Annotated in this window: 103 protein-coding genes and 4 tRNA genes; 56 read left to right on the top strand and 51 right to left on the bottom strand. The window is 61.1% G+C overall.

Translation table 11 applies throughout. The features are described 5' to 3' along the window. Positions 1 to 50: 50 nt before the first annotated feature. The 3 genes from Q0P59_RS00535 to Q0P59_RS00525 all read left to right on the top strand — a co-directional run bounded on the left by Q0P59_RS00535 (position 51) and on the right by Q0P59_RS00525 (position 2,504). On the top strand, positions 51 to 419 hold the full coding sequence (locus Q0P59_RS00535; protein ID WP_295002366.1) for a hypothetical protein: 369 nt from the start codon (positions 51 to 53) through the stop codon (positions 417 to 419). Between the two features lie 88 nt (positions 420 to 507). Beyond that, a complete protein-coding gene (locus Q0P59_RS00530; protein WP_295002364.1) occupies positions 508 to 1,518 on the top strand; it encodes a lambda-exonuclease family protein in 1,011 nt (336 codons plus the stop codon). Positions 1,519 to 1,592: 74 nt separating this feature from the next. Beyond that, positions 1,593 to 2,504 (top strand): hydrolase or metal-binding protein, encoded by a 912-nt coding sequence (locus tag Q0P59_RS00525; protein WP_295002362.1) that lies wholly within the window; start codon positions 1,593 to 1,595, stop codon positions 2,502 to 2,504. Positions 2,505 to 3,048: 544 nt separating this feature from the next. On the opposite strand, the gene gltS is transcribed toward Q0P59_RS00525, so the two are convergent. The 6 genes from gltS to Q0P59_RS00495 form a co-directional block, all read right to left on the bottom strand. After that, the gene (gene gltS / locus Q0P59_RS00520) at positions 3,049 to 4,242 is read right to left on the bottom strand and encodes a sodium/glutamate symporter (RefSeq protein WP_295002360.1); all 1,194 of its coding nucleotides are present in this window, start codon (positions 4,240 to 4,242) and stop codon (positions 3,049 to 3,051) included. 176 nt (positions 4,243 to 4,418) lie between these two features. Further along, the gene (locus tag Q0P59_RS00515; RefSeq protein WP_295002358.1) at positions 4,419 to 5,651 is read right to left on the bottom strand and encodes an HD domain-containing protein; all 1,233 of its coding nucleotides are present in this window, start codon (positions 5,649 to 5,651) and stop codon (positions 4,419 to 4,421) included. Positions 5,652 to 5,659: 8 nt separating this feature from the next. Further along, complete coding sequence (locus Q0P59_RS00510) at positions 5,660 to 6,922, bottom strand: HD-GYP domain-containing protein (RefSeq protein ID WP_295002356.1); 1,263 nt, start codon at positions 6,920 to 6,922, stop codon at positions 5,660 to 5,662. Positions 6,923 to 6,941: 19 nt separating this feature from the next. Further along, positions 6,942 to 8,318: an efflux transporter outer membrane subunit gene (locus tag Q0P59_RS00505; protein WP_295002354.1), complete on the bottom strand. Its 1,377-nt coding sequence runs from the start codon at positions 8,316 to 8,318 to the stop codon at positions 6,942 to 6,944. Further along, the gene (locus tag Q0P59_RS00500; protein ID WP_295002352.1) at positions 8,315 to 11,443 is read right to left on the bottom strand and encodes a multidrug efflux RND transporter permease subunit; all 3,129 of its coding nucleotides are present in this window, start codon (positions 11,441 to 11,443) and stop codon (positions 8,315 to 8,317) included. The genes Q0P59_RS00505 and Q0P59_RS00500 overlap by 4 nt, the downstream gene beginning before the upstream one ends. 9 nt (positions 11,444 to 11,452) lie before the next feature. Next, positions 11,453 to 12,490: an efflux RND transporter periplasmic adaptor subunit gene (locus tag Q0P59_RS00495; protein ID WP_295002350.1), complete on the bottom strand. Its 1,038-nt coding sequence runs from the start codon at positions 12,488 to 12,490 to the stop codon at positions 11,453 to 11,455. 263 nt (positions 12,491 to 12,753) lie between these two features. On the opposite strand from Q0P59_RS00495, the gene Q0P59_RS00490 reads away from it, so the two are divergent. From Q0P59_RS00490 to Q0P59_RS00455, 8 genes are read left to right on the top strand one after another with little or no spacing between them, the layout of a single operon-like run. Beyond that, positions 12,754 to 12,993, top strand: coding sequence for an RNA-binding protein (locus Q0P59_RS00490; protein WP_295002348.1), 240 nt, complete (start codon positions 12,754 to 12,756; stop codon positions 12,991 to 12,993). A gap of 15 nt (positions 12,994 to 13,008) precedes the next feature. After that, complete coding sequence (locus Q0P59_RS00485; protein ID WP_295002346.1) at positions 13,009 to 15,309, top strand: mechanosensitive ion channel domain-containing protein; 2,301 nt, start codon at positions 13,009 to 13,011, stop codon at positions 15,307 to 15,309. Beyond that, a complete protein-coding gene (locus tag Q0P59_RS00480; protein WP_295002344.1) occupies positions 15,306 to 15,917 on the top strand; it encodes a paraquat-inducible protein A in 612 nt (203 codons plus the stop codon). Before Q0P59_RS00485 ends, Q0P59_RS00480 begins: the two co-directional genes overlap by 4 nt. After that, complete coding sequence (locus tag Q0P59_RS00475; protein WP_295002342.1) at positions 15,914 to 16,570, top strand: paraquat-inducible protein A; 657 nt, start codon at positions 15,914 to 15,916, stop codon at positions 16,568 to 16,570. Before Q0P59_RS00480 ends, Q0P59_RS00475 begins: the two co-directional genes overlap by 4 nt. Then, entirely contained in the window at positions 16,542 to 18,140 is a 1,599-nt protein-coding gene (locus Q0P59_RS00470) for an MlaD family protein (RefSeq protein WP_295002340.1), read from the top strand. The genes Q0P59_RS00475 and Q0P59_RS00470 overlap by 29 nt, the downstream gene beginning before the upstream one ends. Next, positions 18,140 to 18,733, top strand: coding sequence for a PqiC family protein (locus Q0P59_RS00465; protein ID WP_295002338.1), 594 nt, complete (start codon positions 18,140 to 18,142; stop codon positions 18,731 to 18,733). Before Q0P59_RS00470 ends, Q0P59_RS00465 begins: the two co-directional genes overlap by 1 nt. Continuing rightward, on the top strand, positions 18,730 to 19,983 hold the full coding sequence (locus tag Q0P59_RS00460; protein ID WP_295002336.1) for an alpha/beta hydrolase: 1,254 nt from the start codon (positions 18,730 to 18,732) through the stop codon (positions 19,981 to 19,983). Before Q0P59_RS00465 ends, Q0P59_RS00460 begins: the two co-directional genes overlap by 4 nt. A 37-nt stretch (positions 19,984 to 20,020) precedes the next feature. Beyond that, positions 20,021 to 20,656, top strand: coding sequence for a DUF3313 family protein (locus Q0P59_RS00455; protein ID WP_295002334.1), 636 nt, complete (start codon positions 20,021 to 20,023; stop codon positions 20,654 to 20,656). A gap of 45 nt (positions 20,657 to 20,701) precedes the next feature. Here the strand turns inward: Q0P59_RS00455 and Q0P59_RS00450 are convergent, their stop codons facing one another. From Q0P59_RS00450 to Q0P59_RS00435, 4 genes are all read right to left on the bottom strand, one after another. Beyond that, on the bottom strand, positions 20,702 to 21,226 hold the full coding sequence (locus Q0P59_RS00450; protein WP_295002333.1) for a hypothetical protein: 525 nt from the start codon (positions 21,224 to 21,226) through the stop codon (positions 20,702 to 20,704). Positions 21,227 to 21,281: 55 nt separating this feature from the next. After that, positions 21,282 to 21,788: a hypothetical protein gene (locus Q0P59_RS00445; RefSeq protein WP_295002332.1), complete on the bottom strand. Its 507-nt coding sequence runs from the start codon at positions 21,786 to 21,788 to the stop codon at positions 21,282 to 21,284. Between the two features lie 21 nt (positions 21,789 to 21,809). Next, on the bottom strand, positions 21,810 to 22,898 hold the full coding sequence (locus Q0P59_RS00440; protein WP_295002330.1) for a phospholipase A: 1,089 nt from the start codon (positions 22,896 to 22,898) through the stop codon (positions 21,810 to 21,812). Positions 22,899 to 23,030: 132 nt separating this feature from the next. After that, entirely contained in the window at positions 23,031 to 23,627 is a 597-nt protein-coding gene (locus tag Q0P59_RS00435; protein ID WP_295002328.1) for a YSC84-related protein, read from the bottom strand. A 161-nt stretch (positions 23,628 to 23,788) separates the two neighbouring features. On the opposite strand from Q0P59_RS00435, the gene Q0P59_RS00430 reads away from it, so the two are divergent. Continuing rightward, entirely contained in the window at positions 23,789 to 24,640 is an 852-nt protein-coding gene (locus Q0P59_RS00430; RefSeq protein ID WP_295002326.1) for a GGDEF domain-containing protein, read from the top strand. Between the two features lie 137 nt (positions 24,641 to 24,777). After that, positions 24,778 to 25,947 carry a Na+/H+ antiporter NhaA gene (nhaA, locus tag Q0P59_RS00425; RefSeq protein WP_295002324.1) on the top strand — a complete coding sequence of 390 codons (1,170 nt, stop codon included), beginning with the start codon at positions 24,778 to 24,780 and terminating at the stop codon, positions 25,945 to 25,947. A gap of 139 nt (positions 25,948 to 26,086) precedes the next feature. Here the strand turns inward: nhaA and Q0P59_RS00420 are convergent, their stop codons facing one another. Then, positions 26,087 to 26,674, bottom strand: coding sequence for a hypothetical protein (locus Q0P59_RS00420; protein WP_295002322.1), 588 nt, complete (start codon positions 26,672 to 26,674; stop codon positions 26,087 to 26,089). A 519-nt stretch (positions 26,675 to 27,193) separates the two neighbouring features. On the opposite strand from Q0P59_RS00420, the gene msrP reads away from it, so the two are divergent. The 4 genes from msrP to Q0P59_RS00400 all read left to right on the top strand — a co-directional run bounded on the left by msrP (position 27,194) and on the right by Q0P59_RS00400 (position 30,781). Continuing rightward, entirely contained in the window at positions 27,194 to 28,135 is a 942-nt protein-coding gene (gene msrP, locus Q0P59_RS00415) for a protein-methionine-sulfoxide reductase catalytic subunit MsrP (protein WP_295002320.1), read from the top strand. A gap of 3 nt (positions 28,136 to 28,138) precedes the next feature. Beyond that, positions 28,139 to 28,738 carry a protein-methionine-sulfoxide reductase heme-binding subunit MsrQ gene (locus Q0P59_RS00410; RefSeq protein WP_295002318.1) on the top strand — a complete coding sequence of 200 codons (600 nt, stop codon included), beginning with the start codon at positions 28,139 to 28,141 and terminating at the stop codon, positions 28,736 to 28,738. A 45-nt stretch (positions 28,739 to 28,783) separates the two neighbouring features. After that, positions 28,784 to 30,127 carry a TAXI family TRAP transporter solute-binding subunit gene (locus tag Q0P59_RS00405; RefSeq protein ID WP_295002316.1) on the top strand — a complete coding sequence of 448 codons (1,344 nt, stop codon included), beginning with the start codon at positions 28,784 to 28,786 and terminating at the stop codon, positions 30,125 to 30,127. A gap of 192 nt (positions 30,128 to 30,319) precedes the next feature. Next, complete coding sequence (locus Q0P59_RS00400; RefSeq protein WP_295002314.1) at positions 30,320 to 30,781, top strand: SLC13 family permease; 462 nt, start codon at positions 30,320 to 30,322, stop codon at positions 30,779 to 30,781. Between the two features lie 13 nt (positions 30,782 to 30,794). Here Q0P59_RS00400 and Q0P59_RS00395 read toward each other — a convergent pair whose 3' ends face one another. Then, a complete protein-coding gene (locus Q0P59_RS00395; RefSeq protein ID WP_295002312.1) occupies positions 30,795 to 31,409 on the bottom strand; it encodes a hypothetical protein in 615 nt (204 codons plus the stop codon). Then, positions 31,406 to 32,386 carry an alpha/beta hydrolase gene (locus Q0P59_RS00390; RefSeq protein WP_295002310.1) on the bottom strand — a complete coding sequence of 327 codons (981 nt, stop codon included), beginning with the start codon at positions 32,384 to 32,386 and terminating at the stop codon, positions 31,406 to 31,408. The genes Q0P59_RS00395 and Q0P59_RS00390 overlap by 4 nt, the downstream gene beginning before the upstream one ends. A gap of 259 nt (positions 32,387 to 32,645) precedes the next feature. Between Q0P59_RS00390 and Q0P59_RS00385 the strand changes: the two genes are divergently transcribed. Genes Q0P59_RS00385 through Q0P59_RS00375 form a run of 3 tightly spaced genes read left to right on the top strand, consistent with a single transcriptional unit; the run spans position 32,646 to position 37,976 of the window. Then, on the top strand, positions 32,646 to 34,034 hold the full coding sequence (locus tag Q0P59_RS00385; RefSeq protein WP_295002308.1) for an OprD family outer membrane porin: 1,389 nt from the start codon (positions 32,646 to 32,648) through the stop codon (positions 34,032 to 34,034). Positions 34,035 to 34,089: 55 nt separating this feature from the next. After that, on the top strand, positions 34,090 to 36,615 hold the full coding sequence (locus Q0P59_RS00380; protein ID WP_295002306.1) for an alpha/beta fold hydrolase: 2,526 nt from the start codon (positions 34,090 to 34,092) through the stop codon (positions 36,613 to 36,615). Positions 36,616 to 36,650: 35 nt separating this feature from the next. Next, complete coding sequence (locus Q0P59_RS00375; RefSeq protein WP_295002304.1) at positions 36,651 to 37,976, top strand: alpha/beta fold hydrolase; 1,326 nt, start codon at positions 36,651 to 36,653, stop codon at positions 37,974 to 37,976. 54 nt (positions 37,977 to 38,030) lie between these two features. Here Q0P59_RS00375 and Q0P59_RS00370 read toward each other — a convergent pair whose 3' ends face one another. From Q0P59_RS00370 to Q0P59_RS00350, 5 genes are all read right to left on the bottom strand, one after another. Then, entirely contained in the window at positions 38,031 to 38,888 is an 858-nt protein-coding gene (locus tag Q0P59_RS00370) for an alpha/beta hydrolase (protein ID WP_295002302.1), read from the bottom strand. 32 nt (positions 38,889 to 38,920) lie between these two features. Beyond that, entirely contained in the window at positions 38,921 to 39,358 is a 438-nt protein-coding gene (locus Q0P59_RS00365; RefSeq protein ID WP_295002300.1) for a hypothetical protein, read from the bottom strand. A gap of 22 nt (positions 39,359 to 39,380) precedes the next feature. Continuing rightward, positions 39,381 to 40,166 (bottom strand): enoyl-ACP reductase FabI, encoded by a 786-nt coding sequence (gene fabI / locus Q0P59_RS00360; protein WP_295002298.1) that lies wholly within the window; start codon positions 40,164 to 40,166, stop codon positions 39,381 to 39,383. 454 nt (positions 40,167 to 40,620) lie between these two features. Further along, the gene (locus tag Q0P59_RS00355; RefSeq protein ID WP_295002297.1) at positions 40,621 to 41,835 is read right to left on the bottom strand and encodes an integrase arm-type DNA-binding domain-containing protein; all 1,215 of its coding nucleotides are present in this window, start codon (positions 41,833 to 41,835) and stop codon (positions 40,621 to 40,623) included. 194 nt (positions 41,836 to 42,029) lie between these two features. Continuing rightward, positions 42,030 to 42,105: transfer RNA gene (locus Q0P59_RS00350), tRNA-Val, on the bottom strand. A gap of 215 nt (positions 42,106 to 42,320) precedes the next feature. Between Q0P59_RS00350 and Q0P59_RS00345 the strand changes: the two genes are divergently transcribed. The 5 genes from Q0P59_RS00345 to Q0P59_RS00325 all read left to right on the top strand — a co-directional run bounded on the left by Q0P59_RS00345 (position 42,321) and on the right by Q0P59_RS00325 (position 49,949). After that, complete coding sequence (locus tag Q0P59_RS00345) at positions 42,321 to 43,646, top strand: citrate transporter (RefSeq protein ID WP_295002295.1); 1,326 nt, start codon at positions 42,321 to 42,323, stop codon at positions 43,644 to 43,646. A gap of 179 nt (positions 43,647 to 43,825) precedes the next feature. Continuing rightward, the gene (locus Q0P59_RS00340; RefSeq protein WP_295002293.1) at positions 43,826 to 45,685 is read left to right on the top strand and encodes a potassium transporter Kup; all 1,860 of its coding nucleotides are present in this window, start codon (positions 43,826 to 43,828) and stop codon (positions 45,683 to 45,685) included. 132 nt (positions 45,686 to 45,817) lie between these two features. Continuing rightward, on the top strand, positions 45,818 to 47,200 hold the full coding sequence (locus Q0P59_RS00335; protein ID WP_295002291.1) for an HD-GYP domain-containing protein: 1,383 nt from the start codon (positions 45,818 to 45,820) through the stop codon (positions 47,198 to 47,200). 45 nt (positions 47,201 to 47,245) lie between these two features. After that, positions 47,246 to 48,568 carry a 30S ribosomal protein S12 methylthiotransferase RimO gene (rimO, locus tag Q0P59_RS00330; protein ID WP_295002289.1) on the top strand — a complete coding sequence of 441 codons (1,323 nt, stop codon included), beginning with the start codon at positions 47,246 to 47,248 and terminating at the stop codon, positions 48,566 to 48,568. Next, positions 48,531 to 49,949 (top strand): FAD-binding oxidoreductase, encoded by a 1,419-nt coding sequence (locus tag Q0P59_RS00325; RefSeq protein ID WP_295002287.1) that lies wholly within the window; start codon positions 48,531 to 48,533, stop codon positions 49,947 to 49,949. Before rimO ends, Q0P59_RS00325 begins: the two co-directional genes overlap by 38 nt. Positions 49,950 to 49,964: 15 nt before the next feature. Here the strand turns inward: Q0P59_RS00325 and Q0P59_RS00320 are convergent, their stop codons facing one another. From Q0P59_RS00320 to Q0P59_RS00295, 6 genes are all read right to left on the bottom strand, one after another. Beyond that, the gene (locus Q0P59_RS00320) at positions 49,965 to 51,335 is read right to left on the bottom strand and encodes a HAMP domain-containing sensor histidine kinase (RefSeq protein ID WP_295002285.1); all 1,371 of its coding nucleotides are present in this window, start codon (positions 51,333 to 51,335) and stop codon (positions 49,965 to 49,967) included. Continuing rightward, on the bottom strand, positions 51,332 to 52,213 hold the full coding sequence (locus Q0P59_RS00315) for an Hsp33 family molecular chaperone HslO (protein ID WP_295002283.1): 882 nt from the start codon (positions 52,211 to 52,213) through the stop codon (positions 51,332 to 51,334). Before Q0P59_RS00315 ends, Q0P59_RS00320 begins: the two co-directional genes overlap by 4 nt. Continuing rightward, complete coding sequence (locus Q0P59_RS00310; RefSeq protein ID WP_295002281.1) at positions 52,210 to 52,560, bottom strand: ArsC family reductase; 351 nt, start codon at positions 52,558 to 52,560, stop codon at positions 52,210 to 52,212. Before Q0P59_RS00310 ends, Q0P59_RS00315 begins: the two co-directional genes overlap by 4 nt. 341 nt (positions 52,561 to 52,901) lie before the next feature. Next, complete coding sequence (locus tag Q0P59_RS00305; protein ID WP_295002279.1) at positions 52,902 to 53,315, bottom strand: hypothetical protein; 414 nt, start codon at positions 53,313 to 53,315, stop codon at positions 52,902 to 52,904. Between the two features lie 9 nt (positions 53,316 to 53,324). Beyond that, a complete protein-coding gene (locus Q0P59_RS00300) occupies positions 53,325 to 53,663 on the bottom strand; it encodes a hypothetical protein (RefSeq protein ID WP_295002277.1) in 339 nt (112 codons plus the stop codon). A 216-nt stretch (positions 53,664 to 53,879) separates the two neighbouring features. Further along, the gene (locus tag Q0P59_RS00295; RefSeq protein WP_295002275.1) at positions 53,880 to 56,219 is read right to left on the bottom strand and encodes a Tex family protein; all 2,340 of its coding nucleotides are present in this window, start codon (positions 56,217 to 56,219) and stop codon (positions 53,880 to 53,882) included. Between the two features lie 124 nt (positions 56,220 to 56,343). Here Q0P59_RS00295 and fliW point away from each other — a divergent pair, with 124 nt between their 5' ends. After that, the gene (fliW, locus tag Q0P59_RS00290) at positions 56,344 to 56,787 is read left to right on the top strand and encodes a flagellar assembly protein FliW (protein WP_295002273.1); all 444 of its coding nucleotides are present in this window, start codon (positions 56,344 to 56,346) and stop codon (positions 56,785 to 56,787) included. A 65-nt stretch (positions 56,788 to 56,852) separates the two neighbouring features. Here the strand turns inward: fliW and Q0P59_RS00285 are convergent, their stop codons facing one another. Both Q0P59_RS00285 and Q0P59_RS00280 read right to left on the bottom strand, forming a co-directional pair. Continuing rightward, entirely contained in the window at positions 56,853 to 57,521 is a 669-nt protein-coding gene (locus Q0P59_RS00285) for a hypothetical protein (protein WP_295002271.1), read from the bottom strand. Between the two features lie 5 nt (positions 57,522 to 57,526). Continuing rightward, the gene (locus Q0P59_RS00280; protein ID WP_295002269.1) at positions 57,527 to 58,048 is read right to left on the bottom strand and encodes a gamma carbonic anhydrase family protein; all 522 of its coding nucleotides are present in this window, start codon (positions 58,046 to 58,048) and stop codon (positions 57,527 to 57,529) included. Between the two features lie 103 nt (positions 58,049 to 58,151). On the opposite strand from Q0P59_RS00280, the gene Q0P59_RS00275 reads away from it, so the two are divergent. Continuing rightward, positions 58,152 to 58,586, top strand: coding sequence for a hypothetical protein (locus tag Q0P59_RS00275; RefSeq protein WP_295002267.1), 435 nt, complete (start codon positions 58,152 to 58,154; stop codon positions 58,584 to 58,586). A 3-nt stretch (positions 58,587 to 58,589) separates the two neighbouring features. Here the strand turns inward: Q0P59_RS00275 and Q0P59_RS00270 are convergent, their stop codons facing one another. Next, complete coding sequence (locus Q0P59_RS00270; protein ID WP_295002265.1) at positions 58,590 to 59,831, bottom strand: dicarboxylate/amino acid:cation symporter; 1,242 nt, start codon at positions 59,829 to 59,831, stop codon at positions 58,590 to 58,592. A 255-nt stretch (positions 59,832 to 60,086) separates the two neighbouring features. Between Q0P59_RS00270 and Q0P59_RS00265 the strand changes: the two genes are divergently transcribed. Further along, positions 60,087 to 60,443 (top strand): nucleotide pyrophosphohydrolase, encoded by a 357-nt coding sequence (locus Q0P59_RS00265; RefSeq protein WP_295002263.1) that lies wholly within the window; start codon positions 60,087 to 60,089, stop codon positions 60,441 to 60,443. A gap of 79 nt (positions 60,444 to 60,522) precedes the next feature. On the opposite strand, the gene rlmJ is transcribed toward Q0P59_RS00265, so the two are convergent. Both rlmJ and Q0P59_RS00255 read right to left on the bottom strand, forming a co-directional pair. Continuing rightward, positions 60,523 to 61,518, bottom strand: coding sequence for a 23S rRNA (adenine(2030)-N(6))-methyltransferase RlmJ (gene rlmJ, locus Q0P59_RS00260; protein ID WP_366090024.1), 996 nt, complete (start codon positions 61,516 to 61,518; stop codon positions 60,523 to 60,525). Next, positions 61,478 to 63,007, bottom strand: a complete 1,530-nt coding sequence (locus Q0P59_RS00255) for a hypothetical protein (RefSeq protein WP_295002261.1) — start codon at positions 63,005 to 63,007, stop codon at positions 61,478 to 61,480. The genes rlmJ and Q0P59_RS00255 overlap by 41 nt, the downstream gene beginning before the upstream one ends. Before the next feature lie 88 nt (positions 63,008 to 63,095). On the opposite strand from Q0P59_RS00255, the gene Q0P59_RS00250 reads away from it, so the two are divergent. From Q0P59_RS00250 to Q0P59_RS00225, 6 genes are all read left to right on the top strand, one after another. Further along, positions 63,096 to 63,437 carry a DUF3301 domain-containing protein gene (locus tag Q0P59_RS00250; RefSeq protein WP_295002259.1) on the top strand — a complete coding sequence of 114 codons (342 nt, stop codon included), beginning with the start codon at positions 63,096 to 63,098 and terminating at the stop codon, positions 63,435 to 63,437. Continuing rightward, on the top strand, positions 63,421 to 64,266 hold the full coding sequence (locus Q0P59_RS00245; protein ID WP_295002257.1) for a D-hexose-6-phosphate mutarotase: 846 nt from the start codon (positions 63,421 to 63,423) through the stop codon (positions 64,264 to 64,266). Before Q0P59_RS00250 ends, Q0P59_RS00245 begins: the two co-directional genes overlap by 17 nt. Before the next feature lie 99 nt (positions 64,267 to 64,365). Beyond that, positions 64,366 to 65,094 (top strand): DUF2189 domain-containing protein, encoded by a 729-nt coding sequence (locus Q0P59_RS00240; protein ID WP_295002255.1) that lies wholly within the window; start codon positions 64,366 to 64,368, stop codon positions 65,092 to 65,094. Positions 65,095 to 65,147: 53 nt separating this feature from the next. Then, the gene (locus Q0P59_RS00235) at positions 65,148 to 66,734 is read left to right on the top strand and encodes a peptide chain release factor 3 (RefSeq protein ID WP_295002253.1); all 1,587 of its coding nucleotides are present in this window, start codon (positions 65,148 to 65,150) and stop codon (positions 66,732 to 66,734) included. A gap of 53 nt (positions 66,735 to 66,787) precedes the next feature. Further along, positions 66,788 to 67,240 (top strand): molybdopterin synthase catalytic subunit MoaE, encoded by a 453-nt coding sequence (gene moaE, locus Q0P59_RS00230; protein WP_295002251.1) that lies wholly within the window; start codon positions 66,788 to 66,790, stop codon positions 67,238 to 67,240. Positions 67,241 to 67,251: 11 nt separating this feature from the next. Then, positions 67,252 to 68,127 carry a PhnD/SsuA/transferrin family substrate-binding protein gene (locus tag Q0P59_RS00225; protein ID WP_295002249.1) on the top strand — a complete coding sequence of 292 codons (876 nt, stop codon included), beginning with the start codon at positions 67,252 to 67,254 and terminating at the stop codon, positions 68,125 to 68,127. A gap of 32 nt (positions 68,128 to 68,159) precedes the next feature. Here the strand turns inward: Q0P59_RS00225 and Q0P59_RS00220 are convergent, their stop codons facing one another. Then, the gene (locus tag Q0P59_RS00220; RefSeq protein ID WP_295002247.1) at positions 68,160 to 69,794 is read right to left on the bottom strand and encodes a methyl-accepting chemotaxis protein; all 1,635 of its coding nucleotides are present in this window, start codon (positions 69,792 to 69,794) and stop codon (positions 68,160 to 68,162) included. Positions 69,795 to 69,992: 198 nt separating this feature from the next. Between Q0P59_RS00220 and clpB the strand changes: the two genes are divergently transcribed. Further along, positions 69,993 to 72,575: an ATP-dependent chaperone ClpB gene (gene clpB, locus Q0P59_RS00215; protein ID WP_295002245.1), complete on the top strand. Its 2,583-nt coding sequence runs from the start codon at positions 69,993 to 69,995 to the stop codon at positions 72,573 to 72,575. A 69-nt stretch (positions 72,576 to 72,644) separates the two neighbouring features. Here clpB and Q0P59_RS00210 read toward each other — a convergent pair whose 3' ends face one another. Further along, positions 72,645 to 72,947, bottom strand: a complete 303-nt coding sequence (locus Q0P59_RS00210) for a DUF2502 domain-containing protein (RefSeq protein ID WP_295002243.1) — start codon at positions 72,945 to 72,947, stop codon at positions 72,645 to 72,647. An 83-nt stretch (positions 72,948 to 73,030) separates the two neighbouring features. On the opposite strand from Q0P59_RS00210, the gene Q0P59_RS00205 reads away from it, so the two are divergent. Then, entirely contained in the window at positions 73,031 to 73,810 is a 780-nt protein-coding gene (locus Q0P59_RS00205) for a DUF1684 domain-containing protein (RefSeq protein ID WP_295002241.1), read from the top strand. Between the two features lie 45 nt (positions 73,811 to 73,855). Here Q0P59_RS00205 and Q0P59_RS00200 read toward each other — a convergent pair whose 3' ends face one another. Next, entirely contained in the window at positions 73,856 to 74,986 is a 1,131-nt protein-coding gene (locus Q0P59_RS00200; RefSeq protein WP_295002239.1) for an alanine--glyoxylate aminotransferase family protein, read from the bottom strand. Between the two features lie 132 nt (positions 74,987 to 75,118). On the opposite strand from Q0P59_RS00200, the gene Q0P59_RS00195 reads away from it, so the two are divergent. From Q0P59_RS00195 to Q0P59_RS00185, 3 genes are all read left to right on the top strand, one after another. After that, positions 75,119 to 75,277, top strand: coding sequence for a hypothetical protein (locus tag Q0P59_RS00195; protein WP_295002237.1), 159 nt, complete (start codon positions 75,119 to 75,121; stop codon positions 75,275 to 75,277). Between the two features lie 11 nt (positions 75,278 to 75,288). Further along, a complete protein-coding gene (locus tag Q0P59_RS00190; protein ID WP_295002235.1) occupies positions 75,289 to 76,572 on the top strand; it encodes a Glu/Leu/Phe/Val dehydrogenase in 1,284 nt (427 codons plus the stop codon). Between the two features lie 61 nt (positions 76,573 to 76,633). Then, positions 76,634 to 76,843: a DUF3460 family protein gene (locus tag Q0P59_RS00185; RefSeq protein ID WP_295002233.1), complete on the top strand. Its 210-nt coding sequence runs from the start codon at positions 76,634 to 76,636 to the stop codon at positions 76,841 to 76,843. 96 nt (positions 76,844 to 76,939) lie between these two features. Here Q0P59_RS00185 and Q0P59_RS00180 read toward each other — a convergent pair whose 3' ends face one another. Beyond that, a complete protein-coding gene (locus Q0P59_RS00180; protein ID WP_295002232.1) occupies positions 76,940 to 79,657 on the bottom strand; it encodes a bifunctional acetate--CoA ligase family protein/GNAT family N-acetyltransferase in 2,718 nt (905 codons plus the stop codon). Between the two features lie 276 nt (positions 79,658 to 79,933). Between Q0P59_RS00180 and Q0P59_RS00175 the strand changes: the two genes are divergently transcribed. Next, positions 79,934 to 80,446 carry a methyltransferase domain-containing protein gene (locus Q0P59_RS00175; RefSeq protein ID WP_295002230.1) on the top strand — a complete coding sequence of 171 codons (513 nt, stop codon included), beginning with the start codon at positions 79,934 to 79,936 and terminating at the stop codon, positions 80,444 to 80,446. Here the strand turns inward: Q0P59_RS00175 and mnmH are convergent. Continuing rightward, complete coding sequence (gene mnmH / locus Q0P59_RS00170; RefSeq protein WP_295002228.1) at positions 80,419 to 81,480, bottom strand: tRNA 2-selenouridine(34) synthase MnmH; 1,062 nt, start codon at positions 81,478 to 81,480, stop codon at positions 80,419 to 80,421. The two genes, Q0P59_RS00175 and mnmH, sit on opposite strands and share 28 nt — an antisense overlap. 4 nt (positions 81,481 to 81,484) lie before the next feature. Beyond that, a complete protein-coding gene (locus Q0P59_RS00165; RefSeq protein ID WP_295002226.1) occupies positions 81,485 to 82,099 on the bottom strand; it encodes an arylesterase in 615 nt (204 codons plus the stop codon). Here Q0P59_RS00165 and Q0P59_RS00160 point away from each other — a divergent pair. Continuing rightward, positions 82,098 to 82,772 (top strand): ATP-binding cassette domain-containing protein, encoded by a 675-nt coding sequence (locus Q0P59_RS00160; RefSeq protein ID WP_295002224.1) that lies wholly within the window; start codon positions 82,098 to 82,100, stop codon positions 82,770 to 82,772. The two genes, Q0P59_RS00165 and Q0P59_RS00160, sit on opposite strands and share 2 nt — an antisense overlap. Here the strand turns inward: Q0P59_RS00160 and Q0P59_RS00155 are convergent. Then, the gene (locus Q0P59_RS00155; RefSeq protein ID WP_295002222.1) at positions 82,757 to 83,974 is read right to left on the bottom strand and encodes an ABC transporter substrate-binding protein; all 1,218 of its coding nucleotides are present in this window, start codon (positions 83,972 to 83,974) and stop codon (positions 82,757 to 82,759) included. The genes Q0P59_RS00160 and Q0P59_RS00155 overlap by 16 nt on opposite strands. A 274-nt stretch (positions 83,975 to 84,248) precedes the next feature. Between Q0P59_RS00155 and Q0P59_RS00150 the strand changes: the two genes are divergently transcribed. Further along, positions 84,249 to 86,879 carry a PAS domain S-box protein gene (locus tag Q0P59_RS00150; RefSeq protein WP_295002220.1) on the top strand — a complete coding sequence of 877 codons (2,631 nt, stop codon included), beginning with the start codon at positions 84,249 to 84,251 and terminating at the stop codon, positions 86,877 to 86,879. Positions 86,880 to 86,931: 52 nt separating this feature from the next. Here the strand turns inward: Q0P59_RS00150 and pqqE are convergent, their stop codons facing one another. The 8 genes from pqqE to hpnC form a co-directional block, all read right to left on the bottom strand. Continuing rightward, complete coding sequence (gene pqqE, locus Q0P59_RS00145; RefSeq protein WP_295002218.1) at positions 86,932 to 88,071, bottom strand: pyrroloquinoline quinone biosynthesis protein PqqE; 1,140 nt, start codon at positions 88,069 to 88,071, stop codon at positions 86,932 to 86,934. Continuing rightward, positions 88,068 to 88,340, bottom strand: a complete 273-nt coding sequence (gene pqqD / locus Q0P59_RS00140; protein WP_295002216.1) for a pyrroloquinoline quinone biosynthesis peptide chaperone PqqD — start codon at positions 88,338 to 88,340, stop codon at positions 88,068 to 88,070. Before pqqD ends, pqqE begins: the two co-directional genes overlap by 4 nt. Further along, positions 88,340 to 89,143 (bottom strand): pyrroloquinoline-quinone synthase PqqC, encoded by an 804-nt coding sequence (pqqC, locus tag Q0P59_RS00135; RefSeq protein WP_295002214.1) that lies wholly within the window; start codon positions 89,141 to 89,143, stop codon positions 88,340 to 88,342. The genes pqqD and pqqC overlap by 1 nt, the downstream gene beginning before the upstream one ends. Positions 89,144 to 89,163: 20 nt before the next feature. Then, positions 89,164 to 90,084 carry a pyrroloquinoline quinone biosynthesis protein PqqB gene (gene pqqB, locus Q0P59_RS00130; protein ID WP_295002212.1) on the bottom strand — a complete coding sequence of 307 codons (921 nt, stop codon included), beginning with the start codon at positions 90,082 to 90,084 and terminating at the stop codon, positions 89,164 to 89,166. 46 nt (positions 90,085 to 90,130) lie between these two features. Then, positions 90,131 to 90,205 (bottom strand): pyrroloquinoline quinone precursor peptide PqqA, encoded by a 75-nt coding sequence (gene pqqA / locus Q0P59_RS00125; protein WP_141353941.1) that lies wholly within the window; start codon positions 90,203 to 90,205, stop codon positions 90,131 to 90,133. A 157-nt stretch (positions 90,206 to 90,362) separates the two neighbouring features. Further along, positions 90,363 to 91,583 carry a hydroxysqualene dehydroxylase HpnE gene (gene hpnE, locus Q0P59_RS00120; RefSeq protein WP_295002210.1) on the bottom strand — a complete coding sequence of 407 codons (1,221 nt, stop codon included), beginning with the start codon at positions 91,581 to 91,583 and terminating at the stop codon, positions 90,363 to 90,365. A gap of 4 nt (positions 91,584 to 91,587) precedes the next feature. Next, positions 91,588 to 92,421 carry a presqualene diphosphate synthase HpnD gene (gene hpnD, locus Q0P59_RS00115; protein ID WP_295002208.1) on the bottom strand — a complete coding sequence of 278 codons (834 nt, stop codon included), beginning with the start codon at positions 92,419 to 92,421 and terminating at the stop codon, positions 91,588 to 91,590. A 4-nt stretch (positions 92,422 to 92,425) separates the two neighbouring features. Next, positions 92,426 to 93,235 carry a squalene synthase HpnC gene (hpnC, locus tag Q0P59_RS00110; protein WP_295002206.1) on the bottom strand — a complete coding sequence of 270 codons (810 nt, stop codon included), beginning with the start codon at positions 93,233 to 93,235 and terminating at the stop codon, positions 92,426 to 92,428. Between the two features lie 39 nt (positions 93,236 to 93,274). On the opposite strand from hpnC, the gene Q0P59_RS00105 reads away from it, so the two are divergent. Further along, a tRNA-Leu gene (locus Q0P59_RS00105) sits at positions 93,275 to 93,359 on the top strand. A gap of 65 nt (positions 93,360 to 93,424) precedes the next feature. Here the strand turns inward: Q0P59_RS00105 and Q0P59_RS00100 are convergent. The 5 genes from Q0P59_RS00100 to Q0P59_RS00080 form a co-directional block, all read right to left on the bottom strand. Beyond that, entirely contained in the window at positions 93,425 to 94,708 is a 1,284-nt protein-coding gene (locus tag Q0P59_RS00100) for a type II toxin-antitoxin system HipA family toxin (protein ID WP_295002204.1), read from the bottom strand. 2 nt (positions 94,709 to 94,710) lie between these two features. Continuing rightward, complete coding sequence (locus Q0P59_RS00095) at positions 94,711 to 95,022, bottom strand: helix-turn-helix transcriptional regulator (protein ID WP_295002202.1); 312 nt, start codon at positions 95,020 to 95,022, stop codon at positions 94,711 to 94,713. A gap of 75 nt (positions 95,023 to 95,097) precedes the next feature. After that, positions 95,098 to 96,084 (bottom strand): DHHA1 domain-containing protein, encoded by a 987-nt coding sequence (locus Q0P59_RS00090; RefSeq protein ID WP_295002200.1) that lies wholly within the window; start codon positions 96,082 to 96,084, stop codon positions 95,098 to 95,100. Positions 96,085 to 96,086: 2 nt separating this feature from the next. Continuing rightward, positions 96,087 to 96,287 (bottom strand): SlyX family protein, encoded by a 201-nt coding sequence (locus Q0P59_RS00085; protein WP_295002198.1) that lies wholly within the window; start codon positions 96,285 to 96,287, stop codon positions 96,087 to 96,089. Between the two features lie 9 nt (positions 96,288 to 96,296). Beyond that, positions 96,297 to 96,434, bottom strand: coding sequence for a hypothetical protein (locus Q0P59_RS00080; protein WP_295002196.1), 138 nt, complete (start codon positions 96,432 to 96,434; stop codon positions 96,297 to 96,299). Between the two features lie 102 nt (positions 96,435 to 96,536). Here Q0P59_RS00080 and Q0P59_RS00075 point away from each other — a divergent pair. The 12 genes from Q0P59_RS00075 (at position 96,537) to Q0P59_RS00020 (ending at position 108,418) form a co-directional block, all read left to right on the top strand. Next, a tRNA-Val gene (locus tag Q0P59_RS00075) sits at positions 96,537 to 96,613 on the top strand. A 137-nt stretch (positions 96,614 to 96,750) separates the two neighbouring features. Then, a complete protein-coding gene (gene thrS / locus Q0P59_RS00070; protein WP_295002194.1) occupies positions 96,751 to 98,667 on the top strand; it encodes a threonine--tRNA ligase in 1,917 nt (638 codons plus the stop codon). Between the two features lie 26 nt (positions 98,668 to 98,693). Then, complete coding sequence (gene infC, locus Q0P59_RS00065) at positions 98,694 to 99,215, top strand: translation initiation factor IF-3 (protein ID WP_275711768.1); 522 nt, start codon at positions 98,694 to 98,696, stop codon at positions 99,213 to 99,215. A gap of 101 nt (positions 99,216 to 99,316) precedes the next feature. Beyond that, complete coding sequence (rpmI, locus tag Q0P59_RS00060; RefSeq protein WP_150429995.1) at positions 99,317 to 99,514, top strand: 50S ribosomal protein L35; 198 nt, start codon at positions 99,317 to 99,319, stop codon at positions 99,512 to 99,514. Positions 99,515 to 99,525: 11 nt separating this feature from the next. Beyond that, entirely contained in the window at positions 99,526 to 99,885 is a 360-nt protein-coding gene (gene rplT, locus Q0P59_RS00055; protein WP_295002190.1) for a 50S ribosomal protein L20, read from the top strand. Between the two features lie 85 nt (positions 99,886 to 99,970). Continuing rightward, positions 99,971 to 101,017: a phenylalanine--tRNA ligase subunit alpha gene (gene pheS / locus Q0P59_RS00050; protein ID WP_295002188.1), complete on the top strand. Its 1,047-nt coding sequence runs from the start codon at positions 99,971 to 99,973 to the stop codon at positions 101,015 to 101,017. A gap of 21 nt (positions 101,018 to 101,038) precedes the next feature. Further along, positions 101,039 to 103,423, top strand: coding sequence for a phenylalanine--tRNA ligase subunit beta (pheT, locus tag Q0P59_RS00045; RefSeq protein ID WP_295002186.1), 2,385 nt, complete (start codon positions 101,039 to 101,041; stop codon positions 103,421 to 103,423). 7 nt (positions 103,424 to 103,430) lie between these two features. Then, positions 103,431 to 103,739 (top strand): integration host factor subunit alpha, encoded by a 309-nt coding sequence (locus Q0P59_RS00040; protein WP_198293901.1) that lies wholly within the window; start codon positions 103,431 to 103,433, stop codon positions 103,737 to 103,739. Then, positions 103,723 to 104,100: a MerR family transcriptional regulator gene (locus tag Q0P59_RS00035; protein ID WP_295002184.1), complete on the top strand. Its 378-nt coding sequence runs from the start codon at positions 103,723 to 103,725 to the stop codon at positions 104,098 to 104,100. The genes Q0P59_RS00040 and Q0P59_RS00035 overlap by 17 nt, the downstream gene beginning before the upstream one ends. Before the next feature lie 37 nt (positions 104,101 to 104,137). After that, a tRNA-Pro gene (locus tag Q0P59_RS00030) sits at positions 104,138 to 104,214 on the top strand. A gap of 1,497 nt (positions 104,215 to 105,711) precedes the next feature. Continuing rightward, positions 105,712 to 107,232 (top strand): hypothetical protein, encoded by a 1,521-nt coding sequence (locus Q0P59_RS00025; protein ID WP_295002182.1) that lies wholly within the window; start codon positions 105,712 to 105,714, stop codon positions 107,230 to 107,232. A 19-nt stretch (positions 107,233 to 107,251) separates the two neighbouring features. Continuing rightward, positions 107,252 to 108,418 (top strand): HNH endonuclease, encoded by a 1,167-nt coding sequence (locus Q0P59_RS00020; protein ID WP_295002180.1) that lies wholly within the window; start codon positions 107,252 to 107,254, stop codon positions 108,416 to 108,418. Here the strand turns inward: Q0P59_RS00020 and Q0P59_RS00015 are convergent. Then, the gene (locus tag Q0P59_RS00015) at positions 108,415 to 108,822 is read right to left on the bottom strand and encodes a hypothetical protein (protein WP_295002178.1); all 408 of its coding nucleotides are present in this window, start codon (positions 108,820 to 108,822) and stop codon (positions 108,415 to 108,417) included. The two genes, Q0P59_RS00020 and Q0P59_RS00015, sit on opposite strands and share 4 nt — an antisense overlap. Before the next feature lie 180 nt (positions 108,823 to 109,002). Here Q0P59_RS00015 and Q0P59_RS00010 point away from each other — a divergent pair, with 180 nt between their 5' ends. Then, complete coding sequence (locus tag Q0P59_RS00010; RefSeq protein ID WP_295002176.1) at positions 109,003 to 109,503, top strand: hypothetical protein; 501 nt, start codon at positions 109,003 to 109,005, stop codon at positions 109,501 to 109,503. 201 nt (positions 109,504 to 109,704) lie between these two features. Here Q0P59_RS00010 and Q0P59_RS00005 read toward each other — a convergent pair whose 3' ends face one another. After that, the gene (locus tag Q0P59_RS00005) at positions 109,705 to 110,955 is read right to left on the bottom strand and encodes a site-specific integrase (RefSeq protein WP_295002174.1); all 1,251 of its coding nucleotides are present in this window, start codon (positions 110,953 to 110,955) and stop codon (positions 109,705 to 109,707) included. Positions 110,956 to 111,215 lie beyond the last annotated feature (260 nt).

Genomic DNA, 111,215 nt, shown 5'->3' with positions numbered 1-111,215 from the left:
TGCCTGGCTCCCGAGAGGGAGACCAGGCATTTTTCTATCCAAGTTCCCAAATGGAAAAGTTCTACCGTACCCCGATCTGGCATCCCTTCGATGCCGGAGATCTTCCCGATTGCGTCACTTTCTGTATCGACGACGAGAGCGCCCTTGAAATCCTCAGGCTGTCTGCTCTGGTCAAGACGCACGGTCTCTACAAGGTCGAGAAATTCGACTTCCGTGCCCATTACACCCGGACAGCCGAAGCCAATCCCGGCGAGGCTAACGGAGGCCAGGCAAGCCAATTCGTTACCGAAGCAGATCGCCTGAATGTCTCCGACACCGAATTCTGGTTCTCCGCCTATCTCAAGCACACGGATGTCGTACTCAACAGCGAGGCACAGCCCATTGCCGACCTGAAAGAAAGCTTTGGCCTGACGGCCTAATGTATTCGCTTCCCCCTGTCGTTCATCACCCCCCTGATACCCGGCGCTGCTTGTGCAGGCCGGGTTTTTCCCTTTGATGGAGAATGTCATGGCACTCAGTCACCCTGTACCACCGCTTCCGGTCACTCGGCCCCGTCCGGCCCTGAAACTGGTCAAGACCCACAACCTGTCCCGTGCGTTGTGGCTCGATGTGCGCAAGCAAGGTATCGGCAGTTCCGATGCGGCTGCCGCTGTCGGCCTCAATCCATACAAATCACCGCTCGAACTGTGGCTGGAGAAGACGGGCCGGGATAGCAATCTGCCCAAAGTCGATCCGCACGACGAAGAGTCGCCGCTGTATTGGGGAACCCTGCTTGAACCCATTGTTGCAGCCCACTACACCAAGCGAACAGGGCACCGTGTCCGGCGGATCAATGCCGTCCTCCAGCATCCCGATGCCGACAAGCACTGGATGCTGGCCAACATCGACCGGGAAATCATCGGCGTACCGGACGTCCACGTCCTCGAATGCAAGACGGCTGGTATCAATGGGGCCCGGTTGTGGAAGGATGGTGTTCCCGAATACGTCCAGCTACAGGTCATGCACCAGCTTGCCGTCACCGGCAAGCGAGCGGCCGATGTGGCTGTCCTGATCGGAGGTCAGCATCTGGAGATTCATCGCCTTGAACGTGATGACCTCCTGATTGGCCGATTGATCGAACTCGAACGGCGTTTCTGGCACTACGTCGAGACCGATACGCCACCTTCGGCCGATGGTTCAGAATCCGCTGATACGGCACTCAAGGCACTGTATCCCTGCGATAGCGGAACGACGGTCGATTTCAGTGATGACCGGAACCTGTCAGCCACCTTTGCCGATTGGCTGTCGATACGGCAAACCCTCGTCGACACCGAAGCGATTGAAGCCAAGTTGAAGCAGACGCTACAGCAGGCCATGGGCGACGCCAGCAAAGCCCTGTTCGAAACCGGCGCCGTGACCTGGAAGAAGGCCAAGGACAGCATGGGACTCGATATCACCCAGTTGCTCAAGGATTACCCGGAATTCCAGCAACGCTACGCCACCACCAAACCCGGCAGCCGACGTTTCCTCGTCGCTTGACGAAATTCACCATACCCCCAAAACCATTCCGGCCTCGCAAGGCCGGAATGGTCATTGATCGAAGGAGTACAACAATGTTGAAAGGACTCAGTATCACCCCGCCGATTCTCGGGCGGATCTCGATTGGCAAGGTCATCGAGAAGGCTGGCAAGCGACTGCCGGAGAAGGACGATCAATTCACCATTACCAGCCAGGTCCAGGGTAAGGATGGCTGGCTACCGCATCCCTTCGATGAGGGCTTGCGCAAGGAGCAGGGGGGCAAGATACGCAGCATTCCGATTCAACTGCTGTTCAACGATCCGGCATTGAATTTCCGGGCCGAGTACAGCTTGTTTGACCGTACCACCGGCCGGCCACTTTGCGTCGGTAATGGCGAAACCTGCAAACGGCAAAGCGAGGATGGAATACAGAGTTTGCCCTGTCCGTCACCGGATGGTTGTCCACTGGCCAAGGGCAATGCCTGCAAACCCTATGGTCGCCTGAATGTCAGTATCGGCGATGACGACCCTCTGGGTAGTTTCATCTTCCGGACGACGGGATTCAACAGTATCCGGACGTTAGTTGCCAGGTTGCACTACTTCCAGGCGATTTCTGGTGATCGGCTGTCTTGTTTGCCACTGGAACTACGGCTGCGGGGTAAATCGACCCGGCAGAGCCATGGCACGCCGATCTTTTACGTGGATATCACCCCGAGAAGCGGGATGTCCGTTGATGAGATGTTTGCAGAGGCGAAACGGAAGGAGGCGGATCGGCTATTGGCCGGGTTCGATCAAGTCGCGCTGGATGCTGTTGCTAGATTCGGATTTGGTAATGGGGCATTTGAGGAGAGCGAGGAGGAGGGCGGGGCGGTGGTTGAGGAGTTTTTTACATCGGGGGAGGTCGCTGACAATCTTGAAGTTTCGAGCTCTTCGTTCGTGAATCCTTCGTCACTGGTTGAGCGGTTGGGGGAGAGGGTTGCTATGACGAACTCTGAGAAATCTTCTTAGGCTTGAGAGACGGGCTTTCCTGGAGTGATATCTCCGGGGAGGTCTGCTTTTTAGCATGCGTTTTTCTTTTTCTTGATTTTGACTCGGGCTTTCGGGCTATTGATCCTTTGCCTTTAGGTGAATGCTGGAATCCGTTAAAAAATTGATGAGTTGAACCGGCCGGTTGTCGGCCACAGCGGTCAGTGGGGTGCTGCGCCACCAACGGCGGCAATGGGCTGGTCAGCAGTCGTAGGATTTGGAGTGTGCTCGAATGGCTGCTTCCAATATTCGCTAATGAGTGCTGCGTGCCCAATCCGACCATTGACCACCTCGGCAGTCCAACAGCAGGTTCCAAAGATGAGCGGTTTCTTGGCTCGACTAATGGACAGGAGGTTGGCCAAGCAGATTTTTTTGCCTTGAGCTAGCCAACGACCGGGTTGCACAATAATTCGGACACCATCCTGTACGGGATCGCTACGAAAACACCAAAACTGAAACCGAATACGGAAAAAATCTAGCGATCAAAATTTCTCGGGCGTAATGTTGCAACGACATCTCTTTACTTTTATGTAAGCGCAAAGAGAAATAGTTTGATCACAACGGCATTGGCAATGTCAATAAAAAAAGCACCCACCATCGGAACGATCAGAAATGCAAGCTGAGAATGGCCACGTTGTTCAGACACCGCTTGCATGTTTGCGATGGCAGTCGGGGTGGCTCCGAGACCGAACCCACAGTGGCCAGCAGCAATGACTATGGCGTCGTGGTTTGCACCCATCACACGGAAAGTGATGAAAATTGCCCAAGCCACCATTAGCAAAGTCTGAGCGCCGAGGAGAATAAACATCGGTAGTGCAAGCGAAGTCAGTTCCCAAAGCCGCAGCGACATTAGGGCCATTGCCAAGAACAAGGCTAGCGAAACGTTTCCAAGTACGGAATTACAGCGTTCGAAGACTTCGTAACCGCCAAATTTCGACAGAATATTGCGCAATATGACGCCGACAAACAACACGCAGACAAAAGCAGGTAATTCAAGCGAACTACCCTTAAGCGCACGCGAAATTTCGTTACCTATCAGCAGGCAGACTGCAAACAAGGCTAATGCTTCGATCATTGCTGGCGCAGTGATTAGGCGAGTGGTACCAGGAGCTTCAAATGCTCCTAATTGTTCTGTGGTCAGATGAGGTGCCTGATCTTTGATTTTATGGGCCAGGTAGCTTGCCACTGGGCCTCCGATTAGACCGCCAAGTATCAGTCCGAAAGTGGCGCAGGCGATAGCTACTTCAGGAGCGGACGTAAGGCCATATTTTTCGCTGAAAACGCTTCCCCAAGCAGCCCCAGTGCCATGACCGCCGGAAAGAGATATTGAACCAGCTAGAAGACCAATCTGCGATGGAAAGCCAAGCAGATGCGCCAGAGTTACGCCCACAAAATTTTGCGTGATGAGGAAAGCAATAACAACAGCAAACAGTAGCAAAAGAGGCCGTCCACCTCGTTTCAGGCTAGCAAGGTTCGCGTTAAGTCCGATGCTGGCAAAAAAGGCCAGCATTAATGGAGTGTTCAGCGCAGTGTCGAAGCGCACCTCAAAGTTAAATAATAATTTACTGGCATATAGCCCGAGCGCCGCAATCAAACCGCCGGCGACGGGTTCAGGAATCGAGTAAGCACGTAAGAATTTAATCCCATGTAATAGCCTGCGGCCAACGAGTAGTACAAAAGAAGCGGCAACCAGTGTGCCGTAGCCATCGAGAGTAATCATTCGAGAAATGAAAGTGTGAACACAGAAGGTTGCCGGAACGGCTGACTGGCTCTATTCGATAAATACGTATTCTCGGTGTTTGAATTTGGATTCCAAACCTTGAGTTGCCCAATTTGGGTCAGCTTGAAACGAGCATCGGTAGCCATGCTCATTTCAAAGTGATAGCACAGTGGAGGCTAAATCGCCTCTCTACCTTGGCAATCCTCAATTTCATTGTTGCTGCCCGATGATTCGCTGTTGGTCCAGAAGTGGCGCGCCAAACGAGCAATGCTGGGCCAAAGCGGATCACCGATTTCCTGGCTGTGGGCAATGTAGTTACGCAAGGTCTCGATATCGCCAAAAGCCCGTTTTACGCTTCTTCGTGACTTGAACCCCAGGGCGCCGGGATGGCCTGCCTGGTGAATGATCAGCGATAGCAGATCGCTTAGTTGCAGGCAGTCGAGGAGGTCGCACGGCTGATTTCGGCGGCTCCGCACTTCCATCAATTGGCTGAGCATCCGGAGTCTTCCGTCGGATAGTCCGTTGGCCCATTGCTCCGCATCCATCGTTCGCCGGATGTGCCATTTCATGTCCATTTCGATTGAGGTCAGGATACCGAACAGCCACATGCGGGCTAGGGGGCTGCTGAAATCATCACGCGTGACCAGCAGCGGTGCATCGTCATCTCTTTCGACAATGCAGTTTTGATGGCGGGTCAGCACATTGACGATGTCGATGAAGGAGGCGTTACCTTTGACGACTTGTGAAGGCTTCCAGGTTTTGCGCTTGTCCAATGGGCGTCCGAGATCCCTGGCTTCGAAGCGGTTCAGTATCACGCTCAGAATTTGACGTTGGTGAGGCCCTGTCTGGTGATTGCCGGAATTTTCGAAGTCTGTTGATTCTCCAGCGAGTTTTTTGCTCCAGTACCCGATCAGTTTTTTCACCCGCTCGATCAAGCGGGGATCGCCTGCCTTCAAGACGCCGACGAGATCATTCGCTTCCTGGAGAAACACCATGCCAAAACGTGGGTCAGCCCGACAGATGTCGTCGCAGTTGTCGATCAGATCGGCCAATTTGACGGTCTGGGCGCGGGGCGGCGCGCTGGCCAGATGTGCGCAGTCGATTGCCCGGCGTTCCTTTCGGTTACCGTCGGAGGGACGGCTGACATCGGTCAGCGCGTCGACCAATTCTGCAATATCAGTGCCAAATTCGTGGGCCACATCTTCTATGGTGGCGGGGGTGTCTTCGACGACATCGTGGAGCCAGGCTGCCGCCAGGGTGGCCGGGTCGTCGGACACGCCAGCAACGATATCGGCGACCGCTTTCAAGTGGGCTTCGTACGGTTGTCCGGAGTACTTGCGCCGTTGGTCGATACGCTCATGGAATTCGACGGCGTATTGCCTTGCACGAGTGACGAGATCCTGTTCCATGGCACCAATCAGTTGAGTTTCAGGAAGTAACGGGGCAGCAGGCCAGTCAGCGATTCACGAAGCTCGGCCTCGTTTTTGTCGTGGATTTCCGAATGTAGCTGGCTAGCGATGCGCCTAAATTGTTCCAGCAGGCTGGGGTCGAAATGGCTGCCCGCACCTTCTCCCTGAATTTCCAGGGCTTGCTGGGCGGTCAGCGCCTCCTTGTACGGGCGGCGTGAGGTCAAGGCATCGAACACATCGACGATGGCGAAAATGCGTGCTGCGAAAGGAATTTCATCGCCCCGCAAGCCCTTTGGATAGCCGCTGCCGTCATATTTTTCGTGATGATGGCCAATGATGTCGCGGGCAATCTTGAGCCAATGCGAATCGGCGACGATTTCAAGGCCCAGGCGGACATGCTCCCGCATTTCGGCAAATTCCTGATCATCCAGTCTGCCTGGCTTCAGCAGGATCGCATCGGGGATGCCGATCTTGCCCACATCGTGCAGGAAGGAGCCGATGATCAGGCCGCGCATAGCCTCAGTCGGGGCTTCTACAGCTTTCGCCAGATGAATCGCATACAGGGTGACTCGGTAATTGTGCTCGCCGGTATCGGAATCCCGCTTGGCGATGGCACTGCCCAGCACCGCGGCGATTTCGAGGTTGCCGCGCAGGATTTCTTTCGATGCCTTGATCAGCGAACGGTAAAGGAGCAGTACCACCGGGTACAGGGCAAGGGCGGTCAGCAGGCTGGAGAGCAGAACGAAACCGATGGTGCGCCAAGTTTTTGCACGTTGCTGCTGCAAGGTCAGGCGGTCGAGAAGAAATGCACCCTCCAGGAACAGTTTTCCTTCCGGCGCAGGCACTGTCACCAGAATTCGAATGACCGGTTGCTCGCCAATCTGCAGTTTCTCGAAATGGCGTCGGCCATCCCGTGCCATTGCCTGAATGCTGGGCTGGAGTTGATCGGTCAGTTTCTCGAATGTCGGGTTGGCAAGTTCGCGAACCAGCTTGCCTTGATCGTCATGCACCTTGATCCAGAGGTAGTGGGTGCTGATGAATTGCCGCGTTTCGTTGGCCAACAGGCTTTGCGCTTCGTCTGTATCGCCAGCGGGCGAGGTCGAGAGATGCCGGACTTCCTCGCTGGCGATGGCAACCAGACCCTCCTCGAAGCGGGATACTTCGAGGTAGTAGGTCATGCCGGCGGCTACTAGCGATACGACGAGCCAGACTGCCAGTAGCCTGCGCAACAACATCCAGCGGATCGAGGCGATGGTCTGGATGGCACTCATGGTTTGCTCAGCGAGTGGCTTACCAGCCGCCTCCCAGGGCCAGGTAGACGTTGACCAGCGCTAGCCGTTTTTCCAGCAGGGCCTGGGCTTCCTGGGTCTCGGCGGCGAGCAGTTGGCGCTGCGCGTCGAGTACTTCGAGGAAGTTCGTCGTGCCGGCGCGGAAGCGCAGGTCGGCGAGGCGCATCGCCTCCCGCGAAGCGGCGACACGGCGCGCCTGGATATCCATCAGGTCGTTGCCGGTTTCGTAGGCGACCAAGCCATTGGCGACTTCGCCCAGCGCATTCAGGATGGTTTTGCGGTAGCTGATTACTGCTTGCTCCAGCCGGGCTTCGGCGGCCTGCTTGTTGAAGTAGATCTGGCCGCCAGCGAACAGGGGTTGGAGCAGATTGGGGCCGACGGAAGCGACGGCGGGTGCTCGGCCATGTACGACATCGGCCAGGCTGGTACTGACTCCGCCAAAGATTGCGGTCAGCGACAGGCTGGGGAAGAACAGGGCTCTCGCTTCGCCAACACGTGCGTTGGCTGCCATCAGACGTGCTTCCGCCTGGCGGATGTCCGGTCGCTGTTCCAGTAGAGAGGAGGGCAAGCCGGGCGGGATAAAACCCGGTAGCGCCAGTTGTGGCGGCGACTCCAGGCGCAGCGCGCCGGGGGCTCGACCGAGCAGTATGGCCAGTGCATTCTCGGTTTCGGCGATCTGCCGGCGCAGGGGCGGCAGGCTGGCTTCCGTGGTCGCCAGGGCGCTTTCCTGCTGGCGTTCTTCGGCGGCTGAGGAAATGCCGGCGGCAGAGAGGCGCTTGATCAGTCGCAGGACTTCCGCCTGGTTTTTGGCGCTGCGCTCGGTCACGGTCAGCGTCTCATGCAGCGTGGCGAGTTGGAAATAATAGCGGGCGACGCTGGCGATCAACGAAGCCTGCATGCCATGGCGGGCTTCGTCACTCGCCAGCAGTTCGGCCTGGGCTGCCTCGCTGGCGCGGCGATAGCGTCCCCACAGGTCGATTTCCCAGGAAATGCCGGCCCCGCCGAGATAGCTGGCGGTGAAGCGTTCGCCGGGCTGGCGCACGGTGGGCGAGGTATTCAGCGAGAGAGAGGCTTGTGGCAATAGCGGTGCTCGGCTGACGCCGGCCAGGGCCTCCGCTTCGCGCAGCCTGGCCGCTGCCAGCAGCGCATCCGGCCCGGCCGTGAGCGCTTCGTCGATCAAGGCCTTGAGGGCCGGGTCGGTGAACACATCGCGCCAATTCTGCTTGGCCAGGGAAGAGGTTTCGCCGGTAGCCCGGGCGGAACTGCCGCTGTGAACTTCAGGCAAGTCGATGGCAGGACGCTGGTAGTCCGGGCCAAGGGCGCAGCCGGTCACGAACAGGCAGGCCAGCATGGCGGCAATGGGGGTACGGCGGATCATGCCTGTGTCTCCTGTTGGCCGGCAGGCTTTTTCGCAAAGCGCGCGACGATGCGGTCGACGGCCACGAAGAGCACCGGCACCATGAAGATGGCGAGCAGCGTTGCCGCCAGCATGCCGCCAAAGACGGTGATACCCATCGATACACGCGCTGCGGCGCCGGCCCCGGCGGATATGATCAGCGGCACCACGCCAAGGATGAACGCGAAGGAGGTCATCAGGATCGGGCGAAGACGCAGCTTCGCCGCGCCGACAGCGGCGGTCACTGCATCTTCGCCTTGCTCACGCTTCATCTTGGCGAATTCGACGATCAGGATAGCGTTTTTCGCTGCCAGGCCGATGAGCAGGACCAGGCCGATCTGGGCATAGATGTTGTTCGTCAGCCCGGTTAGCCACAGGCCGAGCATGGCGCCAAATACACCAAGCGGCACGGCGAGCAGGACGGCGAAGGGGATCGCCCAGCTTTCGTACAGGGCGGCGAGGAACAGGAAGACGAAAACGATGGCCATCGCGAAGACGATGGGCGCCTTGCCGGCTGATTCCTTTTCCTGGCGGCTGATACCTGACCACTCGAAACCGTAGCCGGGCGGCAGGGCGGTTGCGGCGATTTCCTCCATGGCCTGGATGGCTTCGCTGGAACTAAAGCCGGCGCCCGGATTACCACCGAGCTCGGCCGTGCGGTACAGGTTGTAGCGTTCGAGCACGGTCGGGGCGCTGGTCGGCATTGGCGTCACGAAGGTCGACAAGGGGATCATCTGGTTGTCGCCATTGCGCACGTGGAACAGCCCGATACCCTGGATATCGCTGCGGTATTCCGGCTCGGCCTGCATGGTGACCTTGTAGGTACGGCCGAAACGGCTGAAGTCGTTGACATTCAAGCCGCCGAGGAAGGTCTGTAAGGCGTTGGTGATGTCGGATACCGGTACGCCCAGTTTCTTGGCTTTCTCCCGGTCGACCGCCAGCCGGAAGGCCGGCGTACGCGGATTGAACTTGGAGTAGATGCTGGCAATTTCGGGCCGCTGTCGGGCGGCAGCCATGAAGTCATCGGCGACTTTGGCCAGTTCCTGCGGTGTGCCACCGGAGCGATCCTGCAGCTTGAAAGAGAATCCTCCTGTTGCGCCCAGGCCGGGAATCGGCGGTGGGTTGAATCCCAGAACTACGGCTTCCGGCAATTTGCCACCCTGCTGGTAGGTGCCGAGCAGGACGGTCTTCAGCGAATCCGTGGCACGTTCAGACCAAGGCTTCAGAGTGGTGACGAACAGGGCGCTGTCCGACTGCGGGGCGCCGTTCAGGATGTTGTAGCCATTGATGATCAGGCGCTTGTCGACGGCATCGTAGCTCTTGAGAATGTCATCGACTTTTTCGGTCACGGCCAGGGTTCGGTTGAGCGAAGCGGCGGCGGGGAGCTGCACGCTGCCGAGGAAATAACCCTGGTCTTCCGAGGGCACGAAACCGCCGGGAACACGATTCATCAGGCCGACCGCGACGAAGATCAGGATGCCAAGCATGGCCAACGAGAGCAAGCTGCGCCGGATCATCATCTGTACCTTGCGCTCATAGCCATCGGTCAGGCGGTCGAAGACCCGGTTGAAGGCACCGAAGAAGCCACGGTTGGCCGCAGTCTTGTCCTTCGGTTTCAGCATCGTGGCGCACAAGGCAGGGGTCAGCGACAGGGCGACGAAACCGGAAAGGGCCGTGGACACGGCAATCGTGATGGCGAACTGCTTGTACATCACGCCGGAAATGCCCCCGAGGAAGGCGACTGGTACGAAGACCGCGCACAGGATCAGCGCCATGGCAACCACCGGGCCGGAGACTTCTTCCATCGCCTTCAGGGTGGCATCGCGGGCATTCAGGCCGCTATGTTCCATGTGATGTTCGACCGCTTCGACAACCACGATGGCATCATCGACCACGATACCGATGGCCAGTACCATGCCGAATAGGGTCAGGGTGTTGATGGTGAAGCCGAGTACGGTAAAGGCGGCGAAGGTGGCAACCAGCGATACGGGCACGGCGAGCATCGGAATGATCGTCGCCCGCCAGTTCTGCAGGAAGATGAAAACGACGACCAGCACGAGGATCAGCGCTTCGATGAAGGTGTTCTTGACCTCGTTGAGCGAGGCTTTGACGAAGACCGTGTTATCGAGTACCACGTCGTAGTTCATGTCGGCCGGGAAGGCCGTGGCCAGACGCTTCAACTCGGCGTTGATCAGGTCGGCGGTCTCGATGGCGCTGGCATCCGGCGTCAGGTTGATCGAAAAGGCCGCCGCCGGTTGGCCGTTCAGGCGCGACTGGAAGACGTATTCCTTGGCGCCCAGTTCGACGCGGGCGACATCGCGGACACGGATGAAGGAACCATCCGGCTTGGCGCGGACGATAATCTCCTCGAATTCACTCACTTCCGACAAGCGACCGCGAACTTCCACACCGTACTGGAATTGCTGGGTTTTCGGGGCAGGCATCTGTCCGACCTGGCCGGCCGGTGCCTGGGCATTCTGCTCCTGGATGGCTCGATGCACATCGGTCGGCGTAATGCCGAGGCTGGCCATCCGGTCCGGCTTCAGCCAGATACGCATGCCGAATTCGGCGCCGAACAGGCTGACGTTGCCGACACCTTTGACCCGCTTGATGGCTTCGACAACGTTGATCGTGGCGTAGTTGGCCAGGAACAGTTCGTCGTAAGTACCTTTCGGCGAAACCAGAGCCAAGTACATCAGGACGTCGGGGGTCTGTTTCTTGGTGGTGATGCCGGCGCTGATCGCTTCCGAAGGCAGGCGGGCGTTTGCCTGCGAAGCACGGTTCTGGACCTGCACGGCGGCGATGTCGGCATCGCTGTCGAGTCCGAAGGTGATATCGAGGTTATAGCCGCCGTTGCCTGCCGAGCTGGAGCTCATGTAGAGCATGCCTTCGATGCCGTTGACCTGCTCCTCGATGGGCTGGGCAAGCGCCTGCTCGACGATTTCGGCGCTGGCGCCCGGATAGACGGCGCTGACGCGGATGGTCGGCAGGGTGATCTGTGGATACTGGGCAATCGGCAAGCTGATGCCGGCGATGATCCCGGCCAGCGTCAGGACAATGGCGGTGACGATAGCGAACACCGGCCGGAAGATGAAGAACCTGGCCATGCTGGCTCCTTACGGCTGGGCTACAGCGACCGGTTTAACCACCGTGCCTGGGCGTGCCTTCTGCAGTCCATCGACGACGATACGCTCGCCGGCCTTCAGACCATCCTCGACCAGCCACAATTCGCCGATACGGGCGCCAGTACGGATCGGGCGTTGCTCGATCTTGTCGCCCGCCGCTACGACGCTGGCGAACTGCTTTCCGAGCAGTTCGGTGACGGCTTTCTGAGGGATCAGCAATGCATTCTGAGCAACTTCATGGACGATGCGGACACGGGCATTCAAGCCGGGGCGGAGCAAGCCGCTGGCGTTGGGGAAGACAGCGCGTAGCGTCAGGGTGCCAGTGGCCGGGTTGAGCGCCCGGTCGGCGAAATCGAGTTGGCCGCTCTGCGCATAGGTGCTGCCATCGGCGAGGATCAGTTCGATTGGCGCCTTATCCTCGCGTTTGGTGGCCTGGAAGCGCCTGGCGAAATTGAGGTAATCGATTTCCGGGATGCTGAAGTAAGCGACCACCGGATCCAGCGTCGATACCGTGGCCAGCACGGTCTGTCCGGCTGTCGCCAGCGCACCGACTTCGATCTTCTGCAGGCCAATCTGGCCGGCGATGGGAGAGCGCACGTCGGCGTAGGAGCGGTCGAGGCGAACCTTCTCCAGCCCGGCGCGGCGTGCTTGGACGACAGCACCGTTCTGTCGTTCGGAGGCGACCGCCTGATCGTAGGTCTGGCGGGGGATGGCATTGTCCGGCAGCAATGGCTTGTAGCGTTCGACATCCTGGCGGGTGCGGGCGAGTACCGCTTCGGCCTCGGCCAGCTTGGCCTGGGCATCGATGATGGCCTCGTCGTACGCGCGCGGGTCGATGCTGAACAGCAGTTCGCCTTCCTTGACCTTCTGCCCGGGCTTGAAGTTCTGCTTGATGACCTGCCCGGAGACGCGCGGGTAAAGATCGACTTCGCGATACGCCTTGATCTCGGCTACCAGGTCGACCGTCAGCGGTGTGGTTCGGGCGGCGACCGTTTGTACGACCACCTCGGGAGGTGGGGCGGAAACCATTTTGGCTTCTTCCTTGCAAGCGCTCATGCCCAGAAACACTGTGATGACGAGAGGCAGTGTTCGAGAAAAAGTGTGGTTCTGGCCGGACATGGGCTAAGGCTCCTTGCGCTGGGCGCTCGATTGGCATTCGACAAACCCTACATCATAATCACCATCAATGTCAGCAGATTTGTCGAATCGCCCATTTTGGGCGGCAAGCATGCGCAAGTTGCTGATGCCTAGGTAAGATGGCCTTTCGCGTGATATTCAGAATGGATTTAACGATGAAAAAAATCATGTTCACCGGTTTGCTTCCGGATGTGACCGAAGAGGCTGTCAGGGAGTCGCTGGAGAAGGTGGGCCCGGTTCATTCTGTTTCCATCATTCGGGATGGTGATGCCAAGGCTCCCGTGGTCATTGTGCAGATGGATATCAGTGATGCTCAGGCTTACAGTCTGACTTCCCGGGTTACCGATTACTGGCATAACGGTCACATGATCAATGCCCGTTTGTTGCTGCATTGATAGTTAGTACCTGGCATGGCTGGTTTTGACCGAATCCTGCAGCGCGGAACCCGGCTGGCGTTTTGCCTGGCCTTGTTGTTTCCTGCCTCGCTTGTGCAGGCTCAACTGGCCTTGCCCGGTAATGTCGGGCCCAAGGCTGTTGTCGGTGAGCAAAGTCCAATTGCCGAGGAGCGGGCTAAGGCCGAAGGCTTGCTGATTGAGACGCAGCGGCAACGCGAGGCAGAAGTTCCTGTCAGCAGTGAATTTGCCAGTGCCGAATCGGTCAGGTCTGCCGACCGACAGCGTTCGCTGGACCGCCTGACTTTCATGCAGGCAGAGCGAATCAAGAAACTGGACGAACTGGCTGCCTTGCAGAAGGCGCCACCCGTTGCGATTACCTCGCTGCCTGTCGTTCAGGCGCTGGGCGATGCGCCGCCCTATTCAGCGCTAACCGTCGATGCTTTGCGTGACGAACTGGCTGGCTTGAGCGATAAGCTCAAGGCGCTCGATTCTGGGCTGGCAATTCGCGAAACGGAAAAACAGGTTCTGCTTGAGCAATTGCGCCGTGCCGAAGAAGGAAGCCGGCTGGCCAATGATCGCTTGGTGCAGGGGAAGAGCGATTCGGAGAAAAGTGCGGCTCGTTGGACGCAAGAACAGTCCGAACTTCGGCGGCGGATTGCCGAGGCAGAGCTGGCCGTATTGGCGATTGAAATCGACAAGCTCAAGTTGCAGCGGGATAGCTTGGGCATGCAAACCGAGGAAATGCGCAGACTGCTGGTCAGGGTCTTGCCGGATCAGCGTCTGGCCGAGGCTGACCTCGCCAGCTTGCGCGAGCGGATGGCTGCGATTGCAGAGCGATTGGCGCCGGAAATGCACAAGGCACTGCAGCGCCAGAAAACCCACGAAGCCGAGCGCGAGGCAATTTTCAAACAAGCGCCTGCAGTCGGCAGCGAGCAAGCTCAACAGTTGGCTTTCCTGGATCAGGCCTTGGTGACCGACCGTATTTTGATCGAGGGCCTGCGGGGGCTGGAGATGCTGGTCGCGGTGACGACCGATGTCTGGGAAAAGCGTTATGTCGTGTTGTCGTCCGACGATGCTGAGCGGAAAGAGCAGGCGCTGGCCTCGCTCACCAAGATTTACCAAGGGCTGCAGGGGCGCAAGCGTTTATCGCAGGAACAGCGCGATGCGCTGGCGGTGTCGATCCGCGATCAGGAAACGCGTCTGGCCAATCTCTCGCCAGACAGCAGAGAGCAGCAACGGCAACGGGATATCCTTGCCTTGTTGCGCGAGCGGTCGAATATGCACGAACGACTCGAATTGGCGGCCAGCCGATTGGAGCGTCAACTGGCTCGCTGGCTGACCGACTTTAATCAGGCTGAAGGGAGCGGCCTGGGGAAGAGCGCACAGGTGCTCGGCGAGCGTGCGCGGGCGATGCTGCGGGCCTTCTGGCAATACGAGCTATTTGCCGTAGAGGATGTGTCCGAGGTTGCGGGGCGAAAGGTTTCCGTCAGCTATGGTGTCACCGTCGGCAAGAGCATAGGTGCCTTGCTGCTGTTCGTCTTCGGCTACTGGTTGTTCTCGCGCCTCTCCCGGTTTTTGCAAACCGTGTTGATCAGTCGCTTCGGTATCAATACTCAACTGGCTTCGGTGATTCGGCGTTGGGTGATGATCGTCATGGCGATTGGACTGATCATTTTCATTCTCAATCTGGCGCGTATTCCGCTGACGGTTTTCGCCTTCATGGGCGGTGCGCTGGCGATCGGTCTGGGCTTTGGTACGCAGACCATCATCAAGAACTTTATCAGCGGCATCATCATTTTGTTCGAGCGCAAGATCCGCGTTGGCGACATCATCGAATTGGCCGGCATGACTGGTCATGTCACGGCGGTCGATCTGCGGGCAACCACGGTCCGCGGTTTCAACGGGGTCGAGGCCTTGGTGCCCAATTCCAATTTCCTGGAAAACCAGGTGGTCAACTGGACCTACTCGAATCCGCAGATTCGGCGCGAACTGTCTGTTGGCGTGGCGTATGGCAGCGATGCGCGACTGGCTGAGTCGGTCATGGTCAAGGCCGCGGTCGGCCATCCGTCGATTCTGAAAATTCCGGCCCCGGAAGTGTATTTTGAAGACTTTGCCGACAGCGCATTGCTGATGGTTCTTGTCTATTGGGTCGAACTGGGCGGTGGCACGGTCGCACGGCGGGTCGACAGCGACGTTCGCCATACGATCTACCAAGGCCTGGCCGAGGCCGGGGTTGTCATTTCGTTCCCGCAACAGGACGTTCATCTTGATGTCGTACAGCCGTTGCCAGTCGTGCTGACGGAGGCCAGGGCTTGAACCAGAACCTGACTGCCTGCTACGAGTGCGATCTGTTGCTGCGCGAGACGTGCATGGCCGGGGCTACTGGCGTTGTCATCTGCCCACGGTGTGGTGCCGAGTTGCATCGCGTTGGGCGAAATACCCTGGAAAAGTGCCTGGCCTTGACTTGCGCGGCGCTCGTGCTGCTCCTGATTGCCAATCTGTTCCCCATTGTCGGCTTGAACATCCAGGGACATCAGGTCGAGACCACGGTGTTCGGCGCCGCCCGCCAGCTCTGGCGTGACGACATGCCCATCGTGGCCACCTTGCTGTTGCTGACGACTGTCCTGATGCCGTTGATCGAACTATGCGCGCTTGGTTGGCTCCTCCTGCCATTGTGGCGTGGCTACCGCCCGCGGTGGTTTGCCCCGGTCTTTCGGGCGCTGCAGCTTGCGCACCCGTGGGCGATGGTGGAAGTGTTCATCCTTGGCGTCCTGGTTTCACTGGTCAAGCTGTCCCATCTCGCCGATGTCCTGCCCGGGCCGGCAATCTGGTGCTTCGGCGCATTGATGCTGGTGTTGTCGGTCCTCAGTTCGATTCTTGATCACCAGGCCTTGTGGAGTGCCTGGGAGGCTGCCGAGGCATGATTTGGAGAACTGCCGCCGAGCAGGGTATCGCGCATTGCGAGGTATGCGGTCGCCTGGGCGACACGGCGGGGGATGCCCGCTGCTCGCGCTGTGGTACCCGACTACATTTGCGCAAACCGCACAGTATCGAGCGCGCCTGGGCTTTGCTCATTGCCGCCTATGTGCTTTATCTACCGGCCAATCTGCTGCCGATCATGGAAACACGCTCATTGTTCGGCGTCCAGCGCGACACGATCATGAGCGGCGTGGCCTACTTGTGGCTTTCCGGCTCCTGGGTATTAGCCTTGATTGTTTTTATTGCCAGTGTGGTGGTTCCACTCCTGAAATTGCTGACGCTGTCGGTACTGCTCGTTGCCGTCCAGCGTCGCCGAGTAGGTGCGCCGACGCAGCACGCACGGCTGTATCGTCTGCTGGAGCTGATCGGCCGCTGGTCGATGCTCGATGTCTATGTCGTTGCCGTACTGGTTGCGCTTGTCCAGGCGCAGTCCCTGGCCTCCATGGCCCCGGGGCCTGGTGTGCTGGCTTTCGGTGCGGTGGTCGTACTCAGCATGATGGCGACGATGGCTTTTGATCCGCGGCTGATCTGGGATGCCCGGATTGTCGATAATAACGAGGAAATTCAAAGTGACCCAAAACGAAGTTCCCTTGCCTGACGAACTTCCGTCCGGAAAAGTGGTGAAGCCGCGCCAGCGAATCACCATGATCTGGATCGTTCCACTGCTGGCCATTCTGGTGGGCATCGGTCTGGCCGTGCAGGCGATTCGGGCCAAAGGTCCGGAAATCACCTTGCAGTTCGTAGCGGCCGAAGGGCTTGAGGCGAATAAGACGCGCATCAAGTTCAAGGATGTCGAGATCGGTACGGTGAAGGCTATTTCCCTGAGTGCCGACCGTAATTCGGTGCAAGTGGTTGTCCAGATGGACAAGCAGGCCGAGGGCTTGCTGGTCGATGACACCCGTTTCTGGGTGGTTCGTCCGCGGGTCGTGGCGGGCGGGGTGTCCGGACTGGCGACCCTGTTGTCGGGGTCGTACATTGCACTGGATCCCGGCAAATCCAAGCAGGCACGACATGATTTTGTCGGTCTCGAGGTGCCCCCTCAGGTGACGAGCAATACCCCGGGGCGACGGTTTCATCTGGCCGCCGATGATCTGGGCTCACTGGACATCGGGACGCCGATCTTTTATCGCCGTATCCAGGTGGGGCGTGTGATCGGTTACGCGATGCAGAAAGAGGGGAAGGGCGTCGATGTCCAGATATTTATCGACGCGCCCTACGACGAATTCGTGACTCAGGCTTCTCGTTTCTGGCACGCCAGCGGGATTGACTTGTCGCTCAATTCCGATGGCCTCAAGTTCGACACGCAGTCCCTGCTCAGTGTGGCAATCGGCGGCATTGCCTTTTCGTCACCGCCCGGCAACGAAGACGAGCCGACGCCGCGCGCCGATCCGGGCGCCAATTTTGTCCTCCATCCTGACCAGGCGACGGCAACCAGAATTCCCGAAACGCGGGTGCAACGGTATGTCCTGACCTTCCGCGAATCCCTGCGCGGGCTGACGGTCGGGGCCCCGGTCGATTTTCGTGGCCTTGTCGCCGGTGAGGTGTCGCGCATCGACTTGAAATTCGAAAAAGAAAAGACAGATTTTTCCATGCAGGTGGAAATCAATCTCTATCCTGATCGGTTTGCCCAGAAAACCCGGAATTACACGGGGAAAGCGGTCTCCGAATCAGCGTCGCGGGAGATTCTGGACAAGATGGTCGCCAAGGGCTTTCGTGCCCAGCTGCGTACCGGTAACATGTTGACCGGTCAGCGCTATATCGCGCTCGATTTCTTCAACAATGCCAAGGCCGGCAAGGTCGATTGGAGTCGCCGGCGACCGGAACTGCCGGTGCAACCAGGGACGCTTGATTCCCTGCAAGATCAGTTGCTGGCCATCGTCGAATCGCTGCGCCATACCCTAGGCCACGTCGATCAACTGGTTGTTCGTCTAGACAAGGAGGTTGCTCCGGAATTGGCCGGCACCTTGCGCGATGCGCGCAAGACCCTGGATAGCGCCGACCGGATGCTGGGGGCTGCTGACAAGGCTTTGGTCAGCGACGCACCGCTGCAACTTGAAATGCGTGAAACCTTGCGTGAGGTCGCCAAGGCGGCGACGGCAGTTCGCAATCTGGCTGACTTGCTGGAGCGCCAGCCCGAAGCGCTGCTGACCGGCAAGAAAGGGGAGTGATGATGAAACTATCCATGTCGATGGCAATTTTTGGCCTGATCGGAACACTGGCCGGGTGCGCTGGTACGCCAGCGCCTTCCTACTACACGCTGGATCAGGGAATGCCTCATTTCCAAGCGCAAGGGCAGGCACCGAGCATTGCGGTGACCCAGATCAGCTTGCCCGAATTGATCGATCGCCCCCAGTTGGTACTCAGAACTGCCGATAATCAGGTACGCGTCAGCGAGTATCAACGCTGGGCGGAGCCGTTGCGGCGGCAGATTCCACGGGTCATGGCCGATGACCTTGGGCGCCTGCTTGGCTCCAGTCGCGTGGTTTCCGTGCCAGTCGACGGGCAGGGGTTCGATGCAGATTTTCGCTTGCTCCTCGATGTGCAGCATCTGGAGGCCAATTCAGGGAATGGGGCTGAGGTTGATGTGCTGTGGCGGCTTGAGCCACGGACGGGCAAGGTTGTTGTCGGGCGTAGCCAGGTTCGCGAACCGGCAGGCGGCGGGGATACCGCAGCCCTAGTCGCCGCGCAACGCCGAGCCCTGGCGACGGTAGCGATGGAAATCGCCGAGCGCTTGCGTTCTCTTCCGGGCGGTAAGCCATGATCCGCCTGCTTTCCCTGCTGCTGGGTCTGTCGCTTCTGAGCGGGTGCACCAACTTCAGTGGTTTGCGTGAGGAACTGCAGGAGTCGCGGTCCCAACTGGGGCGATTGGCCGGAAGGGTGGTGTCGCCGGCCTGCGCCAGCTGCCCGACCGTTCTGGTGGCGGTCGGGGCGCGGGATGATGAGCGGGTTCATACCTATCGCGTCTATGAGCGGCCCGGTAATTTCGAGATGGTGACCTTTGGTGGCTCGCGCTACTTGTTCGGCTTCAATGACCTGAACAATGACTTCGAATATCAGCCAGGCGAGCCGAGCGGCTGGGTGGAGTTGCCCAAGATCTTCAAGGCGGGAATGCGCGCGGATGGTATCGAGCTGACTCTCAGCCAGGCTAATACCGAGGCACCGGGGTTCGGCAACCTGTTCGACATGCGCGGCATGACGCTAGGGGCAATCGATGTCGAACTGGGAGCTATGGCCAGCCTTGACGATCCTCGTTTCGATCAGGATGTGGCCGACCTGGGCATGTGGCAACCCTTGCGGTTCATGAAAGAGGGCCACGCCGGTATCTACTTCCTGCAAGCTTTCGACCCGGCCAAGACGCCGGTTCTCTTTGTTCACGGCATCAACGGAACGCCGCGTCATTTCTCGAGCATTGTCGTCAGCCTGGATAAAGAGAAATTTCAGCCATGGTTTCTCTATTACCCATCGGGAATCGATCTCGCGGCCCTGGGCGATGGCATGCTAGGGATGATTAGTGAGTTGCATCATCGTTACCCCTTCAAACGCATGCATCTGGTCGCGCACAGCATGGGGGGATTGCTGACGCGTTCTTACTTGTCGGCTTGCGTAAAGAGCAAAAATTGCACCTATCTCCGGTCGTTTACCTCGATATCCAGCCCCTTTGGGGGGCATGACGCTGCGCAAAGTGGTGTCACTTACGCGCCGGTGGTGGTGCCTGCCTGGCGCAACCTGGCACCGGGTAGCCCGTTCCTGAACAGTTTGTTCGCCAACAAACTGCCCAGGAACGTGCCCCATCATCTGGTTTTTGGTTATCGCAACACCGCCTTGGTCGGCAAGGCCAGCGGCGATGGAACAATCACACTGGCTAGCCAACTGCGTCGTGAAGCACAGCTTCAAGCCGTATCGCTACGAGGTTTTGACGAGGATCACATGAGCATCCTCGAGTCCGAGGAAGCGGTGGCGTATATCAATGGCTTGCTACTCACGGCCAAAAGTAGAGAGCAGACCGAGTAAATCTCCCCGTTTTTTTACCCCTAGCAAAGGAAAACCAATGAAAGCCACGCTGTCTGCAATCGCACTAGGCATTGCCCTTGCCGGTTGCTCTTCTACTACCCTCAAGGCGCCGGCCGACTATCCCCAACTGAACGTCAAGGCCGATGAGCCCAACACCCTGCTGTTCTCCAAGCAGAACCTGAATCTTGGTAAATACACGAAGGCCTACGTCGCCCCGGTATTGGTGCAGATCAGCAATGAACAAGGAACCAAGGATGTTTCCGATGACGAGTCGAGCAAATTGGCACGCTATGCCGAGCAGCGACTGAAGAAGACTCTGGGTACAGGCATGACCCTGGTTAACGAGCCGGCGGCCGATGTGCTCAGCGTGCGTTTCCGCATCCTCGATCTCGAACCGACCAGCAAGGCACAACTGGCAATGTTGGTTCCGCCTTTTGCCTTGGTCAACATGCTCTCCCCCAAAGGTGCTTTCCTGGGTTCCATTACCTTGGCCGGGGAACTTTACGAAGGGGCCGCCAATGAGCCCAGCGTCGCTTTCGTAGCTACCCGTAGCCGGCCAGGTGTCGATGCGACGGTGGCCTTCGGTCGTTGGGCGGTCGCCGAAAAGATCATCGACAACGCCTCGGAGCGTTTGGCTGACGACTTGGCCAGCGAGCGTGCCGCTGGTCGTTGACCAGCGCTCGTTGAAGCAAAAGGCGGCGCTTGCGTCGTCTTTTGTCTATTGTGAACCGTTGTTCACTTGCTGGGTGTCGACCATGTCAAGAATCGACAGCAGGCTTTGTGCCGTCATGAGTAATTGTTTGACCGTATTTCGGGTGAATTCACGGTCGGATTCGGTGACCCCTGAATTTAAGTAAAACCATTTGCCATCGTCGGTACGTTCAACCTTGCCCAGTTTGCGGAGGTTCTCGAGCTTTCGGCGGACTGTCTCGCGAGGAAGGCCGGTAATCTGAGTCAACTCGGTCAGGCGAATCGGGACCAGCGTCATATCGTTTTTTCGCCCCAATTCATCAAGAAATACCATCGGGTCTGCCCCCAGGGGCAGATTGGGCAAGACGTTCATGTGCGCCAGCGATCCCCATATCTGGGCCGATTCCGGATCCATGGAGAGTTCTATGCAGATGCGCCGCATGTGGTCGACAATGTGTCGATTGACCGAGAAGGCGAGCAGTCCGAAGGCTCTCTGAAAACGCACATCGAAATCTTCGGTGATGAATTGATCACGAGTTTTGGAATTAGCCACTGTATCCCCTGAGAAAAGCTAGTTTAGTGGCTGGGAGTGCGTGCTTTCAGCCGATTTATTCTGCCAATGGAACCTGTGCCAGCAAACCAGAGCGAATCTGCGCATCAAGGAGCAGTTCGATCTGGTACAGGCGTATCTGCTGCATGGGAGTCAAGGTGTCGCTTATTCGGGTGATAAGTTGCTTGCGGCTTGCCACGCGCCGCTCTTCCTGCGCTAGGCTCTCTCGCAGCAAATCCTTCGCCGCCTTGCCATCCAGTTTTTTTCGATTCAGCAGATTAGCATAAACGGTCAAGGTGGCGAGTTGCTGGTCGCGCAAGGCGATTTGCCGATGCAGGTATTCCTGATAACGCGGCCAGAATTTGGCTGCGACATCCGGTTCCAGCGACATTTCCTGGCTGATGCGGCTGATCCGGTTGATATCGACCTGGCTGAATGAGTTTTTCAGGAAATCCAGTGTTTCTTGTTCATTAGCGGGCGCAGCGTAGGCGATTGCCTGGCCTAGGAACAAAACGACGGCTAAGAAGCGTCGAAGCAGTGAATGCATAAGTTGGGTGTCTTTCATGGCGTTCGTTGCCGGAGGGGATTATTTCCAGTCGGTCAGCATGACACCGATCCCGAATGTGTTCTGATGGTGGTTGTAATCGATCAGGCTCTCGCCATAGCCGGTCGTGAATTGCACATAACCCCGGAGCTTCTGATAAAGCGGATAGCTCCAGTCCAGTTGCAGGTGACCGCGATTGAAGTCGAAGGTGCTGCGCCCGAGTGCCGAGAAGCTGTGCTTTCCGAGTTTGTAGTTGGCAACCAACTCGAAGTTGCCCATATAGTCCGTAATGTGTGGATTGTCGTCATTCGTGGCTTTTTCAGGGATGCGGTACCAAGGCTTGAAAAGCAGACTGAAGTTGTCGCCGTATTCGAATCCAGCTTGAGCATAGATTCGATTCCAACTGCGAGACAACAGGTAACTTTGGCCATTCGACTGGTGAACAAAACCGATATTGACGAAGCGCCCATTCAAGCCGAGGAGGTTGTAATCGGTTGGGATCGTTACAAAAGCCTCTGGCTCGTAATTGGTTTCGCGGAAGGGCGCCGAGATATTTTTGTTGTAAACCTGCCAGTAGTTTTGTTGGGTGTAGCCTAGCCAGAGATCGATGCCACGTCCGAACAGGTCTTCGGCGGCCTTGAGCTTGAAGCTGAGTTGAAACTTGGATTCCGTATGGTTCAGGCCGATATTCGGGTCGTTGACCGCCCTGAAATATGTCTCGTAGGGTTGGTAATTTATCTTGTCGGTGTAGCGGCCAAGTAGAAAATAATTAGGCTTGTGGGCCCGGAACGACCAGAGCCCGTTCTTACTTTCCGGATCAATTTCCCAATGCTTCGATAGCGGTGTGACATCCAGTGTCCTAGCCACGCGCAGGGGAACCGAGCTACCCGCGTTGTCTGAAATTGCGACAGTCAGCGAATCCTTCGCTGTGTCGACTTGTCGAACCGCCAAGTCATAGCAGCCTAGTCGCTGTTGATCGTCCTTGATCTTGCCGCAAGCGCTCAGATCGGCGTTGTTTGCGCCTACCGCAAGCTGGCTAGCAAATAGTCCAGTCAGCATGAACGTACGAATCACGTAGCCCCCTGTTCTGCATTTCAGCTTGGATGGTGTTGGCAGGGCTAGGGCGTTCATGCGAGATCCTTGTCTGGCAAGTGGAGCGATGGAAGGGAAGTTTGAATTCTCCTGACTAAAGCGATATCCCAAAAACAATATCCGCCCATTTTGGGCGGATATTGTTTTTGGGGCTGATGAGGCGGTCGATCTTCAGTTGAGATCGTCATCCCGGTAATACTTGCTTCCTTTGGCGCTTAGCTCAAGGGCCAGGCCTTTATCTGTCAGCTGATACAGCCAGACATCCGGCGCAACCGAGATGGCGCCTTGGTAACTTTTACCTTTGTTATCCAGTGTCGCAGCCGCCGTACCTTGGGCACCAAACTCCCATCCCGAGTCGATGAAGTTTTGTAGCGCATCATGCGTTTCAAAAACGAAAACAACACTAAATTTCTTGATGCCTATTCCGATTCCTGCCTGGAGTTCGAACATTTTCATGAAGGTCTCCCGCTTGTTCGTGTTGTCCACGACAAGACCTTGACCGGAGCCTCCACCTGCAAAAAATATCTTGAGTCCGAAGTTACTGAAAACCGCGTAGCCCACCGAGCCGGCGATGGCCTGGCGCGAACCAGGTTGCATCCGGTACAGGCGGCGCAGAACAGAACTGGCCATCTTGCGGACTTCCCATCGCTTTTCTTTTTTGCTGCCTTCTTTGCCCTGGGCGAGTAAAGACCACGTCGCTAAAGGTAGCAGGCCAAGAAATCGAATTATGGTGCGGCGCGAGGTTGATTTTTTTTGCATGCTTTCCATGGCAACGTCACATTTTAGGAAAAATTGCCTTCCACTTTAGGAAGAACGGAGGTGCGTTACAACACTGCATTGCCCATTTTGGGAATGCTCAATTTGAGCATGCCTACTTATGCGGGTTAGCATGGGTAACGATGGCAATCGTAATGAATAGGGAGCCCCCAGTGACACTGAAAGAGCGTTTGCTTTGGCAACCGAGCATTTTCATCCGAATCGGAATTTTGATGCTCTGTGTCCTGATAGCCATGTTGGTGGGTTATGTCCATACATTGACTGGTATGGCCTATGAGTTCCACGTTTTTTTCATTCTGCCAGTATTGATAACCAGTTGGTTTATTGGTGTCCGTGTGGCCTACTTCCTGGCTCTGCTTTCAAGCGGTGCATGGTTTGCGGCAGATCTTGCGCTGGCTGGCGAGCAAGCAAGTTCCCTGCCACTTTTCTTCAATACGGTGATGCGGTTGGCAATTTTTATTGTTATTGCACGACTAATTGGAGAAATTCATCGGATTCTGTTACGTGAATACTGCATGGCGCGGGAGGATGTCCTGACTCGATTGCCCAATCGTCGTGAGTTTCAGGAGCGTGGGCGTCAGGCCCTGGCGCAGGCACAACGACAGCATGCGCCAGTTACGGCGGTATTCATTGATCTCGACCGTTTCAAGGAGGTCAATGACACGCTAGGCCATGATTGCGGTGATCGGTTGCTGGTTTCGGTGGCTGATGTCATTCGCCAGCATATTCGGACGAGCGATATTCCCGCCCGCCTGGGAGGGGACGAATTTGCCCTGCTGTTACCGAACATGAGTGCCACATCGGCGTCAACTTACGTGGATAGATTGCGTGAAAGTTTGCTGTTGGCCATGCAGCAACAGCACTGGCCGGTGACTTTCAGTGTGGGGGTCGCCAGCTATGGTGCAGCTCCTCAGGATTTTGACGCGTTGCTCAAATGCGCGGATAAGCTGATGTATCAGGTCAAACGCGATGGCCGGGACCATATTGTTCAGCAGGTCCTCTAGCGACAGACAACGGTGCATGGGCTTATGAAGATAATTTCAGGGCAGTGTTTCGTGGGATTGGTGCTTCGGGTAAAAGTCCGAATGTTCCGACGCGATATCAACCATTTCAACGAGGAAAGTGCGGAACAATGCCTCCCATGACCCTATCCGCCACATTCAAGAGCTTTTTCGAATCCGAGAAAAGTGCGGGGATTTTTCTGATTTTCTGCACGGCGATATCGCTGTCTATCGCGAATAGCGCCATATCGACCCCGTATCTCGAGTTCTGGCATGCCAATATCTTGGGATTGAGCATCGAGCATTGGGTGAATGACGGCCTGATGGCGATATTTTTTTTGTTGATCGGACTTGAACTTGAACGCGAAGTCTACAGCGGTGAATTATCGAATTTTCGAGATGCCTTGCTACCGGTTATTGCGGCATTGGGTGGGGTAGCCGTTCCCGCACTCATTCATTTTGCGCTGAATCGTGGAACGCCGACACAGGCCGGTATCGGTATCCCCATGGCGACGGATATCGCTTTCGCGCTCGGGGTTCTGGCCATACTCGGTAGCCGTGTTCCGGCTTCACTCAAGGTATTCCTGACGGCTCTGGCTGTTATCGACGATCTGGTTGCAATCGTCGTGATTGCCGTTTTTTATACAGCCAATCTGTCGCTAATCTATTTAAGTGGCAGCCTGGCCATCCTGGCATTTCTAATCTGCCTGAATCGCATCTGGCGCATCATGAGTTTGACGCCCTATTTGCTGGGTGGTGCGGTGATGTGGTTCCTGATGCTCAAATCCGGGGTTCATGCGACGGTTGCGGGCGTTCTTCTCGCCTTCGTCATTCCTTTCTCCAGTCGCTCGGAAGATATTTCATCCCCATCGCATCGCCTGGAGCACTTCCTCCACAAGCCTGTAGCCTTTTGCATTTTGCCAATTTTTGCACTGGCCAATACCGGGGTTGTCATCGGCGCCGGGGCAACGCAGGAGCTTTTGTCGAACAACAGCCTCGGAATTATTGGTGGGCTTGTTCTCGGAAAGCCGCTCGGGGTCACGCTGCTTTGTCTGTTCGCCGTATTGATCGGAGTTACCAAACTGCCGCCGGATCTTCGCTGGAAGCATATCTTCGGCTCCGGGTTGCTGGCTGGTATTGGCTTTACGATGTCGATCTTCATCACCAACCTTGCCTTCGCCGATCAAGCCGGGGCGGTCAATTCGTCCAAGTTGGCCATTCTGGTAGCTTCGTTGTGCTCCGGTGGGCTAGGGTATCTCTGGTTGCTGCTTGCGGGCCGGTCGGTTGGTCGATTCGGTACTCATGAATGAGGAACGCTCCCTCGAGGTTTGCACCTACTTCTTGTAGGATTTTTCGAAACCGTGATTTTCGCCAGTGGGGAAGCGGTTTTTGGAACGAAAGAGGCGGCGATTAGCCGCCTGGGTTCTCGGGTTCGAGTCTCCTGCGTGCTCAACGAGCAGCGGGCGACAGAATTTGCATGGACAGGACTTCGCGATAGGTGCCTTCAACCTGGTCACCAATCTTGATTTCGGCGATGACAGCCTTGTCTCTGAGCTTCAGGTCGGTAATGTTCCCCTTGGCGCCCTTGATCGTGATAACCCCTTTCTTTGTGTCGACTGCGATTACATCGGCGATGAAGCTGATTTCGGCTAATGCAGCGGCGCCAGGCTTCTCGCCAATAGGAGCGCGGACGCTCCCTTCGCGTTCTTCGGTGACACGCACACCGGGGCTTTTCTTCAGACGCATGGCCAGGAATTGGCTGAACTGGACAACAGCGTGATCCCCAGCCTTGACTTGTGCCAGATTGCGCATTTCCTTGCCAACGACCACCTCTCGGACGTTTCCATCTTCTGTCCTAAAGCTAAGCTTGCGAGCTTTTTGGTCTACCGAGACAACTTCAACTGCTGCCTTGATGGCGCCACCCAAAATGACTGCTGGAACGGTTTGTGTGGTGGCGGAGGGGGCATTGGCAGCTATCGCGCTACCGATGACAAGGCTAGTCGAAGCAAGGATTGCAACAAGGAATTTGTTTTTCATGGGTTCTCCGATTGGGGGTGAAAGGCTGTAGGGGATACGTGCAGCGATTGTGGAAAGCAAGCGTGAAGCTTTGTTGGGCACGGGGCATCCTGATGCCTGGTCGTGTTTTGCCAATGCTGGACAATGCCCAAGTACGCATCTTAGGCGTAGCGACCAGACTATGAACTTGTGAAGCTTCCTGTTTTGCCTATTTTGGGCATCCAATTCGGGTAGGTTCGTGCAAGTGCTATGAACGCCACGTTCCTCTTCACTGTGGGCGGCAAGTCAAAAAGGAGCACCAAGTGTTTTTCCACTTGGGGGAGGCTTGAGGAATCACTTGAATTGCAAGAAGGAGCGTACCTGCCGGGGGGGTGAGTAGTTCTGCCCAAAATGGGCGATGCGTGTGCTTGTGTCTGCAATTTTCTTGGCATGATTGATAGCGTTAAGTGAGTTCCCGCCAAGCAGGTTTCCAACAAGAACATAGAGGCTTCGTCGGTCGGCATGTCCAGAACCGGTCGCTTCTGTAAACGGAGTCACGCTATGCCGTTCCCCAAGCCCAGCGACATCCTTCCATCGGAGATCACTTCTCCTGACATCTATAAACAGCGGCGTCGATTCGTTCAGGCGGCTGGTGCAGGCATGGTTGCGGGCGCTCTTGGCCTGACGGGAGCCAGAGCAGAGGCGGGGGAGAAATTGTCGGATGTCCAGAGAAGCGTATGGACGCTTCCGGACAAGCCCACTCCGCTCAACACCATCTCCAGCTATTGCAATTACTACGAGTTCGGGCCCGACAAGGATAGTCCGCAGCGCAATGCCCATCGCCTGCAAACCCGACCGTGGAGCATCAGCATCGAAGGCGAGGTGATGCGGCCACAGGTGATTGATATCGATGATCTGCTCAAACTTGCTCCGTTGGAGGAGCGTATTTATCGAATGCGTTGTGTCGAAGGATGGAGCATGGTCGTTCCCTGGGTCGGGATACCCATGATCGAAATCATCAAGCGGGTTGGCATGACGGGCAACGCAAAATTCATCGAGTTCTACACGCTGGCCGATCAAGAGCAGATGCCCTACATCCGCTTCCCTCTGCTGGATTGGCCTTACATGGAGGCGCTACGGATGGATGAGGCCATGCACCCGCTGACCATTCTTGCGGTCGGACTCTACGGAGAAGTACTGCCCAACCAGAATGGCGCTCCGGTTCGTTTGGTGGTGCCTTGGAAATATGGCTTCAAGAGTGCGAAATCGATTGTCAAGATTCGCTTTGTCAGCGAAATGCCGCAGACCACCTGGATCAAGGCGGCTGCCGCCGAATACGGTTTCTACGCCAACGTCAATCCGGATGTCCCGCACCGTCGCTGGAGTCAGTCGAGCGAACGCAGGCTGGGAGAGTTTCGCAAACGCAAAACCTTGCCGTTCAACGGCTATGCCGAGCAGGTCGCCAGCCTGTATGCCGGGATGGATTTGCGTAAGTGGTTCTGATCGATGGCTTCTTCAGCTGATCGAAATATTTTCCTTGGCAAGTTTGTCCTATTTGTCTTGGCTCTCGTCCCTTTTGTACTTCTCGGCTGGGAAACATTCAATGACCAGCTCGGCCCCAATCCGGTGGAAACATTGCAGCGCAGGACGGGTATCTGGACGTTCAATTTCCTGATGCTCGCGCTTAGCATCAGCCCACTGCGCGACATCTCCGGACTTTCATGGCTGGTTCGCTTCCGCCGCATGATTGGCCTTTTTGCCTTTTTCTACGGCTTGCTTCATCTGTTCTCGTTTGTCTTCTTCGATCATTCGCTTGAGTTGGCCGGAATTCTCCAGGATATTCGTGACCGACGTTTCATTGCAGTTGGTTTCCTGGCATGGTTGTTGTTGCTGCCGCTGGCTGCAACGTCGTCCAACTGGGCTATCAAGTTGCTTGGCGGGCGACGCTGGCAAGTTTTACAGCGTCTGGCCTACGTGGTGGCTGTGCTGGGGGCGGTTCACTATTTCTGGCTTTCTAAGGGAACGGCGCTACTTTGGCCAATTGGCTATGCGACCGTCCTCGCCGTCCTGTTTGGCTGGCGGATATTGAAGCGTGCCAGGAGCTAGCCAGCCCGGCTAGCAGCCAGTTCCATCAGTCAAAATCGGTTACCAATGACTATTCATAACGAAGCGTTGGCACATCAGGAAGAATCCTTGGGCGACAGTCACCCGAGAGTGCGTCGTGCTGCGTTGATGCTGGTGGTCGCATTGTCTATTGCGCTATTGGGGGCCTGGTATCTGGAGGGTACGGTTCCTCGCCATGCCGTAGTGGCCTCCGGTACCGAGTTCGGCGTCAATCATCTTCATGCGCAGCGTTACGGACGGATTCTTGCCCGCGATGGCGTCTCGCTGGAAGAGAGACTGACGGCTGGCGGAGCAGAAAACCTTCGCCTGCTGCTTGAAGCCGATTCCGGGGTGGACATGGCCATTATTCCGGGGGGAATTGTCAGGGCCAAAGAGGATCGCCGGATCCTGATGCTGGCGACGTTGTATTACGAGCCGCTGTGGGTTTTTTATCGCGGTGATGCAAATTTGACGCAGTTGAGCGACTTGCGCCAAAAGCGGGTTGCTGTGGGTACGCCAGAGAGTAGTGTTCGTGCTTTTGCCGAACCGTTGTTAGTAGCCAACGATGTTTCTGTCGCCAATACGACTTTCGATTTGCGAGGTCATCTCGATGCGGTGGCAGCGTTGCGGAATGGTGAGGTCGATGTCATTTTATTGCTCGGCCCCATTCACGCCGGACCGGTTTGGGCGGCCCTCAACGAACCTGGGTTCAAACTAATGAGTCTGAGTGGGGCCGAAGCTTATCAAAGACGTTTCCCCTATATCACGAAGCTATCCCTGCCCCCAGGGTCGGTAGACTTTGCCAAGCAAGTTCCTGACAAGGAAATTCAATTGATTGGTACCAAGGCCATGCTGGTTGCTCGCGAGGGATTAGCATTCCCGCTGGTTCAGTTGCTGCTTGATGCCGCACGCGAAGTCCACGCCACGCAGGGGTTTTTTGAGGAACCGGCAGAATTCCCCAACACTATGCCGGTCGATATTCCGGTATCGGTTGATGCGATGCGGCATTTGCGCTTTGGTCCGAAGATGTTGCAACGCTACATGCCCTTGGTGGCCGCCAGCTATGTCGAGCGCGTGTTTGTGTTGCTGGTGCCGCTGGTGGTTGTCCTGATTCCGCTGATCGAATTTTGCTGGCAGGTATTCAAGACGATCATCATGCGGCGTATTCACCTGCTCTATGGTGAACTTGCGTTGCTTGAACGTGAAGTCGATGCGGCCACAGACAAGACGTCGACTACCCGCTGGCTGGCCACGCTGGAGCGAATCGAACGCAGTGCGGGCAGCATGAAAATTCCGTCTAGTTTTGCCAACGAAGCCTATGCCTTGCGTGAACATGTTAGGTTCGTTCGGCGCGAGGTGGAGGCCAAAACCAACGAACAACCAAAGGGTTGAGCCCGGTGTTGTCCGTTACGTATAAGCCATCTCTGGCCGTAAGCGTATTGCAGGATCTGCCTTGGACTGAAATGCCTTGATGACCAACGATCAGTTATTGCTATCGGCAATTCTTGCCGGGGTGGTTGGGCTCTTTCTCCATGGAGGCTGGCGTCATGATCTTATCGCCATCGCAGCCTTGCTAGCCTAGTTATGGCTGGCCTCTTGTCGCGTAGCGAGCCCTTCTTCAGTTTTGGACATCCGGCGATGGTGACAGTGGCCGGTGCGATGACGACGACCGGCACCGCCGACATGCTTACCGCGCTGATGCTGAAAACAGTCGGCAGCGGTGAACCGGTCATAGTTTTGGCGCTGATTCTCGTGGTTACTATGACTTTGTCGGACTTCATTAACAATGCGGCAACCGCCGCCGTGATGTGTCCAATTGCGCTGGGAACAGCCGCGCAGTTGGGCGTCAATCCCGACTCATTCCTGATGGCGGTGGCCATTGGCGCATCCTGCGCTTTCCTGACGCCGATCGGTCATCAAAACAACACCCTGATCCTGGGGCCGGGGGGATTTCGTTTTGGCGACTATTGGCGACTGGGGCTGCCACTGGAAATCCTGATTGTGGTCGTCAGTGTTCCGCTTTTACAGGTTGTTTGGCCTCTCTAACGGCCAGCCGGCCTTATGGTTCGACCAGCCAGGACATGAATTCGCTGAAGACCTGATCAACGACTTGCTGGTCGCGTTCGAGCATCTGCTCACGGGCATCCAGTGGAATATTTTCCCCCATTCTTTTCAGCAGTCGAATCTGGGTTTGCAGCATGCGCCCGTTATCCTGCTCGATCCGTTGCAGGGCAACGACAAACGGATTGAACGGGTTGGCATCCTCCGGAATTAGCGGCAGCAGGCGCAGGCGGGCCAGTTGGGCGTGGCCGAGCGATAGACCTTGATAGATTGCCGGCGGATTGAACAGCGGTCCGGGCGGCATCATGATTTGCGTCCAGGCCAAAGTAAGCGGTGCGGTGGTGCGTAGCGCCGTCATGGCGAGATTGGGCCGGGCCGACCACTGCGTCGTGCGCGTCAGCAAGTTGATTGCCTCGAGTTCGCGGGCGGCTTGCGAGATCATGAACTGCTGAACCACACCCAGATTGGGGAGCCACTGCACGGCGTTGTGAAATGCCTGGTTACCAGCCTTGGCAGCGCAGAGCGTCAGTGCAATCTTGGTTTGAACTTCCGGCGAGAATCCGGCATGTGCAATGTGGTCGCGTGCCTTGTCGTACAGGTCGGGATCGATCATGGGATTTTCTTCCGGGGGGTAGGTTTGCGGCGTGAGGCGGGCTTGGTGCTGTCGGTCATTGGTGTGGCCGGCTGGGCAGCCCGCATCCAATCGCCGTGGATCGGTAGCCAGGCTTCTGCTATCTTCGGGTCATCATTGGCCAGCCAGACACTTTGGTCGCCTTGCCAGATTCCTTCGTCGATCTGATTCAGGAAAACTTCCAGTTGGCGGAGCGTGAGCGCCGGCATTTCCAGCGTGAAGGCGTGGTAGGCCCGCGGCATGATGACCAGGCGCGAGTTGGCAATGTTCCGCCGAATGACCTCGTGGCATGCACGTGGCGTGAAGAAATCGAACTCGCCGTTCAGGATCAGCGTTGGCACTTTGATTCTGTCCAGGTCTGCTGTCAACGGCTTGAATGCGGCGAAGGACTCCATCAGGTTCTGCATGGCATAGCCGTCGTTGCTGATGTAGCCAGCCCGTTTCATGGCCGGGATGCGTTCGCGGTTGGCGGCAATCCAGTCTGAGCTCATGTTCATCGGGTAAAGCATGCTCTGCAGGTAGGGCAGACCGACATCGGTCAGGCCTTCCAACATGACGGCACCAAGCAATTCAAGCTGGGGAGTCAGTTCGGCAAAGCTACTCATGACCACCAGGCTATGCAGGCGATGGCCGAAGCGGATGGCGAAATCCAGCGCAATGGTGCCGCCGAAGGAAATGCTAGCCAGGTGGGTTTTCTCGATTTGCAAATGCGTCAGCAGCTGGTCGAGCAGCTCGGCGTGACTGGCCAGTGGAATGTCGATGACTGGCTTCGAGGATCGGCCTTGGCCCAGCATGTCGTAAGCCAGTACGCGGTAGCCACGTGGCACAAAATGATCGGCGTAGGCCGTCCACAGGCGTGCATTCTGGGTCAGACCATTGAGGAAGGTGATGACCGGCAGGTCGGGATCGCCGATCAGTTCGTAATGAATTTGCTGGTGGCTGGTGCGAAGAAGGGGCATGTCAGTTCCGTCGAAGCTGCAGTCACTGGAAATTACGCACAAATTCTATGCCGATTGCCCAATTGGCTTGGTCCTGGCCAAGGTGAAAGCGCCCAGAATGGGCGAAATCCCCTGCTGTACCGATTGCCCGCTAGGTTCTTTGTTCTTAATCTGAAATGGTCGACCTTAGCTCCGCAGTGATCGGATGAGTCGTTGGGTTGCCAGGTGCGTATGGGGGCATCCGAGGTCGAGAAAAACGATATCAATAAAAGGAGGAGTCATGGACACTGCGTTTCATTTGTCTCACCGCTCGACCGCTAGCTTGCTGGCCGGTCTGATCTGCACTCTGCCGGCGGTTTCAGTGCATGCCCAAACGGGCAATGCCTTCATCGATGACGCTAAGGCAGGGTTGGTTGCCCGCTCGTCGTATTTCGACCGGCGGTCAGCTGGCGATGGCAGCGGGGCGGGCAATTTCCGGCAACAAGGCTGGGGCCTCGGTGGCTGGCTTTACGGAAACACCGGTGAAATCGGGCAGGTTTTGTCCTTCGGCGCTGCGTACGATTTTGTCGTTCCGCTCCATGCCCCCTCCGATACGTCTTACAACTACATCCTGCGTGATCCGGGTCAGGATGCGGTCAGTGCGCTGGGTGAAATCAATGCCAAGTTGCGCCTCGGAAATCATGCGCTGGTCGTTGGTCGGCAATCGATCAACCAAGCCTGGTACATGGAAGATGTCGTGCGCTTCTACAACAAGCTCGATCAAAGCATGATCGGCCGGCGCGATGTGCGAGCCATGCACCCGATCCAGTACGAGGCGGCAACCGTACAGGGGCGCCTGGCGGAGGATACCGTTCGTTATTACGGCGGCTACGTGTGGAAGGCGCGTCAAATCAACGACAACCAGTTCCGCAATCTTTATTCGGCGGCCTACGAAACGACATGCTGGGAGAGCAACCCGACGCCGTGCAGCAAGCAGGGCGATTCGGATGGGGCCGCCTATGCCGGGCTGCAATGGAAGCCGAACAAGAACATGATGCTGGAAGGCTCCTACTATGCCTTCCAGGACATGCTGAACATGGTCTATGTCGACTTTGACTACGTCTTCCGCCTGGCCGACAAAAACTATGTTCGTCTTGGCACGCAGTACATGTACCAGAGCGGCAACGGTGCCAACCGGATAACCGGTGGGCGTGATTTCAGCACCGATTATTGGGGCGTGTACGGTGAAGTTCGCCTGCTGCCATGGCTGATCCCTTACGCGATGGCTGGCATGACCTCCAAGGACGAGGATATTCGCTCGCCCTATTCGATAGGTCCATCCTACCTAGTGCAGCGGATCGGCGAAAACTCCAAGGCTGGCGAACGGACCTGGATTGTCGGCGCCATCTTTGATTTCGGAAGCATGGGGGCCAAGGGCCTGCAGTTCGACATGAACTACGGCCAGAGGCGCAATCGCCATACCGTGACCGCTGCGGGTGCAAGCAAGGCGAGCGACTGGGATGAACTGGCGACTGATCTCGTCTATATCTTCCCGCAAGATGGCTTTTTCAAGAACCTGCGTGCCCGGGCACGCTACGCCAAGGTTTGGGAGACGGGAGGGCCACTGGTCGGCGAAAAGCGAACAGACGATATCCGTTTCGATCTCGGACTGAATATCCCGTTCAACTGATTCGCGCTGCATTCGATCAGCCGTATATCCGATACCCAACCAGGAGGAGTCTGTCATGATGACCAGATCGCTGTTCTGCCTGCGTTTCAAGCTTGGGTTGGCCTCGGCCGTTTTGGCGCTGTTATTGGCCAGCGCTGCTGACGCCCAGCAAGCCCTGACGCCGCGTTCGGTAGTACCGGCGCACGATGCACTCAAGCAGACCTATGAAGTCAAGCAGTTCAGGATCGGTGGCAAATACGATCTGGCCAATCCGAAGTCCTTCGACTTGGGGGGCGATGGCGGTACGACATTGGAATCGCTCGGTGCCAGCCCTGCGAAGACAGCCTACATCGCCGTTGGAACAGCAAAGCGCAACGACAAGGGTGAAATCATCAACGCCATCGTCATCAATTCGTATTACTCGGGCGATGCGACGGCGATGTACAACAACTGGTATGCCGGCCAGCCGGGGAACGGCTTCTCGGGTGGCGCGCTGGTTGGTCCTGGACTGCTCTTTGATACCAATCGTTTCTATGTCGTGTTTGTCGATGCCTTGGGACTATGGGGGGCATCGAAACCTTCCGATGGCTTGGGTCGCAAATTTCCGGTCTACAGCTACTACGACGTCGTCCAGCTCAACTACCGCCTATTGCGCGATCACCTCAAAATCGGCCAGGTGGTGATGGCGACGGGGGCATCCATGGGGGGCACACAGGCCTATTACTGGGGCTTGATGTATCCCGGCTTCGTCAAGACCGTGGTGCCGATTGGCGGGGCGACGGCAACCGATGGCGACGGGCCGGTCGCGGCCTGGACGTTCCAGTTGGCCAAGGCTGCCCTGGAGTCCGACCCGGCCTGGATCGAGACGAAGGGCGCCTACTACGACCTGCCCAAGGACAAACATCCGAACAAGGGCGTCGAGTTTCACTGGTCGATGCTTTCCCTGACCGGCTACGAGTTGGCTTATCGCCAGTCGCTGGGTTGGGAGGCGGTGAGCCAGGAGGTGTTTTCCTGGCAGTCGGATTCGCGCATGGGAAACAATGCCGGTACAAACCTGAAAAAACTGGCCAGCCTGTTTGATGCTGTCGACCTGTGGTATCGCGATACGGTGGGCGAGATCCACAACATCAACGCCCTGCTTCCCCAGATGAAAGCACGCACACTGGTCGTACACATCGACAACGACCAATGGCTGATTTCCGACAAGGCTAGGGCAGCAGCTCAGGCTATTCCCGGCGGCCAGTATGCCGGCTTCTCCGATCCGACGGCGCACTACGCGGTGTTCAAGGCACTTAATACGCTTAAGACGAATCCGATCGTCGATAGCTATCTGCGCGACATCGGCATCATCGAGGACAAGAGTATCGTTTGCGAGGCGAAGAACTACCGCTCGCCGAAGATCAATATGAAGCCCAACCCCAACAAGTCGTTCTGGAAAGACGAGATGGTGTCGCCGTTCCCAGTCAAGTACGCCAAGGTGAAGGACAAGCGCGGTGTCGAATGGGAACTGGGCTACATGGACGAATACTGCGGCAAGTCGCGGAATCCGCCGGTACTCGTGGTGGTTCATGGCAAGGGGGCATTCGGTGCGCATTACGGCTACCTGATCAAATATGCCGTCGAGCGCGGTTTCCGCGTCATAGCACCGGACATGCCGCAGTGGGGTATGTCCGGCCCAGGCAATCTCGACAAGCCGATGACGCGGACGCTGAACGATGTGCGCGACGCCTTCCAGGCCTTGGTGGTGGGCAAGCTGGGCATCAAGAAAGCCTTCTACCATGGGCATTCGCTGGGCGGGCAAACGGTCCTCGGTTACGCCATGCGTTATCCTGACAACGTTGCCGGCCTGATTCTCGAAGGGCCGGCCGGGCTTGAGGAATACCCGAAATTCATCGAACTCGGCGACAAGTCCTACCCGATCTGCGATCCGTCGATTGCCTATGACCTGCGCGCCTGGAATGCGGCTTACGATCCGATGGGGCTGGTGCAGGGGGAACTGAAGCGATCGCCGCAAGCCGTGCGCGATTTCTTCTATTTCAAGAAGCGCGATGCGGCGGGGAATGAGTTGCCAAGTGCGGCGGGCTATTTCTTCAACGACACCGAATACGCCCGCCTGCATACCGACCAGCGCATTGCCATGATTAGCGGAAACAAGCGTGAATTCGAGCAGTGGGCGTTCATGTTCACCTACGATCTGTATTCGATTTGCTCGGAGAACGTCAAGGAAGATCCGAACTCGATCTACAAGCGTTTGCCGACGATCAAGGCGCCGATCTTCCTCGCCTTCGGCGCCAAGGAACCGTTCATTCCGGGAACTGCGCTCAATGGCTGGACAGATATGGCGAAGAGCATCGTTACACCGTTCAAGCAACGCATGGCAGCCGTCGGCAATACGCCACAGGTCAAGATCTATCCGAAGGTTGGGCACTTCATCCATACGGATGTGCCTTACGAGTTTGCCAAGGATACGGTGGACTTCATGAAGACAGGTCATGTCGATACGGCTTCGGCTGACATCGTCGATGCGCTCATAAACGGTAATGCGCCGGCCGCTGCAAACGCGGCGGCGGGTTCTGCCAAGCCGTCCGGACTTGCCAAGTGAGGTGTGCCATGAACACAAACAAGAGGACATCAGCCGTGAGAACGCATGCCGTCGCAATCGCCGTTGCCACCACGCTGGGCTTCGGCGGGCTGGCCTGGGCTGCCGGGGAGAGGGTGTCTCTGACGCCTGCTTCGTCGGTGCAGGCCCAGGACAAGCTCAAGCACTATTACGAGATTCCAAATTTCCGCATCGGCGGCAGATACAACCTGGATGCTGACCCCGCAAGTTGGCGGGATGGTGGCGAGGGGGGCAAGACCCTTGAATCGCTGGGCGCCAGCCCGCTCAAGGTCGCCTACATTGCCGTGGGTACGCCCAGGCGTAACGAACGGGGCGAAATCGTCAATGCCGTGGTGGTCAATACCTTCTACTCCGGTGATTCGACCTTCATGTACAACACATGGTTCGAGGGGCAGCCGGCTAATGCCTTTTCGGGAGGTGCCGTCGTTGGGCCAGGAAGGGTCATCGACACCAACAAATACTATGTGGTTTTCCTCGATGCGCTGGGTTTGTGGGGGGCTTCCAAGCCTTCGGAGGGGCTGGGGCGAAAATTCCCGCAGTACAGCTATTTCGACATGGTCCAGGCCAATTACCGACTGCTCCGCGAGCATTTGAAGGTGGCGCAGGTCGAGTTGGCGACCGGGGTATCGATGGGAGGCACCCAGACCTGGGTCTGGGGCGTGATGTACTCACCGAGCGGCTTCGTCAAGGCGATCATGCCCATCGGCGGCACCACGACTTCCGACGGCGATGATCCGGTCGGGCAGTGGACTTTCCGTCTCGCACAGGCGGCGATCGAGAGCGATCCGGTGTGGCGGCAAACCAACGGCAACTACTACCATTTGCCAGTCGATCAGCATCCCAAGCGTGGTCTTCAGTTCATGTGGTCCACCTTGCAGTTGACCGGACTGACCTTTCCGATACGCTCGGCCTCGCCCTGGGCCAACGTGCAGAAGGAGGTGTTCTATTGGGAGCCGCAAGGCGAGCAGACTGCAACTTTCATTGCGCGCACCCGGAACGAGGACCCGGTCGACTACTGGTATCGCAATGAAGGCGGCTTCGGCTACAACATCAACAATGACTTGAAGCGAATCAAGGCGCGCACGCTGGTTGTGCATGTCGACACCGATCAGTGGTTGATGGTGGACAACGCTCGAAAGGCTGCCGGGCAGGTCAATGGCGCATTCTTTGCCTCCTTCCCAGATCCGACGGCCCACTATGGCGTGTTCAAGGCGCCGAACGTATTGCGGCAGACCGTGCAGGCTTTTGTCGAAGATGTTTTTACGACGACGTTGCCAGGAACTGGCAGCAGTGGCGGTGGTGTGTCGACAGCAGCTGCCAAGCCTTCCGGCTTGGCCAAGTAATTGATTGGTGTGACTTGGGAGGGCCGCCCGCGGGCGGTCTTCCCTCTTTTTTACTCAGCTACGGAAGTAATCGCCGAAGATTCGTGCGAACAACAGCGGTTGTTCGATATTCATCGAGTGGCCGACATACGGAAATACCTCGAGCCGGGCATTGGGCAGTCGACTGACCATGATGTCGAGATGCTCGCGGGGAATCCAGTAATCCATCTTGCCGAACAGGATCAGGTGTTCCTGGGGCATTTCCGGCATGAGCTTGGCGAGGTCGCCGGACTCCCATTCCTGGCCGAGATTGTGCGGCGTTCCGAACCAGATGCCATCCGACAGCTGGCGGGTGCATTCGATAATGTGCTTGAAAAGCGCTTTTTGTGCCGAGCTGGTAGCATCGGCAAACTGTGGGGTTAGGCCGGCTACCATGGTTTCAGGCCGGAACAGTGTGGGGACCGCACTGGCCAGGCCGGCGAAGCAGACGTCGGGGTCGGTCTTCATCGCTGTCAGTACATTGATTTGCCCTGGATTCAGTTGCAGACCGAGCGGGCTGACCGGGTCGAGCATGAGCACCTTGTCGATGCGCTCGGGGGCCATGGTTAGCATGTGCGAGATGATGATGCCGCCGGTCGAATGACCGTATAGGTGACAACGCTTTATCTTCAGGGCATCGAGCAATGCAAGATGGTCGCGGGCGTGGCAGGCCATCGTGTAATTTGAATAATCCGGCGCCGGTTCCGGTTTGTCCGAATCTCCACAGCCACGCCATTCTGCTGCGATGACGCGAATATTGTCAGGTAGCAGTGGCAGGGCAAGATTCAGCCAGTCCGCGCAACCCAGATTGCCGTGGATGGCGAGGACAATGGTCTCGCCTTGCCCATGTTCGACATAGTTGAGGGCGATGTCGCCGGTCTGAATACGAGGCATGGAATCTCCGCGATGCTTGATCCGGACAGACTTCAGCTTGCGAAGTGGCCAGGTGCAGCGGGCAGGCTGTTCAGGCAATCCACAAGGCCGGCCGGGGCCGGAACACTTTCTCCGTTATCGCTACGCAGCCAGACCAGTTCGCTGCAAACAATGATCACCGGTTGGCCATCTTCACGCCGAAAATCCCAACGCAAGACGCAGGATGTCCGATCATCAGCCATGTGTTCGAGCGATAGGTTCAGCAATAGCGTTTCGAGGATTTGCGCCTGGCCACCATAGTTGATGGTGTCCTGAATGACCTCTGTTGTACAGGCAACGCCTTCATGGCTGACATTCGCCCAGCCTATTTCAGCAAAAAATTCATGGCGCGCCAGATGCGCCTTATCGATAAATTGTCCCTTGCGGATTTGCATGCCATAACCCGCATCGTTCAACGTAAGGCTGATTTTGCGTTCAAACGTTTTCTGCATGACATTCCTCGGCAAGTGGGCATTACCCCATGATATTGACACCGCCATCAACATACAGCGTATCGCCGGTCAGTCGCCTGGCATAAGGTGTGGCGAGGTAGGCCACGGCAAAACCGACATCCATGATGTCGACCAATTCGCCGACCGGTGCGCGCTTGATCGATTGGTTGAGCAACAAGTCGAAATCCTTCAGACCCGAAGCTGCACGGGTTTTGAGTGGGCCGGGAGAAATGGCATGAACCCGAATTTTCTTCGGGCCAAGTTCATAAGCCAGGTAGCGGCAGGATGCTTCGAGAGCGGCTTTGACCGGTCCCATGACGTTGTAGTTGGGGATAACCTTGGTGGCGCCGAGATAGCTCATCGCAAAGATACTTCCGCCGTCCTTCATCAGCGGTGCGGCCAGTTTGGCCATGCGAATGAACGAGTGAACCGAGACATCCATGGCAAGCGCAAATCCGTCGGCCGAGCAATCAAGCAACCCGCCCTTGATGTCTTCCTTTTTGGCCGAAGCAATGGAGTGGACGACGATATCCAGTTGCCCCCATTTCTTTTCTATCTGCTTGAACAGTGCCTCCATCTCATCCGGCTTGGAGACATCCAGCGGGGCGAAAATACTGGCCTCGACCTGCTTGGCGAGCGGCTCGACATGAGGCTTGGCTTTCTCGTTCAGGTAGGTGATAGCCAAGTCGCATCCCGCTTCATGAAAAGCGCGCGCGCAGCCATAAGCAATCGAATTCTCGTTTGCGACTCCAACAATCAATGCCTTCTTGCCTTTGAGGACGCTGCTTTGCTTGGGGTACTTGGCCATCGAAAACTCCTTGGTTCAACGAGCGGATAAGGTCGCTATCAGTTAGTGGTGAAGCGCCAAGGGCAGGATGTAAATTCGCACATGAGCCCTCACGGCTCAGAATAACTGTTGCGATATTTGCATGGGCTTTTGGAGTGCTTTTTTTCGCCCAAAATGAGCGGCAAGATGCCCGACTTCGCTTGCGAGAGGGTTTCTTGAGAGAGCAGTGGCAGGGAGGTGTATCCCACTTGTAGCACTAGGCTGTTGTTTTCTTTCCAGTGATCAGTGGTTTCAGCAGTCCATGTGCCGTACTGCTCCTAACCTGAAAGAATTTTTCCTCACTTCGTCACCCTGTCACCGACCGCCTGCACAATTTGCGACTGATGCAGGCGCATACCCAAGTTGGGTAAGGTCTGTTCCGATATCGTCCAATTTGGTTTTGAAAGGCGCAGCTGGGGTTATGCAAGTAGCTTGGCTAGGCTGCGTTGCCTGCAAATTTGACAATCTGCGCGCCTGCTTTTAGCTTATCCAGATAGTCTGCCCATTCCTTCATCATTTTCTTCCGTTCAGGAAGGTACTCGGCTCGGTTGTAGGCGGCTCGTACTTGGTTTTGCTCCGAGTGAGCAAGTTGCCGTTCGATAACGTCATGCCGGTAGCCTTGTTCGTTCAGGATGGTTGACGCAACTGAACGAAAACCGTGGCCAGTCATCTGTCCTTTGAATCCCATTCGGGCGAGGGCATAGGTCACGGTATTTTCGGAGATGGGGCGATCCCTATTGGCCATTGAAGGGAAGAGCAGGCGACCGGTACCTGTGAGGCAATGTAGTTCTTTGAGATGCTCAATGACTTGCTTGCTGAGTGGCACGATGTGAGCCTCACGCATCTTCATGACTTCCTTCGGAATGCGCCAAAGGGCAGCGTCGAAGTCGAACTGCGACCACTCGGCAAAGCGGATTTCCTTCGTGCGCTGGAAGGTGTAGGCAAGCATCAGCATCGCAATCTTGGTGGTCACTTCGCCGCGATATTCGTCGATGGAGCGAAGCAATTCAGCAAAATCCTTTGGATCGGTGAGGGCAGGGTAGTGCTTGGCCTTTACCGTCGACAATGCACCGTGAAGACTAGGTGTCGGATCGACCTCAGCAAGGCCGGTGCTGATGGCGTAGCGGAACACGGCACCGCAGTGCTGCTGGATGCGGTGTGCCATGTCAACCGTGCCGCGTTTCTCAATGGCCCGTAGCATGGCCAGTAGTTCGGGGGCATTGATGCTCTTGATAGGCTTGCTCCCGATTACTGGAAAAGCGTGGCGCTCCAGGCAAGCCTTGGTTTTACCCGCATAGGTCTCGCTCCATTCTTTGCCCCGCACCTTCATCCAGTCTCGCGCGATGGCCTCGAAGGTATTGGCCTGTGCGTCACGGCGCTCAGCCTTGTCCTGCTTGCGCTGGGCCGATGGGTCAATGTCCTGGGCCAATAGCTTGCGCGCTTCGTCGCGCTTTTCTCTGGCTTGGGCGAGGCTGGTTTCTGGATAAGTGCCGAGCGCGAGGGTCTTGCGCTTGCTGTCGAAACGATAGTCCATGCGCCAGAGCTTTGCGCCGCTCGACTGGATCAAGAGATACATCCCTTTTTCATCGGCCAGCTTGCGGGCTTTCTCGCTTGGTTTTGCCGTTCTGACTGATAGATCGGTGAGCGCCATGGTGTGCCTCGTTTCGAGAATTTGGCGGTATTTGAGGGCGTATACCGTCAGTCCTCTGAGATACCGTCATTCATACCGTCAAAAGTGTCGGTATTTGGTAAAACAACTTTAGACCGTATTGGACAAGTGGGCAATAAAAAACCCCGCACTGGCGGGGTTTTTTGAACTACCGTGGATCACGTTAGATAAGTATTTGGTGCGTCCTGACGGGGTCGAACCGCCGACATTCGCCTTGTAAGGGCGACGCTCTACCAACTGAGCTAAGGACGCGAAAGGGGGCGCATTGTAACCGATATCTGCCGGATGTCGAGCTTTTGTCGCATGAAACGCGAGAAAGCACCGGTTTTTTTCGGGGCGCTTTCGAACACTACGGGAAAGTCCGAACTTGATGCACGGGGCCGAACCCCCGACAATGCGCTACTTTTCCGGGCCGCTGTCGTTCCTTTGATGGCGTCGAATCCAGAATCCCTTTTTTGCGAACAGCCATGCACCGTCTATTGCCTGCATTCCTTCTGCTGCCCGCCAGCGCCTTCGCGGCCGGTTCCCTGCCCACGGTCGGCGGCATCCCCATCGACTTCATCCTCTTTGCCCTGACGCTCCTCGGCGTCGCGCTGTTCCACCATGCCACCTTGTATGTCGCGCTCACCGGCCTGGTCACCATCAGCCTGTACAAGATCCTGTTCACCGGCTTCAAGACCGGGCTGGGCGTCGCCGGCTGGTTCGGCCACCTCGGCCACGAATGGGTCACCATCGCCAACCTGTTCTGCCTGCTCACCGGCTTCGCGCTGCTTGCCCGCCATTTCGAAAAAAGCCACGTCCCGGTCATCCTGCCCAAGTTCCTGCCCGACGACTGGAAAGGCGGCTTCGTATTGCTGGTCATGGTCTTCGTCATCTCCAGCTTCCTCGACAACATCGCCGCCGCCCTGATCGGCGGCGCCATGGCCCACCAGCTGTTCAAGGGCAAAGTCCACATCGGCTTCCTCGCCGCCATCGTCGCCGCCTCCAACGCCGGCGGCTCCGGCTCGGTCGTCGGCGACACCACCACCACCATGATGTGGATCGACGGCATCAGCCCCCTCATCGTCGTCGACGCCTACGTCGCCGCCGGCGTCGCGCTGCTCATCATCGGCTACTTCGGCGCCAGGCAGCAGCACGCCTACTGCCCGATCATCAAGCACGCGCACGGCCATACCAAGGTCGACTGGGGCCGCATCTTCATCGTCGCCACCATGCTCGTCTTCGCCGTCGCCACCAACATCACCATCAACCTCAAGTTCCCCGAACTGGCCGAACACTTCCCCTTCATCGGCGTCGCCGTCTGGCTCGCCATCATCCTCACCATCCCGGTGCGTCGTCACGACTGGGAACTGCTGCCGGAAACCATCAAGGGCTCCATCTTCCTGCTCTCGCTGGTGCTCTGCGCCTCGATGATGCCGGTCGAGGAACTGCCGCCGGCCTCCTGGCAATCCGCCTTCGTCCTCGGCTTCGTCTCCGCCGTCTTCGACAACATCCCGCTCACCGCGCTGGCCCTGCGCCAGGGCGGCTTCGACTGGGGCTTTCTGGCCTACGCCGTCGGCTTCGGCGGTTCGATGCTGTGGTTCGGCTCCTCGGCCGGCGTCGCGCTGTCCAACATGTTCCCGGAAGCCAAGTCGGCGGCGCAGTGGCTGCGCCATGGCTGGCACGTGGTGGTCGCCTACGTGGTCGGCTTCATGGTCATGCTGGCCGTGCTCGGCTGGCATCCGGATACCGGGCACAAGAAGGTCGGCGAGGCGGTGACGGTGGAAACGCCGGTGGCGGCACCGGCGCAGTAGCCGGAAGTCGGCCGGGAATCGGCCGGCAGTTTCGAAGGGCGGCTGCGGCCGCCCTTGTCGTTCGTGGCGTGTCGTCATGCTCGAGTCAGCTTGCGGTGCTAGATTCTTTCGATTGCCTTTGGCTTGACCGAAGGCGGTATTCGAAGAAATCCGGTGTAAACCCACCGACAGGGGGAATCATGCAGTCACGTCAGGCCTTGTCCACGCTGACACTGGGCGCCATCGGCGTCGTCTTCGGCGATATCGGCACCAGTCCGCTCTACGCATTGAAGGAAATCTTCAATGGCCACCATCCTATTCCGGTGACGCCGGACAACATCCTCGGCATCCTGTCGATGGTGTTCTGGTCGATCATGCTGCTGGTTTCGCTCAAATACGTGCTGGTCATCATGCGCGCCGACAACCGCGGCGAGGGCGGTTCGCTGGCCCTGCTGGCGCTGGTCACCGAGCGCGCCAAGAACCCGCGCCTGGCCTGGGTGGTCACGCTGCTCGGCATTTTCGCGGCGGCGCTGTTCTACGGCGACAGCATGATCACGCCGGCGATTTCGGTGCTCTCCGCCGTCGAAGGCATGGAACTGGTGACGCCGACGCTGAAGCCGTATGTGATCCCGATCACCCTGATCATCCTGACCGGCCTGTTTTTCATCCAGAAGCGCGGCACCGGCTCGGTCGGCATGTTCTTCGGACCGGTCATGACCGGCTGGTTCGCCATCCTGGGTCTGCTCGGCGTGCTCCAGATCGCGCATAACCCCAGCGTGCTGGCCGCCTTGAATCCGCTGCATGCCCTCGGCTTCATCGGTGCCCATCCCGGCCTCGCCTTCCTGGCCCTGGGTTCGGTGGTGCTCGCCGTCACCGGCGGCGAGGCGCTCTATACCGACATGGGGCATTTCGGGCGCTTCCCCATCCGCCTGGCCTGGTTCGCCTTCGTCATGCCGGCGCTGGTCCTCAACTATTTCGGCCAGGGCGCTTTGCTGCTGGCCGAACCGGAGGCGATCGAAAATCCCTTCTTCCATCTGGCGCCGGACTGGGCATTGATCCCGATGTTGGGGCTGGCCACGCTGGCGACGGTGATCGCCTCGCAGGCCGTTATTTCGGGCGCCTTTTCGGTGGCGCGCCAGTCGGTGCAGATGGGCCTGCTGCCGCGCATGCAGATCATCCATACCTCCGGCCACGAGGAGGGGCAGATCTACGTGCCCTTCACCAACTGGAGCCTGTATTTCGCGGTCGTCGCGCTGGTCATCGGCTTCAAGTCCTCGTCCAACCTGGCCGCGGCCTACGGGATCGCGGTGACCGGGACGATGCTGATCGATACCATCCTGGTCGCCTTCGTCATGGCGCTGATGTGGAAATGGCACTGGACGGCGGTGATCGCGGTAGCTGGCTTCTTCCTGACGGTCGATATCGCCTTCTTCGCCGCCAACGCCATCAAGATTCCCGAGGGCGGCTGGTTCCCCATCGCCATGGGCCTGATTTCCTTCTCCGTGCTGACCACCTGGCGCCGCGGCCGCCGCCTGGTGTCGCAGGAAATGGCCAAGCAGAGCATTCCGATGGAGGACTTCATCACCGCCATCGACGACGTGCATCGCATCAACGGCACGGCGGTGTTCATGACCAGCTCGAAGGAGGGCGTGCCGCCGGCGCTGCTGCACAACCTCAAGCACAACCAGGTCCTGCATGACCGCGTGGTGCTGGTGACGGTGCAGACGGCCGACACGCCGCACGTCAACGACATGGATCGCATCTACCTGCACCGCATGGGCAAGGGCTTCATGCGCCTCATCGTGCGTTACGGATTCATGGAAAGCCCGGATATTCCCGCGGTCCTGGAGATGTGCAAGCACCAGGGCGAACGTTTCGACATGATGGAAACGACCTTCTACCTGTCGCGCGAAACCATCGTTCCCTCCATGACCCGGCGGATGACGCTGCTCCGCGCCCGCCTGTTCGCGACGATGTCGAAGAACGCCACCAGCGCCAGCGATTTCTTCCAGATTCCGACCAACCGCGTGGTCGAGCTGGGAACTCAGCTGGTGATTTGACCTGCCCGTGGGCGAGGAGGGCGGCCGGTCTGCTGGCCGCCTTTTTTGTTTCCGCCGGTCATTTCGGAATCAAGGCGCGGCAAATTTGGCGTATGGTTTGAGCCTTGGGTTTTCGGCTCACCGGGCTTGTCCATGAATATCGCCTCGACGTTCGCTTCACTCCCCGCGCAGGTTTCCGACCTCAAGCTGTCCGAGCTGATTTCGGCGCTCAGTCACGCCCTCGACATCACCGAAGGCCAGCCGGAAGGGCATTGCGTCCGCTGCTGCTGGATCGGCATGCACATCGGGCGCCGCCTGGGGCTGGGCGAGGGCGATCTGTGGGACCTCTACTACACCTTGCTGCTCAAGGATCTCGGCTGCAGCAGCAACGCGGCGCGCATCTGCGAGCTGTACCTGACCGACGACCTGAGTTTCAAGCGCGATTTCAAGACGGTGGGCGACAGCCTGCCGCAAGTGCTCAGCTTCGTGTTGGGGCATACCGGCTTGAAGGCGCCGCTGGCCGAGCGTTTCCGCAGCGTCATGAACATCGTGCGCGACGGCAGCGAAATCGCCCAGGAACTGATTGCCACGCGCTGCCAGCGCGGCGCCGAAATCGCCCGCCTGCTGCGCTTTCCGGAGCGCGTGTCGGCCGGCATCTACAGCCTGGACGAGCATTTCAACGGGCAGGGCAAGCCCGAGCGCCTGGCCGGCGAGGCGATCCCGCTTTACTCGCGCATCGCCCTGCTGGCCCAGGTGATCGACGTGTTTCACACCGAGGGCGGCAGGCAGGCCGCGCTGGACGAGATTCGCCTGCGTGCCGGGCGCTGGTTCGATCCGGCGCTGGTCGAGACCTTCGAGATGGTTGCCGACGACGCCTTCTGGGAAACCCTGGCCCACCCCGACGTGATGGCCGCGGTCCTCGCGCTGGAGCCGGCCTCCCACATCGTCGCGCTCGACGACGACTACCTCGACGACATCGCGACCGCCTTCGGCCAGGTGGTCGACTCGAAAAGCCCCTACACCAGCGGCCACAGCCTGCGGGTCGCGCTGTATGCCGACCTTATCGCCGAGACGCTCGGCCTGTCGCCGGCGCGGCGCCGCTGGCTGAAACGCGGCGCCTTGCTGCACGATGTCGGCAAGCTGGGGGTGAGCAACAGCATCCTCGACAAGCCGGGCAAGCTCGATGCCGACGAATGGGCGGCCGTCCAGGCGCATGCCGCCTACACCGAGGCCATCCTGTCGCGGATCGACGCCTTTGCCGAGCTGGCGCGCGTCTCCGCCGCGCACCATGAGCGGCTGGACGGCAAGGGCTACCCGCGCGGCCTGACGGCCGACGAAATTTGCCTGGAAACCCGGATCATCACGACGGCCGACATCTTCGATGCGATTACCGCCGAACGCCCCTATCGCGGGGCGGTTCCGATCCCCAAGACCCTGGAGATCATGGCCGAAAACGTGGGCACGGCCATCGACCCGCAGTGTTTCGAGGCGCTCAAGCAAGCCATCGAACGCCTGCCCGGCGACTTCTCCCGGTAAAATACGCGCTTTGCTCGCCGGCGACGCCGGACAAGGTTTTATCGCATGACTACTGAACTCAAAGTGCCGACCGTCGGCATCGTATCGCTCGGCTGCCCGAAGGCCGGTTCCGACACCGAACGCATCCTCACCAAGTTGCGCGCCGAAGGCTACAACCTGTCGCCCAACTACGACGACGCCGACCTGGTCATCGTCAACACCTGCGGCTTCATCGACGCCGCGGTGGAAGAGTCGCTCGACGCCATCGGCGAGGCGCTCAACGAAAACGGCAAGGTCATCGTCACCGGCTGCCTGGGCGCCAAGGGCGACATCGTGCAGAGCACGCACCCGTCCGTGCTCGCCGTCACCGGCCCGCATGCCGCCGACGAGGTGATGGGCTACGTGCACCAGCACCTGCCCAAGCCGCACGATCCCTATACCGACCTCGTGCCGCCGCAGGGCGTGCGCCTGACGCCGGACCACTACGCCTACCTGAAGATTTCCGAAGGCTGCAACCACAGCTGCACCTTCTGCATCATCCCGTCGCTGCGCGGCTCGCTGGTCTCGCGCCCGGTCGGCGACGTGCTGGCCGAAGCCGAGAACCTCGCCCGCGCCGGCGTCAAGGAACTGCTGGTCATCTCGCAGGACACCTCGGCCTACGGCGTCGACGTCAAATACCGCACCGCCTTCTGGGGCGGCAAGCCGGTCAAGACCCGCCTCAAGGAATTGTGCGAGGCGATGGCGCAGTTCGGCATCTGGGTCCGCCTGCACTACGTCTATCCCTACCCCTCGGTCGACGACGTCATTCCGCTGATGGCCGAGGGCAAGATCCTGCCTTACCTCGACGTGCCCTTCCAGCACGCCAGCCCGAAGATCCTCAAGGCCATGAAGCGCCCGGCCTCGGCCGAGAACACGCTGGAGCGCATCCGCAAGTGGCGCGAGATCTGCCCGGAAATCGTCATCCGCTCGACCTTCATCACCGGCTTCCCCGGCGAAACCGAGGAGGATTTCGACCAGCTCATCCAGTTCCTCGAGGATGCCCGCCTCGACCGCGTCGGCGCCTTCGCCTACTCGCCGGTCGAAGGCGCGGTCGCCAACGACCTCGGCCTGCTGCTGCCGGAAGACGTGCGCGAGGATCGCCGGCGCTGGCTGATGCAGGTGCAGGAAGACATTTCCGCCGAGAAGCTGGCCGCCAAGATCGACACCGTCATCGACGTGCTGGTCGACGAGGTGGACGAGGAGGGCACGATCGCCCGTTCCAAGGCCGATGCGCCGGAAATCGACGGCCTGGTCTATCTCGACGGGCATTTCGACGCCCAGCCGGGCGATTTCCTGAAGGTCAGGGTCATCGATGCCGACCACCACGACCTCTACGCCCAGCTCGCCTGACCTGATCGCCACCCTGGCCGGCATCGTCGGCACCGCCCAGGTGCTGACCGGGCCGGCCGATGTCGCGCCCTTCGTCACCGACTGGCGCGGCCGTTACTGCGGCGCGGCGCAATGCGTGGTCCGCCCGGGCAGCGCCGCCGAAGTGGCGGCCGTGGTTCGCGCCTGCGCCGCGGCCGGCGCGGCCATCGTGCCGCAGGGCGGCAATACCAGCCTGTGCGGCGCGGCGACGCCGGATGCGGCAGGCCAGGCGGTCGTCCTCAGCCTGGGGCGGCTGAACCGCGTGCGGGCGGTGGACACCGGCAACAACACCATCACCGTCGAAGCCGGGTGTACCCTGGCCGCCGTGCAGGAAGCGGCACGCGCCGCCGACCGCCTGTTTCCGCTGGCGCTCGCTTCCGAGGGAACGTGCCAGATCGGCGGCAACCTGTCGACCAACGCCGGCGGCGTCCAGGTGCTGCGCTACGGCAATACCCGCGAACTGACGCTCGGCCTGGAGGTCGTGCTGCCCGACGGTGAAGTCTGGGACGGCCTGCGCGGACTGCGCAAGGACAATACCGGCTACGACCTGAAACACCTGTTCATCGGCGCCGAGGGAACGCTCGGTGTTATCACGGCCGCCGTGCTCAAGCTCTTTCCGCTGCCGAAGCGGCAAATCACCTGCTGGCTCCACGTCGCCTCGCCGGCGGCGGCGGTCGATCTGCTCAACGCCGCCAAGTCGGCTTTCGATGCCCAGCTCACGGCTTTCGAGCTGGTCTCGGAAACCGCCCTGCAACTGGTTCTGAAGAACATCCCGGGGGCCGTGCGCCCGGGCGTCGCCAGCCCGTGGTATGTGCTGGCCGAGTTTTCGGATGCCGAAGCGGCTGCCGTCGAGCGTTGGCTGGCGGCGCGCCTGGAATCCGGCGCGGTGAGCGACGGCGTGGTGGCCGCCTCGGAAGCCCAGGCCGGAAAGCTCTGGGCCTTGCGCGAGCATATTTCCGAAGCCCAGAAGATCGAGGGCATCAGCATCAAGCACGACGTGGCGGTGCCGGTGTCGCGCATCGCCGATTTCCTGGCCGCGGCCGACGCGGCGCTGGCCAAGGCCTACCCGGGGATACGCGTCGTCGCCTTCGGGCATGTCGGGGACGGCAACCTGCACTACAACCTGTCCAAACCCGACGCCCAGGACAACGCGGCCTTTCTCGCCGGCCAGCCGCAGGTCAATCGCATCGTGCATGACCTGGTCCATGCCTGCAACGGCTCGATTTCCGCCGAGCACGGCCTGGGGCAGCTCAAGCGCGACGAGATCCTGCGCTACAAGAGCGCGGTGGAAATGGCGATGATGCGCTCGGTCAAGCAGGCGCTGGACCCGCGCGGCCTGATGAATCCGGGCAAGGTGCTCTGAGCGCCCGGTGGCGCTTCAGGCCGAGGCGCTGTCGGCGGGCGTTTCCGGCGCCGGCAGCTGCAGCGGGACGACAAGGCTGAAGGTGCTGCCTTGGCCGGGGGTGCTGGCGATGCGCAGTTCGCCACCCATCAGTTTGGTCAGGCGGCGAACGATCGCCAGGCCAACGCCCAGGCCACCGTGGCGCCGGATGCTCGAGCCGTCGGCCTGGATCAGCAAGCCCTCGATGGCCTCGAGCGAATCCGGCGACATGCCGTGACCGGTGTCGCTGACGGCAAATTCTATCCAGACCGCGTCGGCGCCGCCTTGAGCGAGATGGGCGGAAACGCTGACGGCACCCGTTTCGGTGAATTTGATCGCGTTGTCGATCAGGTGCTCGAGTGCGCCGAGGAGGCAGTCGCTGTCGCCAACGAGGCTCCTCGGGATGTCCGGCGCGGACGCGTGGCGGATGGCGATTCCCTTGGCGGCCGCATCCTTGTGGCGGCGATGGGTGGCCCGGGTGAGCAGGTCGGCGCACAGGAAGGGGGCGGGGCTCAGATGGACCTGTTCGGCTTCGAGTTCGGACAGCTTGATCAGATTGTTGATCTGCGTCATCAGGAGGTCGGACGACAGGCGAAGGTGGTTGAGCAGTTCCTTCTGTTCCGGCTGGGCATCGAGTATCAGCAGGTCGGTGATGCCGATGATGCCGTTCATCGGGGTGCGGAGTTCGTGGCTGATGTTCGACAGGAACTCGGTCTTCGCGCGAAGCGATCGTTCGGCGACCTCCCGGGCCTGGGCCAGGTGGGCGGCCAGTTTTGCCTGCTCGCGCTCGAGCCGGATCGCATCGTGCAGGGCTTCGTTGAAAAACCGGGCGCTGCGGGTGACGGTGACAAGGAAAAGCAGGCTCATCAGGGAGAAGGCGATCCCCATGCCGTCGAAACTGAAGCCGCACAGCGCAACCGCCAGGACGATCGGCCAGGCGTAGCAGCGAAAGGTGGTGAGGTCCGCCGCGACGACCTGGACCGCGCCCGCCACCATGCCGGCCATGACGAAGGCGGTGAACAGCTTGAGGACCGGGTCGCCTGCCGTCATGAAGAGGACGGCGCCGCTGGCCCAGACCAGGCCGCCGAGGCAGGCGCCGACAATGGCGCGCTTGCGCCAGCCTGCGGCCTGCGCGTTGCGTTCGGCGACCTCCAGCCGTCGGTAGCCGTGATCGGCGAACAGGCGCAGCAGGGCGACGGCCAGGGCGGTGCCGCCCCAGGCGATCAGGTATTCCTTGGCCAGGTGCGCCGAGCCGACCCAGAGCAGCAGGCCGGTGTTGAGAATGGAAACGATCTGTCCCAGGCGCAGGTTGCGATACAGCAGCGCAACCTGCGGGCCGAGGACGTCGGGATCGTTTCCGGAGGTCAATTCAGTGCCCGTCCTTCGCTGGCCGCAAACAGCGCCGCCACGTCATCCGGCGTAAAGCGATAGCTGCGGTTGCAGATGTCGTCCCGGATCAGGATTTCGCCATGCTCGGCGAGGATGGCCTCGGCGTCCGCACGACCGATGCCGCGGATCATGTCGCGCACCTTTTCCCAGTCCTCCGGGCAGTGATAGGCAACCGGCAGCGGGTCGTAGAGACGGATGCCGTGCGCCTCGATGTCTTCGTGGAAAAGGCGGCTAAGCAGGCTTTCGGCGTCGAGTTCGAGCAATTCGGCGGTCTTCACCGTGGCGGCGAGCTGCGTGACGCGATGCCAGCCGTCAGGGTCGCGGGCATCGGCATCCGGCATTTTCTGCAGGAACAGGCAGACGGCGGCGCGTGGGCTGGCCGTGGCGAACAGGCGGGAGGGCTGCTGCTCGGATTGCTCCAGGTAGTGTTCGAAGATGCCGGCGATGCTGTCGCCGACCATGGGCACGTAGCTCTGGTAGGGCTGGCGCGCGGTCGGCAGGTCGAGGCTCATCAGCAACTGGCCGCCCTGGTGCGCGCCGAGCAGCTCGGGCACCGGCGCCGGCAGCACCACCGGGTTGCTGCGCGCCATGCCGCGCATCTGCAGCTTTTCGTTGCAGTCCATGACCAGCAGCTGGATCGGGCCGCCGCCGCGCAATTGCAGGGTCAGGCGTCCGGGCTGCTTCAACTGGGCGGCGATCAGCGCGGTGACGGCCGCCGTTTCGCCGAGCAGCTGGGCGACGGTGGGCTGGTAGTCGCGGTCGTGCTGCATGGCTGTCCAGGCGTCGCCGAGGTGCACGATGGCACCGCGGATATCCAGTCCTTCGAACAGGAAACGGCGGACGAAACTGTCGCTCATTTGAGTTGCTCCGCGTAGTTCTCCGGGGAAAAACCGACCAGCAACTGCTGGCCGGTATCGAGGACAGGACGCTTGATCAGCGAGGGATACTGTGTCATCAGATGCAGGGCCTTGGCCTCGTCGACGTTGGCGCGTTCGTCGTCGCTCAGTTTCTTCCACATCAAGCCGCGGGTGTTGAGCAGTTTTTCCCAGCCGGCACGGGCGTTCCAGTCCGCTAGCCCGGCCTCGGCGACACCGGCCTTCTTGTAATCGACGAATTCATAGGCAATACCGTTTTCGGAAAGCCAGTTCATGGCTTTTTTCATCGTGTCGCAATTTTTGATGCCATAGACGCGAATGGCGGGCATGGTCGTTCTCCGTTGATGCTGTGGGTGCCAAAACGTCGGAATTATCTCAGTTTTTGCGCCGATGCCTCAGCCAGGCCGACGCAGATGGGCGCCCGGCGGTGAATTATAGGAATGCGTATTTCGGCGACCGAGGCAGGTGCCGGCCGAACATTGGCGGCAATAGAAGGCCCCTGGGGTTGTACGCCAAACCAGGGGCCTTGCCAGAAGCTAATTCCAACTACCGTCCACGCGCCCACTTCGCAAAGTGTTTCAGCCAAGCACATGGATTATTACGATTCAGCTTGCTGGTAATCATTAGGCTATGGGAGGCGGGAGGAGTTCCGGCAATTTGCTCACCCGTCTCAGGCAAACCAGCGCAGGAAGGCGGCTGCCGAAAGGGCTGTCGCGGCCAGGCCGACGAGTCCGCTCCAGGCCTGACGGCGGCGCGCCGCCGACCATGTGCCGGAGCGTTTGAGAAGGAGCGTGCCCAATATCAACCCGCCCGTCGCACAACTCAATTTGATCGCCAGGGCAGCGACGGCCACCCCATGAAGATCGGGGAACTTCCCGTAGTAGGCCAGGCTGACCAGCCCGAATCCCGCACCGCTGGCCGCCTGCAATGCCCAGCCGGCGAGGATCAGCCAAACCAGTGTGGGCGCTGGTGCCACGTCGCGGCGCTGGGTCAGCCAGCCAGCAACGGCCCCACCGATCACCGCCGCGGCGCCGAAATTATGCGCAACTTGAATCAGCGCATAGGCCAGGTTCTGCAGATCCACGGCAATCGATCACTGAACCTTCACCTTGACGCATTTTTCGATGCCGATCGGCGTGTGGTTCTTGTTGACCACCTTGATGCACAGTTCATGAGCGCCCGGCGCCAGGGAGGCCAATGTGTAACTCCCCTTCAATTGACGCAGTACAGCGATCTCCTTGCCGTCGACATAAAGGTGGGTATGGTCGCCTTGCGGACCCGGGGCGACGTCGTAGGTGATCCTGTTCTCGGCCATCGCATCGAGCGTGGCGCCATTGGCCGGCGAAACGATCGTAACCGCGCCGGCATCGGCCTGCGCGCCAAGGGGCAAGGCGAGCAGCGCCAGAACCAGGTAGAAGGGAGTCTTGTTCATGGGGTTCTCCTCGCGAGTTGGCGCAGCGAAAAAGCGACAGAAGATCGTGCCAGCGGTAAGCAGTCGACATGCCCGGTCGGCATTTGTTCAACCGGGCGCGACCGGTGCGCATCGCTCGTTCGCGCGTCGCGGAGTGCTCCCGGGTTCCGGCGAAAAAAAAGCGGCTTTGCAGCCGCTTTTTCGATTTTTACCGATGCTTTCGGTCGCTCATCGCATTCACTTGCGCAGCTTGGCGAAGGCAGCTGCCATTGCATTGCCGGAGGGAGCCGGGCTGCTGCTGCGTCCTCCAGGGGAACTCCCCGTGGGGCGCTGGCGAGGGGGCGGATTGCCGCGATTGGCCGGGGCGCCGTCGGGGCGCTTGCCTTGGGTCGGCTCGTCGCCCATGCGCATGGTCAGCGCGATGCGCTGGCGCGGCAGGTCGACTTCCAGCACCTTCACTTTCACCACCTGGCCGGCCTTGACCACGTCGTGCGGGTCCTTGACGAAGGTGGTGGACAGCGCCGAGACATGCACCAGGCCGTCCTGGTGTACGCCGATGTCGACGAAGGCGCCGAAGGCGGCGACGTTGGTGACGACGCCTTCGAGGATCATGCCTGGGCGCAGGTCGCCGACCTTTTCGACGCCGTCGGTGAAGGTCGCCGTCTTGAACTCGGGGCGCGGGTCGCGGCCGGGTTTCTCCAGTTCCTTCAGGATGTCCTGCACGGTCGGCAGGCCGAAGCGCTCGTCGGTGAACTTGCTGGCGCTGAGGCTCTTGAGCAGGCGGCCGTCGCCCATGATTTCCTTGATCGGCTTCTTCAGGTCGACAATGATCTTCTCGACCAGCGGATAGGCTTCCGGGTGCACCGACGAGGCGTCGAGCGGGTTGTCGCCGTTCGGCACGCGCAGGAAGCCGGCGGCCTGTTCGAAGGTCTTGTCGCCGAGGCGCGGCACCTTCTTGAGGTCGTCGCGGCTCTTGAAGGCGCCGTTGGCGTCGCGGTAGCCGACGATGTTGGCGGCCAGCCCGGCGTTGAGGCCGGAAATGCGGGTGAGCAGCGGCACCGAGGCGGTATTCACGTCGACGCCGACGGCGTTCACGCAGTCCTCGACGACGGCGTCGAGGTTGCGCGCCAGCTTGGTCTGCGACACGTCGTGCTGGTACTGGCCGACGCCGATGGATTTCGGGTCGATCTTGACCAGTTCGGCCAGCGGGTCCTGCAGGCGGCGGGCGATGGACACGGCGCCGCGGATCGAGACGTCGAGGTCGGGGAATTCCTTGGCAGCCAGTTCGGAGGCCGAATAGACCGAGGCGCCGGCTTCCGAGACGACGATCTTGGTCAGCCGCGCTTCCGGGTACTTCTTCATGACGTCCTGAACCAGCTTGTCGGTCTCGCGGCTGGCCGTGCCGTTGCCGATGGCGACCAGCGACACGCCGTGCGCCGAGGCCAGGCGGGCGATGGTCGAGATCGAGCCGCCCCAGTCGTTGCGCGGCTCGTGCGGGTAGATGGTGGCGGTGTCGAGCAGCTTGCCGGTGGCGTCGACGACGGCGATCTTGCAGCCGGTACGGATGCCCGGGTCGACGCCCATGGTCACGTGCTGGCCGGCCGGGGCGGCGAGCAGCAGGTCCTTGAGGTTCTTGCCGAAGATGCGGATGGCCTCTTCCTCGGCGCGCTCGCGCAGCTCGTTCATCAGCTCCAGTTCGAGGTGGGTATAGACCTTGACCTTCCAGGTCCAGCGCACGGTGTCCTGCAGCCACTTGTCGGCCGGGCGGTTCTGGTGCTTGATGCCGAAGCGGGCGGCGATGCGCAGCTCGCAGGGATTGGGGCCGGGCTTGACGGCTTCTTCGTCGAGTTCCGAGTCGAGCACCAGGGTGACGCCGAGCACACCTTCGTTGCGGCCGCGGAGCAGGGCCAGGGCGCGGTGCGAGGGCATCGCTTCGATCGGCTCGGCGAAGTCGAACCAGTCGCGGAACTTGGCGCCTTCCGCTTCCTTGCCTTCGACAACCTGGGAGCGGACCTGGCCGTGCTCGTTGAGGTATTCGCGCAGCTGGGCCAGCAGGTCGGCGTCTTCGGCGAACTTCTCCATCAGGATCTGGCGGGCGCCGTCGAGCACCGCCTTGGTGTCGGCGAAACCGGCGTCGGCGTTGATGAATTTTTCGGCTTCGTCGTCCGGCGTCAGCTCGGGGTCTGCCAGCAGGCCGAGGGCGAGCGGCTCGATGCCGGCTTCGCGGGCGATCTGCGCCTTGGTGCGGCGTTTCTGCTTGTACGGCAGGTAGAGGTCTTCCAGGCGCTGCTTGGTTTCGGCATCGTCGATCTCGGCCTTCAGTTCGGGCGTCAGCTTGCCCTGTTCCTCGATGCTGGCGAGCACGGCGGCGCGGCGGTCTTCGAGGTCGCGCAGGTAGGTCAGCCGTTCGGCGAGGTTGCGCAACTGGGTGTCGTCCAGCTCGCCGGTGACTTCCTTGCGGTAGCGGGCGATGAAGGGCACGGTCGCGCCTTCGTCGAGGAGGGCGATGGCGGCGATGACCTGGGCCGGGCGAACGCTGAGTTCAAGGGCGATGCGGTGTTCGATGGGTGCGAGCATGGGTGCGGCAGTGCAGCAAAAAAGGGGGGTGAACTATGCGCAATCCGGCCGGAAAATACAACCACGCGCAGTTGGTGTAGGATGGTCGGGATCGATATTCCAATTAAATCGAGGAGGAGGGGGTATGAAAGTAGAAACTTATTTGTTCGGTGCGGTCGAGGTGAGTCCGGAAAAGGTCATCGCGTTCCCGAACGGCCTGGTCGGGTTCGAGCAGAACAAGCGTTTCATGCTGGTGCACGAGGAAGGCAATGCCCAGCCGAGCAGCTACACGCTGCAGTCGCTGGACGACCCGGCGCTGGCCCTGCAGATCGTCGATCCGGTGACGCTCGGCTTCAACTACGAGCTGGCGCTGTCCGATGCCGAGACGGCCATCCTGCAATCGCCGGCCGCCGAAGACGTTGCCGTGATGCAGGTCCTGTTCAAGCAGGAAGAGGGCGGCAAGGCGGCGATCATCCCGAGCCTGCGCGCGCCGCTGGTGATCAACACCAAGGCCCGCGTCGGCCTGCAGAAGGTCATGGAGCAGATGAGCCAGAACATCACCTTGTCGAACCTGGCAAGCACCGTCTGACCCGCGCGCTTCCCTTTGCGCCGGAAGGCCACCGTCGATACGCCGGTGGCCTTTTTACTGCCCGCTTACTTGCTGCCGCGCAGCCGTTTGGCGATTTCGCCGGCGCAGGCGTTGGCCACCCGCTCGTATTCTTCGTCGCTGTCGATCACGGCCTGCGCCGCCTCGACTTTCCGGAGCTCACGCTGCACGTAGGGTAGCCAGCGTTCGTTCAGCTCGTCCTGCAGGCGCGCCGTGACCTCGCCGGCCGCACCCCGCCACGGCGCGCCGGTGGCAAAGCGGGCATTGAGCGTATCGGCGACGGTTTTCTCGATGTCGGCCTGATGCTTGAGGTAGGCCTGCACATGGCGCATCTCGTGTTCGTGGATTTCCTTATGGGCACAGCTGCCCGGCGGAAACTCGCGGGCCACGTAGACGGTCAGCGGACTGAAGCCGTAGCTCAGGACGATCTGCGGGCTGGCGCATTCCCAGCGCTTGCCGCCGTCGACGATGGATGGCGTGTTCGAGGCGAAGCGCGCGGTCGCGTTTCCGCGGGTCAGGCCGAGCACCTGCTGGCCGGGGCGGGCCCGGGCCGCGCCGAGGTTGGTCAGCGACCGGTAGCTGTAGGTCGTGTTGAGCGCCAGCGGCGTTTCCAGCCGCTTGACGGTCACCGAGGGCTTCGGGAGTTCCTCGCACGGGTCGGCCGCCCGGGCCGGCAGGGCCAGGGCCAGCAGCGCGAGGGCGACCGGGAGGCGCATGCGCCTTAGATTTCCTGAAGCTTGTCGCGGTAGCGGGCGGCGTTGTCGACGTAGTGCTCCGCCGACTTTTTCAGGTTGGCGACGTCCGCATCGCTCAGTTCGCGCACCACCTTGCCGGGGGAGCCGACGATCAGCGAGCGGTCGGGGAATACCTTGCCTTCGGGGATCAGCGTATTGGCGCCGACGATGCAGCCCTTGCCGATCACGGCGCGGTTGAGGACGACCGAGCCGATGCCGATCAGGCTGCCGTCGCCCACCGTGCAGCCGTGCAGCATGACCAGGTGGCCGACGGTGACGTCGTTGCCGATGTGCATGGGCACGCCTTCGTCGGTGTGGAGCACCGATCCGTCCTGGATATTGGTGTTGTCGCCGATGTGGATGGGGTCGTTGTCGCCGCGCAGGGTGGCGTTCCACCAGATCGAGGCGTTCTTGCCCAGGCGGACGTCGCCGATCACCGTGGCATTGGGGGCGACCCAGGCGTTGTCGCCGAGTTGCGGCGTCTTGTCGCCGAGTTTGAACAGGGGCATGGTTTCTCCTTTGGCTATCGGTCGCGGTCGGCATCGGGCGACCGCGGCAAACCCGCACATGTTACGCTGAGTCCTGCCGGCGGGGCATTTTCAAGGAGTCGATATGAATTTTCGTGCCATCAAGTCGTGGCAGTGGATCGTCATCGCGCTGGCCTTGCTGGTCGCCCTCGATTGGGCCATCCAGCGGCCCGACCCGCGGACCCGGGAAGTGAACCGGGTACTGGAGCGCGATGCCAGCCAGAAATTGAAGGATTATCCCTACCGGTTCCGGGTGCTGCGGGTGGAAGGCGAAACGGCCGTGATGTCCACGCCGCGCAATTTCGATGTGCCGGCCTTCCGCATGCTCGGCGTGCTCTACCCGGATATCAACGTCAAGGACGCCAACAACCCGGCCTTCATCGCCGTCGAGCGCCTGCTCGGGCAGGTGCAGGACGAAGCCAGGGGTATCGTCCTGGCCCAACCGGGCATCAGGGAGGTGCGCTGGGAGCTCGACAGCGCATGGCTGCAGCGCCAGGGCATCGAGGTGCCCGGGCGCTGAGCGTCAGGTTTCCCGGGCGTCGCCCGCCAGTTTTTGCACGACCAGGCTGCCGATCATGTCGCCTTCGACATTGACGGCGGTGCGGACGGTGTCGAGGATGCGGTCGATGGGCAGCAGGATGGCGATGGCTTCGGTGGGCAGGCCGACCGATTCGAGCACGAGCACCATCGACAGCATGCCGACGCTGGGAATCCCCGGCGCCCCGATGGCGCCGAGCATGGCGACGAAGAAGACGATGAGCTGGCTGGCGATATCGAGCTCGATGCCGGCCAGGCGGGCGATGAACAGGGCCGCCGCCGCTTCGTAGAGGGCGGTGCCGTCCATGTTGACCGTGGCGCCGAGCGGCACGACGAAGCTGGCGATGTCCTTCCTGACGTGCAGGTGCTGTTCGGTGCAGCGCAGGGTGACGGGCAGCGTCGCCGCGCTGGAGCTGGTGACGAAGGCGGTGAGCAGCGCTTCGCGCGAGCCCTTGAGGAATTGCCACGGCGAGTGGCGGGTGACCAGCCAGAGGATGAGCGGCAGGACGACAAGGCCGTGGAACAGGGTCGACCCGATGACGACGGCGATGAAGTGGCCGAGGCTGAGCAGCATGGCGTGGTTTTGCGTGGCGACCAGTTGCAGCAGCAGGGCGGCCAGGCCGAGCGGGGCGAGGCGCATGATCCAGCCGACGACCATCAGGCACAGCTCCTGGAGTTCGCTCATCAGCCTGCCGATGTTGCGGTAGCGCTCGCCGCCGACGACCAGCGCGATGCCGAGGAACAGCGCCACGATCACCACGGCGAGGATGTCGCCCTGGGCCAGCGCCTTGAACGGGTTCTGGAACAGCCCGCGCATGAATTGCGCGATGTAGTCGGGTAGGGGCATCTGCCGCGCCTGGTAATTGCGCGTCGCCTCGGCGAACATCTCCAGCTGCAGCCCGTCGCCGGGGCGGAAAAGATGGGCGGCGCCGAAACCGATGACGATGGCTACGCCCATGGTCAGGAAAAAGAACGCCAGCGTCGTCGTCCACACCCGGTGCATCTGGTCGTGGGCGCGCAGGTTGGCGACGCCGGTGACGATGGAGGCGAAAACCAGCGGCACCAGGACCATGCGCAGCAGGTCGAGGAAGAGGTTGCCGACCATCCTGGCGCCGTACAGCACTTCCGGCACGACCGGCGCGGCCCCCGGCGACGACAGCCAGGCGCCGCCCGCCAGGCCGAGCAGGCAGCCGATCAGGATTTGCGTGTTCAGCGACGGAAGTTTCATGGAGCGTTGCGGGGGGCGGAAATGCCGACATTTTAGTGGTCTGCTTCGTAATTGGCGGAACAAATGAAGGCGCCGGATTTGCGTTCCTGGCTAGGCGCGAACCGCAGCGATAGCCGAAGCTATCGCGAGGATGAGCAACAACGCCAGGGGGCAAAGACCAGCTTTCATGTTTCGTAAATTGCGAAGCTGACCACCGACGTTGTCGGCAGGGCCGGCGACTGGCATCATCGCCGCTTCGAATCGAGGACCCGGGACATGAGCGAACTTGCCGCACTCACCGCCGCCATACAGGCCTTTCGCGATGCGCGCGACTGGCGCCAGTTCCATTCGCTGCGCAACCTGATCGTGTCGCTCAATCTCGAGGCGGCCGAACTGCTCGAACTGACGCAATGGAAGAGCGATGCCGAGATCGACGCGATGCCGGACGATGCCCGGTCGGCCGAGGCCCTGCGCGACGAATGCGCCGACATCCTGCTGCTCCTGCTGCTGGTCGCCGACAAGGCCGGCATCGACCTCGCCGCGGCGGCCTACGCCAAGCTGCGCAAGAACGAAGACAAGTACCCGGTCGCCAAGGCCTACGGTTCGCGGGCCAAGTACACCGAGCTTCTTTAGCTGTCAGTTGCCAGATGTTGGCGAAGTTGGGGAGGGCGCCACGGCGTCCTCGTATTTGCTAAAGACCAGCAACTAACAACTAGGTTGATTCGCTCTCCAGCACGTATTTCGCACCGTCGCCCTGGGCCAGCAGTTCGCTTACCCGGGGCAGGGTCTCGTGCAGCTTCCTTTCCAGCGTCCATGGCGGATTGATGATGAACATGCCGCTGCCGTTCATGCCGAAACCGTCCTTGGCCGGCGCCTTTACTTCCAGCGTGGCGTGCAGCCAGTTCTTGGCACCCAGGCCTTTCAGGCGTTCCGGCAGCTGGCGGGATTCGAGCTTGGCGAGCATCGGGTACCACACCGCATAGGTGCCGGTCGGGAAGCGTTTCAGGGCTTCCTGCAAGGCCTTGACCACGGCGGCGTAGTCGTTCCGGGTTTCGTAGGAGGGGTCGATCAGCACCAGGGCGCGCCGCGGCGGGGGCGGCAGCAGCGCCTTCAGCCCGGCGAAGCCGTCGCCTTCGGAAACCGTGACGGCGCGGCCGCTGCCCTTGAAGCATTCCTGCAGCAGCTTGATGTCGGTGCTGTGCATTTCGAAGACGCGCAGCCGGTCGCTGTCGCGCAACAGCTGGCGGGCCAGCCACGGCGAGCCGGGATAGTGCTTCAGCTTGTCGTCGGGATTCAGTTGGCGGACGAGATCGACATAGTCGGTGACCGCCGGCGGCAGGCCCTTGGCGTCCCACAGGCGGCCGATGCCGTCCTTGTATTCGCCCAGTTTGGTGGCGTGCGGCGACTCCAGCGAATAGCGCCCGGCCCCCGCGTGGGTGTCGACGATCCAGAACGGTGCCGGCTTTTCGCCCATGTATTCAGCGATCTGGACGAGGATGAGGTGTTTCAGTACGTCGGCGTGGTTGCCGGCGTGAAAGGCGTGGCGGTAGCTGAGCATCGGGAAGGGGGCCTGTTTCGGGTGGGGGATGTCCGGTGCCGGACAAGGCCGGGATTGTGCCGCGTAGTCGCTGCGGCAGGCAAGCGCCGGGGCGGGCGGCGAGCGCTCCCTAGTCGGGGAGCTGCTCCAGGGCGAAGAAGGCCAGGCCATCGTTGGCTTCCATGCAGGTGCCGAGCTGGCGGAGCAGGGAGCGTCCGGGCAGCTTGACCAGGACCTTCTGGCCGGAACGATAGCTACCCGGCGGGATGATCAGGCCGGAAAACTTGCCGTAAGCCGGCAGGCTGTGCAGGAAGATGGCCCGGCAATCCTCCGCCACGTCCTCGATGGTGACATCGACCACGCTGACCTGCGGCGACATGAGCTGGAGCCCGATTTCCAGGCGGACCTGCGACGACGAGATGCGGCGGACGAAGCAGACGTGGATCTTGCTCGATTCGCGGGGCTGCAGGGCGACGATGTCGCCGGCCCCGAGCGTTTTCTTTTCGCCCTTGATGAAGCGGAGGCGGAATCCGTCCGGGCTTTCGTCGACCAGCGCCCATTCGCTGGAGGTGAACTCGCGCCCGTTGTAACGATGGGCCGCATCGACCGAGCGTCGCGAAAAGGCATTGCCGTCGAGAAAGGTGACGACGGAATTGAATCCGGAAACCAGGTCGCCGCGCGGGCGGAAGTGGGTCCGGCTGAAGCGTCGCGAGCTCTTGCCGCCAATCGCCACGCGCAGCGACTGCAGCACGGCGGGCGGCGCGTTGAGGTCCGGCTCGACGGTTTTGCCGGGGCGGCGGGTGATGTTGCGGTCGAGCGCCGCCAGCACCTGCGAGCAATCGACCAGCAGGCTGCCGAAGGTGGAGGTGGATGCCGGTAGGCGCGACAGCGGGTGGCCGGGATTGCCTTCGTCGGGGCGCACCATGAAGCAGGAGTCGGGATGCTTGACGCCGGCGGGGTCGGCCAGCGCGTCGCCGATGCCGGCATAGGCCGCCAGCTGGCGCGAGCAGATGTTGATCATCTCGAGTTCGGAGCGCGGCAGCTTGCTCGGCTCCAGGTAGGCGAACAGCAGCGCGCCGAGGTATTCGTGCTCGATGGGCGCCGTTTCGCCGTTCAGCGGCATGGAGAGCGGCCCGCGCACCATCTGGTAGAGATCGTGCAGGGTCTGCCAGGACGACGCGGAGGGCGCGGCGTAGGCCCGGTAGGCCAGCAGCTGGCGACGGGAAACCATGGCCATCGCGCGCTGGACGCTGCGGTGGAAGAGATGGCTCATGCCGCTTTCGAGCTGCCCCTTGTTGATGCCCCGCGCGATGCTGGCGTAGGCCAGCGACAGGCCCTTGAGCAGGTTGTCGACATGGAGCGCGGCGGTCGTCGTGACGAGCGGCAGCGGCAGGACGGCCTGGCTGATTTCCTGCTCGAGCGTCGGCAGCGCCTGCTCGGTTTCGTGCCGGATGTCCTCGAGCAGCTTGAAGCGCATGTGGAGGTTGGGCTGGCGATTCACCGTCGGCAGGACCGAGGAGGCCAGTTTGGCCACCGTTTCCTGCGGCGACAGGCCGATCAGGGTATCCAGCAGGCCGCGGACTGCCGCAACGCTCTTCTGTTCGGCGCTTGACGGGCCGAACGGGAGCAATTCGCGAAATAATTGCAGCGGGGAGTCCATGGTCTGGGGATGAAATTCGACGTGCGAATTATCAGATAAATCTGATCGATTTTCTGTGGAGAATTTCCGCTTTTCGTATACTAATGCCATGAACTGGTATGAATTGTTGCTTCTGTGTGCGCTCGCCGGCGCCATATGGTTTTGGCTCGACAGCCTGAAGGCGCGCGAGATCGGGGTTCTGGCGGCACGCAATGCCTGCCGGGAGGAGGGCTTGCAGTTTCTCGACGAAACCGTGGTCGGACGTTCCGTGAAATGGCAGCGGGATGACGAGGGCGTGTTGCGGCTGCAGCGTATTTTTGCCTTCGAATACAGCGATACGGGCAATAATCGCTGTTTTGGCAGCGTCACCATGACCGGCCATCACGTCGACATGCTGCATGTCCGCCCCCACCTCTACGTCGTTCCGAATACACATGAAACCCTGCATTGAAGAAATCGAATTCCACGGCATCCCGGCCCTGCGTCTGCAAGGGCCGCGCGGCGCCAGCGCCGTGGTCAGCAAACTGGGCGCCCAGGTGCTCTCCTGGATCACGCCGGACGGTCGCGAGCGCCTGTTCCTGTCCGACAAGGCCGTTTTCGACGGCAGCGTCGCCATCCGGGGCGGCATTCCGGTCTGCTGGCCGCAGTTTTCCGGCCTGGGCGACCTGCCCAAGCACGGCTTCGTGCGGACCCGCATCTGGCAGGCCGGTGCGCAGCGCAGCGGCGACGACTATGCGCTGGCCACGCTGGAGCTGGCCGATGACGAGGCGACCCGCGCCCTGTGGCCGCACGCCTTCCGCCTCGAATTGACGGTGATGCTCGAGGCCGACCGCCTCGACCTCGAGTTGAGCGTGACCAATACCGGCGGCGCCGAATTCGCCTTCACCGGCGCCCTGCATACCTACCTGCGCGTGGTCCAGGTCGAGGACGTGACGCTGGAAGGCCTGTACGGCCATGACTATCGCGATGCCGCCAACGGCGACGCGGTGATTCGCGACAGCGGCACCCACATCGCCGTCGACGCCGAGATGGATCGCGTCTATCGCCGGGTGAAGCGGCCGCAATTGCTGCAGGCCGGCAACCTCAGCCTGGCGACGCAGAGCCAGGGTTTCCCGGACGTGGTGGTATGGAACCCGTGGGTCGATAAATGCGCGGCGATGGCCGACATGCCGGCCGACGGCTGGCGGCATATGCTGTGCGTCGAAGCCGCGGCCGAGCAGCCGGTGGTCGTGGCGGCCGGCGACGAATGGTATGGCCGGCAAACGCTGGTCGCCGTCTGAGCGGCCGGCAAATTTGATCTGCATTAGAGAGCCGGGCGGCCGGCTCCGCTAGTCTCGTACGGGATTGCGCCCGTTGGGCGCGACGACACCGGAGACGCCATGACCGCCCAACCGCTCAATCTCGACACCCTGTTCGATGCCCTGGCCGAAGGTTGGCGACTGGCCGGCGAGACGCGGGGAACCAGCATCGCCTACACCGCGATTTTCGTGCTCGCCGGCGCCGGCATCATCGGCGGTCTGCTGGCCCGCGGCTGGACGCCCTTCGTCATCGCGGCGGCGGGCGCCTTCATGCTGGTCGGGCCGGCCATCCTCGCCGGCTTCTTCGGCATCGCCCGCGATCACCAGGCGGGAAAGGGCGCGGCCTGGTCGTCGGTGGCGGCCGGATTTTCCGGCGCCAGCCGCGCCATCTGGGCGCTGGCGCTGGTTTGCGGCCTGCTGTTCATGATCTTCGTGACCGATGCGGCGATTCTCTACGCCTACATGATCGGCGACGTGCCGGTCTGGCTGGGCGAGTTGCTGCCGGCCTCGGCCAATGTCTCGCGTTTCGTGCTGTGGTCTTCGGTCTCCGGAGCGGTGGTCGCCTTCCTGCTCTTCGCCATATCGGCCTTTGCCGTGCCGCTGCTGTGCGAGCGCCGGGCCGGGCTGGTCGAGGCGGTGGTGACCAGCGTCCGCGTCGTCTTCGGCAATTTCCCGACGACCATGGTGTGGGCCGTGCTGCTGTCGGCGACGGTGATCGGCAGCATTCTGGCCCTGCCGCTACTGTTGCTGACCCTGCCGTGGCTGGCCTACACCAGCCGGGCGCTGTACCGGGCCGCGCTGCCGGGCTGAGGTGCTTGCCGGACGGGGTATAATGCGCGGTTTTCCGCATTCAACCGTCCGCCGTGTCCGCTCTCGACCAAGAAATCTCCCGCCGTCGCACCTTCGCGATCATCTCCCACCCCGACGCGGGTAAAACCACGCTGACCGAAAAGCTGCTGTGGTTCGGCGGCGCCATCCAGGTCGCCGGCGAAGTGCGCGCCCGCAAGGCCTCGCGCCACGCCACCTCGGACTGGATGGAGCTGGAAAAGCAGCGCGGCATCTCGGTGACCTCGTCGGTCATGCAGTTCCCCTACCGCGAATGCATGATCAACCTGCTCGACACGCCGGGCCACGAAGACTTCTCGGAAGACACCTACCGCACGCTGACCGCCGTCGACTCGGCGACCATGGTCATCGACTCGGTCAACGGCGTCGAGGCGCAGACCATCAAGCTGCTCAACGTCTGCCGCATGCGCGACACGCCGATCCTGACCTTCATCAACAAGCTCGACCGCGAAGGCAAGGAGCCGATCGACCTGCTCGACGAGATCGAGTCGGTGCTCGGCATGCAGTGCGCCCCGATCACCTGGCCGATCGGCATGGGCAAGCGTTTCCGCGGCGTCTATCACCTCTACGACGACACCATCGCCTTCTTCGACCCGCAGGCCGAGAAGGGCACGGCCGAGATCATCCAGGGCCTCGACAACCCGCGCCTCGACGAGCTGATCGGCTCGCAGGCCGACGAACTGCGCACCGACATCGAACTGGTGCGCGGCGCCTCGCATCCCTTCGATGCCGAGGCCTACCTGTCGGGCAAGCAGACGCCGGTGTTCTTCGGCTCGGCGGTCAACAACTTCGGCGTGCAGAGCCTGCTCGATGCCGTCGTCGAACTGTCGCCCGCCCCCATTTCCCGTCCCGCCCTGGCCAAGGGCGAGGCGCGCCAGGTGCCCCCGAACGAGGGCAAGTTCTCCGGCTTCGTGTTCAAGATCCAGGCCAACATGGACCCCAAGCACCGCGACCGCATCGCCTTCCTGCGCGTCTGTTCCGGCCGCTTCGACCGGGGCATGAAGGTCAAGCAGGTGGCCACCGGCAAGACCCTGTCGATCAACAACGCCATCACCTTCATGGCGCGCGACCGCTCCACCGCCGACGAGGCGTGGTCCGGCGACATCATCGGCATCCCCAACCACGGCACCATCCGCCTCGGCGAGACCTTCACCGAGGGCGAGGACCTGCGTTTCACCGGCATTCCGTCCTTCGCGCCGGAAATGTTCCGCCTGGCGCGCATCGGCAATCCGCTGAAGATCAAGCAGCTGCAGAAGGGCCTGCAGCAGCTGGCGGAGGAGGGGGCGACCCAGCTGTTCCGCCCGATTTCCGGCTCCGACATGATCCTCGGCGCGGTCGGCGCGCTGCAGTTCGACGTCGTGGCGCACCGCCTGGAGCACGAATACGGCGTGCAGGTCATCTTCGAAAGCTACAACTGCTCGACGGCGCGCTGGATCACCGGCGATGCCGCCGAACTGCGCCAGCTGTCCGACCGCTACAGCGCCAACGTCGCGCTCGACGGGGCCGACGATCCGGTCTACCTGGCGCCGAACAATGTGTACCTGAACATGGTCAAAGAGAAGTATCCCAACCTGCGCTTCCTCGAAGCGCGCGAAGTGGCTTGAAGCAGTCTTAGTTGCTAGTTGTTGGCAAACCAGACAAACAGGTGGAGGGCGGGATGACGGTTCGGGTGCAGGAAGCGGATTTCGATGTTGGTGCGGAACTGGCCGCGCTGCGGGCCGGCGACGCCCGGGTCGGGGCGCTGGCCAGTTTTCTCGGCCTGGTGCGCGACCTCAACGACGGCGCGTCGGTGTCGGAAATGACGCTGGAGCATTATCCCGGCATGACCGAGAAGGCGCTCGAGGAAATCGTCGCCGAAGCCAGGGGCCGCTGGGAACTCTACGATGTGCTGGTCATCCATCGCGTCGGGCCGTTGAAGCCGTGCGACCAGATCGTGCTGGTCGCGGTGACCAGCGCGCATCGCGGCGAGGCCTTCGCCGCCTGCGAGTTCGTCATGGATTACCTGAAGACGCGCGCGCCGTTCTGGAAGAAGGAAGCGACCCCGGATGGCGGGCGCTGGGTGGACGCCCGCGAAGCGGACGACAGCGCCGCCGAGCGCTGGAATACCTGAGGCGCGGCACGATGGGCCTGGCGATGTGGTGGCGCTCCGTGCTTGGCCGTGCGGCCGTGCTTTTCCTGGTCGTGGCGCACAGCCTCGCGCTGGCCTCGGATTCGGCGTCGACGATGCCGCGGCGGCTGGTCCTTGGCACCTATCCTTCCGAGTTGCCCAGCGAGGAGCTGGAAAAGATCAAACCCATACGGGCCGGCCTCGAAAAGCGCCTCTCGGCGGCCGGTTACCGGGTGGATATCGAGATCCGCATTCTCCAGAGCTATGAAGAGGCGATTCAGGAGCTTGTCGCCGGGAGGGTCGATTTCGCGCGCATGGGGCCGGTGAATTACGTCCTGGCCAAGGAGCAGAAGCCGTCCTTGAGGTTGCTGGCCATGGAGACGCAGAATGGCTCGCGTTTGCTGACCGGCTATATTTTCGTGCCGGCCAGCTCCGACGTTCGCACGCTCAGGGATCTGCGGGGAAAGACCTTCGCCTTCGGCTCGCCCAACTCGACCACCGGCCGCTATTACCCGCAGGCCGCCCTTCTCGAGGTGGGGATACATGCCAGCGACCTGGCCGGCTTTCGCTACCTGCAGCGCCACGACAAGGTCTTCAAGGGAGTCGGTGAAGGCGGTTTCGATGCCGGCGCCTCGAATGAAGTGACCTTCAACAAATACGGGGTGGAGAAGAAGTTCCGCCTGATCCACACCATGAAGAGCCCGGCGCATGCCTGGGTGGCGAGGGCCGATTTCCCCACGGCGGCGGCCGATATCCTGGTTCGGGCCTTGCTGGGTTTGTCGGCGGCGGAACTCGAGCTGCTCAGTCGCGATGGGCTGGTTGCTGCCAGCGATGCGGATTTCGATCGCGTTCGGCAAGTCATGAAGCGCGCCGAGCGCTTCATCGAGTAGGGCCCCGGGACAAGCCGGGACCCTGCCCGCGTTCAGGTCCGGAAGCGGGCGACCGTCTGGTGGAGCGATGCGGACAGCGATTGCAGGTGGCGCGCGGCATCGGAGGTCTGGCGGACGGCGAGGGCGCTTTCCTCGGACATCTGGGCGATGGTTTCCAGCTTCTGGGCGATTTCGTTGCCGGCCATGCTCTGTTCGGCAATCGACTCGGAAATGCCGTTCACCACGTCGGTGACGCGCGAGGCACCGTCGCGGATCTGGTTGATCGATTCCCCGGCCTGGTTGGCCAGCGCGACGCCGTTGGTCACTTGTTCCACCCCGGCCTGCATGCTGTCGACCGCGTTGCGCGTGCCGGTCTGTATCTTGGAAACCATGCCGGCGATCTCGGTGGTCGACAGGCTGGTGCGCTCGGCCAGCTTGCGCACCTCGTCGGCGACGACGGCGAAGCCGCGCCCCTGTTCGCCGGCGCGCGCCGCTTCGATGGCGGCATTGAGGGCGAGCAGGTTGGTCTGGTCGGCAATTTCCTTGATGGTATTGACGATGGATGTGATCTGGTCTGATTGCCGCCCCAGCTCCTCGACGATCTGCGACGAGGACTGGACCGCTTCGGAAATCTTGCGCATTTCGCTGGCGGCATGGTGGATGACGGAGGCGCCCTCCTGCGACAGCGAACCCGCCGTTTGCGAGATGCCATGGGCTTCCGCGGCATTTTCCCTGACCTGGTCGATGCTCACGGCCATTTCCTCCACCGAGGCGGCCATCGACGAAGCCGCATCGCTCTGCTGGCTGGCGCGGTCGGCAACGGCTTCGGAGGCGTGGAGCAGCTGATCGGCGGCGCTGGCAACCTGTTCGGCATTGCTGACGATACTGGCGATCATGTTGCGCAGGGTTTCCTGCATGGTCCGGATGTTGGCCAGCAAGCTGGTTTTGTCGTTGGCATCGCAGTCGACCGGGGTCGCCAGGTCGCCGCTGGCGATGCGCTGCGTGATGGCCGAGGCAAGCGACGGGTCGCCGCCCAGCGTGCGGATGATGTTGCGCGAGAGGATGAGCAGCGAGACGGCGATGAAGCCGCCGATCAGCAAGCCCCAGATGCCCAGCTTGACAGCATCGGCGCGGAACTTGGCGTCCACGTCGTCAACATAGATGCCGGAACCGATGACCCAGCCCCAGGGAGCGAAGCCCATGACATAGGATATCTTGGGAACCCCCTCGTCGGAGCCCGGCTTCGGCCACAGGTAATCGACGAAGCCGGCGCCTTTGGCGTTGACCACCTTGTTGAACTCGAGGAACAGCAACTTGCCGTTCTTGTCTTTCAGCTGGTCCAGCTTTTTGCCCTCGAGCTCGGGCTTGATCGGATGCATGACCATCAGGTCCTGCAGGTCGTTGATCCAGAAATACTCGACCTTGTCGTAGCGCATGTTGCGGATTGCCGCGGCCGCGCGCTGCTTGGCTTCATCCATCGATATCTGGCCGTCCCGCGCCGATTTTTCGAAGTGTGCGGCCGTTGCATGGGCCACTTCGACCAGATTTCGTACTTTTGCTTGTCGATCTTCGAGCATCTGGCTCTTCTCGTTGACCAGCAGCACAAAGAACAGCACGCCCAGGGCGGCAATGGTAACTGCCGTCATGGCGAGCAGTTTGGTGCGTAGCGTCAGTCCCTTGCTCGACATGTCGCTCTCCTCTTGGATGGTGAAGTGAGTTGGCATAAGTGCCAAAAATAATACTTTTATGTTGCCAATTTAGCACAAGCCAAGTCACAAAGAATCCCGAAATATCAAATAAGCGCCGGATTGTCGTCGGCGGCTTGAAATTGCCGGGGGCTGTCCCTATCTGTCCGGTATTGGAAATTCCGCTATGGGAGATTGTTCATGCGACTCGATAAATTCACGACCAAGTTTCAGCAAGCTTTAGCCGATGCGCAGAGCCTGGCCATCGGCGGCGACCAGCAGTTCATCGAGCCGCAGCACCTGCTGCTGGCCCTGCTGCAGCAGGACGACGGCGGCACCTCGTCGCTGCTGTCGCGGGCCGGGGTCAATGTGCCGGGCCTGAAGCGCGACCTGGAGCAGGCGCTGACCCGCCTGCCCAAGGTCGAAGGGCATGGTGGCGACGTGTCGGTCGGCCGCGACCTGAACAACCTGCTCAACCTGACCGACAAGGAAGCCCAGAAGCGCGGCGACCAGTTCATCGCCAGCGAGATGTTCCTGCTCGCCCTGTGCGACGACAAGAACGAAACCGGGCGCCTCGCCAGGCAGCACGGCCTGAGCCGCAAGTCGGTCGAAGCGGCGATCATGGCCGTGCGCGGCGGGCAGGGTGTCGATTCGCAGGAAGCCGAAGGCCAGCGCGAATCGCTGAAGAAATACTGCATCGACCTCACCGAGCGCGCCGCCCAGGGCAAGCTCGACCCGGTGATCGGCCGCGACGACGAAATCCGCCGCGCCATCCAGATCCTGCAGCGGCGTACCAAGAACAACCCGGTGCTGATCGGCGAGCCGGGCGTCGGCAAGACGGCCATCGTCGAAGGCCTGGCCCAGCGCATCGTCAACGAGGAAGTGCCGGAGACCCTGAAGGGCAAGAAGGTGCTGGTCCTCGACATGGCCGGCCTGCTCGCCGGCGCCAAGTATCGCGGCGAGTTCGAGGAGCGGCTGAAGGCGGTGCTCAAGGAAGTGGCGCAGGACGAGGGCAGGATCATCCTGTTCATCGACGAACTGCACACCATGGTCGGCGCCGGCAAGGCCGAGGGCGCCATCGACGCCGGCAACATGCTCAAGCCGGCCCTGGCGCGCGGCGAGCTGCACTGCATCGGCGCCACGACGCTCGACGAATACCGCAAGTACATCGAGAAGGACGCCGCGCTCGAGCGCCGCTTCCAGAAGGTGCTGGTCGACGAGCCGAGCGTCGAATCGACCATCGCCATCCTGCGCGGCCTGCAGGAAAAGTACGAACTGCACCACGGCGTGGACATCACCGACCCGGCCATCGTCGCCGCCGCCGAGTTGAGCCACCGCTACATCACCGACCGCTTCCTGCCCGACAAGGCCATCGACCTGATCGACGAGGCGGCCGCCCGCATCAAGATGGAAATCGACTCCAAGCCGGAGTCGATGGACAAGCTCGACCGCCGCATCATCCAGCTCAAGATCGAGCGCGAAGCCGTCAAGAAGGAAAAGGACGAGGCTTCGATCAAGCGCCTCGGCCTGATCGAGGACGAAATCGCCCGCCTGACCAAGGAATATTCCGACCTCGAGGAAATCTGGAAGGCCGAGAAGTCGGCCGTGCTCGGCTCCGCCCAGATTAAGGAGGAAATCGACCATCTCAAGGCCGACATCGCCAGATTCCAGCGCGAAGGCAAGCTGGACAAGGTCGCCGAGCTGCAATACGGCAAGTTGCCGCAGCTCGAGGCGCAATTGAAGAGCGCCGAAGCGGCCGGCGATGGGGCGCAACCGAAGAACAAGCTGCTGCGTACCCAGGTCGGCGCCGAGGAAATCGCCGAGGTGGTCAGCCGTGCCACCGGCATTCCGGTCAGCAAGATGATGCAGGGCGAGCGCGACAAGCTGCTGAAGATGGAAGAGCGCCTGCACAAGCGCGTCGTCGGCCAGGATGAAGCCGTGCGCCTGGTGGCCGACGCCATCCGCCGCTCGCGCGCCGGTCTGTCCGATCCGAATCGCCCCTACGGCTCCTTCCTCTTCCTCGGGCCGACCGGTGTCGGCAAGACCGAGCTGTGCAAGGCGCTGGCCGAGTTCATGTTCGATTCCGAGGAGCACCTGATCCGCATCGACATGAGCGAGTTCATGGAGAAGCACTCGGTCGCCCGCCTGATCGGCGCGCCGCCGGGCTATGTCGGCTACGAGGAAGGCGGCTACCTGACCGAGGCCGTGCGCCGCAAGCCGTACTCGGTGATCCTCCTCGACGAGGTCGAGAAGGCGCACCCGGACGTCTTCAACGTGCTGCTGCAGGTGCTCGACGACGGCCGGATGACCGACGGCCAGGGACGTACCGTGGATTTCAAGAACACGGTGATCGTCATGACCTCCAACCTCGGCAGCCAGATGATCCAGCAGATGTCGGGCGACGATTACGGCGTGATCAAGATGGCGGTGATGGCCGAGGTGAAAACCTACTTCCGGCCCGAGTTCATCAACCGCATCGACGAGGTGGTGGTCTTCCACGCGCTGGATGAAAAGCACATCGCCGGCATCGCGAAGATACAGCTCGGTTATCTTGAAAAACGGCTGGCGCAGTTGGAAATGGGCATCGTCGTCGATGACGGCGCCCTGTCCGAACTGGCCATGGCCGGCTTCGACCCGGTATTCGGCGCCCGTCCGCTCAAGCGCGCCATCCAGCAGCAGATCGAGAACCCGCTGGCCAAGGCCATCCTGGAAGGGAAGTTCGGCGCCAAGGATACGATCCGCGTGTCCTGCGAGAACGGCATCATGCGCTTCGCCAGGGGCTGATTTCCCGGGCTCGAAAACGACAAGGGCGATGCCTGGCGGCATCGCCCTTGGTTCCTGCGGCGCGACGAATCAGCAGCGGCCCTTCTTGGCCTGGCCCGGCGGGCAGTGGCCGCCGTCCTGGTGCGGTACGCCATTGTTGCCGCGGCCGGTATAGTATTTCTCGCCGCGCGGACCGTCGTGCCGGCGCCAGTAATCCGGGTCGCGGTATTCGTAGCCGTCCCAGTAGTAGCCGCGCGTATCGCGGCTGCCGAAGGTGACGGTCACACCGCCCGGGCCTTGCACGCGGACGTTGCCGAGATTGACGTTGACGTCGACGGCTTGGGCGCACAGGGATGCGCCGCCGATCAGTACCGCCAGAATGATTTTTTTCATGAAGGTGCTCCTTGTCGTGAAAGTGCTCAGGTTAAGCGAATAACGGATCGAAGCGGATACGGAAAACAAGGGAATTGTAATCAATGGTAAATGATCTCGAAATCTGGCAGCGCGAGCGCCAGGCCGAACTGGCCGCCCCATCGAGCTGGCTGGGGCTGATCGGCCTGTTCTGGCTGCAGCCGGGCATCAATCGCGTCGGTTCCGCCGAGGATGCCGAAGTCGTCCTGCCGGCGGGGCTTCCCGAGCAGGGGGCAATCGTCTGGGAGGCGGAAGAGCTGCGCTGGCAGCCGGCAGACGGGCCGGAGCAGGTCCTCCGGACGGACCTCGACGGGGCGCCGACGGTGGTCGATGTGGGCCATCTTTCCTTTTTTGTCGTCGATCGCGAAGGACAGCTGGCGGTACGCTTGCGCGATCGCGAATGGGCGCGTCGCGCACCCTTCGCCGGGCTGGCGTACTTTCCGTTCGACGCCGCCTGGGTGGTCGACGCCGCCTGGGAGAACATCGATCCGCCGCTGGTCATGGAGGTGCCCAACGTCAGCGGCGACCTGAAGACGGTCAGCGTTGCGCACCGCGCCGTATTCGAGCATGCCGGCCAGGCGGTGGCCCTGCTGCCGATGTCGGTCGGCGAGCGCGAGGTTTTCTTCGTCTTTCGCGACCGGACCAGCGGCAAGGAAAGCTACGGCGCCGGGCGCTTCCTGAAGGTGCCGCTGCCGGAAGACGGGCGCATCCGGCTGGATTTCAATCGTGCCTACAATCCGCCCTGCGCGTTTACGCCGTTTGCCACCTGTCCCTTGCCGCCACCGGAAAACTGGTTGCCGTTCGAGCTGCCGGCCGGCGAGAAGAAATACGCCGGAAAAGCCTGATCTCCGGGGTGGAGGAAGCGCGGCGCGAACCGCGCTGTCTTTTTTTCAGCCCGCGAGCGAATCCAGCGCCCGGGCGAGATGGGCGACGGTGCGTTCCGGATGGTGCAGCTTGTCCAGGCCGAAAAGGCCGACCCGGAAGGTGCGGAACTCGGGCGGTTCGTCGCATTGCAGCGGAACGCCGGCCGCCGTCTGGAAACCCTGGGCGATGAATTTCCTGCCCGACTGGATGTCCGGGTCGGCGGTGTAGCTGACGACGACGCCGGGCGCCTTGAAGCCCTCGGCCGCAACGCTGGGGAAGCCGCGGGATTCGAGCAGCTCGCGGACCTGACGGCCGAGTTCGTGTTGTTCCCGGCAGACCTTGTCGAAACCGTAGGCTTCGGTTTCCAGCATGACGTCGCGCACCGCCGCCAGGGCGTCGGTGGGCATCGTCGCATGGTAGGCGTGGCCGCCGTTTTCGAAGGCTTCCATGATCTGCAGCCACTTTTTCAGATCGCAGGCGAAGCTGCTGCTCGTCGTCTCGTCGATGCGGGCACGGGCGCGTTCGCCGAGGGCGATCAGGGCGCAGCAGGGCGAGGCGCTCCAGCCCTTCTGCGGGGCGCTGATCAGGACGTCGACGTTGCTCGCCGCGATGTCGACCCAGACCGTGCCCGAGGCGATGCAGTCGAGCACGAACAGGCCGCCGACCTCGCGTACCGCAGCGCCGACTGCCTTGATGTAGCTGTCGGGCAGGATCATGCCGGATGCCGTTTCGACATGCGGCGCGAAGACGACGGCCGGCCGGTGCTGGCGAATGGCCGCCACGACCTCCTCGATGGGGGCCGGGGCGAAGGGCGCCTGGGCGCCGCTGCCGACCTGGCGCGCCTTCATCACGATGCTTTCGGCGGGAATCTTTCCCATCTCGAGAATCTGCGTCCAGCGGAAGCTGAACCAGCCATTGCGGATGACCAGCACTTTCCGGTCGTTGGCGAACTGGCGGGCGACGGCTTCCATGCCGAACGTGCCGCTACCGGGGACGACGACAGCCGCATGTGCGTTGTAGACCTTTTTCAGCAGGCGCGAGATGTCTCTCATCACCCCCTGGAAGCGTTGCGACATGTGATTCAGGGCGCGGTCGGTATAGACCACCGAGTATTCAAGCAGGCCATCGGGATCGGGGTGGGGCAGCAGGGCGCTCACGTTTGTCTCTCTCCGGTTATGGGATGAAGTGGCAAAGCATAACCTCTGGGCAGGTGGCTGCGCCAGTTGCCGAGGCAAAAGAGGGGCGTTCCGTATGAGGCGGGAAACAAGCAGTCGTTCGTCGCCGGGCGCATGCCGACTGGGCATTCGGCGGCGGCTGCCGCGCTGGTGCCGGTTTTCATGTCGCCTGCGGGCGGTTATCCTTTGTATCGCATGGTCGTCGAGCGCGTAGTCAGCGCCGCTGCGATGGCGGCCGGCGGCAATGCCACCCCGATGACGCTTGGTGTATGAAAGGTGTAGCCATGACCCAGACCCAGTTGCCTTCGTATATTTCCGCCGAGAACATCGGCCCCTGGCGCATATTCCTGCATCAGGTCGAACAGGTGGCGCCCTTGCTCGAACCGGCGCTGCAGCCCTGGGTGGAGACGCTGCGCCGGCCCAAGCGCTCGCTGATCGTCGATGTGCCGATCCGCCTCGACAGCGGCGAAATCGCCCACTATGAGGGCTACCGCGTGCATCACAACACCTCGCGCGGACCGGGCAAGGGCGGCATCCGCTATCACCAGGACGTGACGCTGTCCGAGGTCATGGCGCTGTCCGGCTGGATGACCATCAAGAACGCCGTGGTCAACGTGCCTTTCGGCGGTGCCAAGGGCGGCATCCGGGTCGATCCGCGCCAGCTCAACGCCTCCGAGCTGGAACGCCTGACCCGCCGCTACACCAGCGAGATCAGTTCGATGATCGGCCCGGACAAGGACATCCCGGCGCCGGACATGAACACCAATGCCCAGACCATGGCCTGGATGATGGATACCTACTCGATGGGCGAGGGGCGCACGGTGACCGGGGTGGTGACCGGCAAGCCGCTGGCGCTGGGCGGTTCGCTCGGGCGGCAGGATGCGACCGGGCGCGGCGTCTTCGTCACGGCGCGCGAGGCGGCACGGCGCATGAACCTGCCGATCGAGGGGGCGCGGGTGATCGTCCAGGGCTTCGGCAACGTCGGCGAGGCGAGCGCCCGGATGTTCGCCCAGGCCGGGGCGATTATCGTCGCCATCCAGGATGTCAGCGGCACGATCTACAACCCGGCCGGGCTGGATGTGGCGGCCCTGAAGGCTTTTCATGCGGCCAACGGCACGCTGCTCGGCGCGCCGGGCGCGGAAATGCTGCCGAGCACCGATTTCTGGGCGCTGCCTTGCGAATTCCTGGTCCCGGCTGCGCTCGAGTCGCAGATCAACCGCTACAACGCCGAGCAGGTCACGGCGCGCATCGTCGTCGAAGGCGCCAACGGCCCGACCACGCCGGAAGCCGAGGCCATCCTCGCCGAACGGGGGGTGATGGTCGTTCCCGATGTGCTGGCCAACGCCGGCGGGGTGACCGTGAGCTATTTCGAGTGGGTGCAGGATTTCTCCAGCTTTTTCTGGAGCGAGGAGGAAATCAACGCCCGCCTCGACCGGATCATGACCGAGGCCTTCGACGCCATCTGGCAGCTGGCCGGGGAGCGCGGCCTGTCGCTGCGCACGGCGGCATTCGTCATCGGTTGCAGCCGCGTGCTGGCGGCGCGGGCGACCCGCGGTTTGTACCCCTGAGCGCCGATGCGGCATGCTAGAATCGCGGAATTGTCTTGTTTAGCTTGAGGAATGTCGCGAAATGGGTGACGTCAATACCACGTACACGTCCGATCATCAGGATTGGATGAACGAAATGCTTGCCAAGAATCCGGAGTGGGTCGACGACCAGAAGGCCGGCCGCGCCCTGTGGTGGGACAAGAAGCAGGATGTCGATACCTCGGCGCGCAATGCCGCCTCCAAGGTGCCGCAGAAGTCCTACCCGTACGACGTGAATTTCTTCGGCGAATAAGCGCCGCGATTTTCAAGGCAGAACCAAAGCAAAAAGCCGGTCATCGACCGGCTTTTTGCTTTGCGGCGCTCCGGACGCATCCGGAGCGATCCACGGTCAGCCCGTCAGCGGCTTGACCACGCGCTTGACGGCGGTGTCGTCCGGATGCGGGTGGATGGTGAAGCCGAGGCTGGTCATCAGGCGGAACATCTTGGCGTTGGTCGACAGCACGTCGCCGACCACGGCGCGGTAGCCCTTCATGCGGGCGCATTCGATCAGCGCCGTCATCAGCTTGCGGCCGACGCCGCACTTCTGCCAGTCGTCGCCGACGGCGAGCGCGAACTCGACCGACTCACCATCCGGATTGACCACGTAGCGGGCGACGCCGATCTGCTTTTCCGGCGGTTCGATGCCATCCACGTTGTCCTCGACTTCCAGGGCGACGGTGGCGACCAGGGCCATTTCGCGGTCGTAGTCGATCTGCGTGAAGCGCACCAGCATGGTCTGCGTCAGTTCGCGCAGGGTGTCCATGAAGCGGTAGTAGCGCGATTCGTCGGACATGGCCTTGACGAACTCCTGCTCCATGTCGGCGTCTTCCGGACGGATCGGGCGGATGGTGACGACCTGGCCGTCGTTCATCTGCCATTCCTGGACGAGATGGACGGGGTAGGGGTAGATCGACATGTGTGCGTAGCGGTCGCCGGTGGCGCTGGCGGCATGGTCGATGACGATGCGGGCATCGGCGGCGATGGCGCCGTTTTCGTCGACGATCAGCGGGTTGAGGTCGAGTTCCTGGATCCACGGCAGTTCGCAGACCATTTCGGAGATGCAGAGCAGCACTTCCTTGATCGCCTCGCGGTCGGCCGGCGGCATGTTGTGGAACTGGTCGAGAATCTTGGCGGCGCGCGTCGAGTCGATGAGGTCCTTGGCCAGGAAGCGGTTGAGCGGCGGCAGGGCGACCGAGCGGTCGGAGAAGATCTCGACGTCGAAGCCGCCGGCGCCGAAGGTGATCACCGGCCCGAAGATCGGGTCGCGGAAGACGCCGATCATCAGCTCGCGGCCGTTCGGGCGCGACAGGAAGGGCTCGATCGAGACGCCGTTGATCTTGGCGTCCGGCCGGCGCTTGTGCACCGTGTCGATGATGTCGTGGTAGGCGTTGCGCACGGCCGGCGCGTTGCCGATGTTGAGGCGCACGCCGCCGGCGTCCGACTTGTGCGGCAGGTCCGGCGAATCGACCTTCATGGCGATCGGGAAGCCGATCTGCTCGGCCAGCAGCAGCGCCTCGGTGGCGGTGCGGGCGACCATGGTCTGCGCCACCGGCACCTTGAAGGCGCGCAGGATGGCCTTCGATTCCATCTCGGACAGCACCTTGCGCCGCTCGGCGAGCAGGGCCTCGATCAGCATCTTGGCGCCTTCGGCCTCGGGGCGGCCGTGCTGGCGGGTCGGTTCCGGCGTCTGCAGCAGCAGCTTCTGGTTGCGGTAGTACTTGGAGATGTGGTGGAACAGCTCGATCGCCGTCTCCGGCATGCGGAAGGCCGGGATGCCGTTCTCCTCGAGCAGCTTGCGGCCCTCGCGCACCTGGTCCTCGCCCATCCAGCAGCAGATCAGCGAGCGGTTCAGCTTGTCGGCCACTTCGATGATCGCCTTGGCAACGCCGAGCGGGTCGGTCATCGCCTGCGGCGACAGCATGACCAAGGTGCTATCCACGTTGGCGTCGTGGGTGACGGCCATGATGGCGTCGCGGTAACGCTCGGGCGTCGCATCGCCGCCGATGTCGATGGGGTTGGCGTGCGACCAGTTGGTCGGCATGGCCTTGTTGAGCACGGCCATCGTCTCGTTGGTCAGTTCGGCCAGCGGGATGCCGAGGTCGCCGGCACGGTCGGCGGCCATGGCGCCCGGACCGCCCCCGTTGGTGATGATGGCCAGGCGGTTGCCCTGCGGGCGGAACTTGGAAGCCAGTGCCTTGGCGGCGTAGAACAGCTGGCCGACGTTCTGCACGCGGACGACGCCGGCGCGGCGCACGGCGGCGTCGAACACGGTGTCGGACACGGCGGCCATGCCGGAGTGGGTGGCGGTGGCCATGGCGCCGGCCTCGTGGCGGCCGGCCTTGAGCAGGATGATCGGCTTGATGCGGGCGGCGGAACGCAGCGCGCTCATGAAGCGGCGGGCGTTGCGGATGCCTTCCACGTACATCAGGATGTAGTGGGTGCGGCTGTCGTAGATCAGGTAGTCGAGGATTTCGCCGAAATCGACGTCGGCGGTCATGCCGATGGAGATCACCGACGAGAAGCCGACGTCGTTGGCCTTGGCCCAGTCGAGCACCGCCGAGCACATGGCGCCGGATTGCGAGACGAGGGCCAGGTTGCCGGCCTTGGCGGTGATCTTGGCGAAGGTGGCGTTGAGGCCGAGTTCGGGGCGGATGATGCCCAGGCAGTTCGGGCCGAGGATGCGGACGTTGTAGGAGCGGGCGATCTCGAGCATCTTGCGCTCGATGGCGGCGCCGACGTGGCCGGATTCGGAGAAGCCGGCGGTGATCACGATGACGTTGCGCACGCCGCTGCGGCCGCACTGCTCGATCAGGTGGGGCACGGTCTGGGCGCGGGTGGCGATGACCGCCAGCTCGACGCGGGCGCCGATTTCCTCGATCGACTTGTAGGCCTGCTGGCCCTGGATGGTCTCGTGCTTGGGATTGATGGCGTAGAGCCGGCCCTTGTAGCCCGAGCTGAGGATGTTCTTGAAGATGATGTTGCCGACCGAGTTTTCACGGTCCGAGGCGCCGATCACGGCGACCGATTTCGGTTCGAAAAGCGCGGTGAGATAGTGCTGTTCCAGCATGGCAAGCCCCTCGTGTTAGGCTGTTATTGTGCAGTGCGTCATTTTCTCACAGGCGCCCTGCATTGTCATTGATCCAGATAGGGTTATTGGCTAATTTTCCAGGCTGCAAGCGAGGATCGGCGACTGCCGCAGATCCGTCCGTAGGGCATGGCGCGATCGGGGGGTTGGCACCCGGCCCGACGCTGGCCTGCGCTGACCGCTTGCTGGTATCTTCCCATTCCGTTTTCCGCCACGACCACGATGCCCGACATGCCCATCCCCACGAATGAAAACCCGATGATCATACCGCCTTCCCCCTGGGTGTTGCGGCATGGCGAGCGGATTCCGGCAGCCGGTGCTGTCCTCGACCTGGCCTGCGGCAGCGGCCGCCACGCCCGCTGGCTGGCCGCCAGGGGGTATGCGGTGCATGCCGTCGACCGCGATGCGGCGGCCATCGCCGGCCTGGACGGCTGTGCCGGCATCGAAGCCGGCCGGCTCGACCTGGAAGGCGGGGCATGGCCCCTGGCCGGCCGCCGCTACGCCGGCATCGTCGTCACCAACTACCTGTGGCGGCCGCGCCTGCCCGACCTGCTGGCCTTGCTGGCGCCCGGCGGCGTGTTGATCTACGAGACCTTCATGCTCGGCAACGCGGCCTACGGCAAGCCGTCGAATCCGGAATTCCTGCTCCGCCCCGGCGAATTGCGGGAGATCGCCGCGGCTGCCGGCTTGCGGGAGGTGGCCTTCGAGGAAGGCTACGTCGACAGCCCGAAGCCGGCCATGCGTCAGGCCGTCTGCGCCGTGCGCGACTGAGCGATGGCGTCGGCCAGCCGGGCGATGCCGGCGGGCGACAGGTCGTCGGTGGCAAAGGCCTCCGGATCCTGCATGCCGGTGAAGTTGTTGTGTTGCGAGCGGTGGTACAAGGGGTCGTAGTGCAGTTCGAGCAGTTCGTGCACCAGCGCTGGCCAGTCGCCGCTGCTGACCTGTTCATGCCAGTGCGCGATGGTTTCCCGGCTGTGCTGCGAGCGCAGGACGTCGAGCCGTGAAACCAGCAGTTCCGGGCGGCCGAGAAAGTAGTCGTAATCCTTGAGCAGGAAATCGACGCGGGCGTCGAGCGTGGCGTCGACCGTCACGCAGTCGCCATGCCGGATACGCTCGATCAGGGCTTCCGGAACGTGCAGGTTGCCGATCTTGCGGCTTTCCGCCTCGACGAACACCGGGCGTTGCGGGTCAAGTCCCGACAGCGACGCCAGCAGCGCCGTTTCGAAGGCCTTTTGCGAAGGCTGCGGCTGGTCGGGCAGGATGCCGAGTACCGAACCCTTGTGGCTGGCCAGCGTTTCCAGGTCGAGAATCTGCGCTCCCCGCTCGCCCAGCGCCTGCAGGATGCGCGTCTTGGCATTGCCGGTGGCGCCGCAGAGGACGATGAAGCGGTATTGCGCCGGCAAGGCGGCGAGTTGCGCGATGACGTGGCCGCGCCAGGACTTGTAGCCGCCGTCCAGTTGCCCGGCCGCCCAGCCGATGGCGCGGAAGACGGTGGTCATCGAGCCGCTGCGGTCGCCGCCGCGCCAGCAGCAGATCAGGGGTTTCCAGCTTTTCGGCCGATCCAGGAAGCGTTCCTTCAGGTGGCGGGCGATGTTTTCGGAAACCAGCGCGGCGCCGAGCTTCTTGGCCTCGAAGGGCGAAACCTGCTTGTACAGCGTGCCGACCTGGGCGCGCTGGTCGTTGTCCAGCACCGGGCAATTGATCGCCCCCGGAATATGGTCTTCGGCGAATTCGGCCGGGGAGCGGACGTCGATGATCTCGTCGTAGGCCGCGAGGTCGGCCACGGTGGGGTTGGAGCGTTTCATCCCGCTATTTTAGCAAGGGGAGCAGGGTCGGCCAGACGTGGTCGAGGATCAGGGGCTGCGCCTCGGCCACCGGGTGCAGGTTATCCGGCTGGAAATAGCGGGCCTGGGCGGCCACCGGCTCGAGCAGGAAGTCGACCAGCGGCGTCTTCTTCGCCTTGGCGATCTCGGCAAAGCTGCGCCGGAAGTCGTCGGCGTAAGGGCCGTAGTTGGGCGGCAGGCGCATGCCGGCCAGCGCCACCCTGGCGCCGCTGGCGCGCGAGGCATCGATCATGGCATTCAGGTTGTCGCGCATCTGGCCCAGCGGCAGGCCGCGCAGGCCGTCGTTGGCGCCGAGGGCGATGACGACGAGCGCCGGCCGGTGGGCCTTGAGCGCGGCGGCGAGGCGGGAGCGGCCGCCGGCGGTGGTCTCGCCGGAGATCGACAGGTTGGCGACGCTATAATCGAGTCGTTTTTCGGACAATCGCTTGCCGAGCAGGGCAGGCCAGGCCTGCTCGGGGCGGATGCCGTAGCCGGCGGAGAGCGAGTCGCCGACGATCAGGATGGTCCCCGCTGCCTGGGCCGGCAGCGGCAGGCAGAGCAGGGCAAACACGAACAGGCAGAAGGACAGGATGGGCCGCATGGCAGATAAACCGGTGGTGAACGTCTCGGGATTGGGCAAGACCGTCGATAACGGCGGCGCGCCGCTGACGATTCTGCAGGATATTTCCTTTTCGGTCATGCCGGGCGAAACGGTGGCCATCGTCGGCGCCTCGGGGTCCGGCAAGTCCACCCTGCTCGGCCTGCTCGCCGGCCTGGATGCGCCGAGTGCGGGCGAGGTCCGGCTCGACGGCGTGTCCCTGAATGCGCTGGACGAAGACCGGCTGGCCAGGCTGCGCGGCCGCTTGCTCGGCTTTGTCTTCCAGTCCTTCCAGCTGCTGCCGTCGCTGACGGCGCTGGAGAACGTGATGCTGCCGCTCGAGCTGGCGGGAGCGGCCGGCGCGGCGGAGACGGCGCGCGGATGGCTGGAGCGTGTCGGCCTCGGTCACCGCCTGAAGCACTATCCCAAGCACCTCTCCGGCGGCGAGCAGCAGCGCGTCGCGCTGGCCCGCGCCTTTGCGCCGAACCCCGGCCTGATCCTCGCCGACGAGCCGACCGGCAATCTCGATGCGGCAACCGGCAGCCAGATCATCGAACTGATGTTCGACCTCAACGCCCGCCAGGGAACGACCTTGCTGCTCGTCACCCACGACGAGGCGATCGCCGCCCGTTGCGGACGAACCCTGCGCATCCAGTCGGGTCAGTTGACCGGCTGAGCCTTCGGCTTGCGGTGCACCAGCAGGCTGCGCCTTTCGTCCTCGGCGTTGGCAAAGCCGACCCGGCCCTGCTTCACCTCGCCCATCAAGACCATGTTGTCGCTCAGCGCCTCGTGGTCGTCCTTGGTGAACGGCGGCGAGTAGGTGGTGATCACGCCGTAGACCGGCTTCTGCAGGTTTTCCAGCGCGCCGCGGATTTTCGGTCCCTCGGTGCTGCCGGCCTGGGCGATGGCCGCCATCAGCAGCAAGGCCGAGTCGTAGCCCTGGGCGGCCGATACGGCGGACGGAATCCGCTTGCTGCCGTTGGCCTGGTGGTAGGCGCTGATGAAGGCGGTGCGCCGGTAGTTGTTGGAGGCCTCGATGAAGGTCTGCGGCATGCGGGCGCCGTCGGCGTTCTTGCCGGCGGCTTCGATGAAGTTGGGCAGCGACAGCGGCCAGCTGCCGATCATCGGCGCTTTCCAGCCGAGGCGGGCGCGGCCGTTGGCGATGACCGCCAATTCCGGCCCGATGGCATAGGTCAGGATGGCCTCGGCGCCGGCCGCACGGGCGCGCTGCAGGGCGGCGGAAAGATCCTTGACGCCCGGCGCGAAGCTTTCGATGGCCACCGGCACGATGTCGAGCGCGGCCAGTTCCTTGCCCAGCTGGTCGCGTCCCTGCTCGCCGTAGGGCGTGCTGTCGTGGAAAATGGCCAGTTTGGCATAGCGGCCGCGCTTGACCGCTTCGCGGACGATCATCGCCGCCTGGATGTCGTCGCTGGCCGAGTTGCGGAAAGCGTAGCTGTCAGGCACGGCGGGCGGGAGAAACTGCCGGGCCACGGTGCTGCCGGTCGAGACGTTGACGATCACCGGTACCCGGGCCTCCTGGTAGGCCTTCAGCGAGGCCAGCGCGACGCCGGTATTGACGAATCCCAAGCCGGCCACCACCTTGTCCTGGCGGATCGCTTCCTCAACCACCTGCCTGCCGGTCGCCGGGTCTCCCTTGTCGTCCTTTTCGACCAGCACCAGTTGCCGTCCGAGCAGTCCGCCGCCCAGGTTCATCTCGCCGATCGCCAGCCGGACCCCGGCCAGCATCGATTGGCCCATGGGCGACGAGGGGCCGGAGTAAGGCCCGGTCACGGCGATGCGGATCGGTTCGTCGGCCAGCGCCGCGGGTGTGGCGATGCACAGCGCGATGCCGGTGATTGCGGCGGTCAGTCGATTCATGGGTCCCCTCCAGAGTGGCAGGGAAGCCTAGTCAGCGGAGGGCGACAAGGGAATTGGGGTTGTCACTAAGCGGGAAAACCCGCAGTCGGCCTCTTTGCGCCGCCGGTCGCCGTTTTTTCGGTTTGCGGCCGGTTTTGCCCATGGCGGAAGGCTTTCGGGTGCCTCGGGGCGCATTTTTCAGCCTTTCTTGCGCGCTTTCCGGCGTGTTCGGCGGCAAAATGTCATGCGCTTGGCGTAGCATGACGGCTGAGACTATCCCGGTTTGTTCTGAAGCATGTTCATCAATCTGATCAACAATATTGCCTTCCTGGTCGCCCTGGTCGCGGTCGGGCAGCTCGTCATCTCGCGTTCCCGGCGGAATTCGCCAGGGCGCCAGCTGCTGCTCGGCGGGCTCTTCGGCTGCGTGACCCTGCTCGGCATGGTCAACCCGGTCAATTTCGCGCCGGGCCTGATCTTCGACGGCCGTTCGATCGTGCTGTCGCTGGCCGGCCTGGTCGGCGGCGGCGTGGTGGCCGCCATCGCCGCGGGCATGGCCGCCGTGTATCGCTACCAGCTGGGCGGCATCGGCGCGCCGGTGGGTGTCCTGGTCATCCTTCAGTCGGCCTTGCTGGGCGTGCTGGCGCGGCGATGGTTCTCGCGACGCGACGGTCATCCCAAGGCGGTGCACTACGTGGCGCTGGGCGTGGCGGTGCAGCTGGCGCAGCTGGGGGCTTTCGCCTTGATTCCCAATCGCGCCGGTTATGCCTTCATCGAGCAGGCCTGGTGGGTGCTGCTGCTGTTCTACCCGCTGGCCTTCCTGTTCTTGTGCCTGTTTTTCCAGCATCATGCCCAGCAGCAGATCGACCGCCAGGCATTGCAAAGCGCCCAGGCGGCGGTGACCGCGGAGGAGCGCGCCAGCATGCAGCGTTTCCACGCCTATTTCGACCATTCCATCGTCGGGCTCGCCATCACCAGCCTGGAAAAAGGCTGGCTTGAAGTCAACGATGCGCTGTGCGCCACGCTCGGCTATTCGCGAGCCGAGCTGACGCACATGACCTGGACGGAACTGACCTATCCGGACGACCTGGCGCCCGATCTGGTGCAGTTCAACCGCATGCTGGCCGGCGAGATCGACAGCTATGCCATGGACAAGCGTTTCGTGCATCGGGATGGTCACGTGGTCTATACGCGCCTGGCCGTCAGCCATGTGCGCAAGACGGATGGCAGCGTCGATTACGTGGTGGCAATGGTCGAGGATATCTCGGAGCGGAAGATATCCAGCCTGGCGCTGGAGCGCAGCGAGAAACAGCTGCGTTTCGTGCTGGCCGGATCGGCGCTGGGTTTCTGGGACTGGGACATCGCTGCCGGTACCGTGGATCGCAACGAGCAGTGGGCCGAGATGCTCGGCTATACCCACGAGGAGATCAAGCACACGACGCAGCAGTGGACGGACTTCATTCATCCGGATGACCGCGAACGGGCGTGGAATTCGATCAATGCCGTGCTTGATGGCGGTTCGGCCATCCACCGGCTGGAATACCGGATGCTTCACAAGGACGGCAGCGTGCGCTGGGTTCTCGATCAGGCCAGCGTGATGCAGCGCGATCCGGAGGGGAAGCCGATGCGGATGTGCGGCACCCATACCGACATCACGGAGCGCAAACAGGACGAATTCGAACTGCTCCGGCATCGCCATCACCTGCAGGATCTGGTCGAAGCCCAGACCCGGGACCTGGTCGTCGCCAAGGATGCGGCCGAAGCCGCGAATCGCGCCAAGAGCGCCTTTCTCGCCAACATGAGCCACGAACTGCGGACGCCGATGAACGGTGTCATGGGCATGATCGAGCTGGCCAGGCGGCGCATGCTCGATCCCCGCGGCGTCGACCAGCTCGGCAAGGCCAAGCACGCCGCCGAGCGCCTGCTCTGCGTGCTCAACGACATTCTCGACCTCTCCAAGATCGAGGCTGAGCGCATGGTGCTCGAGGAGGCGCCGCTGCAGCTGCGCGACAGCGTCGATGGCGTGGTGGGAACCCTCGGCCACGAGGCGGCCGGGAAAGACCTGAGCCTGCAGATCGACTTGCCGGCGGATGTCGCCGTTACCCCGCTCAAGGGCGATTCGCTGCGCCTGGGGCAGATACTGCTCAACCTGGTCGGCAATGCGATCAAGTTCACCGAGCAGGGGGGCGTCACCCTGAAGGTCCGTGCGGTCGGCGAAAGCCGCGAGGCGCTGCAGGTGCGTTTCGCAGTCAGCGACACCGGCTTCGGGATCGAGGACGAAGCGAGAGGGCGCCTGTTCCAGTCCTTCGAGCAGGCCGACAACAGCATGACCCGACGCTACGGCGGCACCGGGCTCGGATTGGCGATCTGCAAATCGCTGGTCCAGCTGATGGGGGGCGAAATCGGCGTGGACAGCGTACCCGGCAAGGGGAGCACCTTCTGGTTCGTCATTCCCCTGAAAAAGCGGGAGCCGGGTGTGCTGCCGACCGAAGCGCCGCGTCCCGGCCTCCCCGTCGAACAGCGTCTGCGCAGCCAATACGCCGGTTTGCGCATTTTGCTGGTGGAAGACGAGCCCATCACACAGGAGGTTGCGCGCGCTTTGCTGGAGGACGTGAGCCTGTCGGTGGATATCGCCGAAAACGGCCAGCAGGCGCTGGAACTGGCCAGGCTCAACGCCTACGCCCTTATCCTGATGGACATGCAGATGCCGGTGATGAACGGCATCGACGCCGCCGGCGCCATCCGCGCCGATTCGCTGAACCGGACGACGCCGATTCTGGCCATGACGGCGAATGCTTTCGATGACGACCGCCGGCACTGCCTCAAGGGCGGCATGAACGATCACATCGCCAAGCCGGTCGATCCGCAGAAACTGTATGAAACCCTGCTCGAATGGCTGTGGCGGAGCGGCGAGAGCGCGCAGGCCTGAGCGGTAAATCCGTCGCCGAGCGGGCAATTCAGTTGGCGGCGAGGGCTTCCGGTCAGGGCGTGTCGGCGCTCAGGCGGCGGCTTTCCTTGGGGTCGCGGAAAATCAACGGCTGCGTCCGGCGGGCCGGATTCCCGGCGTTTTCCAGCGCGCTCGTCACCTGGTCGTGGTGCGGGCTCTTCGGGCAGACCGGGTCGGCGGCATCCGGGTCGCCGGCCAGCAGGTAGGCCTGGCAGCGGCAGCCGCCGTAGTCCTTTTCCTTGTTGTCGCAGCTCTGGCAGGGTTCCTTCATCCAGCCGGTGCCGCGGTAGTGGTTGAAGCCTTCCGACTCGAACCAGACGTGGCGCAGGCTGTGCTCGCGCACGTTCGGGAAGCTGAGGCCGGGCAGCATGCGGGCGGTGTGGCAGGGCAGGGCGGTGCCGTCCGGCGTCACGGTCAGGAAGATATTGCCCCAGCCGTTCATGCATTTCTTCGGCTTGCCCTCGTGGTAGTCGGGCACGACGAAGAGGATGCGCATGCGGTCGGCCAGTCTGGCCTTCCATTCGTTGGTGACTTCCTCGGCGCGTTTCAATTGCTCGCGCGTCGGCATCAGCTGGTCGCGGTTGAGCAGCGCCCACGAGTAGTACTGGGCATTGGCCAGTTCCAGGTATTCGGCGCCCAGTTCGTCGGCCATTTCGATGATGCGGCCGATGTGTTCGATGTTCAGGCGGTGGATGACGACGTTCATGACCATCGGCCAGCCGCGCGCCTTGAGCATGTCGCCGACCTTCTGCTTAAGGTCGAAGGTCCGGGTATGGGTCAGGAAATCGTTGATCTCCTTGGACGAATCCTGGAAGGAGAGCTGGATGTGGTCGAGGCCGGCCGCCTTGAAGGCGTCGAGCCGGGCTTCGGTGAGGCCGATGCCGGAGGTGATCAGGTTGGTGTAGTAGCCCAGTTTGCGGGCTTCGTCGATGAGGATTTCCAGATCGTCGCGGAGCAGCGGCTCGCCGCCGGAAAAGCCGCACTGCACGGCCCCCAGTTCGCGCCCTTCGCGCAGCACGCGCAGCCAGTCGTCGGTGCTCAGTTCCTGCTCGTGCCGGGCGAAGTCGACCGGGTTGTAGCAGAACACGCAATGCAGCGGGCAGCGGTAGGTGACTTCGGCGAGCAGCCACATCGGCGGGCCGATCTGGCTGCTGGGAGCGATGGTGGTGTTCATGCTGGAGCAGTATCGAGGCGCAGCCAGCGTTTGTCGATGGCCATGGCGACGAAGGCTTCGACATCGGCGCGCAGGCCGCTGGCGGCGAAAGCGGCTTCCAGGTCGGCGACGATGGCGGCGATGTCGCGCTGGCCGTTGCAGCGGGCCAGGATTTCCCCGGCGCTCTGGTTGAGCTTGATCATCCCCTCCGGGTAGAGCAGCACATGGCAGTTCTGCGCCGGCTCCCACTGGAAGCGGAAGCCGTGGCCGAGGCGGGGGATGCCGTCCATCACGCCGCCTTGCGTTCGGCTTCCGGCGTGCCGGTCACGCCGTTGGTGCCGTAATGCTGGCCCATCACATCGTTCATAGCCCACAGGATGTCGAGCTTGAACTTGAGGATCTGCACGGCGCGTTCCTGCATCGGACGGGTGCGGAAATGCTCGAGGGTGACCTGCAGGCCCTGCTCGACATCGCGCGGCGCCTGGCTGGTGCGGTTGCGGAAGTACTGCAGGCCTTCCGACTCGATCCACGGGTAGTGTTCCGGCCAGGTGGCCAGGCGCTGGCGGTGGATGAGCGGGGCGAACAGTTCGGTCAGCGACGAGCAGACGGCCTCCTGCCACGGGGCGCGGCGGGCGAAGTTGATGTAGGCGTCGACGGCGAAGCGCACGCCGGGCAGCACGTGGCGCAGGTCGACGATTTCCTCGCGGCTCAGACCGACCGACTCGCCGAGGCGTATCCAGGCTTCGATGCCGCCGGCGTCGACGAATTTCTCGCCGTTGGGCAGGCCGTATTCGAAACCGTCGTGGTCGAGGATGCGCTGCACCCAGCCGCGGCGCACTTCGCGGTCCGGGCAGTTAGCCATGATCGCCGCGTCCTTCACCGGGATGGCGATCTGGTAGTAGTAGCGGTTGGCGACCCAGCCGCGGATCTGTTCCGGCGTGGCGCGGCCGGTGTTGAGCATGACGTTGAACGGGTGGTGGATGTGGTACGACTTGCCGTTCTCGCGCAGCTGCGCCTCGAATTCCTCGCGGCTCCAGGCCGGGCGGCCGTCGTCGGCGTCAAGGGATTCGGCAAGGATGTCGGCTCGGATCATGGCGGTCTCTCAGAGGTGGCTCAGATGGTGATGCGGGCGCCGTCCTCGGCGACCTCGATGCCGCGCCGGGTCAGTTCGGCGCGCTGCGGCGAGGCTTCGTCGAGGATGGGATTGGTGTTGTTGATGTGGATGAGGATCTTGCGCACGTGGCGGGGCAGTTCGTCCAGCCAGTCCATCATGCCGCCGGCGCCGGATTGCGGCAGGTGGCCGATGTCGCGGGCGGTCTTGGTGGACAGGCCGGCGGCGATCATCTCGTCGTCGGTCCAGAAGGTGCCGTCGACCATCACGCAATCGGCTTCGGCCATGCGGGCAAAGACTTCCGGCGTGCGGGCGCCGAGGCCCGGGGCGTAGAATAGTTTGCGGCCACTCGCTTGGTCGGTGATGGTGACGCCGATGTTGTCGCCGTCGACCGAGGCCTCGCGGTGCGGCGAATAGGGCGCCGCCTTGCTGGCCAGCGGCAGTACGGAGAATTCGATACCCGGCACCTTGGGCATGGCGAAGGGCGTGCCGTCGAGCGGCACGGCCTGGCGGTCGACGCCGCAGTAGTGGGCGAGGACCTTGAGCACCGGGTTGCCGGTGGTCAGGTCTTCGTAAACCGGGTCGGCGCACCACAGCGGCATGCGCGACTTCTGCTCGCGCAGCATGAAGAGGCCGGTGGCGTGGTCGATCTGACCGTCGACAAGGAGGATGCCGCCGATGCCGGTATCGCGCAGGGCGCGGTTGGGCGTCAGTTCGGGCGTGGCCTTGATCTGCTGCAGGATGTCGGGCGAGGCGTTGAGCAGCGCCCAGTCGGCGTTGTCGTCGGCGGCGACGCAGATCGACGACTGGGTGCGCGGCCTGGCCGGGACGCTGCCGTCACGGACGCCGGCGCAGTTGCGGCAGTTGCAGTTCCACTGCGGGAAGCCGCCGCCGGCCGCGGCGCCGAGAATGATCAGTTTCATGGAGGTTGCTCAAGAGCCGCCATCCCGAGGGCTGGCGGCAAGCCGCTTAGCGGGCGGCGATGTACATCGTGATTTCGAAGCCGAAGCGGAAGTCACAGGCGGTCGGGGTTTCCCATTTCATCGAAAGTCTCCTTTGTCGGTTGATGTGCCGGGGCATCTGCCACCGGTTTTGTCCTACATCGAAAATGTCGGACTGGGGAGCACTATCGCGCCGTCGTGTTTTCGGCGCAGCGGGAAATCCATGAATCGAGCCTCATGAATTTCATGAGGCGGAGAGGCTAGCCGGCGAGCAGGCTGCGGGCCGCGCGCCGACCGCTGCGGACGGCACCTTCCAAGGTGGCCGGATAGTCGGCCCAGGTGTGATCGCCGGCCAGCAGCAGGCGGGGATGAGGGGTACGCCAAGCCGGGCGGAGCAGCCCGGGGCGGGCGGCGAAGGTGGCGCGTTTTTCGCGGACTACCTTGTGCCAGACGGCGCCGGCCGGCTGCCCGAGTTCGGCTTGCAGCGCTTCGGCCAGCGCGTCGTCGCTCAGCGTTTCCCAGGCGCCGTGGCCGCTCAGCACGCAGCCGAGCAGGCCCCGGCCGCGATCGACAACCCATTGCCCGCGGCCATCGGGCAAGTTGAGCAGCGGAAAAGGCAGCGCGAAGCCGGCCGGGAATTGCAGGTAAACCGTGGCGATGGGCTCGACATCGACGGGGGCGGCGTCTTCCGGCCACAGGGCGGCCCGGTGTTGCGGCGCGGTGGCGAGAATGGCGGCCGTAAACGCTTCGCCATCGACAAGCGTTTGCGCGTCGTCGACCGTCAGGCTGCGTACCCGCTGGCCCAGCCGCAGTGCTGCGCCGTGCGCCTGCAGCCAGTCGGCGGCCGGTTCGGGCAGGAGTTGGCCGAGGGGGACGCGCGGCAGCAGCAGGTCGGTATCCTCGCGGCGCGGACTGCCCAGGCTGTCGCGCAACACGTTGGCGAACAACTGCGCCGAAGCATATTCGACCGGCGTGTTCAGCGCGGCGAGGCAGAGCGGTTCCCACAGGTGGCGGCGCAGCGTGCCGGTCTGTCCGGCGCTGTCCAGCCATTGGGCAACCGTCGTGTCGGTGCCGAGACGGAAACCCCGGCGCTTGATGCCATCCATCCACACGGCGGTAGTCAGCTTTTCGCCAATCCCGACCCCGCGGGCGGCGAGCAGGCCCCAGGCGACGTTGAGTGGTGCCCGCAGCCGGGGCAGGCTCAGGCGGAAGCCGGCGTTGTCGACGACCCGCAGGGGGCGTCTGTCAAACAGGGCATCCGGGTCGGCGCCGACCTGGCGCATCAGGTCCAGCGTGTCGCGATAGGCGCCGAGCAGGATGTGCTGGCCGTTGTCGAGCTCGCGGCCGTCGAGCTTGATGCTGCGCGCCCGGCCACCGAGGACGCGGCCGGCTTCGAACAGGGTGGTGTCGACGCCGGCGGCGGTCAGTTCGACGGCGGCCGCGATGCCCGCCCAGCCGCCGCCGATGACGGCGATTTTCAACGGCTCAGCCCTTGATCCAGGTCTTGGCGGCCAGCCACAGCTTGCGCGTCGGCGGCAGCGAAATGCGCTGGTGCAGCACCTGGAAATTCTCGCGCTTGATCTCGTCGAGCACGGTGCGGTAGATCGCCGCCATGATCAGGCCGGGGCGCTGGCTCTTGCGGTCGACGGCCGGCAACTGGGCGAAGGCCTGCTCGTAGTACTTCTCGGCGCGCTCGTACTGGAACTGCATCAGGGCGGTGAAGTTGTCCGAATACTTGCCGTTCAGGATGTCGGCGGCCGGCACGTTGAACTGCCTGAGCTCGTCCATCGGGATGTAGATGCGGCCGCGCCGGGCGTCTTCGCCGATGTCGCGGATGATGTTGGTGAGCTGGAAAGCCATGCCCAGGTCGTGGGCGTACTTTTGCGTCTGGCGGTCCCGGTAGCCGAAGATCTCGGCGGCGAGCAGGCCGACCACGCTGGCGACGCGGTAGCAATACAGCGACAGGCCCTTGAAGTCGAGGTAGCGCGACTGCTGGAGGTCCATCTCCATGCCGTCGATGATTTCCAGCAGCTGCTCGGTGGGCAGGCTGATGCCGGGGGCGACTTTCTTCAGGGCCAGGCCGACCGGGTGCTGCGGGTTGCCCTCGGCAATGCGCTGCACCTCCTGGCGCCACCAGGTGAGCTTGGTCGACGCGATCGACACGTCGTTGCATTCGTCGACCACGTCATCGACTTCGCGGCAGAAGGCATAGAGCGCCATGATGGCCTGGCGGCGCTCCGGGGGCAGGAACAGGAAGCTGTAATAGAAGGAGGAGCCGCTGGCGGCGCACTTCTCCTGGCAGTATTGGTCGGGATTCATGGGGCTACATTGTAAGGGAACGACCGGCCAGAACCAGCCAATCCCGTTTGCCGAGCGTCGGGCGGCGGGTGAACATGTCGCCGCGCACCCGGCGCAGGCGTTCAAGAATGCGCAGGCCGCCCTGGACGGTCAGGCGGATTTCCCAGCCGAGGCGGCCGGGCAGGGCATGGACGAGCGGGGCGCCGCGCTGCATCAGCGTCGTCGCGCGGTCGATCTCGAAATCCATCAGGGCCGCCCAGTTGGGCGACCAGCGGCTGGCGGCGATGTCGGCCTCGCTGACGTGGAAGTGCGGGAAATCGGTCTGCGGGATGTAGACGCGATCCTTTTGCCAGTCGATCGCCACATCCTGCCAGAAATTGATCAGTTGCAAGGCGGTGCAGATGCAGTCGGACTGCATCAGGTGGATATCCTCGGTACGTCCGAACAGGTGCAGCACCAGCCGGCCGACCGGGTTGGCCGAGCGCCGGCAGTAGTCGAGGAGCTCCGGGTAGTCGGCGTAGCGCTTCTTGACCACGTCCTGGGCGAAAGCGTCGAGCAGGTCGCGGAAAAGCTGGATGGGCAGCGCGTGGGCGGTAATGACCTCGGCGAGCGCCGCAAACAGGGGCGTCTGAGGCTCGGCGCCGGCCGCGATGCGGTCCAGCTCGGCACGATAGGCGGCCAGCCCGGCGAGTCGCTCTTCCGGCGTGGCGTCGCCTTCATCGGCGATGTCGTCGGCGCTGCGGGCGAAGCGGTAGATCGCCTCGATCGGCTTGCGCAGGCGGGGCGGCACGAGCAGGGAGGCGACGGGGAAATTCTCGTAGTGATCGACTGGCATGGGTTTCGACCTCAGTCGGTGCTAAAATGCGGGCCGCTTGCCCAGGTGGCGAAATTGGTAGACGCACCAGATTTAGGTTCTGGCGCCGCAAGGTGTGGGGGTTCGAGTCCCTTCCTGGGCACCATCAAGCTGTTGTTCATCGTTCGTTGTCCATGGAACCCGCTACGTGCGGGTTTTTTGTTGCCGGTATCAAAGCGGGCTGAATTGTCGCCCGATTCGCTCGATTTCGTCGCCATTGACGCCAGCCTGCGCGGCAAATTCCGGCCAGCGCGCAATGGCGACATTGACTTCACGGATGACCTGCCTGGCCGGGCCGATGCCGAAGCGGTCGGCCAGCGCCAGGCAGTCGGCTTGCGTAATCCCGGAAAAACGACCGCCGACCCCCGTCAGGTGCTGGAAGGTCCATTCTCCTTGCGGGTTGTAGGCATGGGTCACGTCGTAGGCCGGCGCCAGTTCCCAGCGGCTGCCCTGGCGGAGCAGGAAGGAAAAATTCTTGCTGTGGTCGTCGCAGTTGGCGGCGACGATGTTGAAGACCATTCGGCGAAAGGCGTCGCTGAGCGCGTCGTGGCCGATGCCCAGTTGCGCGATGGTCAGGAACAGCTGGCTGTAGTCGTGCGTCGCCTTCTGCTTGTAGTCGAGATGAGCCATGGCGCACAGCGTCTGCATGTGATGCTTGCGATTGCCGTCGCGGTCGAAGCGGCGCGTCATGAAATGGGCACGGCCGTTCTCCTCGAGCAGGCGGCAGGGCATCATGGTCATGCCGGCCGCACCGGCCATCAGGGAGTAGGCGTATTCGATCCGCCCGTAGTCCTGCGAGGCCCCCAGTTCGTTGTCCTTGCCCATGCCGTCGAACTTGAGCAGCCAGTGTTCGAAGCCGTCCTCGACGTCGAACTGGCCGGCACGGATTTCGTCGGTGGCCGGATTCCACGCAATCGCCGCCTTGGCCCGTGCGCCGCCGGCCGAGGTGCCGACCTGGATGATCTGGGCAAGGGCCGCCTTGGCGTGCGTGTCGGTGTCGATTTCGCCGTGTACCGCCTGGCGGGCGCTGTCGACCAGCCTCGAGAGCTTGATCGCGGTCTGGCTGGCCACGTTCGGGCCGCGCGTCGGACGGAATTCGAGGGCGCCCATGCCGCGCTTGCCCATGTAGGCCAGACGATCCAGCGGCGTAATCGCCGACTTCGCCACACCCTTGCCGGCCATCCAGGCGTCGATCAGGCTGTTGCCGAAATCGTCGGGCAGCGCATCCGCCAGCAAGGCCGGCAGGCGCTTGAAACTGGCTTCCGGCAGGTCGGTGAAGACGAAGGGCTCGCGGGACTTCGCCAGCGGCATGGCGAGCGGTGCGAGATCGATGCCCGAGGCGACGAAGCGCGGATCGAATTCGAAGGCGTAGTAGCCCAGCCTGGGGTCCAGCGCGACCGCGCCGACGGTCTGCCCCCAGATGCGCACCTCGATGGCGTGAACCGGCCGGTGCATGCTTACTCGCTCCTCGGCTTGCGCGGACGCGAAGCGCGCTGGCGTACCGGCTGCGTCCTGAGCATCTGCAAGGGGCTGATCGAGACGCTGGGGGCCAGGGTCTCCAGCCAGGCGGTGCGGTCAAGCGCACGCAGGGCCTTGATCAGGGTCTTTAGCGTCGTTCCCTTGCCGGATTCGAGATTCTTCAGGGCGCTCAGGCCAATCCCGGCTCGGCTGGCCAGCGACTGCTGGTCGAGATTGGCGCGCAGACGAAGCTGGCGGACCTGCTCTCCCAGGTCGGCTTCCCAGTCTTCTGTTTGCTTCAGTGTGTCCATTTAATGGATGCTTAAAAATCCAATGATTACTGATTTATACACTATGGATTTAAAAGCGTCCATTAATTACATGGTCTAACTTTCGATGTTCAGGACTTCGCTGAAAAACTGGCCGGCCGGCAAGCGGAAGCCGGCCGCATTGGGGTGTCCGCCGCCGCCGTAACGCGCCGCGATCACCGATACGTCCGGCGCGCTTCCCTTCGCGCGCAGCGATGCCTTGATCTCGCCGTCGCCGGACAGCTGCCAGACGAGGCCGAAACTCGCTCCTCTTTCGGCCAGCAGGTTGCCCAGCTCCGACGCAAACAGTGCATTGGCATTCACTGCCAGGCCGTTGACGGCCAGCCAGCTCTGCCCGCCCGAGGTGACGATGGCCTGCCCGTGGCGGACAGCCTGCAGGGCATCGACCGGTTCGCCGCGCAGGCGCGCCGGCCGGCACAGGCTGCCTTGGCCCAGTCTGTCGACTTCGCGCTGGAAAAAGGTCTCGATGGCCGTTCCCGATTTCACCGTCTCCACGTAGCGCGCTGTCGATTCGTCGCCGGTCGCGATAATCAGGGCGTGCCAGGTCTCCAGGTCGAACGGCATCAATCGCAGCGCCCGGCAGAACGGGCGCGTGTCGGGCAGTGCAAAGCGCCACATGTCCTGGTCTTCGATGTGGCGAATCGCCAGCGGCGGCGGAGCGTCGGGGTGAAAGTGCTCCCATGCCAGGCGGGCGCCCGACTTGTCCAGGTTGAAGTGGATGTTGAGTGGCAGCGTCGGGTGGCGGTAGCGAAATGCCTCGCCATCCTGCCGGGCGAGGCCGGCCCATTCCTTCAGCGCCGATGCGTGGTGGTCGATCTGGGTCACCGAGCGGGCGATTCCGGCCATGCTTTCCAGCAATGCTGGCGGAAACGAAAAGTCGAGAATGAACACGTCGTGCCCGGCCACCTCGTTCATGTTCCAGGGCTCGCCATGGTGCATCGGACGATAGGTGGCGGCATTCCCATGGCGCCGCCAGGCGGCGTAGGCCGCGCCGAAGCCATCCAGGCAGTCGGCGTGGTAAAGAACGGCGACGGGGTGTCCCATGCTCAATAGTGCGGCGGGATGTCGTCCCGCAGGCTGCGGAACTCCTGGGGCTGGCTGCTCTGGACCTGGTCGCGCAGGCCGCGCAACTCCTTGGCCAGCAGGTCGATCTGCTGTTGTTGGCGAAAAACCGTGCGGTTCAGTTCCTCGACCAGATCCTCGGTATAGCTGATCTTGATTTCCAGTTCGGTGATGCGTGATTCCACATCTCTTCCTTATTTGTCGTTGCGCCAGTCGCGCAGGGTTTCCTTGGGGGGCGGCGGGGGCGTTTGGTCGCGTTGTCGAACCAGGGGCAGGGCGGCGCCCAGTACGACAACGACGCAAATGCCGAGGACAATCCAGGCGTTGCTCATCATTTCTCTCCGGTGTGATCGAGGCGAAGTGTACTGCGCTTCAAAAAAATCGCGAAAGGCTGTTGACAAGGGCGAAGAACGGTCTATAATGCGGCCTTCTTCAGGCGGTTAGCTCAGTTGGTTAGAGCGCCACGTTGACATCGTGGAGGTCGTTGGTTCGATTCCAATACCGCCTACCAAATACCTGATGAGGCTGATAATGCTGTTCCGAACTCGCACCGAAGTTCAGAAACCGTAATCGAGTCAGCTTCGTTAACAAAAAAGTGCGGCTCGCCCCGCACTTTTTTTTCGTCCAGATTTTTCCAGAGAATCCGCCATGCCTGATATCAAACTGCCTGATGGTTCCGTCCGCTCCTACGAGCAAGCCGTCACCGTTGCCGAGGTCGCCGCCAGCATCGGCGCCGGCCTGGCCCGCGCCGCGCTGGCCGGCAAGGTCGATGGCGTTCTGGTCGATACCTCCTATCTGATCGACAAGAATGTCGATCTGGCCATTATCACCGAGCGCGATGCCGAGGGTGTCGAGGTGATCCGCCACTCGACCGCCCACCTGCTGGCCTATGCCGTCAAGGAGCTGTTCCCGGAAGCCCAGGTCACCATCGGTCCGGTCATCGAAAACGGCTTCTATTACGACTTCGCCTACAAGCGCCCGTTCACCCCGGAAGACCTGGTCGCCATCGAAAAGCGCATGGCCGAACTGGCCAAGAAGGATATTCCGGTCAGCCGCGAAGTCTGGGCGCGCGACGACGCGGTCAAGTTCTTTCTCGATCAGGGCGAGAAATACAAGGCTGAACTGATCGGCGCCATTCCGGCTGGCGAGCAGGTCTCGCTGTACCGCGAAGGCGACTTCATCGACCTCTGCCGCGGTCCGCACGTGCCGACCACGGCCAAGCTCAAGGTCTTCAAGCTGATGAAGGTGGCCGGCGCCTACTGGCGCGGCGACCATCGCAACGAGCAGTTGCAGCGCATCTATGGCACGGCCTGGGCCAAGAAGGAGGATCTCGACGCCTACCTGCACATGCTGGAAGAGGCCGAGAAGCGCGATCACCGCCGCCTGGGCAAGCAATACGACCTGTTCCACATGCAGGAAGAGGCGCCGGGGCTGGTTTTCTGGCACCCCAAGGGCTGGGCGGTGTGGCAGGAAATCGAGCAATACATGCGCGCCGTCTATCGCAACAACGGCTACCAGGAAGTGCGCTGCCCGCAGATCCTCGACAAGTCGCTGTGGGAAAAGTCCGGCCACTGGGAGCACTACAAGGACAACATGTTCACGACCTCGTCGGAAAACCGCGACTACGCGGTCAAGCCGATGAACTGCCCGGGCCATGTCCAGGTCTTCAATTCCGATCTGCGCTCCTACCGCGAACTGCCGCTGCGCTACGGCGAGTTCGGCTCCTGCCACCGCAACGAGCCGACCGGCGCGCTGCACGGCCTGATGCGTGTGCGCGGCTTCGTCCAGGACGACGGCCACATCTTCTGTACCGAAGACCAGATCGAATCCGAAGTGACCGCCTTCAATGCGCTGGTCAAGAAGGTCTATGCCGATTTCGGCTTCAACGACGTCGCCGTCAAGCTGGCGCTGCGTCCGGACAGCCGCGTCGGTTCCGACGAGGTCTGGGACAAGGCCGAGGATGCCTTGCGCTCCGGTCTGCGCGCTTCCGGCCTGGAGTGGACGGAACTACCGGGCGAGGGTGCTTTCTACGGCCCGAAGATCGAATTCCACATCAAGGACGCCATCGGCCGTACCTGGCAATGCGGCACGATCCAGGTCGACTTCTCGATGCCGGGCCGCCTCGGCGCCGAGTATGTGGCCGGCAACGACGAGCGCAAGGTGCCGGTCATGCTGCACCGCGCCATCCTCGGCTCGCTGGAACGCTTCATCGGCATCCTGATCGAAAACTTCGCCGGGGCGCTGCCCTTGTGGCTGGCGCCGGTGCAGGCGGTGGTGCTGAATATTTCCGAAAAACAGGCCGATTACGCGGCCGATGTTGCGCAAAAGCTGCATCAGGCAGGCTTCAGGGCCGAGGCGGATTTGCGTAACGAGAAAATTACCTATAAAATTCGCGAACATAGCTTGAACCGGCTGCCTTACCAGCTCGTTGTGGGCGACAAGGAAAAGGCGGACGGACTAGTGGCCGTGCGTACACGCGGTGGTCAGGACCTCGGGCAGATGACTGTCGAGGCGCTGATCGGGCGACTCCAAGGGGAAGTCGCCGCGCGTAGTGGCACGGCTTAATTATTTGATATTTCGGGGGTTTTACCATCGCTCAGAACAAGGCCCATCGTTTAAACGATGAGATCACGGTGCCGGAGATTCGTCTCCAGGGTGTTGAAGGTGAGCAGCTGGGGATTGTGAATATCCGCGCTGCGTTGCAGATGGCCGAGGAAGCCGGGGTTGACCTGGTCGAGATCGCGCCGACGGCAAAGCCGCCTGTCTGCCGCATCATGGATTACGGCAAGTTCAAGTACCAGGAGCAGAAGCGCGCTCACGAAGCGAAGCTGAAGCAGAAGCAGGTGCAGGTCAAGGAAGTCAAGCTGCGCCCGGGTACCGACGAGAACGACTATCAGATCAAGCTTCGGAACATGACGCGCTTCCTGGAAGAAGGCGACAAGGTCAAGGTGACCCTGCGCTTCCGGGGCCGCGAAATGGCGCACCAGGAATTCGGCATGCGCCAGCTGGAACGTATCAAGGCAGACCTCGAGGCCGTTGGCGCCGTCGAGCAGATGCCGAAGATGGAAGGCCGTCAGATGATCATGATCATCGGGCCGGCAAAGAAGAAGTAACAAGCAGTACCCGCGGTTCGCCGCGGTAAAACAAGTGCTTTCGGGTTTCGAAGCGTTCCCGCCGGGAACCACCTGACGGCATGACATTAAGGAGCATCCAAATGCCCAAGATGAAGACCAAGAGCAGCGCCAAGAAGCGCTTTTCGGTCCGCGCTGGTGGTTCCATCAAGCGTGGCCAAGCCTTCAAGCGTCACATCCTGACCAAGAAGACCACCAAAGTGAAGCGTCACCTGCGCGGTGCTACTGCTGTTCACGAGCGCGACGCAGCATCCGTCCGCGCCATGATGCCCTACGCGTAAGGAGATAGAACATGTCCCGAGTTAAACGTGGTGTAACGGCTCGCGCCCGTCACAAGAAGGTTCTCGTTCAGGCCAAGGGTTACCGCGGTCGTCGCAAGAATGTATACCGCATCGCCAAGCAGGCGGTGATGAAGGCCGGTCAGTACCAGTACCGTGACCGTCGTCAGCGCAAGCGCCAGTTCCGTTCGCTGTGGATCGCCCGTATCAATGCCGCCGCTCGCGAGCTGGGCATGAAGTACAGCACCTTCATGAACGGCCTGAAGAAGGCCAACATCGAAGTCGACCGCAAGGTCCTGGCCGACCTGGCCGTCTTCGATCAGCCGGCATTTGCCGCACTGGCCGCACAGGCCAAGGCCAAGCTCGGCGCCTGAGCTTAAGCTCTTGAAAAAAAAGGAGGCGCAAGCCTCCTTTTTTGTTTATCCGTTTTGCTGTCGGTAGTTTTGCTGGAACAAGTCCATGGACAATCTCGATCAGATCGTTAGCGAAGCCAGGTCGGCTTTCGCTGCCATTTCCGACCCGGACGCGCTGGAGCAGGTGAAAGCCCGTTTCCTTGGCAAGAGCGGCCAGATTACCGAACTCCTGAAGGGCCTCGGCAAGCTGCCGCCCGAGGAGAAGAAAACCGCCGGCGCGGCGATCAACGTCGCCAAGACCGCCGTCGAAAGCGCGCTCAACGAGCGCCGCGAAGCCATCCGCAAGGCCGCGCTGGAAGCGCGCCTGGCCGAAGAGGCGCTGGATGTCACGCTGCCCGGACGCGCCGAAGCGCGCGGCGGCCTGCATCCGGTGACGCGCACGCTGGAGCGCATCGAATCCCTGTTCGCCTCGATCGGCTTCGAAGTCGCCGACGGCCCGGAAATCGAAGAGGATTTCCACAACTTTACCGCCTTGAACACGCCCGAGGATCACCCGGCGCGTTCGATGCACGATACCTTCTATCTGCAGAACCCGGACGGCACGCTGGCCGACAAGGTGCTGCTGCGTACCCATACCAGCCCGATCCAGGCGCGCTACATGCAGGCCCATGTCGCCAAATTCGGCCAGCTGGAGACGATGCCGGAAATTCGCATCATCGCGCCGGGCCGTGTCTACCGCGTCGATTCTGACGCCACCCATTCGCCGATGTTCCATCAGGTCGAAGGCCTGTGGGTTGGCGAGAACGTTTCCTTCGCCGATCTGAAGGGCGTGATCGCCGATTTCCTGAAGAGCTTCTTCGAAACCGACGACCTGACCGTCCGCTTCCGCCCGTCCTTCTTCCCGTTCACCGAGCCGTCGGCCGAAATCGACGTCGCCTTCATGAGCGGCGCGCTGAAGGGGCGCTGGCTGGAGATCGCCGGTTGCGGCATGGTGCATCCGAACGTGCTGCGCATCGCCGGCATCGATCCGGAAAAATACACCGGCTTCGCTTTCGGCTTCGGGCCGGACCGCCTGACCATGCTGCGTTACGGCGTCAATGACCTGCGCCTGTTCTTCGAAGGCGACCTGCGCTTCCTGCGCCAGTTCGCCTGATCCCATTTTCGAGACACGCCAATGAAATTCTCCGAATCCTGGTTGCGTACCCTTGTCGATCCGAAGCTGACGAGCGAGGAACTCTCCCATCTGCTGACCATGGCCGGCCTCGAAGTCGAGGAACTCGACCAGGTTGCTCCCGCCTTCGACAGCGTCGTCGTCGCCCATGTGCTGGAAGTCGTCAAGCATCCCGACGCCGACCGCCTGAATGTCTGCCAGGTCGATACCGGCAGCGGCAGTCCGACGACCATCGTCTGCGGTGCGCCGAACGTCGCTGTCGGCCTCAAGGTGCCGTGCGCGCTCCCCGGTGCCCAGTTGCCCGGCGATTTCACCATCAAGATCGCCAAGGTGCGCGGTATCGAATCCTCCGGCATGCTGTGCTCGGCCAAGGAGCTGGGTATTGCCGAAGAGGCGTCCGGCCTGCTGATCCTGCCGGCCGATGCGCCGGTCGGCCAGTCGATCCGCCAGTACCTGGAACTCGACGACAACGTTTTCGAAATCAAGCTGACGCCGAACCGTGCCGACTGTCTGTCGCTGCAAGGGATCGCCCGCGAAGTCGGCGCCATTACCGGCGCTGCCGCATCGCTGCCGCAAGTCGCCGCGGTGCCGGCCAGCATTGCCGATACTCGTGCCGTCGTGCTCGATGCGCCGGCCGCCTGCCCGCTGTACTACGGACGCATCGTCAAGAATGTGGACGCCAAGGCGCCGACGCCTGAGTGGATGAAGCGCCGCCTCGAGCGCAGCGGCATTCGCGCCATTTCCGCGCTGGTCGACATCACCAATTACGTCATGCTCGAACTCGGCCAGCCGCTGCACGCTTTCGACAATACCCGGCTGGAGGGCGCCGTGCATGCCCGCATGGCCAAGCCGGAAGAAAAGCTGTTGCTGCTCAACGAGCAGATCATCGCCGTCGATGGCGACGTGCTGATGATTGCCGACGATGCAAAACCCCTGGCCATGGCCGGCATCATGGGCGGCGAGGAGAGCGGTATCACTCTCGAGACGACCGAGCTTTTCCTGGAGTCGGCCTTCTTTGCGCCGAAAGCGATTGCCGGCCGCGCCCGTCGCTACGGTTTTGCGTCGGATGCCTCGCACCGTTTCGAACGGGGCGTCGATTTCGGCGGCACACGTGCCGCCATCGAGCGCGCGACGCAGCTGATCCTGGAAATCTGCGGCGGCCAGGCCGGTCCGGTGACCGAAGCCAAGGCCGAACTGCCGGCCCGGACGCCGGTTCGCCTGCGCACCGCCCGTGCCGAGAAGGTCCTTGGCCTGGCACTGGGTGCCGAGCGCATCGCCGGCCTGTTCAAGGGCCTGGCCCTGTCCTTCGTGCAGCAGGGCGACGATTTCCTGGTGACGCCGCCGTCCTGGCGCTTCGACATGGAAATCGAGGAAGACCTGATCGAGGAAATCGCCCGTCTGTACGGTTACGACAATATTTCGTCGCCGGCACCGCGTGGTCGCATGGAAATGATGCTGCAGCCCGAGGCACAGCGCCCGGCCTATCGCATCCGCCAGATGCTGGCCGATCGCGGCTATCAGGAAGTGGTGAACTACGCCTTCGTCGAGGAGGCCTGGGAGGCCGATTTCGGGGCGAAAACCGCCGAAGCCGACCTGATTCGCTTGGCTAATCCGATTGCCAGCCAGATGGCCGTCATGCGTTCCAACCTGTTTGGCGGCCTGATTTCCAACCTGGTCACCAACCTGAAGCGCAAGCAAAGCCGTGTCCGCCTGTTCGAAGTCGGGCGCACCTTCCATCGCGATGCGTCGGCGCAGCCGGTGGCCGGTTTCCACCAGCCCTGGAGGCTGGCCGGTCTGGCTTTTGGCGGCGCCTTGCCGGAAGGCTGGGGGGCTGGATCGCGCAAGGTGGATTTCTACGACGTCAAGGGCGATATCGAAGCGCTTCTGGCGCCGGCCGCGCTGCGTTTCGAAAAGCTGGCCCATCCGGCGCTGCATCCGGGCCGCGCGGCTCGCATCCTGCTCGACGGTCAGGAAATCGGCTGCATCGGCGAACTGCATCCGGAATGGGCGCAGAAGTACGATCTGCCGCAGGCGCCGGTGCTCTTCGAGCTCGACTTCGCGGCAGTCAAGGCGGTCAGGGTACCGGCCTATGCCGAAGTCTCGAAGTTCCCGCCGGTGGTTCGCGACCTCGCCATCGTGGTCGATCAAGATGTCGCCTTGCAGACCCTGATCGACGGATTGAAAGGGCAGGTTTCCGACCTTGTTCAGGACATCCAATTGTTCGATGTGTACGTCGGCAAGGGGGTCCCGGAAAACAAAAAAAGTCTTGCTTTCCGTATAGTTATGCAAGATACTCAACGCACTTTGCAAGATTCGGAAGTTGATGCTGCAATGCAGCAACTGGTGTCCTGTTTCGAACAGGCATTCGGTGCTCAACTGCGTGCCTGACGGAACAATAACGATGACGCTGACAAAAGCCGAACTCGCCGACCTGTTGTTTGAAAAAGTAGGCCTCAACAAGCGTGAGGCCAAGGACATGGTCGAGGCCTTCTTCGAAGAAATCCGTAATGCCCTCGAAACCGGGGATGGCGTCAAGCTGTCCGGTTTCGGCAATTTTCAGTTGCGCGACAAGCCGCAGCGCCCGGGGCGCAACCCCAAGACCGGCCAGGAAATCCCCATTACGGCACGTCGTGTCGTGACCTTCCATGCCAGCCAGAAACTCAAGTCGGATGTTGAACTAGCCTTTGATGGAACCACGGCATAAGACTGCAGGCGGCGATGAGTTGCCGCCGATCCCCGCCAAGCGCTACTTCACCATCGGTGAGGTCAGCGAGCTGTGCGGCGTCAAACCCCATGTGCTGCGCTACTGGGAGCAGGAATTCAATCAGTTGAAGCCAGTGAAGCGGCGGGGCAACCGTCGCTATTACCAGCATCATGAAGTCCTGCTGGTACGCCGCATTCGTGAGCTTCTTTATAATCAGGGGTTTACGATAAGTGGCGCCCGCAACCGGCTGGACGAGGGCGGTGCCGTCGACGTGCTTGCGGCCGAGGTTCCGGAGGGCGTCAAAATGCCGGGCGGCCTGCGCGGCGAATTGAAATCCATAATTGATATGTTGCAGCTGTGAAAATGGCCGCAGTTCAGATATAATGCAGGGCTCGTGTCGGGGCGTAGCGCAGCCTGGTAGCGCACTTGCATGGGGTGCAAGGGGTCGCGAGTTCGAATCCCGCCGCCCCGACCAGAAATAAAGCGGTAAAAACAAGCAGTTAGGCCAATCTTCGGATTGGCCTTTTTGCTTTATGTTTCTTTATTTCGCGTTTTGGGGGCCAGTTTGGGGGCCAGCAGGCATTTGCTTGGCCCCAACTTCCAAGTCCTTGTCCCGCGTCGATTCACAGAAAATCGACTAACAAAAACCACCTCCAAACAAGGTTGTTTTCGTTGCTGGTGCTGGGACAGCGGCGCTATCAGGCTTTACTCTGTAGAGGGCTTCCTGAAATTGCGATGATGAACCCTTGATGGAACGGGAATACATGGTCAGGTGCTTTTCCCCGGGTTTGATACTCCAATTGGCCCCCAAAAACTTCACGGTAGAAAATCTGGGGGCCAATAGTGAAACGTTCGAAATATGCTTTCTTGTGCTTGGGTATATAAATCGAAAATGTTTTACTTGAATCAATAATTCGGTTTTTCTTATATAAAACGGCGAATAAATACCTGTCAGAATTCAAAATAAATGGGTATTTATTATTTGCCTATCGGTTGAAATACCAAAGTTTCTTTATGAGAGGTTGTCACACTGAGGCTTCCGATGGCTTGGTCCAGCCAGGTCGAAGAACTAGCAATTTTTCTCCGTCTTTGGAGAAGTGGTAATCCTTTACTCTGCATCCTTCCGGTACTTGCTCCGACTTGAGCTTGTCTAGCGCTGTGACTAGGCCCGCCCTGAAGTTCCGAATGTGGGATTTGTAGCCGCTTAATTTCTGTAGCCAAGCGACATCTACCCACCTGCCTCGTGCGTGTCCCGCGTAGAAGTTCGAAAGCCAGCCCTGCAGGCCATCATAGCCCACGGCTCTTTTGTCGATTGCGGTCCATTCGCCAGGACCAAACAGCTCGGCTAGTGAAACGGAAACCTTCAGCAGTAGGATATCGCTCCCTTTGAAATCCCCTGAAGGCTCACCATCTTCAAAGCTGACGGAGAGAAGCTTCGGTATTTCGAGGTTCCATCGGTTGTACCGCATCCGCATCTGGGCAAAGCTTAACCATGCTGCTCCTCCTTCGCCTTGGTGGCATTCTGCCCAGCTAGCTCGACAAACTGGGCCATCATGCTCCGTAACATGTCGGAACCAGTTATCCCTCGAAGGGCACACTCTTCGTAAAACTGCTGATGAAGCGTACGAGGGACTCGGACAGAAAGTTGAAGGGTGGAAGGTGAGTGCCGCGAGCTTGTTTTCTTGGTCATGATGGATATACGGTGGTCTGGGTGAGTGTGTATACGCACAATCAACCACCATGATTTCCGGGCCAGGAGCGCTGAAAGCAGTTTTTCGGAAAAACTACCTGAGAATAGTTGGCATTAAATTTTTATGGCCGACTCTGACAACTTGACGTCCACATCGCATTGACTTGGCGCCCGCATCGTTTTTGCTCGACGCCTGCATCGCCTTTACTTGACGCCGACATCGGGCACTGGTTTTGTAATAACGAAAACAGCTTCTATTTCACGGTGTTCTTATGCGTATATATGCGCGCTTACCCCGAAACCTGGCTGGAGCAGAAGGTCGATGGCGACCTGAAACTCAAGTCCACCTACAAGAAACGTCAGCCGGTTCATGTACGCGTGAATACTGAGGGGTACCATACGGCCGATGGCACGCCGGGATGGTTCATTCCAGGGAGTTTCGGATTCTGCCTCCGCTGTGGCGTTGTTCATCCGTTTGCTGGCAAGGAGTCGCTCCGCCTGACGGGCTTGTCTGGTGAAGGGCGAAGCTCTGCCACCACCATGCTGACTCTGTCGGCCCTGCGCTACCTCTACGAAGAAGACGACCAGCTGCAAGAGGTGGCCAAGAAGGTCTTGGGTTTCACTGACAACCGGCAGGATGCCGCGCTTCAGGTTGGCCACTTCAACGACTTTCTCCAGGTCATGCTCCAGCGCGCCGCTCTGTTGGCAGCCGTTCAGAAGGCCGGTGGAAGCCTAACCGAGTCCGAAGTGTCAGACGCTGTGTTTAGGTCCCTAGGCTTTGACCGTGACGACCCTGGGGTTCGGGCAGAGTACATGCAAGAACCTGACATCAAGGGCAATGCTCGCCGGCAAGTTCAGGACATCATGCGGGCGATTCTTGGGTACCGCGTGTACTTCGACCTGAGGCGTGGCTGGCGCTTCAACAATCCGAACCTTGAGCAGTTGGGGCTGGTGCACATCGAGTACCAGGACCTGGATGACTTGGTCGGGGATGCATCCGAATGGTCCGATGCGCCCTTGGCACTCCAAGCAGCATCCCCCGTAGTCCGCAAGCGCCTGCTGGTAAAGCTCTTCGATGCCATGCGCCAAGGTCTCTGCCTGGCTTCGCGGTATCTCGACCGTACAGAACTCGACAAGCTGAAGACGTCCAGCTTTGCCAACCTGCGAGAGCCCTGGGGCCTGACGGAAGATGAGAACCCGGTGGCGGCCAACTGGTTCATCACGACTGGTAAACCTCGTGATGAGGACCGTCGCAACGTCGAATATCTGGTCTCTGGCAGTTCTCGCTCCAAGCTAGGTAAGGAGTTCAAGCGACCCAGTACCTGGCGGGAAACCTCATCCCGCAGTGAAACCCTTAAAGCATTGACCAAGCAAGTAGCAAACAAGATGCTCGGCGCCGATGGCTTTGGGGTATTCAATCCGGAGTCCGACCTTCGACCTTTTGAACTGGGTGTTGGTGGTGAGGCCTACCAAGTTCTGGAGGTTCTACTCGGCGACATCACGACATTGCTGGACTCAGCCGTATCTGAGCTCAGCCTTCACCCCGGACTCATCGTTCACGATTGTCCCCGAGAGGCCGACATGAGCGAGCGACTCTATCGAGATTACTTGTCCCTTGTCCGCGAGGCTGAAGGCCAACTGCAGCAGGGAAATTCAGTTCCATTTCAATACATCGTAACTACAACGTCACCGCCGCCCGCATCTCTGTGCCAAGCCCCTTACTTGGTTCTGGAACTGAAACCCGGCGATGAGCAGGATTCCCTGTTCAAGAAGCGCCTCGACAACCGCCTGCCGGGTTTTTAGCAGCCATGGAAAGTAACGAATGACCGTATCAAAGTACCCAGCCAGAGAGGCTTTACAGGTAGTTGATGGCCCGTTGGCCAAGGAACTGGGCATTCATCGGTTCGACGATGTTTCTCGTACCAAGGCGCAGCTTTTTGCTGTCGGCGGCACCTTGGGGCGACAGTTTGCGATTGTGCTGGGCAACACTGATGTGACTACCGGATTCCATCCGGCCCAGCAAACCCGGGTCATTCTTGAAAAATGTGAATTACCGGTAATCGCGGGCATTGAGCCTTCAGACTCACCGTACGAAGGTTCTCGAATCAAAAGTAACCAAGACTCAAGGCTTGCAGCCCCGAATCAGACCTCGTGTGTAGTGTCTGACGGAGAAACATTGCAGGCACTTCTTCGTTGGTACGCATCGCCCTTGACCGCGAAGGCCAGCACTTCGACGTCCCTTGAGCGCACTCGTATCGAGAAGGCGGCTATTGACGCAGGTTTCGACCTGACGCCTGAGTTACGTGATGCCTGGCTGGTATTCAAATCGACTTCATCTCCAGTTCAGCTTGGGGTTCAGTCGCGTACCGATGGTTATGATATTGGCGTGTCAATCGAATCTGTTGGCCGGCGGCTCTCTGGCGACCTAGGGGTTCCGATTGTATCTAATCCTTTGCCGTGGGCTGTTCGATTGAATGGTATTGCCGGCTACCATGAATTGCACCGTGCGCTTCAGCGGGGAGCAGAAATTGCTCAAGCGGTCAGTGGTAATCCTCTGAAGGAGTTCCAGAGTAGGGCTAAACAAGTTCCGGATTCAACGGAGGTTCAGCGCCTGGTTACTCAGCGAGTGGGGCAGGACATCTTCCGCCGAGAGCTCATAGGGTATTGGGGAGGGCGATGCGCCATCACAGGTCTGGATGTGGTCGAACTGCTACGTGCCTCGCACATCAAGCCGTGGGCGAAGTGCGATACCGACAGTGAACGACTGGATGTCTTCAATGGTTTATTGTTGGCGCCTCACTTAGATGCTCTCTTTGATGGCGGGTGGGTTACTTTCTACGACTCGGGGAAAATCCAAGTCTCGACGGCGCTCACCATACATCAACGCACAATGGCTGGAATATCTGGCTCAGAGCAGGTTTTGGGTTTGGCTGAAAACCATTTGCCCTATCTGGCGTGGCATCGAGAAAACTGCTTCCGTAAGACCTAGTCGCCCAATTTCCGTTTGAAGGCAATGCCGGCGAGATGCCGCGTCAGGGCGCGCCTAAGCATGCCTCGGGCTTCCGCTTCTGCGCGAGACCGACTGCCTCGCAATGTAATGGTCAGTTCCAGCGTTCTTGGCACAAGCAATTTTAGTTCGCCTTGTTCTGCAGCTAACTCTTCGAAGAGCTGTCGGTGGGTGTGTGCGGGGTCGAGCTCGTCGGGAACATCCAGGCTAACAGAAACTTTATGAACACATTCATCTCGCTGGGCCAGGAGGTCTTCAAGTCGGACAATTGCTTCCATTATTTCAGCCGACTCGACACCTTTCCTGGCAAGCGCCAAGGCGCTACACAATCGGGTATGCCAGTCGCCATCGTAGACAAGGCCGCGAAACAGGTTTCGATGTCTCATATGAGCAATCTCGTTGCGAGAAGCAGTTGATAACTCCTGGAATTTAAATTCGCTCTATTAGTGCGGAAACTTTTTCGCCGGTGGTGAATGGCTTTCGCTGCCAGTGGCATAGGGCGTGCGAGCTGTTTGTGAAGCTTGGCTATACGACTGTGGGCATGTGCCCGCACTCAAGAGGTCAAGATGAAATGTGAAAAGAGCAATAGGGATGCGCTCGCCACTATGCTGGCGGTGCGAAGAGATGTAGAGGGCGTGGCGGTTTCGACGTTGGCAGGGATGCTAGGCATTAGCACAAGCTACATGTCGCAACTGCTTGTTGGGGACAAGCGTTTTTCAGTGGCAAGCGACGAGGTTGTTCGGGCGGCTGCGAAAGTTCTCGAGTTGCCGGCGGTCATTTGCTTTTTGCTGACCGGAAAGCTCAGGCATGAAGACTTTGTCGAGCCTACGGTCAGCTTTCAGGATGAACTCGCTGTGGCGATGCGCGACCTAGCAAATTCGCCAGAAGCGCTGGAATTGGCTGTTGACTGGAATGACCTTCTGGCGATGCCTGTGCCGGTCCAGCACCTTGTAGCCGTCCTTTTTGGCCAAGTTTCAGGACGCCACTACATCACAGGAAAAAAGCGCTGGCCTTGGATGACGGAATCGCTGCTTGGCTCACTCAAAACGCAACCGAGGTCTAACTAGCGTCTCTCAACACCCCCGCCATGCGGGGGTGTTTATTTTCAGTGTTGCTGAAGCTTTCTATTAGGAATGCTGCCTCAATCAGTTAATAGCTTGTTGCGTCACATACTTTCCGGAAAATGACAAATACATGTTTAACCTAATAACTGCTATTATCAGAGTTAATTTAATTGGAATAAACGCGGGTTGGGAAACTTATCGCTATCAGGCATATATTTTCTGAACCTCCTGAATGCTTCTTGAGCGTTCAGCCTTTACGTATAGGGATGTGGTCGCTTGTGAAACGTGTCCTAAGAGACGTTGCAAAACGTCGATTGGCATGCCGAGTGCTGCCGCCTGAGTAGCGAAAGTGTGTCGGAGCGCATGCGGTGCCGCCAAACGCAGCAGTTCTCTCTCCGCTTGGCTCAGGTCAAGGTTCTTGTCGGATGCCATGCGGTGAAGGGCCGCTTTGACAACCTGATATAGTCCATCTGGGGTAAATGGCCGTTGTGCTAGATTGTGCGCCGAGCCGTTTTCAATCAGATGTTTTTCAACTGCAGCCGGCGTATTGGGTACAACGACGGGGGAGAGTAGAGGGTGATTTGGCACGTCAAAAAAATCCAAGCCTCTATCTTCCCAGTGTGATTTCAAGGCCTCAATCACCATGCTCGGTAGGTAAACGGTACGCCATTTGCTACGTTTCCCTAAAACTCGAAGCTCCCAAAGTTCCCCGTGAGTTTCAATCACGGGTTTCAGGTGTGTTCTTGACGCACCGCATGCCTCTTCTCGCCTAAGTCCAGCAAAGCCCATTAACAAAATAGCTGCTCTCGCTATCCGATACTGTATTGGTTTTGCTAAGGTGCTTCGTGGACGGACAATTTGGCCGGCAGCGAGCTTTAAGTCTGAGTGACATATCTTGTGAAGAATTCCATCGCGCTTGACGAGTTTTTCCCAGAGCTCAGACGGAATAGCCTTTTCGACCATTAGAGGCTCATCCGATTGTTCAGTATTCGGGTCAAGCACCATATTCCACGGATTGCCGTGTAAATAGCGAGCGTCAACAAGCCATTGAAAAAAATGGCGTAATGTTTGGACGGCATATTTTTGAGAGTCTGGTGATAGTTGGCCAGCAAATGGTCGCCATTTAGGTGAACCACGTTTTACCGGATGGCCAATCCAGCTTGGCGGTATCGAGGCAAGAAAGTCTTTGTACGCTTCGCAGTCGTTCTTGAGAACACCCGAGAGAGCGACTTGTCGGCAACATGTACACCAAATCAGAAATCGCGATATTTCCTTTTCGTAGGACCTATAAGTTTTTGTTTTATTTCTGAAACGAGCAAGGTATTCCTTGGTGGCATCTAGGTCGGTGATGGCGTCAATTAAACAGGTCCCGGCGTTTCGATTAACGCCCGGTTCTGCCATGACAATGTTTAATTGGTGCGCAATCTCCGAAAATTCGTAGGTTACAGGGAACATTTTTTCGCTGAGAAATTTCAGTTATTTATTGAAGTTGAATGTATGGGTTTTGAAGTGATGCAATAGAGAGGTATAGCTCACTTGGCACCCCATGATTTCTCATAGTGTTGGCTTAGGGGCATGCCCTAACGCATCACAGCAATGCCCATTGAGACGGGCGAAAGCTGTGATTTCGCGGCTGTGAACCCAGTCTGACTTAGACCCCTAACAGGCTGCTGAAATACCGCCCCGTGAACACGGCTGGCGGCACTCAAGTAAAT

The sequence above is a fragment of the uncultured Dechloromonas sp. genome, from assembly GCF_945957265.1.
In the GTDB taxonomy this organism is placed as follows: Bacteria; Pseudomonadota; Gammaproteobacteria; order Burkholderiales; family Rhodocyclaceae; genus Azonexus.
This window is presented reverse-complemented; position numbering and strand designations above follow the sequence as displayed.

What these genes read in the sequence shown, in the direction of transcription:
- Q0P59_RS00535 (WP_295002366.1), top strand. Translation starts at nt 51, where the DNA reads ATGGAAAAGTTCTACCGTACCCCGATCTGGCATCCCTTCGATGCCGGA.
- Q0P59_RS00530 (WP_295002364.1), top strand. Translation starts at nt 508, where the DNA reads ATGGCACTCAGTCACCCTGTACCACCGCTTCCGGTCACTCGGCCCCGT.
- Q0P59_RS00525 (WP_295002362.1), top strand. Translation starts at nt 1,593, where the DNA reads ATGTTGAAAGGACTCAGTATCACCCCGCCGATTCTCGGGCGGATCTCG.
- gltS (WP_295002360.1), bottom strand. Translation starts at nt 4,242, where the DNA reads ATGATTACTCTCGATGGCTACGGCACACTGGTTGCCGCTTCTTTTGTA.
- Q0P59_RS00515 (WP_295002358.1), bottom strand. Translation starts at nt 5,651, where the DNA reads ATGGAACAGGATCTCGTCACTCGTGCAAGGCAATACGCCGTCGAATTC.
- Q0P59_RS00510 (WP_295002356.1), bottom strand. Translation starts at nt 6,922, where the DNA reads ATGAGTGCCATCCAGACCATCGCCTCGATCCGCTGGATGTTGTTGCGC.
- Q0P59_RS00505 (WP_295002354.1), bottom strand. Translation starts at nt 8,318, where the DNA reads ATGATCCGCCGTACCCCCATTGCCGCCATGCTGGCCTGCCTGTTCGTG.
- Q0P59_RS00500 (WP_295002352.1), bottom strand. Translation starts at nt 11,443, where the DNA reads ATGGCCAGGTTCTTCATCTTCCGGCCGGTGTTCGCTATCGTCACCGCC.
- Q0P59_RS00495 (WP_295002350.1), bottom strand. Translation starts at nt 12,490, where the DNA reads ATGGTTTCCGCCCCACCTCCCGAGGTGGTCGTACAAACGGTCGCCGCC.
- Q0P59_RS00490 (WP_295002348.1), top strand. Translation starts at nt 12,754, where the DNA reads ATGAAAAAAATCATGTTCACCGGTTTGCTTCCGGATGTGACCGAAGAG.
- Q0P59_RS00485 (WP_295002346.1), top strand. Translation starts at nt 13,009, where the DNA reads ATGGCTGGTTTTGACCGAATCCTGCAGCGCGGAACCCGGCTGGCGTTT.
- Q0P59_RS00475 (WP_295002342.1), top strand. Translation starts at nt 15,914, where the DNA reads ATGATTTGGAGAACTGCCGCCGAGCAGGGTATCGCGCATTGCGAGGTA.
- Q0P59_RS00465 (WP_295002338.1), top strand. Translation starts at nt 18,140, where the DNA reads ATGATGAAACTATCCATGTCGATGGCAATTTTTGGCCTGATCGGAACA.
- Q0P59_RS00460 (WP_295002336.1), top strand. Translation starts at nt 18,730, where the DNA reads ATGATCCGCCTGCTTTCCCTGCTGCTGGGTCTGTCGCTTCTGAGCGGG.
- Q0P59_RS00455 (WP_295002334.1), top strand. Translation starts at nt 20,021, where the DNA reads ATGAAAGCCACGCTGTCTGCAATCGCACTAGGCATTGCCCTTGCCGGT.
- Q0P59_RS00445 (WP_295002332.1), bottom strand. Translation starts at nt 21,788, where the DNA reads ATGAAAGACACCCAACTTATGCATTCACTGCTTCGACGCTTCTTAGCC.
- Q0P59_RS00440 (WP_295002330.1), bottom strand. Translation starts at nt 22,898, where the DNA reads ATGAACGCCCTAGCCCTGCCAACACCATCCAAGCTGAAATGCAGAACA.
- Q0P59_RS00435 (WP_295002328.1), bottom strand. Translation starts at nt 23,627, where the DNA reads ATGGAAAGCATGCAAAAAAAATCAACCTCGCGCCGCACCATAATTCGA.
- nhaA (WP_295002324.1), top strand. Translation starts at nt 24,778, where the DNA reads ATGACCCTATCCGCCACATTCAAGAGCTTTTTCGAATCCGAGAAAAGT.
- Q0P59_RS00420 (WP_295002322.1), bottom strand. Translation starts at nt 26,674, where the DNA reads ATGAAAAACAAATTCCTTGTTGCAATCCTTGCTTCGACTAGCCTTGTC.
- msrP (WP_295002320.1), top strand. Translation starts at nt 27,194, where the DNA reads ATGCCGTTCCCCAAGCCCAGCGACATCCTTCCATCGGAGATCACTTCT.
- Q0P59_RS00410 (WP_295002318.1), top strand. Translation starts at nt 28,139, where the DNA reads ATGGCTTCTTCAGCTGATCGAAATATTTTCCTTGGCAAGTTTGTCCTA.
- Q0P59_RS00405 (WP_295002316.1), top strand. Translation starts at nt 28,784, where the DNA reads ATGACTATTCATAACGAAGCGTTGGCACATCAGGAAGAATCCTTGGGC.
- Q0P59_RS00400 (WP_295002314.1), top strand. Translation starts at nt 30,320, where the DNA reads ATGGCTGGCCTCTTGTCGCGTAGCGAGCCCTTCTTCAGTTTTGGACAT.
- Q0P59_RS00395 (WP_295002312.1), bottom strand. Translation starts at nt 31,409, where the DNA reads ATGATCGATCCCGACCTGTACGACAAGGCACGCGACCACATTGCACAT.
- Q0P59_RS00390 (WP_295002310.1), bottom strand. Translation starts at nt 32,386, where the DNA reads ATGCCCCTTCTTCGCACCAGCCACCAGCAAATTCATTACGAACTGATC.
- Q0P59_RS00385 (WP_295002308.1), top strand. Translation starts at nt 32,646, where the DNA reads ATGGACACTGCGTTTCATTTGTCTCACCGCTCGACCGCTAGCTTGCTG.
- Q0P59_RS00380 (WP_295002306.1), top strand. Translation starts at nt 34,090, where the DNA reads ATGATGACCAGATCGCTGTTCTGCCTGCGTTTCAAGCTTGGGTTGGCC.
- Q0P59_RS00370 (WP_295002302.1), bottom strand. Translation starts at nt 38,888, where the DNA reads ATGCCTCGTATTCAGACCGGCGACATCGCCCTCAACTATGTCGAACAT.
- Q0P59_RS00365 (WP_295002300.1), bottom strand. Translation starts at nt 39,358, where the DNA reads ATGCAGAAAACGTTTGAACGCAAAATCAGCCTTACGTTGAACGATGCG.
- fabI (WP_295002298.1), bottom strand. Translation starts at nt 40,166, where the DNA reads ATGGCCAAGTACCCCAAGCAAAGCAGCGTCCTCAAAGGCAAGAAGGCA.
- Q0P59_RS00355 (WP_295002297.1), bottom strand. Translation starts at nt 41,835, where the DNA reads ATGGCGCTCACCGATCTATCAGTCAGAACGGCAAAACCAAGCGAGAAA.
- Q0P59_RS00345 (WP_295002295.1), top strand. Translation starts at nt 42,321, where the DNA reads ATGCACCGTCTATTGCCTGCATTCCTTCTGCTGCCCGCCAGCGCCTTC.
- Q0P59_RS00340 (WP_295002293.1), top strand. Translation starts at nt 43,826, where the DNA reads ATGCAGTCACGTCAGGCCTTGTCCACGCTGACACTGGGCGCCATCGGC.
- Q0P59_RS00335 (WP_295002291.1), top strand. Translation starts at nt 45,818, where the DNA reads ATGAATATCGCCTCGACGTTCGCTTCACTCCCCGCGCAGGTTTCCGAC.
- rimO (WP_295002289.1), top strand. Translation starts at nt 47,246, where the DNA reads ATGACTACTGAACTCAAAGTGCCGACCGTCGGCATCGTATCGCTCGGC.
- Q0P59_RS00325 (WP_295002287.1), top strand. Translation starts at nt 48,531, where the DNA reads ATGCCGACCACCACGACCTCTACGCCCAGCTCGCCTGACCTGATCGCC.
- Q0P59_RS00315 (WP_295002283.1), bottom strand. Translation starts at nt 52,213, where the DNA reads ATGAGCGACAGTTTCGTCCGCCGTTTCCTGTTCGAAGGACTGGATATC.
- Q0P59_RS00310 (WP_295002281.1), bottom strand. Translation starts at nt 52,560, where the DNA reads ATGCCCGCCATTCGCGTCTATGGCATCAAAAATTGCGACACGATGAAA.
- Q0P59_RS00300 (WP_295002277.1), bottom strand. Translation starts at nt 53,663, where the DNA reads ATGAACAAGACTCCCTTCTACCTGGTTCTGGCGCTGCTCGCCTTGCCC.
- Q0P59_RS00295 (WP_295002275.1), bottom strand. Translation starts at nt 56,219, where the DNA reads ATGCTCGCACCCATCGAACACCGCATCGCCCTTGAACTCAGCGTTCGC.
- fliW (WP_295002273.1), top strand. Translation starts at nt 56,344, where the DNA reads ATGAAAGTAGAAACTTATTTGTTCGGTGCGGTCGAGGTGAGTCCGGAA.
- Q0P59_RS00285 (WP_295002271.1), bottom strand. Translation starts at nt 57,521, where the DNA reads ATGCGCCTCCCGGTCGCCCTCGCGCTGCTGGCCCTGGCCCTGCCGGCC.
- Q0P59_RS00280 (WP_295002269.1), bottom strand. Translation starts at nt 58,048, where the DNA reads ATGCCCCTGTTCAAACTCGGCGACAAGACGCCGCAACTCGGCGACAAC.
- Q0P59_RS00275 (WP_295002267.1), top strand. Translation starts at nt 58,152, where the DNA reads ATGAATTTTCGTGCCATCAAGTCGTGGCAGTGGATCGTCATCGCGCTG.
- Q0P59_RS00270 (WP_295002265.1), bottom strand. Translation starts at nt 59,831, where the DNA reads ATGAAACTTCCGTCGCTGAACACGCAAATCCTGATCGGCTGCCTGCTC.
- Q0P59_RS00265 (WP_295002263.1), top strand. Translation starts at nt 60,087, where the DNA reads ATGAGCGAACTTGCCGCACTCACCGCCGCCATACAGGCCTTTCGCGAT.
- rlmJ (WP_366090024.1), bottom strand. Translation starts at nt 61,518, where the DNA reads ATGGCCTGGCCTTCTTCGCCCTGGAGCAGCTCCCCGACTAGGGAGCGC.
- Q0P59_RS00255 (WP_295002261.1), bottom strand. Translation starts at nt 63,007, where the DNA reads ATGGACTCCCCGCTGCAATTATTTCGCGAATTGCTCCCGTTCGGCCCG.
- Q0P59_RS00250 (WP_295002259.1), top strand. Translation starts at nt 63,096, where the DNA reads ATGAACTGGTATGAATTGTTGCTTCTGTGTGCGCTCGCCGGCGCCATA.
- Q0P59_RS00245 (WP_295002257.1), top strand. Translation starts at nt 63,421, where the DNA reads ATGAAACCCTGCATTGAAGAAATCGAATTCCACGGCATCCCGGCCCTG.
- Q0P59_RS00240 (WP_295002255.1), top strand. Translation starts at nt 64,366, where the DNA reads ATGACCGCCCAACCGCTCAATCTCGACACCCTGTTCGATGCCCTGGCC.
- moaE (WP_295002251.1), top strand. Translation starts at nt 66,788, where the DNA reads ATGACGGTTCGGGTGCAGGAAGCGGATTTCGATGTTGGTGCGGAACTG.
- Q0P59_RS00225 (WP_295002249.1), top strand. Translation starts at nt 67,252, where the DNA reads ATGGGCCTGGCGATGTGGTGGCGCTCCGTGCTTGGCCGTGCGGCCGTG.
- Q0P59_RS00220 (WP_295002247.1), bottom strand. Translation starts at nt 69,794, where the DNA reads ATGTCGAGCAAGGGACTGACGCTACGCACCAAACTGCTCGCCATGACG.
- clpB (WP_295002245.1), top strand. Translation starts at nt 69,993, where the DNA reads ATGCGACTCGATAAATTCACGACCAAGTTTCAGCAAGCTTTAGCCGAT.
- Q0P59_RS00210 (WP_295002243.1), bottom strand. Translation starts at nt 72,947, where the DNA reads ATGAAAAAAATCATTCTGGCGGTACTGATCGGCGGCGCATCCCTGTGC.
- Q0P59_RS00205 (WP_295002241.1), top strand. Translation starts at nt 73,031, where the DNA reads ATGGTAAATGATCTCGAAATCTGGCAGCGCGAGCGCCAGGCCGAACTG.
- Q0P59_RS00195 (WP_295002237.1), top strand. Translation starts at nt 75,119, where the DNA reads ATGCCGACTGGGCATTCGGCGGCGGCTGCCGCGCTGGTGCCGGTTTTC.
- Q0P59_RS00190 (WP_295002235.1), top strand. Translation starts at nt 75,289, where the DNA reads ATGACCCAGACCCAGTTGCCTTCGTATATTTCCGCCGAGAACATCGGC.
- Q0P59_RS00185 (WP_295002233.1), top strand. Translation starts at nt 76,634, where the DNA reads ATGGGTGACGTCAATACCACGTACACGTCCGATCATCAGGATTGGATG.
- Q0P59_RS00180 (WP_295002232.1), bottom strand. Translation starts at nt 79,657, where the DNA reads ATGCTGGAACAGCACTATCTCACCGCGCTTTTCGAACCGAAATCGGTC.
- Q0P59_RS00175 (WP_295002230.1), top strand. Translation starts at nt 79,934, where the DNA reads ATGATCATACCGCCTTCCCCCTGGGTGTTGCGGCATGGCGAGCGGATT.
- mnmH (WP_295002228.1), bottom strand. Translation starts at nt 81,480, where the DNA reads ATGAAACGCTCCAACCCCACCGTGGCCGACCTCGCGGCCTACGACGAG.
- Q0P59_RS00160 (WP_295002224.1), top strand. Translation starts at nt 82,098, where the DNA reads ATGGCAGATAAACCGGTGGTGAACGTCTCGGGATTGGGCAAGACCGTC.
- Q0P59_RS00165 (WP_295002226.1), bottom strand. Translation starts at nt 82,099, where the DNA reads ATGCGGCCCATCCTGTCCTTCTGCCTGTTCGTGTTTGCCCTGCTCTGC.
- Q0P59_RS00155 (WP_295002222.1), bottom strand. Translation starts at nt 83,974, where the DNA reads ATGAATCGACTGACCGCCGCAATCACCGGCATCGCGCTGTGCATCGCC.
- Q0P59_RS00150 (WP_295002220.1), top strand. Translation starts at nt 84,249, where the DNA reads ATGTTCATCAATCTGATCAACAATATTGCCTTCCTGGTCGCCCTGGTC.
- pqqE (WP_295002218.1), bottom strand. Translation starts at nt 88,071, where the DNA reads ATGAACACCACCATCGCTCCCAGCAGCCAGATCGGCCCGCCGATGTGG.
- pqqD (WP_295002216.1), bottom strand. Translation starts at nt 88,340, where the DNA reads ATGGACGGCATCCCCCGCCTCGGCCACGGCTTCCGCTTCCAGTGGGAG.
- pqqC (WP_295002214.1), bottom strand. Translation starts at nt 89,143, where the DNA reads ATGATCCGAGCCGACATCCTTGCCGAATCCCTTGACGCCGACGACGGC.
- pqqB (WP_295002212.1), bottom strand. Translation starts at nt 90,084, where the DNA reads ATGAAACTGATCATTCTCGGCGCCGCGGCCGGCGGCGGCTTCCCGCAG.
- hpnD (WP_295002208.1), bottom strand. Translation starts at nt 92,421, where the DNA reads ATGAATCCCGACCAATACTGCCAGGAGAAGTGCGCCGCCAGCGGCTCC.
- hpnC (WP_295002206.1), bottom strand. Translation starts at nt 93,235, where the DNA reads ATGCCAGTCGATCACTACGAGAATTTCCCCGTCGCCTCCCTGCTCGTG.
- Q0P59_RS00100 (WP_295002204.1), bottom strand. Translation starts at nt 94,708, where the DNA reads ATGCACCGGCCGGTTCACGCCATCGAGGTGCGCATCTGGGGGCAGACC.
- Q0P59_RS00095 (WP_295002202.1), bottom strand. Translation starts at nt 95,022, where the DNA reads ATGGACACACTGAAGCAAACAGAAGACTGGGAAGCCGACCTGGGAGAG.
- Q0P59_RS00090 (WP_295002200.1), bottom strand. Translation starts at nt 96,084, where the DNA reads ATGGGACACCCCGTCGCCGTTCTTTACCACGCCGACTGCCTGGATGGC.
- Q0P59_RS00080 (WP_295002196.1), bottom strand. Translation starts at nt 96,434, where the DNA reads ATGAGCAACGCCTGGATTGTCCTCGGCATTTGCGTCGTTGTCGTACTG.
- thrS (WP_295002194.1), top strand. Translation starts at nt 96,751, where the DNA reads ATGCCTGATATCAAACTGCCTGATGGTTCCGTCCGCTCCTACGAGCAA.
- rpmI (WP_150429995.1), top strand. Translation starts at nt 99,317, where the DNA reads ATGCCCAAGATGAAGACCAAGAGCAGCGCCAAGAAGCGCTTTTCGGTC.
- rplT (WP_295002190.1), top strand. Translation starts at nt 99,526, where the DNA reads ATGTCCCGAGTTAAACGTGGTGTAACGGCTCGCGCCCGTCACAAGAAG.
- pheS (WP_295002188.1), top strand. Translation starts at nt 99,971, where the DNA reads ATGGACAATCTCGATCAGATCGTTAGCGAAGCCAGGTCGGCTTTCGCT.
- pheT (WP_295002186.1), top strand. Translation starts at nt 101,039, where the DNA reads ATGAAATTCTCCGAATCCTGGTTGCGTACCCTTGTCGATCCGAAGCTG.
- Q0P59_RS00035 (WP_295002184.1), top strand. Translation starts at nt 103,723, where the DNA reads ATGGAACCACGGCATAAGACTGCAGGCGGCGATGAGTTGCCGCCGATC.
- Q0P59_RS00025 (WP_295002182.1), top strand. Translation starts at nt 105,712, where the DNA reads ATGCGCGCTTACCCCGAAACCTGGCTGGAGCAGAAGGTCGATGGCGAC.
- Q0P59_RS00020 (WP_295002180.1), top strand. Translation starts at nt 107,252, where the DNA reads ATGACCGTATCAAAGTACCCAGCCAGAGAGGCTTTACAGGTAGTTGAT.
- Q0P59_RS00015 (WP_295002178.1), bottom strand. Translation starts at nt 108,822, where the DNA reads ATGAGACATCGAAACCTGTTTCGCGGCCTTGTCTACGATGGCGACTGG.
- Q0P59_RS00010 (WP_295002176.1), top strand. Translation starts at nt 109,003, where the DNA reads ATGAAATGTGAAAAGAGCAATAGGGATGCGCTCGCCACTATGCTGGCG.
- Q0P59_RS00005 (WP_295002174.1), bottom strand. Translation starts at nt 110,955, where the DNA reads ATGTTCCCTGTAACCTACGAATTTTCGGAGATTGCGCACCAATTAAAC.